Annotated in this window: 105 protein-coding genes and 1 tRNA gene (2 of these 106 only partly in view); 56 read left to right on the forward strand and 50 right to left on the reverse strand. The window is 74.6% G+C overall.

The window, feature by feature from the left end:
- A protein-coding gene (locus tag ANAE109_RS04555; protein ID WP_234945240.1) for a TolC family protein crosses the window boundary here: on the reverse strand, nucleotides 1-256 show its beginning. It extends 1127 nt beyond the left edge of the window; the window shows 256 of its 1383 coding nt (coding positions 1-256); the start codon lies at nucleotides 254-256; its stop codon lies beyond the left edge, outside the window.
- A gap of 414 nt (nucleotides 257-670) precedes the next feature.
- Between ANAE109_RS04555 and ANAE109_RS04560 the strand changes: the two genes are divergently transcribed.
- The 17 genes from ANAE109_RS04560 (at nucleotide 671) to sufT (ending at nucleotide 17702) form a co-directional block, all read left to right on the forward strand.
- Nucleotides 671-1714 carry an HlyD family secretion protein gene (locus ANAE109_RS04560; RefSeq protein ID WP_011985207.1) on the forward strand — a complete coding sequence of 348 codons (1044 nt, stop codon included), beginning with the start codon at nucleotides 671-673 and terminating at the stop codon, nucleotides 1712-1714.
- Nucleotides 1711-2664 carry an ABC transporter ATP-binding protein gene (locus tag ANAE109_RS04565; RefSeq protein ID WP_011985208.1) on the forward strand — a complete coding sequence of 318 codons (954 nt, stop codon included), beginning with the start codon at nucleotides 1711-1713 and terminating at the stop codon, nucleotides 2662-2664. Before ANAE109_RS04560 ends, ANAE109_RS04565 begins: the two co-directional genes overlap by 4 nt.
- Nucleotides 2661-3605 carry an ABC transporter ATP-binding protein gene (locus ANAE109_RS04570; protein WP_011985209.1) on the forward strand — a complete coding sequence of 315 codons (945 nt, stop codon included), beginning with the start codon at nucleotides 2661-2663 and terminating at the stop codon, nucleotides 3603-3605. Before ANAE109_RS04565 ends, ANAE109_RS04570 begins: the two co-directional genes overlap by 4 nt.
- 8 nt (nucleotides 3606-3613) lie before the next feature.
- Nucleotides 3614-4738 (forward strand): ABC transporter permease, encoded by a 1125-nt coding sequence (locus ANAE109_RS04575; protein ID WP_041448839.1) that lies wholly within the window; start codon nucleotides 3614-3616, stop codon nucleotides 4736-4738.
- Nucleotides 4735-5883: an ABC transporter permease gene (locus ANAE109_RS04580; protein WP_011985211.1), complete on the forward strand. Its 1149-nt coding sequence runs from the start codon at nucleotides 4735-4737 to the stop codon at nucleotides 5881-5883. The genes ANAE109_RS04575 and ANAE109_RS04580 overlap by 4 nt, the downstream gene beginning before the upstream one ends.
- Nucleotides 5884-5953: 70 nt before the next feature.
- Nucleotides 5954-6883: an ABC transporter ATP-binding protein gene (locus ANAE109_RS04585; protein ID WP_011985212.1), complete on the forward strand. Its 930-nt coding sequence runs from the start codon at nucleotides 5954-5956 to the stop codon at nucleotides 6881-6883.
- Entirely contained in the window at nucleotides 6880-7641 is a 762-nt protein-coding gene (locus ANAE109_RS04590; protein ID WP_011985213.1) for an ABC transporter permease, read from the forward strand. The genes ANAE109_RS04585 and ANAE109_RS04590 overlap by 4 nt, the downstream gene beginning before the upstream one ends.
- A 231-nt stretch (nucleotides 7642-7872) precedes the next feature.
- Entirely contained in the window at nucleotides 7873-8724 is an 852-nt protein-coding gene (locus ANAE109_RS04595; protein ID WP_011985214.1) for a hypothetical protein, read from the forward strand.
- Nucleotides 8725-8843: 119 nt separating this feature from the next.
- Nucleotides 8844-10661: an ATP-dependent DNA helicase RecQ gene (locus ANAE109_RS04600; protein ID WP_011985215.1), complete on the forward strand. Its 1818-nt coding sequence runs from the start codon at nucleotides 8844-8846 to the stop codon at nucleotides 10659-10661.
- A gap of 4 nt (nucleotides 10662-10665) precedes the next feature.
- On the forward strand, nucleotides 10666-11214 hold the full coding sequence (locus ANAE109_RS04605) for a YaeQ family protein (protein WP_011985216.1): 549 nt from the start codon (nucleotides 10666-10668) through the stop codon (nucleotides 11212-11214).
- A 134-nt stretch (nucleotides 11215-11348) separates the two neighbouring features.
- Nucleotides 11349-11807: an Rrf2 family transcriptional regulator gene (locus ANAE109_RS04610; RefSeq protein WP_234945241.1), complete on the forward strand. Its 459-nt coding sequence runs from the start codon at nucleotides 11349-11351 to the stop codon at nucleotides 11805-11807.
- Nucleotides 11804-13243, forward strand: a complete 1440-nt coding sequence (sufB, locus tag ANAE109_RS04615; RefSeq protein WP_011985218.1) for a Fe-S cluster assembly protein SufB — start codon at nucleotides 11804-11806, stop codon at nucleotides 13241-13243. The genes ANAE109_RS04610 and sufB overlap by 4 nt, the downstream gene beginning before the upstream one ends.
- 2 nt (nucleotides 13244-13245) lie before the next feature.
- Entirely contained in the window at nucleotides 13246-14064 is an 819-nt protein-coding gene (gene sufC, locus ANAE109_RS04620; protein ID WP_011985219.1) for a Fe-S cluster assembly ATPase SufC, read from the forward strand.
- An 8-nt stretch (nucleotides 14065-14072) separates the two neighbouring features.
- Nucleotides 14073-15386, forward strand: coding sequence for a Fe-S cluster assembly protein SufD (gene sufD / locus ANAE109_RS04625; RefSeq protein ID WP_011985220.1), 1314 nt, complete (start codon nucleotides 14073-14075; stop codon nucleotides 15384-15386).
- On the forward strand, nucleotides 15383-16660 hold the full coding sequence (locus tag ANAE109_RS04630; RefSeq protein WP_011985221.1) for a cysteine desulfurase: 1278 nt from the start codon (nucleotides 15383-15385) through the stop codon (nucleotides 16658-16660). The genes sufD and ANAE109_RS04630 overlap by 4 nt, the downstream gene beginning before the upstream one ends.
- 25 nt (nucleotides 16661-16685) lie before the next feature.
- Entirely contained in the window at nucleotides 16686-17135 is a 450-nt protein-coding gene (sufU, locus tag ANAE109_RS04635) for a Fe-S cluster assembly sulfur transfer protein SufU (protein WP_011985222.1), read from the forward strand.
- A gap of 3 nt (nucleotides 17136-17138) precedes the next feature.
- Nucleotides 17139-17702 carry a putative Fe-S cluster assembly protein SufT gene (gene sufT, locus ANAE109_RS04640; RefSeq protein ID WP_011985223.1) on the forward strand — a complete coding sequence of 188 codons (564 nt, stop codon included), beginning with the start codon at nucleotides 17139-17141 and terminating at the stop codon, nucleotides 17700-17702.
- Nucleotides 17703-17709: 7 nt separating this feature from the next.
- On the opposite strand, the gene ANAE109_RS04645 is transcribed toward sufT, so the two are convergent.
- Nucleotides 17710-18072, reverse strand: coding sequence for an FHA domain-containing protein (locus tag ANAE109_RS04645; protein ID WP_011985224.1), 363 nt, complete (start codon nucleotides 18070-18072; stop codon nucleotides 17710-17712).
- A gap of 182 nt (nucleotides 18073-18254) precedes the next feature.
- On the opposite strand from ANAE109_RS04645, the gene ANAE109_RS04650 reads away from it, so the two are divergent.
- Nucleotides 18255-19151, forward strand: a complete 897-nt coding sequence (locus ANAE109_RS04650) for a DUF4142 domain-containing protein (protein ID WP_011985225.1) — start codon at nucleotides 18255-18257, stop codon at nucleotides 19149-19151.
- Nucleotides 19152-19242: 91 nt separating this feature from the next.
- Here ANAE109_RS04650 and ANAE109_RS04655 read toward each other — a convergent pair whose 3' ends face one another.
- The 3 genes from ANAE109_RS04655 to ANAE109_RS04665 form a co-directional block, all read right to left on the reverse strand.
- Entirely contained in the window at nucleotides 19243-21141 is a 1899-nt protein-coding gene (locus tag ANAE109_RS04655; RefSeq protein ID WP_011985226.1) for a carboxypeptidase regulatory-like domain-containing protein, read from the reverse strand.
- Between the two features lie 137 nt (nucleotides 21142-21278).
- On the reverse strand, nucleotides 21279-22190 hold the full coding sequence (locus tag ANAE109_RS04660) for a S1C family serine protease (protein WP_011985227.1): 912 nt from the start codon (nucleotides 22188-22190) through the stop codon (nucleotides 21279-21281).
- The gene (locus ANAE109_RS04665; protein WP_011985228.1) at nucleotides 22187-23098 is read right to left on the reverse strand and encodes a S1C family serine protease; all 912 of its coding nucleotides are present in this window, start codon (nucleotides 23096-23098) and stop codon (nucleotides 22187-22189) included. The genes ANAE109_RS04660 and ANAE109_RS04665 overlap by 4 nt, the downstream gene beginning before the upstream one ends.
- Nucleotides 23099-23904: 806 nt before the next feature.
- Between ANAE109_RS04665 and ANAE109_RS04670 the strand changes: the two genes are divergently transcribed.
- Entirely contained in the window at nucleotides 23905-24513 is a 609-nt protein-coding gene (locus ANAE109_RS04670) for a response regulator transcription factor (protein ID WP_011985230.1), read from the forward strand.
- A gap of 105 nt (nucleotides 24514-24618) precedes the next feature.
- Nucleotides 24619-25137, forward strand: a complete 519-nt coding sequence (locus tag ANAE109_RS04675; RefSeq protein WP_011985231.1) for a pyridoxamine 5'-phosphate oxidase family protein — start codon at nucleotides 24619-24621, stop codon at nucleotides 25135-25137.
- 60 nt (nucleotides 25138-25197) lie between these two features.
- Here the strand turns inward: ANAE109_RS04675 and ANAE109_RS04680 are convergent, their stop codons facing one another.
- From ANAE109_RS04680 to ANAE109_RS04690, 3 genes are read right to left on the reverse strand one after another with little or no spacing between them, the layout of a single operon-like run.
- On the reverse strand, nucleotides 25198-25596 hold the full coding sequence (locus tag ANAE109_RS04680; RefSeq protein ID WP_011985232.1) for a translation initiation factor: 399 nt from the start codon (nucleotides 25594-25596) through the stop codon (nucleotides 25198-25200).
- A complete protein-coding gene (locus ANAE109_RS04685; protein WP_011985233.1) occupies nucleotides 25521-26756 on the reverse strand; it encodes a TfuA domain-containing protein in 1236 nt (411 codons plus the stop codon). The genes ANAE109_RS04680 and ANAE109_RS04685 overlap by 76 nt, the downstream gene beginning before the upstream one ends.
- The gene (locus ANAE109_RS04690) at nucleotides 26753-27892 is read right to left on the reverse strand and encodes a YcaO-like family protein (protein WP_011985234.1); all 1140 of its coding nucleotides are present in this window, start codon (nucleotides 27890-27892) and stop codon (nucleotides 26753-26755) included. The genes ANAE109_RS04685 and ANAE109_RS04690 overlap by 4 nt, the downstream gene beginning before the upstream one ends.
- Nucleotides 27893-27956: 64 nt before the next feature.
- On the opposite strand from ANAE109_RS04690, the gene ANAE109_RS04695 reads away from it, so the two are divergent.
- Nucleotides 27957-29360, forward strand: a complete 1404-nt coding sequence (locus ANAE109_RS04695; RefSeq protein WP_011985235.1) for a M20/M25/M40 family metallo-hydrolase — start codon at nucleotides 27957-27959, stop codon at nucleotides 29358-29360.
- 188 nt (nucleotides 29361-29548) lie between these two features.
- A complete protein-coding gene (locus ANAE109_RS04700; protein ID WP_011985236.1) occupies nucleotides 29549-32068 on the forward strand; it encodes a glycogen/starch/alpha-glucan phosphorylase in 2520 nt (839 codons plus the stop codon).
- Here the strand turns inward: ANAE109_RS04700 and ANAE109_RS23945 are convergent.
- Nucleotides 31974-32393: an MGMT family protein gene (locus ANAE109_RS23945; protein ID WP_011985237.1), complete on the reverse strand. Its 420-nt coding sequence runs from the start codon at nucleotides 32391-32393 to the stop codon at nucleotides 31974-31976. The two genes, ANAE109_RS04700 and ANAE109_RS23945, sit on opposite strands and share 95 nt — an antisense overlap.
- A 93-nt stretch (nucleotides 32394-32486) precedes the next feature.
- Between ANAE109_RS23945 and ANAE109_RS04705 the strand changes: the two genes are divergently transcribed.
- From ANAE109_RS04705 to ANAE109_RS04720, 4 genes are all read left to right on the forward strand, one after another.
- Nucleotides 32487-33038, forward strand: a complete 552-nt coding sequence (locus ANAE109_RS04705; protein ID WP_041448124.1) for a hypothetical protein — start codon at nucleotides 32487-32489, stop codon at nucleotides 33036-33038.
- A gap of 74 nt (nucleotides 33039-33112) precedes the next feature.
- Nucleotides 33113-33694: a LemA family protein gene (locus tag ANAE109_RS04710; RefSeq protein ID WP_011985239.1), complete on the forward strand. Its 582-nt coding sequence runs from the start codon at nucleotides 33113-33115 to the stop codon at nucleotides 33692-33694.
- Nucleotides 33695-33704: 10 nt separating this feature from the next.
- The gene (locus ANAE109_RS04715; RefSeq protein ID WP_011985240.1) at nucleotides 33705-34460 is read left to right on the forward strand and encodes a YgcG family protein; all 756 of its coding nucleotides are present in this window, start codon (nucleotides 33705-33707) and stop codon (nucleotides 34458-34460) included.
- Nucleotides 34461-34468: 8 nt separating this feature from the next.
- Nucleotides 34469-35107 carry a TPM domain-containing protein gene (locus tag ANAE109_RS04720; protein ID WP_011985241.1) on the forward strand — a complete coding sequence of 213 codons (639 nt, stop codon included), beginning with the start codon at nucleotides 34469-34471 and terminating at the stop codon, nucleotides 35105-35107.
- A 29-nt stretch (nucleotides 35108-35136) separates the two neighbouring features.
- Here the strand turns inward: ANAE109_RS04720 and ANAE109_RS04725 are convergent, their stop codons facing one another.
- Both ANAE109_RS04725 and ANAE109_RS04730 read right to left on the reverse strand, forming a co-directional pair.
- A complete protein-coding gene (locus ANAE109_RS04725) occupies nucleotides 35137-36615 on the reverse strand; it encodes a potassium/proton antiporter (protein ID WP_011985242.1) in 1479 nt (492 codons plus the stop codon).
- A gap of 74 nt (nucleotides 36616-36689) precedes the next feature.
- Entirely contained in the window at nucleotides 36690-37757 is a 1068-nt protein-coding gene (locus ANAE109_RS04730; RefSeq protein ID WP_011985243.1) for a radical SAM protein, read from the reverse strand.
- A 31-nt stretch (nucleotides 37758-37788) separates the two neighbouring features.
- Here ANAE109_RS04730 and ANAE109_RS04735 point away from each other — a divergent pair, with 31 nt between their 5' ends.
- From ANAE109_RS04735 to ANAE109_RS23240, 9 genes are all read left to right on the forward strand, one after another.
- Nucleotides 37789-38463, forward strand: a complete 675-nt coding sequence (locus ANAE109_RS04735) for a helix-turn-helix domain-containing protein (protein WP_011985244.1) — start codon at nucleotides 37789-37791, stop codon at nucleotides 38461-38463.
- Between the two features lie 102 nt (nucleotides 38464-38565).
- Entirely contained in the window at nucleotides 38566-39936 is a 1371-nt protein-coding gene (locus ANAE109_RS04740) for a response regulator (protein WP_011985245.1), read from the forward strand.
- Between the two features lie 66 nt (nucleotides 39937-40002).
- On the forward strand, nucleotides 40003-40125 hold the full coding sequence (locus ANAE109_RS25975; RefSeq protein WP_255342618.1) for a hypothetical protein: 123 nt from the start codon (nucleotides 40003-40005) through the stop codon (nucleotides 40123-40125).
- 193 nt (nucleotides 40126-40318) lie between these two features.
- Nucleotides 40319-40468 carry a hypothetical protein gene (locus tag ANAE109_RS04745; protein ID WP_234945242.1) on the forward strand — a complete coding sequence of 50 codons (150 nt, stop codon included), beginning with the start codon at nucleotides 40319-40321 and terminating at the stop codon, nucleotides 40466-40468.
- 91 nt (nucleotides 40469-40559) lie between these two features.
- Nucleotides 40560-41699: a glycosyltransferase gene (locus tag ANAE109_RS04750; RefSeq protein WP_011985247.1), complete on the forward strand. Its 1140-nt coding sequence runs from the start codon at nucleotides 40560-40562 to the stop codon at nucleotides 41697-41699.
- Between the two features lie 141 nt (nucleotides 41700-41840).
- Nucleotides 41841-42356: an OmpA family protein gene (locus tag ANAE109_RS04755; protein ID WP_011985248.1), complete on the forward strand. Its 516-nt coding sequence runs from the start codon at nucleotides 41841-41843 to the stop codon at nucleotides 42354-42356.
- Nucleotides 42357-42498: 142 nt separating this feature from the next.
- Nucleotides 42499-42918, forward strand: a complete 420-nt coding sequence (locus tag ANAE109_RS04760; RefSeq protein ID WP_011985249.1) for an NfeD family protein — start codon at nucleotides 42499-42501, stop codon at nucleotides 42916-42918.
- 30 nt (nucleotides 42919-42948) lie between these two features.
- Nucleotides 42949-43950, forward strand: coding sequence for an SPFH domain-containing protein (locus ANAE109_RS04765; RefSeq protein WP_011985250.1), 1002 nt, complete (start codon nucleotides 42949-42951; stop codon nucleotides 43948-43950).
- 124 nt (nucleotides 43951-44074) lie between these two features.
- On the forward strand, nucleotides 44075-44761 hold the full coding sequence (locus ANAE109_RS23240; protein ID WP_158305866.1) for a DUF4142 domain-containing protein: 687 nt from the start codon (nucleotides 44075-44077) through the stop codon (nucleotides 44759-44761).
- Between the two features lie 152 nt (nucleotides 44762-44913).
- Here ANAE109_RS23240 and ANAE109_RS04775 read toward each other — a convergent pair whose 3' ends face one another.
- Both ANAE109_RS04775 and ANAE109_RS04780 read right to left on the reverse strand, forming a co-directional pair.
- Nucleotides 44914-45741 carry a tetratricopeptide repeat protein gene (locus ANAE109_RS04775; protein ID WP_041448125.1) on the reverse strand — a complete coding sequence of 276 codons (828 nt, stop codon included), beginning with the start codon at nucleotides 45739-45741 and terminating at the stop codon, nucleotides 44914-44916.
- A gap of 24 nt (nucleotides 45742-45765) precedes the next feature.
- Nucleotides 45766-46659: a Ku protein gene (locus ANAE109_RS04780; RefSeq protein WP_011985253.1), complete on the reverse strand. Its 894-nt coding sequence runs from the start codon at nucleotides 46657-46659 to the stop codon at nucleotides 45766-45768.
- Between the two features lie 30 nt (nucleotides 46660-46689).
- Between ANAE109_RS04780 and ligD the strand changes: the two genes are divergently transcribed.
- Entirely contained in the window at nucleotides 46690-49233 is a 2544-nt protein-coding gene (ligD, locus tag ANAE109_RS04785; RefSeq protein WP_011985254.1) for a DNA ligase D, read from the forward strand.
- A gap of 150 nt (nucleotides 49234-49383) precedes the next feature.
- Nucleotides 49384-49716: a hypothetical protein gene (locus ANAE109_RS04790; RefSeq protein ID WP_011985255.1), complete on the forward strand. Its 333-nt coding sequence runs from the start codon at nucleotides 49384-49386 to the stop codon at nucleotides 49714-49716.
- A gap of 3 nt (nucleotides 49717-49719) precedes the next feature.
- On the opposite strand, the gene ANAE109_RS04795 is transcribed toward ANAE109_RS04790, so the two are convergent.
- On the reverse strand, nucleotides 49720-49995 hold the full coding sequence (locus ANAE109_RS04795; RefSeq protein ID WP_041448126.1) for a hypothetical protein: 276 nt from the start codon (nucleotides 49993-49995) through the stop codon (nucleotides 49720-49722).
- 70 nt (nucleotides 49996-50065) lie between these two features.
- Here ANAE109_RS04795 and ANAE109_RS04800 point away from each other — a divergent pair, with 70 nt between their 5' ends.
- Nucleotides 50066-51382 carry a mechanosensitive ion channel family protein gene (locus ANAE109_RS04800; protein ID WP_041448127.1) on the forward strand — a complete coding sequence of 439 codons (1317 nt, stop codon included), beginning with the start codon at nucleotides 50066-50068 and terminating at the stop codon, nucleotides 51380-51382.
- Between the two features lie 49 nt (nucleotides 51383-51431).
- On the opposite strand, the gene ANAE109_RS04805 is transcribed toward ANAE109_RS04800, so the two are convergent.
- Nucleotides 51432-51507: transfer RNA gene (locus ANAE109_RS04805), tRNA-Ala, on the reverse strand.
- A 108-nt stretch (nucleotides 51508-51615) separates the two neighbouring features.
- Here ANAE109_RS04805 and ANAE109_RS26045 point away from each other — a divergent pair.
- Nucleotides 51616-53892, forward strand: a complete 2277-nt coding sequence (locus ANAE109_RS26045) for a tetratricopeptide repeat protein (protein WP_041448128.1) — start codon at nucleotides 51616-51618, stop codon at nucleotides 53890-53892.
- 191 nt (nucleotides 53893-54083) lie between these two features.
- On the opposite strand, the gene ANAE109_RS04815 is transcribed toward ANAE109_RS26045, so the two are convergent.
- The 4 genes from ANAE109_RS04815 to cyoE are packed head-to-tail and all read right to left on the reverse strand — an operon-like array spanning nucleotide 54084 to nucleotide 58150.
- Complete coding sequence (locus tag ANAE109_RS04815) at nucleotides 54084-54767, reverse strand: Ig-like domain-containing protein (protein WP_011985258.1); 684 nt, start codon at nucleotides 54765-54767, stop codon at nucleotides 54084-54086.
- A 57-nt stretch (nucleotides 54768-54824) separates the two neighbouring features.
- A complete protein-coding gene (locus ANAE109_RS04820) occupies nucleotides 54825-55256 on the reverse strand; it encodes a DUF420 domain-containing protein (RefSeq protein ID WP_011985259.1) in 432 nt (143 codons plus the stop codon).
- Complete coding sequence (locus ANAE109_RS25685; protein ID WP_011985260.1) at nucleotides 55253-57250, reverse strand: ABC transporter ATP-binding protein/permease; 1998 nt, start codon at nucleotides 57248-57250, stop codon at nucleotides 55253-55255. The genes ANAE109_RS04820 and ANAE109_RS25685 overlap by 4 nt, the downstream gene beginning before the upstream one ends.
- Nucleotides 57251-57259: 9 nt before the next feature.
- Nucleotides 57260-58150 (reverse strand): heme o synthase, encoded by an 891-nt coding sequence (cyoE, locus tag ANAE109_RS04835; protein ID WP_011985261.1) that lies wholly within the window; start codon nucleotides 58148-58150, stop codon nucleotides 57260-57262.
- 185 nt (nucleotides 58151-58335) lie between these two features.
- Between cyoE and ANAE109_RS04840 the strand changes: the two genes are divergently transcribed.
- Nucleotides 58336-59010 (forward strand): putative lipoprotein, encoded by a 675-nt coding sequence (locus ANAE109_RS04840; protein WP_011985262.1) that lies wholly within the window; start codon nucleotides 58336-58338, stop codon nucleotides 59008-59010.
- A 61-nt stretch (nucleotides 59011-59071) separates the two neighbouring features.
- Here ANAE109_RS04840 and ANAE109_RS04845 read toward each other — a convergent pair whose 3' ends face one another.
- Nucleotides 59072-59344: a TIGR02300 family protein gene (locus tag ANAE109_RS04845; RefSeq protein WP_011985263.1), complete on the reverse strand. Its 273-nt coding sequence runs from the start codon at nucleotides 59342-59344 to the stop codon at nucleotides 59072-59074.
- A gap of 122 nt (nucleotides 59345-59466) precedes the next feature.
- Here ANAE109_RS04845 and ttcA point away from each other — a divergent pair, with 122 nt between their 5' ends.
- From ttcA to ANAE109_RS04860, 3 genes are read left to right on the forward strand one after another with little or no spacing between them, the layout of a single operon-like run.
- Complete coding sequence (gene ttcA, locus ANAE109_RS04850; protein WP_041448130.1) at nucleotides 59467-60339, forward strand: tRNA 2-thiocytidine(32) synthetase TtcA; 873 nt, start codon at nucleotides 59467-59469, stop codon at nucleotides 60337-60339.
- On the forward strand, nucleotides 60336-61016 hold the full coding sequence (gene deoC / locus ANAE109_RS04855) for a deoxyribose-phosphate aldolase (protein WP_011985265.1): 681 nt from the start codon (nucleotides 60336-60338) through the stop codon (nucleotides 61014-61016). Before ttcA ends, deoC begins: the two co-directional genes overlap by 4 nt.
- Nucleotides 61017-61052: 36 nt before the next feature.
- Nucleotides 61053-62222 (forward strand): phosphopentomutase, encoded by a 1170-nt coding sequence (locus ANAE109_RS04860; RefSeq protein ID WP_011985266.1) that lies wholly within the window; start codon nucleotides 61053-61055, stop codon nucleotides 62220-62222.
- 58 nt (nucleotides 62223-62280) lie between these two features.
- On the opposite strand, the gene ANAE109_RS04865 is transcribed toward ANAE109_RS04860, so the two are convergent.
- The 12 genes from ANAE109_RS04865 to ANAE109_RS04920 all read right to left on the reverse strand — a co-directional run bounded on the left by ANAE109_RS04865 (nucleotide 62281) and on the right by ANAE109_RS04920 (nucleotide 73799).
- Nucleotides 62281-64401: a S9 family peptidase gene (locus tag ANAE109_RS04865; RefSeq protein ID WP_011985267.1), complete on the reverse strand. Its 2121-nt coding sequence runs from the start codon at nucleotides 64399-64401 to the stop codon at nucleotides 62281-62283.
- Nucleotides 64402-64565: 164 nt separating this feature from the next.
- Entirely contained in the window at nucleotides 64566-65894 is a 1329-nt protein-coding gene (locus ANAE109_RS26050) for a multiheme c-type cytochrome (RefSeq protein WP_011985268.1), read from the reverse strand.
- Between the two features lie 193 nt (nucleotides 65895-66087).
- Complete coding sequence (locus tag ANAE109_RS04875) at nucleotides 66088-66360, reverse strand: hypothetical protein (RefSeq protein ID WP_011985269.1); 273 nt, start codon at nucleotides 66358-66360, stop codon at nucleotides 66088-66090.
- An 11-nt stretch (nucleotides 66361-66371) separates the two neighbouring features.
- Nucleotides 66372-66575, reverse strand: a complete 204-nt coding sequence (locus ANAE109_RS04880) for a hypothetical protein (RefSeq protein ID WP_143827899.1) — start codon at nucleotides 66573-66575, stop codon at nucleotides 66372-66374.
- A 148-nt stretch (nucleotides 66576-66723) separates the two neighbouring features.
- Nucleotides 66724-68193: an ammonia-forming cytochrome c nitrite reductase subunit c552 gene (locus ANAE109_RS04885; RefSeq protein ID WP_011985270.1), complete on the reverse strand. Its 1470-nt coding sequence runs from the start codon at nucleotides 68191-68193 to the stop codon at nucleotides 66724-66726.
- Between the two features lie 29 nt (nucleotides 68194-68222).
- Nucleotides 68223-68675 (reverse strand): cytochrome c nitrite reductase small subunit, encoded by a 453-nt coding sequence (gene nrfH / locus ANAE109_RS04890; protein ID WP_011985271.1) that lies wholly within the window; start codon nucleotides 68673-68675, stop codon nucleotides 68223-68225.
- A 276-nt stretch (nucleotides 68676-68951) separates the two neighbouring features.
- Complete coding sequence (locus tag ANAE109_RS04895) at nucleotides 68952-69344, reverse strand: STAS domain-containing protein (RefSeq protein WP_011985272.1); 393 nt, start codon at nucleotides 69342-69344, stop codon at nucleotides 68952-68954.
- The gene (locus ANAE109_RS04900) at nucleotides 69337-69861 is read right to left on the reverse strand and encodes an ATP-binding protein (RefSeq protein WP_011985273.1); all 525 of its coding nucleotides are present in this window, start codon (nucleotides 69859-69861) and stop codon (nucleotides 69337-69339) included. Before ANAE109_RS04900 ends, ANAE109_RS04895 begins: the two co-directional genes overlap by 8 nt.
- The gene (locus ANAE109_RS04905; protein ID WP_011985274.1) at nucleotides 69854-71755 is read right to left on the reverse strand and encodes a SpoIIE family protein phosphatase; all 1902 of its coding nucleotides are present in this window, start codon (nucleotides 71753-71755) and stop codon (nucleotides 69854-69856) included. The genes ANAE109_RS04900 and ANAE109_RS04905 overlap by 8 nt, the downstream gene beginning before the upstream one ends.
- A 13-nt stretch (nucleotides 71756-71768) precedes the next feature.
- Nucleotides 71769-72101, reverse strand: coding sequence for a hypothetical protein (locus ANAE109_RS04910; RefSeq protein WP_011985275.1), 333 nt, complete (start codon nucleotides 72099-72101; stop codon nucleotides 71769-71771).
- Entirely contained in the window at nucleotides 72101-73279 is a 1179-nt protein-coding gene (locus ANAE109_RS04915) for a hypothetical protein (protein WP_011985276.1), read from the reverse strand. Before ANAE109_RS04915 ends, ANAE109_RS04910 begins: the two co-directional genes overlap by 1 nt.
- Nucleotides 73272-73799, reverse strand: a complete 528-nt coding sequence (locus tag ANAE109_RS04920; RefSeq protein ID WP_011985277.1) for a hypothetical protein — start codon at nucleotides 73797-73799, stop codon at nucleotides 73272-73274. The genes ANAE109_RS04915 and ANAE109_RS04920 overlap by 8 nt, the downstream gene beginning before the upstream one ends.
- A 228-nt stretch (nucleotides 73800-74027) precedes the next feature.
- Here ANAE109_RS04920 and ANAE109_RS04925 point away from each other — a divergent pair, with 228 nt between their 5' ends.
- The gene (locus tag ANAE109_RS04925) at nucleotides 74028-76394 is read left to right on the forward strand and encodes an OmcA/MtrC family decaheme c-type cytochrome (protein WP_041448132.1); all 2367 of its coding nucleotides are present in this window, start codon (nucleotides 74028-74030) and stop codon (nucleotides 76392-76394) included.
- Nucleotides 76395-76470: 76 nt separating this feature from the next.
- Here the strand turns inward: ANAE109_RS04925 and ANAE109_RS04930 are convergent, their stop codons facing one another.
- From ANAE109_RS04930 to ANAE109_RS04945, 4 genes are all read right to left on the reverse strand, one after another.
- Complete coding sequence (locus tag ANAE109_RS04930; protein WP_011985279.1) at nucleotides 76471-78018, reverse strand: ammonia-forming cytochrome c nitrite reductase subunit c552; 1548 nt, start codon at nucleotides 78016-78018, stop codon at nucleotides 76471-76473.
- A gap of 208 nt (nucleotides 78019-78226) precedes the next feature.
- Nucleotides 78227-79627 carry a sigma-54 dependent transcriptional regulator gene (locus ANAE109_RS04935; protein WP_011985280.1) on the reverse strand — a complete coding sequence of 467 codons (1401 nt, stop codon included), beginning with the start codon at nucleotides 79625-79627 and terminating at the stop codon, nucleotides 78227-78229.
- Entirely contained in the window at nucleotides 79624-81363 is a 1740-nt protein-coding gene (locus ANAE109_RS04940; protein ID WP_049768518.1) for a nitrogen regulation protein NR(II), read from the reverse strand. The genes ANAE109_RS04935 and ANAE109_RS04940 overlap by 4 nt, the downstream gene beginning before the upstream one ends.
- Nucleotides 81364-81579: 216 nt before the next feature.
- Nucleotides 81580-82896 (reverse strand): O-acetylhomoserine aminocarboxypropyltransferase/cysteine synthase family protein, encoded by a 1317-nt coding sequence (locus ANAE109_RS04945; RefSeq protein WP_011985282.1) that lies wholly within the window; start codon nucleotides 82894-82896, stop codon nucleotides 81580-81582.
- A gap of 164 nt (nucleotides 82897-83060) precedes the next feature.
- Here ANAE109_RS04945 and ANAE109_RS04950 point away from each other — a divergent pair, with 164 nt between their 5' ends.
- Nucleotides 83061-84884 carry a long-chain fatty acid--CoA ligase gene (locus ANAE109_RS04950; RefSeq protein WP_011985283.1) on the forward strand — a complete coding sequence of 608 codons (1824 nt, stop codon included), beginning with the start codon at nucleotides 83061-83063 and terminating at the stop codon, nucleotides 84882-84884.
- Between the two features lie 86 nt (nucleotides 84885-84970).
- On the opposite strand, the gene ANAE109_RS04955 is transcribed toward ANAE109_RS04950, so the two are convergent.
- The 4 genes from ANAE109_RS04955 to ANAE109_RS04970 are packed head-to-tail and all read right to left on the reverse strand — an operon-like array spanning nucleotide 84971 to nucleotide 88518.
- Nucleotides 84971-86020 carry a hypothetical protein gene (locus tag ANAE109_RS04955; RefSeq protein WP_011985284.1) on the reverse strand — a complete coding sequence of 350 codons (1050 nt, stop codon included), beginning with the start codon at nucleotides 86018-86020 and terminating at the stop codon, nucleotides 84971-84973.
- A gap of 9 nt (nucleotides 86021-86029) precedes the next feature.
- Complete coding sequence (locus ANAE109_RS04960) at nucleotides 86030-86440, reverse strand: secondary thiamine-phosphate synthase enzyme YjbQ (protein ID WP_011985285.1); 411 nt, start codon at nucleotides 86438-86440, stop codon at nucleotides 86030-86032.
- A gap of 12 nt (nucleotides 86441-86452) precedes the next feature.
- The gene (locus ANAE109_RS04965; protein ID WP_011985286.1) at nucleotides 86453-87580 is read right to left on the reverse strand and encodes an ArsA-related P-loop ATPase; all 1128 of its coding nucleotides are present in this window, start codon (nucleotides 87578-87580) and stop codon (nucleotides 86453-86455) included.
- Entirely contained in the window at nucleotides 87577-88518 is a 942-nt protein-coding gene (locus ANAE109_RS04970; RefSeq protein WP_041448133.1) for an ArsA-related P-loop ATPase, read from the reverse strand. The genes ANAE109_RS04965 and ANAE109_RS04970 overlap by 4 nt, the downstream gene beginning before the upstream one ends.
- A gap of 41 nt (nucleotides 88519-88559) precedes the next feature.
- Here ANAE109_RS04970 and ANAE109_RS04975 point away from each other — a divergent pair, with 41 nt between their 5' ends.
- Together ANAE109_RS04975 and ANAE109_RS04980 are read left to right on the forward strand one after the other, a co-directional pair.
- Nucleotides 88560-88883: a hypothetical protein gene (locus ANAE109_RS04975; RefSeq protein ID WP_011985288.1), complete on the forward strand. Its 324-nt coding sequence runs from the start codon at nucleotides 88560-88562 to the stop codon at nucleotides 88881-88883.
- Nucleotide 88884: 1 nt separating this feature from the next.
- Nucleotides 88885-89646, forward strand: a complete 762-nt coding sequence (locus ANAE109_RS04980) for a ParA family protein (protein ID WP_011985289.1) — start codon at nucleotides 88885-88887, stop codon at nucleotides 89644-89646.
- 6 nt (nucleotides 89647-89652) lie between these two features.
- Here ANAE109_RS04980 and ANAE109_RS04985 read toward each other — a convergent pair whose 3' ends face one another.
- The gene (locus ANAE109_RS04985; protein ID WP_011985290.1) at nucleotides 89653-90252 is read right to left on the reverse strand and encodes a polyhydroxyalkanoate synthesis regulator DNA-binding domain-containing protein; all 600 of its coding nucleotides are present in this window, start codon (nucleotides 90250-90252) and stop codon (nucleotides 89653-89655) included.
- 111 nt (nucleotides 90253-90363) lie between these two features.
- On the opposite strand from ANAE109_RS04985, the gene ANAE109_RS04990 reads away from it, so the two are divergent.
- Together ANAE109_RS04990 and ANAE109_RS04995 are read left to right on the forward strand one after the other, a co-directional pair.
- On the forward strand, nucleotides 90364-92130 hold the full coding sequence (locus tag ANAE109_RS04990) for a zinc-ribbon domain-containing protein (RefSeq protein WP_011985291.1): 1767 nt from the start codon (nucleotides 90364-90366) through the stop codon (nucleotides 92128-92130).
- The gene (locus tag ANAE109_RS04995) at nucleotides 92127-92897 is read left to right on the forward strand and encodes a hypothetical protein (RefSeq protein ID WP_011985292.1); all 771 of its coding nucleotides are present in this window, start codon (nucleotides 92127-92129) and stop codon (nucleotides 92895-92897) included. Before ANAE109_RS04990 ends, ANAE109_RS04995 begins: the two co-directional genes overlap by 4 nt.
- Before the next feature lie 24 nt (nucleotides 92898-92921).
- On the opposite strand, the gene ANAE109_RS05000 is transcribed toward ANAE109_RS04995, so the two are convergent.
- Nucleotides 92922-93143: a twin-arginine translocase TatA/TatE family subunit gene (locus ANAE109_RS05000; protein ID WP_234945243.1), complete on the reverse strand. Its 222-nt coding sequence runs from the start codon at nucleotides 93141-93143 to the stop codon at nucleotides 92922-92924.
- A 56-nt stretch (nucleotides 93144-93199) separates the two neighbouring features.
- On the opposite strand from ANAE109_RS05000, the gene ANAE109_RS05005 reads away from it, so the two are divergent.
- Nucleotides 93200-93979: a glycerophosphodiester phosphodiesterase family protein gene (locus tag ANAE109_RS05005; RefSeq protein ID WP_011985293.1), complete on the forward strand. Its 780-nt coding sequence runs from the start codon at nucleotides 93200-93202 to the stop codon at nucleotides 93977-93979.
- Here the strand turns inward: ANAE109_RS05005 and ANAE109_RS23245 are convergent.
- Together ANAE109_RS23245 and ANAE109_RS05015 are read right to left on the reverse strand one after the other, a co-directional pair.
- Nucleotides 93976-94995: a hypothetical protein gene (locus ANAE109_RS23245; protein ID WP_011985294.1), complete on the reverse strand. Its 1020-nt coding sequence runs from the start codon at nucleotides 94993-94995 to the stop codon at nucleotides 93976-93978. The two genes, ANAE109_RS05005 and ANAE109_RS23245, sit on opposite strands and share 4 nt — an antisense overlap.
- A gap of 131 nt (nucleotides 94996-95126) precedes the next feature.
- A complete protein-coding gene (locus tag ANAE109_RS05015; RefSeq protein WP_011985295.1) occupies nucleotides 95127-95411 on the reverse strand; it encodes a hypothetical protein in 285 nt (94 codons plus the stop codon).
- Between the two features lie 158 nt (nucleotides 95412-95569).
- Between ANAE109_RS05015 and ANAE109_RS05020 the strand changes: the two genes are divergently transcribed.
- Together ANAE109_RS05020 and ANAE109_RS05025 are read left to right on the forward strand one after the other, a co-directional pair.
- The gene (locus ANAE109_RS05020; protein ID WP_011985296.1) at nucleotides 95570-96904 is read left to right on the forward strand and encodes a cytochrome ubiquinol oxidase subunit I; all 1335 of its coding nucleotides are present in this window, start codon (nucleotides 95570-95572) and stop codon (nucleotides 96902-96904) included.
- Nucleotides 96901-97956 (forward strand): cytochrome d ubiquinol oxidase subunit II, encoded by a 1056-nt coding sequence (locus ANAE109_RS05025; RefSeq protein ID WP_011985297.1) that lies wholly within the window; start codon nucleotides 96901-96903, stop codon nucleotides 97954-97956. Before ANAE109_RS05020 ends, ANAE109_RS05025 begins: the two co-directional genes overlap by 4 nt.
- 52 nt (nucleotides 97957-98008) lie before the next feature.
- On the opposite strand, the gene ANAE109_RS05030 is transcribed toward ANAE109_RS05025, so the two are convergent.
- The 6 genes from ANAE109_RS05030 to ANAE109_RS05055 form a co-directional block, all read right to left on the reverse strand.
- Nucleotides 98009-99055 (reverse strand): low specificity L-threonine aldolase, encoded by a 1047-nt coding sequence (locus tag ANAE109_RS05030; protein ID WP_011985298.1) that lies wholly within the window; start codon nucleotides 99053-99055, stop codon nucleotides 98009-98011.
- A 57-nt stretch (nucleotides 99056-99112) separates the two neighbouring features.
- Complete coding sequence (locus tag ANAE109_RS05035; protein ID WP_011985299.1) at nucleotides 99113-101290, reverse strand: thioredoxin domain-containing protein; 2178 nt, start codon at nucleotides 101288-101290, stop codon at nucleotides 99113-99115.
- 125 nt (nucleotides 101291-101415) lie between these two features.
- Entirely contained in the window at nucleotides 101416-101634 is a 219-nt protein-coding gene (locus ANAE109_RS05040; protein ID WP_011985300.1) for a hypothetical protein, read from the reverse strand.
- A 101-nt stretch (nucleotides 101635-101735) separates the two neighbouring features.
- Complete coding sequence (locus ANAE109_RS05045; protein WP_011985301.1) at nucleotides 101736-103175, reverse strand: RtcB family protein; 1440 nt, start codon at nucleotides 103173-103175, stop codon at nucleotides 101736-101738.
- 45 nt (nucleotides 103176-103220) lie between these two features.
- Complete coding sequence (locus tag ANAE109_RS05050; protein WP_011985302.1) at nucleotides 103221-103655, reverse strand: archease; 435 nt, start codon at nucleotides 103653-103655, stop codon at nucleotides 103221-103223.
- 53 nt (nucleotides 103656-103708) lie between these two features.
- Nucleotides 103709-105121: an MATE family efflux transporter gene (locus tag ANAE109_RS05055; RefSeq protein ID WP_011985303.1), complete on the reverse strand. Its 1413-nt coding sequence runs from the start codon at nucleotides 105119-105121 to the stop codon at nucleotides 103709-103711.
- 261 nt (nucleotides 105122-105382) lie between these two features.
- Between ANAE109_RS05055 and ANAE109_RS05060 the strand changes: the two genes are divergently transcribed.
- The 4 genes from ANAE109_RS05060 to ruvC form a co-directional block, all read left to right on the forward strand.
- Nucleotides 105383-107374 carry a potassium transporter Kup gene (locus ANAE109_RS05060; protein WP_011985304.1) on the forward strand — a complete coding sequence of 664 codons (1992 nt, stop codon included), beginning with the start codon at nucleotides 105383-105385 and terminating at the stop codon, nucleotides 107372-107374.
- 84 nt (nucleotides 107375-107458) lie between these two features.
- Nucleotides 107459-108703 carry an MFS transporter gene (locus ANAE109_RS05065; protein WP_011985305.1) on the forward strand — a complete coding sequence of 415 codons (1245 nt, stop codon included), beginning with the start codon at nucleotides 107459-107461 and terminating at the stop codon, nucleotides 108701-108703.
- A gap of 452 nt (nucleotides 108704-109155) precedes the next feature.
- Entirely contained in the window at nucleotides 109156-110406 is a 1251-nt protein-coding gene (locus ANAE109_RS05070) for an MFS transporter (protein ID WP_011985306.1), read from the forward strand.
- A 53-nt stretch (nucleotides 110407-110459) separates the two neighbouring features.
- Nucleotides 110460-111018 carry the 5' portion of a crossover junction endodeoxyribonuclease RuvC gene (gene ruvC / locus ANAE109_RS05075; protein WP_011985307.1) on the forward strand. 62 nt of this gene lie beyond the right edge of the window, so only the first 559 of its 621 coding nucleotides appear in the window; its start codon is at nucleotides 110460-110462; its stop codon lies off the right edge, out of view.

A 111018-nucleotide genomic window follows, 5' to 3' on the forward strand; every position in this document is an offset into this window, starting at 1 on the left:
ACGCGGCCTGCCGCACGATCCCGCTCGCCTCGTCCGCGCGCGCCCGCGCCTGGGCGACGGAGAGGTTCTGCGCGTCGAGCTCGGCCAGCGCGTCGGCGAGGGGGAGGGTGGGGACGTCGGTCGAGGTCGGGGTCCCTCGACTCCGCTCCGTCGCTGACGGTGCGTCGCGCAGCCCGTCCTGAGCGTAGCGGCCGGAGGCCGCGGAGTCGAAGGGCTCGGGATGACCGGCCTCGAGAGATCCGGTCGAGGTCGGCACCGCTCGCCCTTCCCCTGAGCCTGCCGAAGGGTCAGGGCGAGCGGATTCACTCGGCCGCTCGTAATGAGCCTTCGAGGTCGGGACCGGGATCGGGGTCGTCCCCGCCGCAGTCGCCATCCACAGAGCCAGCACCGTCTCGATCATCCATCCCTCCCGCGGCGCGCTCGCCGGGCTCGGGATCCGTGAGCAATCCCGATGCCCGCCCGTGGTCGCTGCGCCGGCGCGGACTTCCGCGCTGGCGAGCGGGGGCGCCCTGTCAGGCATTCCGAAAGGGCTGTCGGATCTCCTTACAGTGGAGCGAGCCATGGTCCCCGAAACACGCGCTTCCGCGGCCTCCCTTCGGCGGCGGGCGCGGCACGGGGTTTGCGCTTCCGGATCGGTCCCCGCCCGTCGGCGGGGCCAGGAGAGTCACCGATGCGCCGAGTCGTCGCCGTCCTCGTCGTGCTCACCGTGGTCCTCGGCGGTCTCATCGCGCTGCGCCTCTGGACGCAGGCGCGCGCGCTCGCTGCGCCCTCCGGCGGCTCCGGCGAGATCGAGGGGATCGACGTCGACCTGTCGTCGCGGGTGGGCGCGCGCATCCTCGAGATCCGCGTCCGCGAGGGGGACCCCGTGAAGGCGGGCGACCTGCTCGTCCGGCTGGACTGCGCCGATCCCGCCGCCCAGCTCGCCGAGGCGACGGCGCGCCTCGAGGCCGCGCGCGCGCAGGCGATCGCGGCGGGCGCGCAGATCCAGGCCTCGCGGCGCGCGCGCACCGCGGCGGGCGCCTCCGAGGAGGCCGCGCGGGCGCAGGCGGCCGCCCTCGGCGCGCAGGCCGAGGCGGCGGCGCGCCAGGCGAAGCGGCTCGAGGCGCTGCCGCAGGACGTCCCCGCCTCGAGCATCGATCAGACGCGCGCGTCCGCCTCCGGGCTGGAGCACCAGACCGCGGCGGCGAAGGCGCAGGCGCTCGCGAGCGCCGCGCAGGCGCGCGCCGCGGACGTCGGCATCCGGTCGGCGAGCGCGCAGGCCGAGGCGGCGACGGCGCAGATGCGCGCGGCCGAGGCGGCGGTGGAGCGCGCGAAGATCCTGGTGGGCGAGTGCGACGTGCGCGCGCCGCGGGACGCCGAGGTCGCGACGCTGCCGCACGAGGCGGGAGAGCTGGTCTCCCCGGGCGCCATCCTCGCGCGCCTCGTCGATCTGTCGGAGGTCACGGCCACGTTCTACCTGCCGAACGCGGAGGTCGGCGCGGTGAAGCCCGGCGCGAGGGCCGTGATCGTGGCGGACGCGTTCCCGGAGGAGCGGTTCGAGGGGACGATCCGCACGGTGGCGCTCGAGGCGGAGTTCACGCCGCGCAACATCCAGACCCGCACCGATCGCGACCGCCTCGTCTACCCGGTGGAGGTGACCGTGAAGAACCGGGGCGGGAAGCTGCGCGCCGGGATGCCGGTGCAGGTGACGCTCGACGAGGGGAAGCGGCAGTGACGGAGCCGCACCCCGACCGCGGCGGGGGCGCCCCGCCCTCCGGCGCGCCGCCCGCGCTCGCCGCGCGCGGGCTCGTGCGCCGCTTCGGCGCGGTCACGGCCCTCGACGGGCTCACCTTCGAGGTCGGCCGGGGAGAGCTCTACGGGCTCGTCGGCCCGGACGGCGCAGGCAAGACCACCGCCATCCGCGCGCTCGCCGGGCTCATCCGCCTCGACGGCGGCGACGCGCGGGTGCTGGGGCTCGCCGCCGACGACCGGGCGGTGCGCGAGCGCGTCGGGCTCATGCCCCAGCAGTTCAGCCTGTACCGCGACCTCTCGGTGGGCGAGAACCTCCGCTTCTTCGCGCGCGTGTTCGTGCTGCCGCGGGAGGTGTACCGCGCCCGCGCCGCGCGGCTCCTCGAGATCACCCGCCTCGGTCCGTTCCTGGACCGCCGCGCCGACGCCCTCTCCGGCGGCATGTACAAGAAGCTCGCCCTCGCCTGCGCCCTGCTGCACGAGCCCGAGGTGCTGCTCCTCGACGAGCCGACCAACGGCGTCGACCCCGTCTCGCGCCGGGAGCTCTGGGCGCTGCTGCACGAGTTCGTGCACGCAGGCATGACGGTGCTCGTCTCCACCCCGTACATGGACGAGGCCGAGCGCTGCGGGCGGGTGGCGCTCGTGCACCGCGGGCGCCTCCTGGTCGAGGGGACCCCGCCCGCGCTCATCGCCGGCTTCCGCGACGAGGCCTTCGAGGTCCGCGGCGGGGACCGCGATCGGGTGGAGGCCGAGCTCGGGCGTACACCCGCGGTGCGCGCCGCGTCCCCCGCCGGCGAGCGGCTCCGCGTCATCGTGGCGCGCGGCGCGGCGCCGGAGCTGGCCCGGGCGCTCGCGCCGCTCGGGGCCGCGCTCGAGCCGGTCGCGCCGGACTTCGAGGACCTGTTCCTGTCGCGCATCCGGGAGGAGGAGGCGTGAGCGCCCCCGTCATCGAGGCGCGACAGCTCACGCGCCGCTTCGGCTCCTTCACCGCGGTGGACGCGGTGAGCTTCGAGGTGGAGCGCGGCGAGATCTTCGGCTACCTCGGCGCGAACGGCGCCGGGAAGTCCACCACCATCCGCATGCTCAACGGGCTGCTCGCGCCGACGAGCGGCACCGCCCGCGTGGTCGGGCACGACGTCGCCGCCGACCCCGAGGCGGTGAAGTCGGCCATCGGGTACATGTCCCAGAGGTTCTCCCTCTACCTGGACCTCCCGGTCATGGAGAACCTGCTCTTCTTCGGCGGGGCCTACGGGCTCTCCGGCCAGCCGCTGCGGCGGCGGGCCGGGGAGCTGCTCGAGCTCACCGGGCTCGCGGGGCAGGACCGGACCATCACCGGCGCGCTCCCCGGCGGCATGCGCCAGCGGCTCGCCCTCGCCGGCGCCATCCTCCACCGGCCGGGCGTGGTGTTCCTCGACGAGCCCACCGCGGGCGTGGACCCGCTGGCCCGCCGCGCCTTCTGGCGCCTCATCCGCGAGCTGTCCAACGGAGGGACGACGGTGTTCGTCACGACGCACTACCTCGACGAGGCGGAGTACTGCCGACGCATCGGGCTCATGGTGGACGGGCGGCTCGTGGCGCTCGACTCGCCGGCGGGCCTGAAGCGCACCTGGGTCCCCGACCGCCTGCTGGTCGCGCGCGGCCACGGGCTCGCGGGCGCCGCGGCGGCGCTGGCGCGGCGCGAGGGCGTCCGCTCCGTGCAGCCCTTCGGCGCCGGGCTGCACCTGCGCGTCGATCCGGCGCGCCTCGACGAGCGGGAGGTGGCGCGGCTCCTCGCGGAGGGCGGCGGGCGCGAGGTGGTGGTGGAGCGCGCGGAGCCCTCGCTCGAGGACGTCTTCCTGGCGGTGGTGGGGCGCGAGTCGCGCGCGGAGGCGCCGTGAACGGACGGATGTCACGGGCGCTCGTGCGCGTCTACGCGATGGCCGCCAAGGAGGCGCGCCACATCCTCCGCGACCCGCGGACGCTCTACATGTCGCTCGGGATGCCCGTGCTGCTGCTGTTCCTGTTCGGCTACGGGGTCGCCTTCGACATCGATCGGATCCCGCTCGCCGTCGTGGACCAGGACCGCACCGCGTCCTCGCGCGAGCTCGTCCGCGCGCTGACCGCCTCGCGCGAGCTCGTCGCCGCCGGCGAGCTGGCCGACCCCGCCGCCGCGCTCGGCGCGTTCCGGCGGGGGCGAGCCTCGGCCGCGCTGGTGGTGGAGGAGGGCTACGAGCGCGCGGTGCTGGCGCGCGAGGTGGTGCCGGTGCAGCTGCTCGTGGACGGGGCGGACGCGCTCGTCGCGAACCAGCTCCTCGCCAAGGCGGAGGCGCTCGTCCGCGCCGAGTCGCAGCGGCTGGGCCGCGCCGAGGTGGGGGCGAGGAGGCCGCCGGTCCAGGTGAAGGTCTGGACCCGGTACAACCCCGAGGGCCGCTCCGCGTTCTACATGGTGCCGGGGCTGGCGGCGTACCTGCTCGCCATCACCGCGGTGCTGCTCACCGCCCTCACCATCGCGGGCGAGTGGGAGCGCGGCTCGATGGAGCAGCTCTTCGCGTCGCCGATCGGGCGCCTCGAGATCGTGCTGGGGAAGCTCCTGCCCTACCTCGCCCTCGGGCTGCTCGAGTTCCTGCTGGTGGTGGCGTTCGGGATGACCGCGTTCGACCTGCCGATGCGGGGGAGCGCGATCGCCCTCGCGCTGCTCGGGCTGGTGTTCCTCGTCGGCATGCTCGGGCAGGGGCTGCTCGTCTCGGTGCTCGCGAAGAACCAGACCGTCGCCACGCAGGCGGGCGTCATGTCCTCCCTGCTCCCCTCGCTGCTGCTCTCCGGCATGATCTTCCCCATCGAGAACATGCCCTTGCCGCTCCAGCAGGTCTCGCGCGTGATCCCCGCGCGCTACCTCGTCCACGGCCTTCGCGGCGTGCTGCTCAAGGGGAACGCGCTCGACGTGCTCTGGCCGGACCTGCTGGCGCTCTCGATCTTCGCGGTGGTGGTGATCGCGCTCGCCACGGCGCGCTTCCAGCGGAGGCTCGCGTGACCGCGCCCGTCCGTCCCTCCGCGCGCGTGCAGCTCGCGGCGGTGTTCCGCAAGGAGGTCCAGCAGACGGTGCGCGACCGGCGCGTCATGTTCATGCTCGTGGTCGCGCCGCTCATCCAGACGGTGGTCTTCGGGTTCGCGGTGGACTACGAGGTGGACCGGGTGACCACCGTGGTGGTGGACCCCGATCGCAGCGCGACCTCGCGCGAGGACGCGCGTCGCCTGCTCGCGGACGGCACGCTCCGGCCCGTGGGCGAGGCGGGCTCGGCGGACGCCGCGAGCGCGGCCATCGACGAGGGGAGGGCCTCGGCGGCGCTGGTGTTCGAGCGGCGCGCGGAGGCGGACCGGCTGTCGCGGCGGGGCCAGGAGGTGCAGGTGCTGCTCGACGGCACCGACCCGAACCGCACCACCGTCACGTCGGGCGCCGTGTCGCGCTTCTTCGCGGAGCTCGGCGAGCGGCTCGCCCGCGAGCAGCTCGCGACGGCGGGGGCCACCCCGCCCGCGCAGCTCCGGCCCGTCCCGCGCGTCGCGTTCAACCCGGGCCTCGAGACCGCGCCGTACATGGTGCCGGGCATCGCCGCCATGCTCCTCGTCATCGTGACGACCTTCACCTCGGCGATGGGGCTCGCGCGCGAGCGCGAGATGGGCACGCTCGAGCAGGTGCTCGTCACGCCGATCCGGCCGCTCCTGCTGCTGGTCGGGAAGATGGCGCCGTTCGTGGTCATCGGCCTCGTGGTCGTGACGCTGCTGGTCGGCGTCGGGACGTGGATCTTCGCCGTCCCCATCCGCGGCAGCCTCGGGCTGCTCTACCTCGGCACGATCCTGTACCTGCTCACCACCCTCGGGGCGGGCCTGCTCATCTCCACCATGTCCGCGAACCAGCAGCAGGCGTTCCTGGGCGGGTTCCTCTTCACCATCCCGGCGGTGCTCCTCTCCGGGCTCATGACGCCCATCCTCGCCATGCCCGGCTGGCTGCGCCCGCTCACCCTCGTGAACCCCATCCGGTGGTACGCCGAGATCATGCGCGGCATCCTGCTGCGGGGCGCGGGGCTCGCGGACCTGTGGCTCGAGCTCCTGGTGCTGCTCGTCATCGGGGTGGCCATCGTCGCGGCGGCGACGCTCCGCTTCCACCGGCGCCTGGGCTAGGGGCGCCGGCGCGGCGCCTCCCGCGCGGAACGGGCGCGCGGGCGTGCGGCGCGGTAGAGTCGCCGCGCCCATGCGTCCGGTGGTCGAGATCCGGGAGGTCGGAAAGCGGTTCGGGAGCCTCACCGCGCTCGAGCGCGTCTCGCTCGAGATCCGCGCCGGGGAGATCTTCGCGCTGCTCGGCCCGAACGGCGCCGGGAAGACCACGCTCATCTCCATCGTCGCGGGCCTCCTCCGGGCCAGCGAGGGGGAGGTCCGGGTGCTGGGCCACGACGTCCAGCGCGACTACCGCCGCACCCGCCGGGCCATCGGGCTCGTGCCGCAGGAGATCAACTTCGACCCGTTCTTCAACGTCGAGGAGACCCTCCGCATGCAGGCCGGCTACTTCGGCGTGGACCTCACCGAGGAGCGGCTCGTCGAGATCCTGACCGCCCTGGACCTGCTCTCGAAGCGCGAGACGAACAGCCGCGCGCTCTCCGGCGGCATGAAGCGGCGGCTCCTCATCGGCAAGGCGCTGGTGCACGAGCCGGCGGTGCTGTTCCTCGACGAGCCCACCGCCGGCGTGGACGTGGAGCTGCGCCGGGCGCTCTGGAGCTACGTGCGGCGCCTGCGCGAGCGGGGGACCACCATCGTGCTCACGACCCACTACCTCGAGGAGGCCGAGGAGCTCGCCGATCGCGTGGGCGTCATCGACCGCGGGCGCCTCCTCGTGGTGGAGGACAAGGACGCGCTCCTGTCGCGCCACGGCGCCAAGGTGCTGCGGCTCTCGCTCGCGCGCCCGCTCGCGGCGCTGCCCGCCGCCCTCGCCGCCGTCGGGGCGAGGCTCGCGCCGGGCGGGACGACGGTGACGTTCGAGGTCTCGGCGGGCGACGCGTTCGGGCCGCTCCTCGCGGCGGTGGCCGACGCGGGGCTCGCCGTGGCCGACGTGGAGACGCGGCGGACGACGCTCGAGGACGTGTTCGTGCGGCTCGTCTCGCGAGAGAGCGGAGGGGCGACGGCGTGATCTCCCTCGGGCTGTGGACCCTCCTCCAGAAGGAGGTGCGGCGGTTCCTGCGCGTCCCCGGGCAGACGCTCCTCTCGCCGGTGATCACGACCGCGCTCTACTTCGTGGTGTTCGGCTACTCGCTCGGCGACCGGCTCCGCGAGGTCGAGGGCGTGCCGTACGCGCGCTTCATCGTGCCAGGCCTCGTCACGCTCGGCGTCGTCACGAACGCCTACCTCAACACCGCCTCCTCGATGTTCGTGATGAAGCTCCAGGGGACGATCACGGACCTGCTCGTGTCGCCCCTCTCGTACGGAGAGATCCTGGCCGGCTTCGTCGTCGCCGCCGTGATCCGCGGGCTGCTCGTGGGCGGGGTGATGTGGGCCGTCGCCGGCGCGTTCAGCGGCTTCGAGGTCGCCCACCCGCTGCTCGCGCTCGTGCTCGTCGTCCTCGCGGCGGTGGCCTTCGCCGCCCTCGGCCTCATGACCGCGATCTGGGCGAGCTCGTTCGAGCAGGTGAACTTCTTCCCCACCTTCTTCATCACGCCGCTCACCTTCCTCGGCGGCGTCTTCTACTCGATCGGCATGCTGCCGGCGCCGCTGCGGGCCTTCACGCACGTGAACCCCGTCTTCTACATGGTCGACGGGGTCCGCTTCGGGATGCTCGGCGTCTCGGACGCGCCGCCCGTGGCCGGGGTGGCGCTGCTCGCGGTGCTGGCCCTCGCCGCGCTGTCGGCCGCCTACGCGATGCTGAGGTCGGGGTACAAGCTGCGCGGGTGAGGGGTGGCCGAGCCTGCGCTGCCTCTAACGGGGGAGGAGAGCCGCGCGGGGTGCGGTCGTCACGCAGTGGCAGGCGGGGCCGTCCTCCGCCGGCGCGCAAGGACTGCGCGCGGCGTTCACATGTCGTGCCGTCAGTGACATTCCGGGATCGAATTCGTCCTGGCATGGGTTTATGCTACGACCCCCTCGGAGATAGGGGTCTCGCGCAACTCGCGATACGGAGGTCTTTCGATGCGTCGTCTGTCCGTCGTGCTGCTCGTCGCGCTGGCCGTGGCGGGATGCAAGAAGCAAGAGCCCGCCCTCCCGCAGGGGAACACGGCGCAGCAGGGCTCGCCGGCTCCGATGGGGGCTGCTCCGGGTGCCGCTCCCGCGGCCGCCGCCATCCAGGGCAAGGTCCTCGAGCGGCTCGATGCCCCGCCGTACAGCTACCTGAAGATCCAGACCGCGCAGGGTGAGACCTGGGCGGCCGTGCCGAAGACCGAGATCGAGAAGGGCAAGGAGGTCACGGTCGCCGGCGCGATGCCGATGAAGGACTTCGAGTCCAAGACGCTGAACCGCAAGTTCGAGGTGGTCTACTTCGGCACGCTCGGCGGCGAGGCCGGCGCGGCCGCGCCGGCGCCCGCGGGCGGCGCGATGGGCGGCGGCATGGGCGGCGGCATGGGCGGCGGCGCGATGGGTGGCGCGATGGGCGCCGGCCAGGGCCCCGAGTCCATGGCGGCCGCGCACGCGGCGGCGGCGGCGGGCCCCAAGGAAGTCGGCGACGTGAAGGTCGCGAAGGCGAGCGGCTCCGACGCGCGGACGGTCTCCGAGGTGTGGGCCCAGCGCGCCGCCCTCAAGGAGAAGAGCGTCTCGGTTCGCGGCAAGGTCGTGAAGTGGAACGCCGGCATCATGGGCAAGAACTGGCTCCACCTGCGCGACGGCTCCGGCACGGCGGGCAAGGACAACGACATCACCATCACCACGAGCGACGAGGCCGCGGTCGGCGACGTCGTGCTCGTGAAGGGCACGGTCCGGGTCGACAAGGACTTCGGCGCCGGCTACGCGTACCCGGTGATCATCGAGGACGCGAAGCTCTCGAAGTAGCGACGCGCCGCTCGCCCTCCGACGTCCCTCGGGCGAGCGGGACCCAGAGCGACGGGCGCGGTCCTCGCGGGCCGCGCCCGTTTTCCTTCCGGGCTTCCCCCGTGTAGATTCGGCCGCCCGTGGCGCGCTCACCCGAGACCCTCTTCTCAGCTGCGGACCGCCGCGCGCTCGAGGCCGAGGTCGAGGAGCTCGCCGGCGCCTGGGACGCCTTCCGGGCCCGCCAGGAGCGCTCGCCGGAAGTCGACGCGGCGCCGCCGGAGGACGCCGTCGTCCACCGGAGCTGCGGCGCCCGGCTCGACGCGCTGCGCGCCCGCTGGCGCGAGGCGCCGGAGCTGTTCCTCCCGCCGACCGTGGAGCGGCTGCGCGCGCTCGCGGAGGCGATCGGGCGGGCGCCCGCTCCTCCGCCCGCGACCGCGTCGGGGGCGCGCCAGCTGCTCCGGGAGGTGTTCGGGCACGCGGCCTTCCGTCCGGGCCAGGAGGAGATCGTGACGGCGGTCCTCGCCGGGCGGGACTGCCTCGGCGTCATGCCGACCGGCGCGGGCAAGTCGCTCACCTACCAGATCCCGGCGCGGATCCTGGGCGGCACCACGCTCGTCGTGTCGCCGCTCGTCGCGCTGATGAAGGACCAGGTGGACGCGATGGGGCGCGTCGGGCTGCGCGCGGCCTTCCTCAACTCGACGCTCTCGCCGGAGGAGCGGCGGGAGCGGGTGCGCGCGCTGCGCCGCGGCGAGCTCGAGCTGCTCTACGCCGCGCCCGAGGGGCTCGAGGCCTCCGTGGGCAGCGCGCTCGAGGGCGTGCGGCTGTCGCTCATCGCCGTGGACGAGGCGCACTGCATCAGCCACTGGGGGCACGACTTCCGCCCCGCCTACCGCAACCTGGCGGGGCTGAAGGAGCGGTTCGGCGCGCGCGTGCTCGCGCTCACCGCCACCGCGACGCCCGAGGTGACGCACGACATCGCGGCGCAGCTCGGGATGGAGCGGCCGCTCGTCGTGCGCGGCTCCTTCCTCCGCCGGAACCTGTCCCTGCACGCCGTGAAGAAGGGCGAGGGCCTGCGCACGCGCGACGCGCTCGTGCGGCTCGTCCGCGCGCGCAAGGGCGAGAGCGGGATCGTCTACGCCCTCTCGCGGAAGTCGGTGGAGGAGACCGCCGCCCTCCTGCGCGAGCACGGCGTCCGCGCGGAGGCCTACCACGCCGGGCTCGAGCCCGACGTCCGCGCGCGCGTTCAGGACGCCTTCCAGTCCGGCGCGATCGACGTGGTCGCCGCGACCGTCGCCTTCGGGATGGGCATCGACAAGCCCGACATCCGCTTCGTCATCCACCGCGACCTGCCGCGCTCGATCGAGTCGTACTACCAGGAGATCGGCCGCGCCGGCCGCGACGGGAAGCCCAGCACCTGCGTGCTCTTCTACTCCTGGGCGGACGTCATGAGCTGGGAGCGGCTCCTCGGCGACGTCGAGCCGGAGCTCGCGGAGGCGCAGCTGCGCCAGACGCGGGCGATGTACCGGCTCGCCGACGGCGACGGCTGTCGCCACGAGCGCGTGGTGGGGCACTTCGGCGAGGTGGTGGCGCCGTGCGGAGACGCCTGCGATCGCTGCTCCGGCGACGACGTCGTCGCGAGCGCGCCCGCGGTGCGGGTGGCGCGCTCCTCGCGCGGCGGAGGGCGGGCCCGGCGCGGCGGGGACGGCCGCGGGCGCGGCGGCCCCGCGCTGGACGCCGAGGTGGACCTCGAGCTCTTCGAGGCGCTCCGCGCCTGGCGCGGCGAGATCGCCCGCGCCCGCGGCGTCCCCGCCTACGTGGTGTTCGCGGACGCGACGCTCGCGGAGCTCGCGCTCCACAGGCCCGTGTCGCGGGACGAGCTGCTCGAGGTGAAGGGCATCGGTCCGCGCAAGCTCGACGAGTACGGGGAGGCGCTCGTGAGGATCCTGAAGGGCGGATAGGCCCATGGCGCTCCCCTCCACGCTCCACCACTTCGATCTCCGGATCGTCCACGCCGACTCCGGCCTCGAGGCGTCCGTCGCGCTCAAGACGGCGCGCCACCCCTCGGAGACCGTCGAGCGGCTCTGGCTGCGCGTCCTCGCCTACGGGTGGCAGTGGCAGGAGGGCATCGCGTTCGGGCCCGGGCTGTGCGAGCCGGACGCGCCGGACGTGGTCGCCGCGCGGCCCGACGGGCGAGCCGCCCTGGTCCTGCGGGTGGGCAAGCCCGAGCCTCAGCGGGTGGAGCGCGACGTGAACGCGAACGCCGGCGCCCGTGTCGCGGTGCTGTTCGAGTCCCCGCGCCGCCTCGAGGCCTTCGTCGCGGAGGCGCGTGAGCGCCGCTTGGCGCGCCTCGGCCGGACGGAGCTGGCGGCGGTGGACCCATCCCTCCTGGCCTGGCTCTCGCGTCATGAGGACCGTCGCACCCGCCTCGAGCTGACCTTCGTCGCCGACCACCTTTATGTGGACCTGGCCGGGGAGGCCGGCGACGGCCCCCTGCTCCGCGCGACCGTATAACCAGGCGATTTCCTAGCTGGTTTCCGATGCTCGCCCGAAGGGCATGAAATCGGGCGCGCAGCCGTTTATCCATCGTAAGTGGACCGTTTCGGTCCATGATGGTGCGGGTGGTCCGGAGGCCATGGATGATCAGGATGTCGAAGCTCACCGACTACGCGATCGTGCTGCTCGCGCATCTCGCCCGCAGCGGCCGGACGCTCGCCGCGCAGGAGCTCGCCGCGCGCTCGGGCGTGCCGCTCCCCACCGTCTCGAAGCTCTGCAAGGAGCTCTCGAAGGCCGGGCTGGTCGTCTCGCACCGCGGACGTCACGGCGGCTACGGGCTCGCCCGGCCGGCGGAGCTGATCTCGGTCGCCGAGATCGTGGAGGCGCTCGAGGGGCCCATCGCGCTCACCGACTGCACCTCGCCGGCGAAGGTGGCCTGCGGCATCGAGGCGACCTGCCCGGCCAAGGCGAGCTTCGACCCGGTCACCCGCGCGATCCAGGGGGCGCTGCAGGGCTTGCCCCTCTCGGCGATCGCCCCGTACCGCGCGGCGGCCGAGGCAGAGGCCGAGCCCGAGCCCGCGCCCGTCACCCTGGGAGTTCACGCCTCATGACCACCGCGCAGCAGCTCCACGAGCTGACCCAGCAGAAGTACCGCTACGGCTTCGTCACGGACATCGAGGCGGACCAGCTCCCGCGCGGCCTGTCCGAGGACATCGTCCGCCTCATCTCGGCGAAGAAGAACGAGCCGCAGTTCATGCTGGAGTGGCGCCTCAAGGCGTACCGGCACTGGCTCACGCTGGAGGAGCCGAAGTGGGCGAACGTCACGTACCCGCCCATCGACTACCAGGACATCGTCTACTACTCCGCCCCGAAGCAGAAGAAGCCGCTCGCGTCGATGGACGAGGTGGACCCGGAGCTGAAGCGCGCCTTCGAGAAGCTCGGCATCCCGCTCGCGGAGCAGCAGCGGCTCGCCGGGGTGGCGGTGGACGCGGTCTTCGACTCGGTGTCGGTCGCGACCACCTACAAGAAGAAGCTCGCCGACCAGGGCGTCATCTTCTGCTCCTTCTCGGAGGCGGTGCGCGAGCACCCGGCGCTCGTCGAGAAGTGGCTCGGCTCCGTCGTGCCGTACAGCGACAACTACTTCGCGGCGCTGAACAGCGCGGTCTTCTCCGACGGCTCGTTCGTCTACGTCCCGAAGGGCGTCCGCTGCCCGATGGAGCTCTCGACCTATTTCCGCATCAACGCGAAGGACACCGGCCAGTTCGAGCGGACCCTGATCGTCGCCGACGAGGGCGCGTACGTCTCGTACCTCGAAGGCTGCACCGCCCCGCAGCGCGACGAGAACCAGCTGCACGCCGCGGTGGTCGAGCTCGTGGCGCTCGACGGCGCGCAGATCAAGTACTCCACGGTCCAGAACTGGTACCCCGGCGACGCCGAGGGCAAGGGCGGCATCTACAACTTCGTGACCAAGCGCGGGAAGGCGATGCGCAAGGCGAAGATCAGCTGGACGCAGGTGGAGACCGGGTCGGCCATCACCTGGAAGTACCCGTCGTGCATCCTCCAGGGCGACGACGCGGTCGGCGAGTTCTACTCGGTCGCCCTCACCAACCACCGCCAGCAGGCGGACACGGGCACCAAGATGATCCACGTGGGGCGGAACACGCGCTCGACGATCATCTCGAAGGGCATCAGCGCCGGCCGCGGCCAGAACACCTACCGCGGCCTCGTGAAGATGATGAAGGGCGCGGAGGGTGCCCGCAATTACTCGCAGTGCGACTCGCTCCTCATCGGGGATCGCTGCGGCGCCCACACGTTCCCGTACATCGAGGTGCGGAACCCCTCGGCCAAGGTCGAGCACGAGGCGACCACCTCGAAGATCAGCGAGGACCAGCTCTTCTACTGCAAGCAGCGGGGCATCCCGGACGAGGACGCGGTCTCCATGATCGTGAACGGGTTCGCGAAGCAGGTCCTGAAGGAGCTGCCGATGGAGTTCGCCGTGGAAGCTCAGAAGCTCCTGGGGATGTCGCTCGAGGGGAGCGTGGGGTAGCGATGGGAGGGAACGGGCACGTGAACGGCAAGGAAACGCCGCTGCTGCGGGTCGTCGGGCTGCGCGCCAAGGTGGCGGGCGCGGTGGGCGAGATCCTGAAGGGCGTGGAGCTCGAGGTCCGCCCGGGCGAGGTGCACGCGATCATGGGTCCGAACGGCTCCGGCAAGTCCACGCTCGCGGGCGTGCTCGCCGGGCGCGAGGCGTTCGAGGTCACCGGCGGGAGCGCGACCTATGCCGGCAAGGACCTCCTCGCGCTCGCCCCCGAGGCGCGCGCCGCGGCCGGCGTGTTCCTGGGCTTCCAGTACCCGGTGGAGATCCCCGGCGTGGCGAACCTCTACTTCCTGCGCACGGCGCTGAACGCCATCCGCCGCGCGCGAGGGGACGAGGAGCTCGACGCGATGGACTTCCTCGCGCTCGCCAAGGAGCGGATGAAGCTCGTCGAGCTCGACCCCGCGTTCGGGAGCCGCTCCGTGAACGAGGGCTTCTCCGGCGGCGAGAAGAAGCGCAACGAGATCTTCCAGATGACGGTGCTGGAGCCCCGCCTGGCCATCCTCGACGAGATCGACTCCGGCCTGGACATCGACGCCCTGAGGGTGATCGCACGCGGCGTGAACGCGGTGCGCTCCCCCGACCGCGCCCTCCTGCTCGTCACCCACTACAAGCGGCTCCTCGAGTACATCCGTCCCGACGTCGTGCACGTCATGGCCAACGGGCGGATCGTCCGCTCCGGCGGGCCCGAGCTCGCGGACGAGCTCGAGCGGACCGGGTACGCGTGGGTGGACGGCATGCGGCCAGAGGTGGCCGCGCCCGCGGGCGCGTGAGGAGAGCGATGACGCCCCTCGAGTCGAGCCTCGTCGACCTGTACGCGAAGGACCCGCGCGAGCCCGGGTGGCTCTCCGAGGCCCGCGCGGAGGCGCTCGCGCGCTTCCGCGCCCGCGGCCTGCCGACCTCCCGCGACGAGGACTGGCGCTTCACCAGCCTCGCGCCGCTCGCGCCGCTCGTCCTGGAGCGCGCGCACGTCGCCGACGCCGATGGCGGCGCGGCGGCGGCGCTCCTCGACCGCGCTCCGGGGGCGGAGGGCACTCGCCTCGTCTTCCTCGACGGCCGGCTCCGCCCAGAGCTCTCCCGGGTGGGAGCGCTGCCCGGAGGCGTGGTCGTGTGCCCGCTCTCGCGCGCGCTCCGGGAGGCGCCGGAGCTCGTGCGGCCGCACCTCGGACGGCTCGCGCCGCCCGGCGATCACGCGTTCGTCGCCGCGAACGCCGCGCTCATGGCGGACGGCGGCTTCGTGCACCTGGCCGCCGGCGCCGCGCTGGACGCGCCGGTGGTGCTCGTCTTCCTCGCCTCCTCCCACCGCCCCGCGCTCGCCAGCCCCCGCACGCTCGTCGTCGCGGGCGAGGGCGCCCGGGCCACGGTGGCGGAGGTCTTCCTCGGGACGGAGGGGGTGTACCTCACCAACGCCGTCACGGAGCTCGTCCTCGGCGAGGGCGCGGAGGTGGAGCACCTCAGGCTGCAGGACGAGTCGCGCCGGGCGTTCCACGTGGGCGTGGTCGCCGCGGAGCAGCAGGCCAGGGCGAGCCTCACGGCGCACGCGCTGTCGCTGGGTGGCCGGCTCTCGCGCAGCGAGCTGCGGACCCGGCTCGTCGGCGAGCAGGCGAGCGTGGCCGCGAACGGCCTCTACATGGCGGACGGCGAGCGGCTCGTGGACAACTTCTCCTGGGTGGAGCACGTGGCCCCGCGCTGCTCGACCGCCGAGACGTACAAGGGCGTCCTCGACGGCCACTCGCGCGGCGTCTTCTCGGGGCGCATCCGCGTGCTGCCCGGGGCGCAGAAGACCGTGGCCCGGCAGATGAACTCGAACCTGCTCCTCTCCGACGACGCCGTCGTCGACACGAAGCCGCAGCTGGAGATCTTCGCCGACGACGTGAAGTGCGGCCACGGCGGCACCGTCGGCCAGCTCGACGAGGCGGCGCTCTTCTACCTGCGCTCGCGCGGCGTGCCGGCCGCGGAGGCGCGCGGGCTGCTCATCTACGCGTTCGCGGGAGAGATGGTGGAGCTCGTGCGCGCGGCGGCGCTGCGGGAGGCCGCGCGCGAGCTCGTCGCGGCGCGCCTCCCCGCCGGCGCCCGGCTCCTGGAGGCGGCATGATGGGCGCGATCGGCGAGCGGCGGATCGAGGCGGGCGCGACGCGGCGGACCGGGTCCGCGTTCGACCCCGCGCGCGTCCGCGAGGACTTCCCCATCCTCCGGCAGCGCGTCCACGGCAGGCCGCTCGTGTACCTCGACAACGCCGCGACCACGCAGAAGCCGCGGGCGGTCATCGACGCGGTGAGCCGCTACTACGAGGAGGACAACGCGAACGTCCACCGCGGGGTGCACCTGCTGTCCGAGCGCGCGACGCGCCTGCACGAGGACGCGCGCGCGAGGGTGGCGCGCTTCCTCGGCGCGCCGGATCCGCGCGAGGTGATCTTCGTCCGCGGGACGACCGAGGCGGTGAACCTCGTCGCGCAGACGTTCGGCCGGACGCGGGTGGGGGCGGGCGACGAGGTGCTCGTCACCGAGCTCGAGCACCACTCGAACATCGTCCCCTGGCAGATGCTCTGCCAGGAGAAGGGCGCGCGGCTGCGCGTCGTCCCCGTCACGGACGCGGGCGACCTCGACCTCGACGCGCTCGAGGCGCTGCTCGGGCCGCGCACGCGGCTCCTCTCCGTCACCCAGCTGTCGAACGCGCTCGGGACGGTGACTCCGCTCGCCGAGATCGTCGCCCGGGCGCACGCGAAGGGGATCCCGGTGTTCGTGGACGGGGCGCAGGGCGCGCCGCACCTCGGCTTCGACGTCGTCTCCTCCGGGGCGGACTTCTACGCCTTCAGCGGGCACAAGCTGTACGGCCCCACCGGCATCGGCGTGCTGTGGGGGCGGCGCGAGCACCTCGAGGCGATGCCGCCGTGGCAGGGCGGCGGTGACATGATCCTCTCCGTCACGTTCGAGAAGACCGTCTACAACGCCCTGCCCTTCAAGTTCGAGGCGGGGACGCCCGACATCTCGGGGGCGGTCGGGCTCGCCGCCGCGATCGACTACGTGGACGCGCTCGGGCTCGAGGCGATCTCCGCCCACGAGGCGGCCCTCCTCGCGCGCGCGGTGGAGGCGCTCTCCCAGGAGCAGGACGTGCGCCTCGTCGGCGCGCCGAGCGTGCGCGCCGGGGCGATCTCGTTCCTCGTCGGCGACGTGCACCCGCACGACGTGGGCACGGTCCTCGACCGGCACGGAGTGGCGGTCCGCGCCGGGCACCACTGCGCCCAGCCGCTCATGCACCGCCTCGGCCTCCCCGCGACGGCGCGCGCGTCGTTCGGCCTCTACAACACCTCCGAGGACGTGGACGCGCTCGTGCGCGGGATCCGCGCGGTCCGGGAGATGTTCGCGTGACCCCCTTCGCACCCGGAGCGAGGACATGTCGGAGCTGACCGATCTGTACCAGGAGGTGGTGCTCGACCACGGGAAGCGGCCCCGCAACTACGGGCCGCTCGAGGGGGCGACGCACCGCGCCGAGGGGCTGAACCCGCTCTGCGGCGACCGGATCACGGTCGCGGCCCGCCTCGAGGGCGGCGTCGTGCGCGACGTGCGGTTCGAGGGGAGCGGCTGCGCCATCTCGAAGGCGTCCGCGTCGGTCATGACCGGGGTCGCGAAGGGCAGGACGCCCGCCGAGATCGACGCGGTGTTCGAGCGGTTCCACCGCCTCGTCACGGAGGGACCGGGCGCCGTGGACGCCGGCCAGCTCGGCAAGCTCGCGGTGTTCGGCGGCGTCCACGAGTACCCGACCCGCGTGAAGTGCGCGAGCCTCGCCTGGCACGCGCTGCGCCAGGCGTTGCGCGGCGGCGGCGAGGCGGTGTCGACGGAGTAGCCCATGTCCTTCCCCCGCACCCCCACCTCCACCCTGCGCGACGTCCCGGCCGTCCGGATCCCGGACGGCGATCGCGTCCTGCTGCCCACCGGCACGTGGCTGATGGTGCAGCAGGCGCTGGGCGGCCAGTTCACCGCCATGACCGAGATGGGCGGGCTCGTCCGCATCGACGGCAAGGACGCCGACGCCCTCGGCCCCGAGCTCGAGGCGGAGGCCCGGCGGTTCGCGGACGAGCGCGCCGCCGCCGTGGAGGGGCCGTTCCACGAGGAGAAGGTCTGGGACGCGCTCCGGACGGTCTACGACCCGGAGATCCCGGCCAGCATCGTCGAGCTCGGGCTCGTCTACGGGCTGGCCGCCGAGCCGGTCGAGGGCGGGCACGAGGTGCACGTGAAGATGACGCTCACCGCGCCCGGCTGCGGCATCGGGCCGGTGCTGGTGGACGACGTGCGCCGCGCGGTCCTCGGCGTCGCGGGGGTGAAGGACGTGGACGTGGAGCTCGTCTTCGACCCGCCGTGGGATCCGTCGCGGATGAGCGACGCCGCGCGGCTGCACCTCGGCATGTTGTAGCCGAGGGTCAGCTCTCGACCACGTACTTCAGCACCGTCGAGGCGATGCGGATGACGTCGCCGTGACGGAGCGTCTGCTCCTGCACGAGCTTCGAGTTGAGGAACGTCCCGTTCGTCGAGTCGAGGTCGACGAGCACGTGCGCGCCGCCCGAGACGAAGATGCGGGCGTGCCGGCGGGACGCCTGGTCCGACGCCACCACCACGGTGCTCCCCTCGTCCCGGCCGAGGGTCGCGTCCTCTTCGCCCAGGCGGAAGGTGCGCCCCTTCTCCGCCTCGTCGGCGGCGTGGATCACGAGCAGCGAGGCGTTCGCGGTGCGCGCGCGGCCGGTCGCCTGGGGCGAGGCGCCGACGCGGGTCTCGTCGAGGCTCATGCCACCGCGTTAGCACGGCCGAGCGGAGGCGAGAAAGGGGGCAGGGGACGCACACCAGCGGCCGGCGGGCGGCCGCACCGGCGAGCGCCCCGGCCGCGGGCGCCCGTTCCCGCGCCGCGTGCGGATCGGCCTCCTGCTGCGCAACTTCTGGAACTACACGACAACCAATGGGGAGGGGAACGATGAACAATCGGTGGAGAGGAGCGGCCATCGTCGCCGCGCTGCTGCTGGGCGCCCCCGCGTACGGGCAGAGCGCCGGCTCGCAGATGGGCACCGGCGGCCAGCGGTCGCCGGGGGACGACGCGGCCCGCAGCACGACGGGCAATCAGGGGTCGGGACAGGGGAGCGACCGCGCTCCGTCCGGCAGCGACGGCTCCACGAGCAGCCCGCACAGCAGCCCGCAGACCGGCAGCAGCGCCAGCGGCGCGCGCGAGACCGGCACGGGTTCGGCGACCGCGCCGTCCCCGAGCGGCTCGCAGAGCCAGCTGAAGGGCGATCTCGAGGAGCGGATCCAGGAGCTCCACGCGTCGAACCAGGGCGAGGTGCAGATCGCCGAGCTCGGCGCCCAGAACGCGCAGTCTCCCGAGGTCAAGCAGTACGCGGAGAGGCTCAAGGAAGATCACCAGAAGAACGACGAGCAGCTCCAGCAGCTCGCCCAGACCATGGGCGTGAACCTCCAGGGCGAGAAGTTCCAGAAGAAGCAGAAGCAAGCCCAGGAGCACCTGTCGGACCTCCAGCAGAAGCAGGGCAAGGAGTTCGACAAGGAGTTCATGAGCCACATGGTGAAGGACCACAAGAAGGACGTGAAGGAGGTCGAGAAGGCGGCGAAGGAGGCGCGCAAGCAGAACCAGACGGAGCTCGCGTCCTTCCTCGAGACGACCCACAGCGGTCTGCAGGGGCACCTGCAGGAGGCGCAGCGGATCGAGAAGTCGCTGAAGGGGAGCGGCTCGCGCGCGGGTGAGATGGGGACCGGCAGCGGCGGGCCGTCCGGCGCGACGTCACCTGGGGGCGGCACTGGCTCCAGCGGCGCCGGCACCGGTGGCTCCAGCCCGGGCTCGGGTAGCGGCACGGGTCGGTAGCGGCACGCGCTGATTCCGGGCGCACGAGGGGCGAGGGCCGGGCGCAGCGAGCGCGCTCGGCCCTCGCCTCGTCTGCTCAGCCGCGAGCCGCTCAGCCGCGGACGATCCTGCGCGGCACGCGGACGTCGAACGTCGCGTCTCCCCGGCGCACCGTGAGCAGCACGGCGGTGCCCTCCGGCCCGCGGATGGCGTTCACCGCGCCAGAGAAGCCGAGCTCCGTCACCGGCCGGCCCTCCACGCGCAGGACGACGTCACCGCGCGCGAGCCCCGCCTCGGCGGCGCCGCCGCCGGCCACGACCTGCCCGATCCGGAGGCCCTCGTCGTGCGCTGCGAGCACGAGCCCGATCCCGGCGAGGTCGACGCGCGGCTCCTCGCCCTCCGCGACCGGGCGAAGCCGCACCTCGAGCGGCGGCGCGCCATCGCCCGGCGGCGCGTCCACGCCGACGATCCGGGCGTGGTGCCCGGCCGCCGCGAAGAAGAGCGACGCGCGCCTCGGCAGGCCCGCGAGCGTGAAGCGGCCTTCGCGGTCGGTGATCGCCTCGGAGAGGACGGGGAAGGTCGAGGCGGCGCCCTCGAGCGCGCCCTCCACCGAGATCCGCGCACCCGCGAGCGGCGCGCCGGTCGCCTCGTCGCGCACGACCCCCGCGACGCGCCCGCCCGGCTCGAGCGCGGCGTCCGCGACGCCCTCCCCGTCCGGCACGGGCACCTCGACCGCGAGCTCGCGCGTGGGCGCGTACCCCGGGGCGGAGACGATCACGGCGGCCGGACCCGGGCGCAGCTCGTCGAGCGCGTAGCAGCCGGAGGGATCGATGACCGAGCGGCTCGCCTGAGGGACGAGCCGGAGCGGGCCGCGGCGCTCGAGGACGACGATGGTGAAAGGCGCGACGGGCCGTCCGCTGGAGGCGTCTCGAACGCAGCCGCGCAGCCGCCCGCCCTCGCCCAGCTCGAGCAGGAGGTCCCGCGTGCCGGGCCGGACGCGCCGCGCCGTGGCGGGAGCGCGTCCCTCCGCGCGGGCCGTCACGGTGTAGCGCCCGCGGCCGAGCTCCGCGAGCGTGAAGCGGCCCTCCACGTCGGTGACCGCCTGCGCCGCGGGCGCGCCGTCTCCGCCGAACGGTCCCCCGCCCGCGGCCGTGACGAGCGCGCCGGCGACCGGCTCGCCCCCCTTCGCGACGACCCGCCCCGCGATCGGCGCGGGCTCGCCGAGCGCGCGGTGCGCCGGGCCGAGGGCGATGGTCACCCGGCCGTTGAGCAGCGCGAGCCAGCCCAGCGCGGCGCGGCCGGGGAGGAACCCCTCCTTGCGCGCCTCGAGCACCGCACCCTCCGGCGCGGCGAAGCGGAACTCGCCGGACGCGTCGGTCGTGAAGCGATCGGCGATCGGGACGAGCGCGGCCTCCGCGGCGGCGCCGGAGAGCCGCACCTCCGCGCCCGCGATGGCCGTCCCGTCCGCATCGACCACCCGTCCCACGATGGGCGTCGCCGGCGCGAGGTGGATCTCGATGCCGCGCACCGGCCGGCCGCCGCGCGCGTCGAGCTGCACCGGGCTGTGGCCCCACTCCGGCGCGAAGGGCAGGAACCCGGGCGCCACCACCGCCGCGAGCAGCCAGCGCCCCTCCGCGGGCGGCTCGAAGCGGAACGCGCCGTCGGGGTCGGCCCGCACCGAGGCCGCCGCGCCGCCGCGCGAGAAGGTGAGGTCCGCGCCGGGGACGCCGTGGCCCCCGGCGGTCGAGACGACGCGGCCCTCGAACAGCGCGGGGCCGGGAGCCGAGGCGTCGTCGGGCGCGGCAGGGTTCGCTGGGACGCGGAGGGGCAGGCGCGACGGCGGGGGCGGCGGGGTGTGGCGCGGCTCGGGTGCGTTCTTTGTCCCTGGCGCCTCCGCGACCGCGAGGCTCGCGCGCTGCGGCGAACGCGTCGCCCACCAGGCGACGAGCGCGGCGAGCCCGGCGGCGAGGACGAGGAGCAGGGCGAGGGGCGCACGGCGGCGGACCGGCATGGCGCAGATATAACGCGCGCCGCTCGTCTCCGCGGCTCCGCTCACGCAGAGGCGCAGCGCGTGCCGAGCGTGGCGGCCTGGGGCCGCGGCTCGAAACGCTCGGGACGAGCGGGCCTCTCTCGACCGTGACGGATCGGCTACGCCGCCGCCACGTCCGCCGCGGGCGGCCGCGGGCGGATCGCGAACGTCCGCAGCGCTGCCTCGCGCAGCACGTCCACCTGGAGTGGCCGCTGGCCGCCGAGCACCGTCGCCCTCACGAGATCGTCCAGGGTCTCCACGGGCCCTTGCGCGGCGCCGACCACGAGGTCTCCCGCGCGGAGCCCTGCCGCCTCGGCGGGCGAGCCGGACATCACCTCCATGATGCGCACCGCGCGACCGTGCCCCGCCGCCAGCGCCTCGGCCGGCTCGAGGTCCTCGCCGCGCGCCGAGATGCCCAGGAAGGGCCGGCGGACCGTGCCCTCGCGGATGAGCACCGAGGCGATCCAGCTCGCGGTGTGCGCCGGGATGGCGAAGCCGATGCCGTGCGCCCAGGGGAGCATCGCCGTGGTGATCCCGACCACGGCGCCGTGCGCGTCGACGAGCGGCCCGCCGGAGTTGCCGGGGTTCACGGCGGCATCCGTCTGGACGAGCCCCTCCAGCACCTCCCCGCGCGCTGCGGGGAGGTTGCGGTGCAGCGCCGAGACGACGCCGCTCGTGACCGAGCGCTCGAAGCCGAGCGGGTTCCCGATGGCGAGCACGAGCTCGCCGACCCGCAGGCGGCGCTCGGCGAGCGTGAGCGCCGGAAGGTCGCGCGCGTCCGCGCGGACCACCGCGAGGTCGGTGCGCGCGTCCGAGCCGGCGAGCTCTCCCTTCACGGTGCGCGCTCCGGAGAGCCGGACCCGCAGCGGCCCGGGGCCACCGGCCACGTGCGCGTTCGTCAGGATCCAGCCGTCCGGGGCCAGCACCACGCCCGAGCCGAGGCCCCGCCGGTGCTCCACCCCCACCACGCCGGGCGAGGCGCGCGCCACGAGCTCGGCGAGCCCGCTCGACAGCTCCGCGATCGGGATCACGCCGCCCTCCCGTGCCCGCGCGCGCCGACCGTGACCGTCACGTCGCGCACCTCGCCGGCGCGCAGCACCTTCATCGGCACGGCGTCGCCGATGCGATCCTCGGCGAGGAGCGCCAGGAGCTCGGACGGATCCTGGAGGGTGTCGCCGCCGAACGAGAGCAGCGCGTCCCCGAGGAGGATCCCGGCGCGCGCCGCGGGGCTCTCCGGCTCGACCCGCGTGACGAGGAGCGCGACGTGCTCGCCCGTCGCCGCGCGGAGCGGAGCCGGGAGCGAGACGGGCAGGGTGGCGAGGCCCAGGTAGCCGCGGCGCACCTCGCCGTGGGCGAGGAGCGACTTCACCACACGTCGAAGCGTCTCCGGCGGGAGGATCATCGCGCTGCCGCGCACGAGCCCCGAGGAGAGGAGGCCGAGCGGCGCCCCCTTCGCGGACACGGCGAGTCCGCCCGAGACGCCGGGGTGGAGCGGGAGCGTGGTCTCCAGGAAGCGGTCCACCCGGCCCCCGCGTCCGCCGCGATACTCGCCCGCCGCACGGGCCAGGACGGCGAGCTCCGCCCTGGGGCTCTTGCCCGGCCGCGTGACGCCCACGACCAGCGCGCCCGGCGCGAGCGCCGCGTCCGACCATGCGGCGGGCGAGAGCCCGGCGCCCCGCACGCGCAGCGCCGCCACGTCGGTGGTCGGGTCGCGCCCGACCACCGCGGCGACGGCCCTCTCGCCGGACGGCAGGCCGACGTCGATCTCCTCGTCGCGGTCGAGGACGTGGTGGGCGGTGACGACGATCCCGTCGGCGGACCAGGCCACTCCGCTCGCGGCGCGGCCGCGGCGCCCCTCGACGCGGACGACGTGCGCCTCCGCGGCGCGGACGAGCGCGGAGAGCTCGTCGGAGAGGGCGGACAGGGTGACGGGTTCCATGGCTTCTCTCTTTCTTCGCGGGCGTGAACGGTATGCCCGGACGGAAGCCTAGGGAGGAGCACGGCCCGGCACATCGGCGGGAGGGACGGGAGCCGATCCTGCTCGTATGGCTAGGACGGGAGGGGGCGGGGGCGGGGTCGCGGTCGGGGTCGGGGTCGGGGTCGGGGTCGCGGTCGCGGTCGCGGTCGCGGTCGCGGTCGCGGCCGGCGTCGCGGCCGGCGTCGCGGTAGGGGTCGGGGTGTCGCGGTCGCGGTCGCGGTCGCGGTCGGGGTCGGGGTCGGGGGTCGGGGTCGAGGTCGCGGTCGCGGTCGGGGTCGGGGTCGGGGTCGGGGGTCGGGGTCGGGGTCGGGGTCGGGGTCGGGGGTCGGGGTCGGGGGTCGGGGTCGGGGGTCGGGGGTCGGGGTCGGGGGTCGGGGTCGCGGTCGCGGTCGGGGTGTCGCGGTCGCGGTCGGCGTCGCGGTCGAACCTCGTCAAGAGGGCAACCTTCACCCACCGCAACGGGAACTCGCAGGGCTCGCAAGAGCTATCGCTGGAGATAGCAACGACTATGAGTGAATGCCGAAGTGGGCCGAGACGTGCGCGCACCTTCCTCGCACCTGCTCTGCCCGCTGCCCGGTCAGCGCCTCGGCTGGCGCCGCGTCGCGCAGCCTGTCCTGAGCGTGGCGGCCGGAGGCCGCGGAGTCGTCCCTCGGCTCCGCGCCGTCCCTCGCTGCGCCGGACGGCGCTACGCTCGGGATGACCGGCCGCAAGAGATCCGGTCGAGGTCGGGTCGAGCCCTCTCCGACGCGGGCGGTTACATCCGTGCCATGGGGCCCCTCCGCGTCCTCCTCGTCGGCGACGATCCGCTGGCCCGTGCCGGGCTCGCGGCCCTCCTCGCGAACCGCGCGGAGCTGACGCTCGCGGGAGAGGCGGATCCGGAAGAGGCCTCCGCCTCCGTGGCGGCGACCGGGCCGGACGTGGTGCTGTGGGATCTGGGCGTCGCGGGCGGAACACCGGAGGCGCCGGCCGGCGCGGAGAGCGTCCCGATCCTCGCCCTGGCGTCCGACGAGCCGCACGCGGCCGAGGCGCTCCGCTCGGGCGCGCGCGGCGTGCTCCTCCGCGGCGCGGCGCCTGACGCGCTCGCGGCCGCGGTCGTCGCGGTCGCCCGCGGGCTCGCCGTCCTCGAGGCGCCGCTCGCGGGCGAGTGGCTTCGCCCGCCGGACGCGCCCCTCGCCGCCGAGGGGCTCACGCGGCGCGAGCGCGAGGTGCTCGCGCTCCTCGCCGAGGGGCTCGCGAACAAGGCGATCGCCGCGCGGCTCGGGATCTCCGAGCACACCGCCAAGTTCCACGTGAACGCGATCCTCGGGAAGCTGGGCGTCGAGAGTCGCGCCGAGGCGATCGTCCGCGCGGCGCGGCTCGGGCTCGTGGCGCTGTAGGGAAGGAGCCGCCGCAACCGGACGCGGCCCTCGGAGCGACCCCCAGGGGGACCGGGCGGCGCGGGCCGGGCCGGCGCACCATTGAGCGTGAGGGGGGAGAACGCGATGGCCGAGGATCCGAGGGAAGCGGCGGAGCGCAAGGCGCAGGCGCGGGTCGAGGAGATGGGCGGCGCGGAGGCGGCGCGGGCGCTCCTGCGGGCGGAGAAGGCGGCGGTGCTCACGACGCTCTCGCAGCGGAGGCCGGGCTGGCCGTCCGCCTCGCTCGTGCCTTACGCGCTCGGCGAGAGCGGCGAGCCCATCCTGCTCCTCTCCGCCATCGCGCAGCACACGCGCAACCTGGAGGCGGATCCGCGCGCGTGCGTGTTCGTGCACGACGCGGCGGCCGCGGCGAAGGACGCCCGCACCGCCCCGCGGCTCGCGGTCTACGGCACGGTGTCGGTGATCGAGGGCGCCGCCGAGGCGGACGCGAAGGCGGCGTACCTCGCGCGCCATCCGGACGCGCGCGGCCTGCTCGGCCTCGACTTCAAGCTCTATCGCCTCGCCGTGGAGGAGGCGCAGTGGGTGGGCGGCTTCGCCGCCGCCGGCTGGCTCACCCCGGCCGATCTCCTCGGGCCTGGCGCCTGACCGGCGTGGAGAAGGCCGCCCCGCGCGCCGCGGCTCCCGCGGCGGGTCGCCGCGCGGGCGCTACCCGGCGACGACCTTCCGTACCCCCTTCGCCTCGAGCCATCGCCGGGCGCGCTCGCGCTGGTCACCCTGCAGCGCGATGGCGTCCCCCTCGACGGCGCCGCCGCAGCCGAGGGCGCGCTTCAGCTCGTCCGCCCAGGCGCGCAGCGTCGCGGGGGCGAGCTCGAGCTTCTCGACGACGGTGGCCTCCTTGCCGCCGCGCCCCTTGCGCTCGAGGCGCACCACCGCGCGCGCCGGTCCCTTCGCCGGGACCGGCGCAGCGACCGCCGCGGGCCCCGGGGTCGCCTCGTCCTGCGGCGGCCCACCCTCCGGCAGCCGCTCCCTCAGCCGCGCGAACGCCGCGTTGAACGGCCCTTCCGGCGCCGCGGGCCGGTCTTCGTCCCGAGCTCTCTTGCCCATCGCGACCCTCCGCGCTCGCCCGCCGCGAGCGCCTCCTCGATCCACGCTCCCGAGAGCCGGGCCGCGAGCGCCAGCCCCTCCTCCCACGACGGCCCGTCGGGAACCATTCGGGCGGCCCCGTCGAGCAGCCGCGCCTCGAGCGCGAGCTCCTCGCCGAGCCGCCGCGCCGCCCCTGCGTCGAGCCCGCACGCCGCGAGGAACGCCTCGCGCCGGCTGGCCGGCACGCTCGCGCGCGCGAGCCAGGCGGCGAGGGCCGCCTCCGCCTCGCCAGCGGCCGGGGCGAGGCCGAGCGACCGCGCGAGCCCCGCGACGACGAGGCGCCGCAGGCCGTCGGCCGCGAGCGCCCCCGCGTCGCGCCGGCGCGCGAGCGCGCGCAGCACCTCGCCCGAGGCGAGCTCGCGCCCGCCGGGCAGGATCGCCGTGGCGCGCTCGAGCCGCGCGCGGCGCACGTGCGACGGCACGGGGAAGCCTGGGCCGGGGAGCGCCGGGGCGCCCGCGCGGCGCGCCCGGACGAACGCGCCGGCCGCCTCGACGCAGGCGCGCGCGTCCGCGGCCTTCGGATCCGCCGCTCGCGGCAGGAAGGCCTCGAGCCGCGCGCGCGCGCCGTCTCCGAGCGCGGCCGCCTCGAGCACCCGGGGCCAGGTCCGCTCCGTGTAGTGGATCGCCTCCGCCCCCGCGACGACGGCGCGCGCCTCGCCCGGGCGCAGCAGCCGCCCGGCGCGGGCCGCCTCCGCGGCGGCGCGCACCGCCACGAGCGGCACGGTGAGGGGCCGGAAGCCGTGCGCGGCGTCCCCGTGGAGGAGGGCCACCTCGGAGTCGTCCTCGAGCGCTCCGTCGCGATAGGCGCGGAAGATCGCGCCCACTCCCACCACCCCGTGGCGCTCCAGCTCCGCCGCGCGGAGCGCCCCCATGCTGGCGCCCCCGAAGACCGCCACGCCCGCGTCGAGCGCGGCGAGCAGCTCGTGGTGCCAGACGGACGGGGTCGTGTCGAAGAGGCCGTCGACGAGCGCGATGGCGAGCGGGCGGGCCGGGAGCACGGCGAGGACGTCGCCCGCCCGCGCGGGCGGGAGCACGCGGCACGGCGCGAGCCGCCGGGCCTCGGCCGGAGGGAGGGACGGGCCGAGGAAGACGACGAGGTCGTCCCTGCGGGCGCGGGTCACAGGAGCTCCGAGCAGGCGAAGCCGGGGACGAGCACCTTCACCACGTGCACGCCGGCGGGGGCGTCCAGCGCGACCGCCACCGCCCGCTCGACGGCGGCGCGCCGGAGCCGGGAGAGGACGGCGCGCGCGCCGGCTGCGGCGCCGCCCTCGCGGGAGGTGCGCCCCTCGGGCATGCGCCCCGCGTCGCGCCGGGGTCGCGTCGCCGCGAGCAGCGCGGCGAGGCCGGCCGCCGCGTGGCGGTCTCCGAGCGCGACGTCCTCGCGGGCGCCGTGGATCTCGGTCGCGCGAGACTGCGCCGCCTCGAGGAGCGCGGCGAGGAGCGCGTCGTCGCGGCCGAGCCGGCAGGCGTAGCCGGCCGAGAGGGGGACCGGGCCCAGCGCGTGGTCCACGAGCACGGCGGCGGCGCAGGGTAGCGCGGCGCCGCCGCTCGACTCGTCGCCCGAGGCGTCGAGGAGGTGCACCCCGAAGCCGCGCTCCTCCAGGCGCACGGCGAGCGCCCCGGCCCGCGGGGCCGCGCGCGCGAGGGACCGGCGGTCGAGCAGCCGCGCCGCGAGGGCCTCCTCCGTGAACCCCTCCGGCAGCGCGCGCGCGAGGAGGTCGCGCTCGGTCACCTCCAGCAGCGCGTGCAGGAGCGCCGCCGCGAGGTCCTCGTGCGCCCCCATCCCGTTCGATGTCCACGGCACCAGGGCCGGCCCGAGCAGCGGCCCCCCCGCGGGCGGGCAATGGACGGCGCACGCCGGGACGAAGGCGAGGTCGCCGCCGAGGAGATCCTGCCCGGCTCGCCAGCCGAGGCGCAGCGACGCCCAGCCCGGCTCGGCCTCCCCGGGCGCGAGGGCGTCCGGCGGCACCAGGACGCCGGCGCCGTGGCGCGTGGCCAGCCCGGCGGCGCTGTCCCACACGTCGACCACGGCGCGCTCGGCGGCCCACAGCTCGGTCGCCTCGAGCAGCGCGCCGGCGGTGGCGTCCGCGAAGGACGCCCCCTTGCCGTTCGTGACCTGGAGGACGTGCGCGCCCGGCCGGATCGCGCTCGCGACCTCCACGCCGGTGCGGTCGAGGCCCGTGAGGCGCGCGACGCGGGTCACGCCGAGCTGTTCGGCGAGGGAGCCGTCCCGAAGGGGACGGGGGGCTGTGGGCATGCGCGGGTTTATATCTCGGGCGGGCCCGCCGCCGGGCCGCCGCATCCAGCGAGGAGACCTCATCATGTCGGAGAGCCCGGTCGAGCTGGCGCTCGCCCATTACGAGAAGAACGCCGCCATCTACCTCGACGAGCTGAAGCGGCTCGTCCGCATCCCGAGCGTCTCCTTCTCCGGGTTCCCGGAGATCGAGGTGGGGCGGAGCGCCGACGCGGTCGCGGAGCTCCTGCGCCGGCGCGGCTTCGAGAAGGTGGAGGTGCTCAAGGTCGAGGGGGCCCACCCCTACGTGTTCGGCGAGCGGATCGAGGACCCGTCCGCGCCGACGCTCCTCCTGTACGCCCACCACGACGTGCAGCCGCCCGGCGAGACCGAGCTGTGGAAGTCCGCGCCGTTCGAGCCGGTCGAGCGCGACGGCCGGCTCTTCGGGCGGGGCGCCGCCGACGACAAGGCCGGCATCCTCGTCCACGCGGCGGCGGTGGACGCCTGGGTGCGCGGCGCGCGCAAGATGCCGCTCAACGTGAAGATCGTGGTGGAGGGCGAGGAGGAGATCGGCTCGGAGCACCTCGCCGCGTTCATCGGCCGCTACCGCTCCAGGCTGGACGCCGACGCGATGGTGCTCACCGACACCGGCAACGTGGACGTCGGGCTGCCCTCGGTGACCATCGCCCTGCGCGGCCTCGTGACCGCGGACGTCGAGGTGCGCGCGCTCGAGCAGAGCCTGCACTCCGGCATGTGGGGCGGGCCGGTGCCCGACGCCACCATGGCGCTCGCGAAGATGCTCGCCGGGCTCGTCGACCGCGACGGGCGCATCGCCATCCGGGGGATCTACGACAGGGTCCGGCCGATGACGCGCGAGCAGCGGCGCGCCATCGAGCAGCTCCCCGTCACCGTGGAGGAGTTCAGGAAGCAGGCGCGGCTGCGCCCCGGCGTGCAGCTCCTCGGCGGGAACCATCCGCTCGAGGTGAACTGGTGGGAGCCCTCGCTGGCGGTGAACGCCATCCAGGCGTCGTCGCGCAAGGACGCCCGCAACATCATCAACGACGTGGCCTGGGCGCGCGTCGGGATCCGCCTCGTCCCCGACATGGATCCCGCCGAGGTGCGCGACGCGCTGGTCGCGCACCTCCGGGCGGCGGCGCCCTGGGGCGTGGAGGTGAGCGTCAAGATCGAGTCGGCGGGCGCGCCGTGGATCACGGACGTGAACCACCCCGTGTTCGGCGCGGCGTTCCGCGCGCTCGAGAAGGGCTTCGGCCGGCAGGCGCTGGCGATCGGCTGCGGCGGCTCGATCGGCTTCGTGCAGCCCTTCGCCGACGCGCTCGGGGGCGTGCCCGCGCTCCTCATCGGCGTGGAGGACCCCGCCTCGAACGCCCACTCCGAGAACGAGAGCCTCCACCTCGGCGACTTCCAGCGGGCGATCCGCAGCGCCATCCACCTCTACGCGGAGCTGGCCTCGGCGCTGCCGGCGAAGGGGTAGCGGCGCGGCGCACGCCCGCTCGCCCGCACGAGCGCGGACGGCGCGCGCCGCGGTCGCGAGGGAGGCGGAGGCGAGGTCGGGCGGCGGCGGACGCCCCGCGCGAGTATCATGCGCAGGCGCCGCGACCGGGAGGATCCGGGCGCGGCGCGGCGCGGCTCACCGCGCCGGACACCGGTAGAGGAGCGTGGATGGGGCCATCGACGAGAGGCAGCAGCGCAGGGGCCGAGGCCCGGGCGCTCGAGCGCGCGCGCGACGTCCCGAACGCGCGCACCGCGACGGACGTCGAGGCGCTGAAGCGCGCCTTCGCGGACCACCTGCAGTACTCGCAGGGCGCGGACGAGCACAGCGCGACCGCGCTCGACCGGTACTTCGCGGTCGCGTACTCCGTGCGCGACCGGATGATGCGCCGGTGGATCCAGACGCAGCAGGCGTACTACCGGGAGGACGCGAAGCGCGTCTACTACCTGTCCCTCGAGTTCCTGATGGGCAAGGCGCTCGAGAACAACCTCCTGAACGTCGGGCTCTACGATCCGATGCGCGCCGCGCTCAAGGACCTGGGGCTCGACCTCGCCGATCTCCTCGCGCGGGAGCCCGACGCGGGGCTCGGCAACGGCGGCCTCGGCCGGCTCGCGGCCTGCTTCCTCGACTCGCTCGCGACCCTGCGCTACCCGGCGACCGGGTACGGGATCCGGTACGAGTTCGGCATCTTCGACCAGGAGATCCGCAACGGCTACCAGGTGGAGCGGCCGGAGGAGTGGCTGCGCTTCGGGAACGCGTGGGAGGTCCCGCGCCCGGAGAACGTGGTCCCGGTGGCCCTCTATGGCCGCACCGAGCACGGCGTCGACGAGCGCGGCAAGCTGCGGGTGCGCTGGGTGGACGCGCGCCACGTCCTCGGCATGCCCTACGACGTGCCGATCGCCGGGTTCCGCAACGACACGGTGAACACGCTGCGGCTGTGGCGCGCGCGCGCGTCGCAGGAGCTCGACCTCGCCGACTTCAACGCGGGGGACTACCTCGCGGCGGTGGAGGACAAGGGCTTCTCGGAGAACATCTCCAAGGTCCTCTACCCGAACGACGTCACGGTGATGGGCAAGGAGCTTCGGCTCCAGCAGCAGTACTTCTTCGTCTGCTGCTCGATCCACGACATCGTCCTGCGCTACCTCCGCATGCACGAGGACTTCTCGCGGTTCCCGGACAAGGTCGCGATCCAGCTCAACGACACGCACCCCGCCGTCGCCATCGCCGAGCTGATGCGCGTCCTGGTGGACGAGCACGGGCTGGAGTGGGGCGAGGCGTGGGAGATCTGCCGCGCCACCTTCGGCTACACGAACCACACGCTCATGCCGGAGGCGCTCGAGCGCTGGTCGACCGACCTGTTCGGGCGCGTGCTGCCGCGCCACCTCGAGATCGTCTACGAGATCAACCGCCGGTTCCTCGAGGGCGTCCGGGCGGCGCGGGGCGCCGACGAGGCGGCGCTCGCGCGGATGAGCCTCGTCGAGGAGGGCCCGGTGAAGCAGATCCGGATGGCCAACCTCGCGGTGGTGGGCTCCCGCTCGGTGAACGGTGTCGCGGCGCTCCACACCGAGCTCCTCAAGCGCGAGCTCTTCAAGGACTTCTACGCGCTCTGGCCGGAGCGGTTCAACAACAAGACGAACGGCGTCACCCCACGCCGCTGGCTCCTCCAGTCGAACCCCGAGCTCTCGGCCGCGATCACGGACGCGATCGGCCCGGGCTGGGTCACCGACGCCGAGAAGCTCCGGGCCCTCGAGCCCCTCGCCGCCGACGCGGGCTTCCGCCGGCTGTTCCGGCGCATCAAGCGCGACAACAAGGCGCGCCTCGCCGAGATCGTCCGCGCCGAGAACGGGCTCACGCTCGATCTGGACTCGATCTTCGACGTCCAGGTGAAGCGCATCCACGAGTACAAGCGGCAGCTCCTCAACGTGCTGCGCGTGGCCGCGGAGTACCTGCGCCTCAAGGAGGACCGCGCCTACGAGCCGTTCCCCCGCACGTACCTGCTCGGCGGGAAGGCCGCCCCCGGCTACGCGATGGCCAAGTGGGTGATCAAGCTCGTGAGCTCCGTCGCCGACGTGGTGAACCACGACGTCGACGTGAAGGGCCGGATCACCGTGGCGTTCCTCAAGAACTACCGGGTCTCGCTCGCGGAGCGGATCTTCCCCGCCGCCGAGCTGTCCGAGCAGATCTCCACCGCCGGCAAGGAGGCCTCCGGCACGGGCAACATGAAGTTCGCCCTGAACGGCGCGCTGACCATCGGCACGCTCGACGGCGCGAACGTGGAGATCCGGGAGGAGGTCGGGCCGGAGAACTTCTTCCTGTTCGGCCTCACCGTCGAGCAGGTGCAGGCGCTCCGGAAGCGCGGCTACGATCCGTGGGAGGTGTACCGGAGCGATCGCCGCCTGAAGGGCGTCCTGGACGCGCTCGCGTCCGGCGTCTTCTCGCCCGGCGAGCCGGCGCTGTTCCGGCCGGTGGTGGACTCGCTCCTCAACGGCGGGGATCCGTACCTCGTCCTCGCCGACTTCGCGGCCTACTGCGCGTGCCAGGACGAGGTCGAGCAGGCGTACCGGGATCCCGAGCGCTGGACGCGGATGGCCATCCTCAACGTCGCGAGGACGGGGAAGTTCTCTTCCGACCGGACGATCCGCGAGTACGCCGAGGAGATCTGGAGGATCGGCCCGGTGAAGGCGGGGTAGGGCGCCGCCACCCGAACCGCGCGAGGTCCACGCGGTCCCGCTCGTCGAACCGGATCCCCTCCCGCTCGAGCAGCTCCCGCTGCACCGCCGCGCCCACGGGGTCGAGGATCGAGATCGCCGCGTGCCCGCGCGGACGCGCGGCCAGGACACGCTGCCAGGGCACGTCGTGCCGCGTCCCGCGGAGCGCGGCGAGCGCGTACCCGACCTGGCGGGCGCCGTGGGCCTTGCCCGCCGCGAGCGCCACCTCGCCGTACGTCGCCACGCGTCCGCGCGGGATGCGCCGGACGATCCGGTAGAAGTGCGACCAGCCCGAGGGGAGCGGCACGCGGCGAGGCTACACGGCCGCGCGCCCCAGGTGAACTGGCCGGGCGGGCGACGTTGGCTTTCGGTGCGGGGCTCGCGTAGGCTGCGCCCGCCCATGGGTCGCCTCCTCCTGCTGACCGCCGCCGTCCTCTCCGGCGCCGTGGCGTGCTCCGAGGCGGGGCCCTGCCCGATGCCGCTCGAGGTGTGCGACGGAGCGTGCATCGACCTCGAGTCCGATCCGCGCCACTGCGGCGGCTGCGGCCGGGCGTGCGGCGCCGGCCGGATCTGCGCCGGAGGCGAGTGCGGCGACGGCACGGCGGCGGGGTGCGCGACGCGGAGCGGCGGCGCGTTCGTCACGCTGGAGGCGTGCGAGCAGACGGTGAAGCTCTGGGTCACGAACGAGGTGTTCGTGACGCACGCGGACACCCTCCTGCACGGGGCGACGCTCGAGGGTCGACCGGTCCTCGCGCTCCAGGCCGGGACGGAGTGCGACGCTCAGTGGACGTGGCACGTGGACGCGGCCACCGCGACCTTCGCGGCCTCGGCGCCGGTGGGGACCTGCGACGTGTGCCCGGGAGCCGTCGAGCTGGCGCTGTCCTACTACGTGAACGACGTGGGGCTGTGGTGCCCTGCCGCGGCGACGGTGGTCTCGGTCGACCGCAGGTGAACGCCCCGAACCGGGCTGACGGCGCGCGCGAAACTTGCTTTGTCGCGACCGCCCGGGCGCGCTAGCTTCCCGGCATGAAGACGATCCGCCTCGCCGCCCCCGTGGCCGCGCTCGCGCTCTCCGCCGGCTGCGGCTTCCAGTCCATCCCCCAGGCCGAGAACGCCGTCGGCGCCGCCTGGGCCGAGGTGGAGAACCAGTACCAGCGCCGCGCCGACCTCGTCCCGAACCTCGTCGAGACGGTGAAGGGGTACGCGGCCCACGAGCGCGAGACCCTCGAGGCGGTGATCAACGCGCGCGCCCAGGCGACGCAGGTGAAGCTCAGCGTCGACCAGCTCACCCCCGAGAACCTGAAGCGGTTCGAGCAGGCCCAGGGCGCGCTGCAGAGCGCGCTCGGCCGGCTCCTCGCGGTCGCCGAGAACTACCCGAACCTGAAGGCCAACGAGAACTTCCGCGACCTCCAGGCGCAGCTCGAAGGGACCGAGAACCGGATCGCGATCGCCCGCCGCCGGTACATCGAGCAGGTGCAGCAGTTCAACAACCTGGTGACCGTCCCGCCCACGAGCTGGACGAACGCGATCATGTACAAGAAGCAGCCGAAGGCGCAGTTCACCGCGACGACGGCGGGCGCCGACAAGGCGCCCTCGGTGAAGTTCTAAGCGGGCCCGCGTGCGCGCCGTCGCTCTCGCCGCGCTCCTCGCGGTCGTGGCCGCCCCCTCGGCGGCGCGGCCGGAGGTCGCCATCCCGCCGCTGACCGGGCCGGTGGTGGACGCCGCCGGCCTGCTGGGCCGGGAGGACGTCCGCCGCCTCGAGGCCCTCGCCCGCGCGGCCCGCGCCCGCGAGGGGGGGGCGGGCGTGCAGCTCCAGTACCTCGTCGTCCCCGCGCTCGAGGGCGAGCCGATCGAGGACTACTCGATCCGTGTCGCCGAGGCGTGGAAGATCGGCACGCGCGGGAAGGACAACGGCGTGCTCGTCACCGTCGCGGTGGAGGATCGCGCCGTGCGGATCGAGGTGGGCGGCGGGCTGGAGGGCGGGCTCACCGACCTGCAGTCCTCGCGCATCATCCGCGGCACCATCGTCCCCGCCTTCCGCGCCCAGCGCTACGGGCAGGGCCTGTACGACGCCGGCGTGCAGATCCTGGGGGCCCTCGGCGCGCTGCCGTCGGGCCTCCAGCCGGCGCGAACCCCTCGGCCCCAGGTGCGCCTGTCGTCGCTCGCGATCCTGGCGCTCTTCATCCTGATGTTCGTCGGGCGCGCCCTCACCGGCTTCGGTCCTCGCCGGCGGCGCCACCTGTGGTGGGGCGGCGGGCCGTGGATCGGCGGCGGCGGGTGGGGAGGAGGAGGCGGCGGCGGGTTCGGCGGTGGGGGAGGGTGGTCGGGCGGCGGCGGCGGGTTCTCGGGCGGCGGCGCCTCGGGGCGCTGGTAGGAGGGGCCGTGGGGATCGAGCGGCACTTCGGAGAGGACGTCCGGACCCGGATCGCGGAGGCCGTCCGCCGCGCCGAGTCGCTCTCGCGCGGCCAGATCGTCCCGGTGGTCGTCGAGAAGAGCGATCCGTACCCCGAGGCCCGCTACCGCGGCGCGCTGCTCCTCGCGGCGCTCGCGACCGCGATCGTCCTCGCGTTCCACCTGCCGCTCACGGTCGCCGAGCTCCCGCTCGTGCAGCTCGGCGCGGGGCTCGCGGGCGCGCTGCTCGCTGGGTGGGATCCGGTGGAGCGGCGGCTCACCGGGGCGCGCGCGATGGACGAGGCCGTCCGCGCGCGCGCGACGCGTGCCTTCCACGAGCACGGGCTCCACCGGACGGCGGAGGGCACCGGGATCCTCGTGTTCGCGTCGCTCTTCGAGCACGAGGCGGTGGTGCTCGGGGATCGCGGCATCCACGAGAAGATGGGCGCCGACTGGGACAAGGCGGTCGCGGCGCTCGTGGCGGGGATGCGAGCGGACGATCCCGGGAGCGGGTTCGTGGACGCCGTGGCGCTCTGCGGCGCGCGCCTCGCCGAGCACTTCCCGCGCGATCCCTCGCTGCACCCGTCCCGCAACGAGCTCGAGGACGCGATCCGCACGTCGCGGACGTGACGACCACGCCCGACGCCGCCCGGCGCGTCCTAGTCCTCCTCCTGGCGCCCGAAGAGGAGCTGCACGAACGGCTTGTCGGCGGGCGGGGTGAAGACGTAGACGTGATCGCCGGGCTCGAGCACCGTGCGGCCGCGCGCGGCGAGGAGCTCTCGGCCGCGGACGACCAGCATCACGGACGAGCCCTCCGGGATGGTGAGCTCCGAGATGCGCGAGCCGGCCACGGCGCTCGCGGGCTCCACGTAGAACGAGATCACCTCGCCCGCGAGGCGCTGCGTCGTGTTGATCTCCAGCACCGCGCGCGGCGGCGGCGCGGCCTGGACCTCGAGCCCGAGCCGGCGCGCGGCCCAGCCGATGGAGGAGCCCTGCACGACCGCGCTCACCACCACCACGAAGAACACGAGATCGAAGACGTAGTACGCGTACGGGAGCCCGGCGATGACCGGGAACGTCCCGAGCATGATCGGGACCGCGCCGCGCAGCCCGACCCAGGAGACGAAGGCGATCTCCCGCTTCGGCATGCGGAAGGGCAGGAGCAGCGCGAACACCACCAGCGGCCGCGCCACGAGCGCGAGGAAGAGGCCGAGGAACAGCCCGGCCCCGGCGACGCTCATCAGCCGCGAGGGGAACGCGAGCAGGCCGAGCAGGAGGAACATCGAGACCTGGCTGAACCACGCGAGCGCGTCGTGGACGCGCCGCAGCCCGGAGGCGAACGGCAGCGGCCCGTTGCCGAGGACCACCGCCGCCGCGTACACCGCGACGAAGCCGCTGCCCTGGAGCAGCGTCGGCGCGCCGAACGCCAGGAACGCGAGCGCGATCGTGAGCACGGGGTAGAGGCCGCTCGCGGAGAGCCGCACGCGCGCGAGGGCCCATCGGCCGGCGTACCCGACGCCCACCCCCCCGGCGAGCCCGACCGCGAGCTGCAGGAGGACGTGCAGCGCGAGGGTGGGCCCCGGCCGCTCCTGCGCGACGAGCGCGCCGGTCACCGCCAGGGTCAGGATCACCGCCATCGGATCGTTCGCGCCGGACTCGACCTCGAGCAGGCGCGCGAGCCGCTGCCGGATGCTGATCCCGGCGCTGCGCAGGATCGAGAAGACCGCCGCGGCGTCGGTGGAGGAGACGATGGCGCCGATGAGGAGCGACTCCGGCCAGCCGAGGCCGATCGCGCGCGCCCCGAGCGCCAGCGCCGCGGCCGTTCCCACCACGCCGACCGTGGCGAGCACCGTCGCGGGCGCGAGGACGCGTCGCAGACTCGCCAGATCGGTGTTGAGGCCACCGTCGAAGAGGATGAGGACGAGCGCGACCGTGCCGAAGCGAAAGGTGAGGGCGTAGTCCTCGAACGCGATGTTCCCGAGCCCCTCCGAGCCGGCCAGCATCCCGACGAGCAGGAACAGGAGCAGGAACGGCAGCCCGAGCCGCCCCGAGGCGCGCGCGGCCGCGAGCACGCTCGCGAGGAGCAGCACCCCGACGGCGGTGAGCAGGAGGGCGGTAGGGAGTGGCTCGGTCGGCACGGCGCGGGAGACTACCGTACGGCGGGGCGGCGGTCGTGTGCGCGGCTGGGGCGAGGCGCCTCACGGCGGGCGCGTCACGCGCCGCCAGGGCGGCGCAGCGGGCAGGCCCGGCAGACCGGGTGATCCTGCCACCCTGCGACGAGCGCGCGGAGCGGCTCGCTCGCCCAGATCTCGCGGAGCGGCGCGTCCGCGACCGAGCCGAAGTCGCCCAGCCCACCCCGCGCGGCGGTCGGGTGCGGGCACGGCGCGAAGCGGCCGTCGGGGTGGATCCAGGCCTCGCGCCCGACGAACGGACAGGGGCCTCGCGGCGCCGGCGCCGCGGGGTCGGGCGCGAGCTCCACGGCGTTCTGGAGGAGCACGGCCCTGCCGTCCGGCAGGCGCTCGGTCTCGGCGGCGGCCCTGGCCGCGCGGACCGCCGCGTTCCAGCGGGCGATCGCCTCGGGCGAGCGGCGCAGCGAGCCGGCCTCCAGGCCGGCGAGGCGTGGCTGGAGGTGGTTGAGCTTCACGCGATCCACGCCCAGCGCCGCTGCGAGGCGCACGATGCCGGGGAGCTCGCCGACGTTCGCCTCCTGGGCGGTGACCTGGAAGGAGACCCGGCAGCGCCGCCCGCCCGCCCGGGCGTGCGCGTCGCGCGCCCGGACGAGCGCGCGTACGTTCTCCGCCGCCTGGTCCAGCGAGAGGCCGGGCATCACGGCCTCGGCGGTCTCTCGGGTCGCTCCGTTCCAGGAGATCTTCACGTCCGAGGCGACCGGGACGAGCAGGGCGGCCCAGGCGGCGGCGCCGCGACCGGGGAACGTCCCGTTGGTCGTGAGGTTGAGCGCGAGGCCGCGCTCCGCGCACCGCTCCACGAGCGCCCCGAGCCCCGTCCACAGGAGCGGCTCGCCCATCGTCGAAGGGATCACCTCTCGCAGCGGCGAGCCGAGACGCTCGTCGAGGACGCGCAGGGCGAGCGCCGCCTCCATCCGCCGCGGCGGCCGGCCCGGGCCGGAGGCCGCCCGCGCCGCGCCGCACTCGCACATGGCGCAGGCGAGATTGCAGTCGTCCGGGTTCGTGACGAGGGTGAGCCGCCACGGCCCCGACCCCGCGGCGGCGCCGGGAGCGCCTGCTCCGGGCGCGGGGGGAAAGGTCGCGTGCGTTGACAACGCGTCCGTTGTAACGGAAAAGGGACGGCACATGAAGAGCGCGCGCGAGAGCACGAAGCGTGGCAAGCGTCCGGTCAGCCCACCGCCCGAGGCGCGGCCGGTGCCCCCGCCCGAGCCTCCGGCCGAGGAGGCGGTGTCGGCGCGCGACCTCACCCCGGTCGTCGGCGCGAACCTGCGCCGCCTGCGCAACCAGCGCGGCCTGTCCCTCGAGCGGCTCTCGCACCTCTCCGGCGTCTCGCGCGCGATGCTCGGCCAGATCGAGCTGGGCCAGAGCGCGCCGACGATCAACGTCCTGTGGAAGATCTCCTCCGCGCTCGGGGTGCCGTTCTCGGCCCTCATCACGGCGCGCGGGAGCCCCGGGCCGCACGTGCTCCGCGCCGAGCAGGCGAAGCTGCTGCGGAGCAACGACGGCTCCTTCAGCTCGCGGGCGCTCTTCCCGTTCGACGAGCCGCGCCGGGTCGAGTTCTACGAGCTTCGCCTGGCTCCGGGCGGGCTCGAGCGCGCCGACGCGCACAACCCCGGCACCACCGAGAACCTCGTGGTGGCGCGGGGCGAGGTCGAGATCGAGGTGGCGGGCCGCAAGGAGAGCCTGGCCGCCGGCGACGCGATCGTGTTCGAGGCCGACGTCCCGCACGTGTACCGCAACCGCTTCGACGGCGAGTCGGTGATGTACCTCGTCATGACGTACGCGGACACGGTCGGGTAGACGCCTCCCCCACCCTCTCCCGCCCCTCGCGGAGGTTACGCCGCATTCGTGGGACGGCGCCGCCACGGACTCGGCGTAAGATCGCCTCCATCGGAGGGGGACTTGGCGTCCAGGACGGGGGACATCCTCATCGCGCGGGGGCTGGCGACGCGCGATCGGCTTCACGAGGCCCAGCGCGAAGGGAACGCGAGGCGGGAGCCCATCTGCTCGCGCCTGCTCGCCGCCGGCGTCCCCGAGGGCGCGCTCGCCTCCGTGCTGTCCGAGAAGCACGGCGTCCCCGGCGTCGACCTCTCCCGCACGGCGATCGCCGTCTCCGTGCTCGACCTCGTGCCGCGCGGGGTGGCCCAGGGCGATCTGATCCTGCCGCTGTCGCTGGAGGGCGAGCGCCTGCACCTCGGCATGGCGCGGCCGCTCGACGAGCGGATCCTGTCGGAGGTGCGGTTCGCCACCGGGCGGGAGGTGTCGCCGTACGTCGCGGTCCGTGCGTCCCTCGCGCGCGCCGTGCAGGAGGCGTACGACTGCCGCGAGCGGGGGGAGCCCCTCTGGTGTGGCGCGGACGCCGGACCCGGTGGGCCGTTCCTCGCCGCGGTGGTGCCGGGCGGCGACCTCGTCGAGGCCGAGCTCGTCGATGATCTCCTCCCCGAGAGCGCCGATCCGCTCGAGGTCACCGAGGTCCCCATCGAGGTCGAGGTCCCGCCTCCACCGGCGCGCGCGGGCGGGCGACGGCTGGTGCTCGTCGTGGACGACGAGCCGGAGATCAGGAAGCTCGTGCGGCGAACGCTCGAGGCGAAGGGGTACGCGGTGGAGAGCGCCGCGGACGGCGCCGACGCGCTCGCGAAGGCCGAGGCCCTCGTCCCCGACCTCGTGCTGCTCGACGCGATGCTGCCGAAGGTCCACGGCTTCGAGGCCGCGCGGCGGCTCAAGGCCGGCCCCCGCACGCGGGGTGTGCCCGTCGTGATGATGACCGCGATCTACCGGGGCTGGCGCTTCGCGGCGGACGCGCGCGAGGCGTACGGCGCGGAGGACTACGTCGAGAAGCCCTTCCGCATCGACGATCTGCTCCGCAGGGTCGAGGCCGCGCTCGACGCCGGCGCGGCCCGCGCGCCCGCCGCGCCCGCGCGCGTCTCGCCGGAGCTCGCGCGCGGCCGCGAGCTCCTCAGCGCGGGGCAGGCCGCCGAGGCGATCGTCGCGCTGGAGCAGGCCGTCCGGGGCGATCCGTACTCGGCCGAGGCGCATCACCTGCTCGGGCGGGCCCTGCGCGCGCGCGGCGAGCACTTCCGCGCCATGACCGAGCTGGAGCGCGCCGTCGAGCTGCGGCCGGGCCACCTCGCCGCGCTGCGCTCGCTGGCCGCGCTGTACGAGGAGACCGGCTTCCGCCGCAAGGCCGCCGAGACGCTGGAGCGCGCGCTCCCCGCGGCGCCCGACGAGGCCGTCCGTGGCGCGATCCGGCGAGACCTGCTTCGCCTGCTGTGACCGCGTGCGGTCGCGTGCCACTCCCGCGGCGCGCACGCGCGGAGCAGATTGCGGCGGGGGGAGTGCATGCGCGCGACGGCGGACGAGGGGCGTGAGGTGGCGCGGGCGGCCCTCTGGTTCGGCGTGCGCTGGGCCGGGATGGTCGCGCTGGCGCTCGCGGCGGCGGCGGTGATCGCGATCGCCACGTGACGTGCGCGGTGCGGCCGGCCCCCGCCGGGATCCAGGCGCAGGATCGAGGGCCTCGGGGGCTCGCTGACGGCGACCGGGGGCACCCCGCGCGAGCCCGGCGGCACGCTGCGGGGACCGATAGCGATCCCCGCGGAGGTGCCCCATGGCGGACGCGGGAAGAGGGGCCGGCGAGCTCCTGCCTCACGGTGAGTCCTTGCGACGAGCGCTCCGCTGGCTCGACGAGCGGATCCGGGAGGACCCCACGCTCGACCGCACGCGGCTCGTCGGCGAGGCGTCGCTGCGCCACGACCTCGGCCCCGAGGAGGAGGAGTTCCTGCTCCGGCAGTGGGCTCGCGGAGCGTGAAGTCGCGGGGTCGCCCCAGGCGCGGCGCCGGGGCAGGCGGGCGGCGCCGCGCCGCGACGCGCCATAGCTTTGCTCCCGGGGGGCGCCGCGCATGCGGATCGTCGTCTTCGGCCTGACGGTCAGCTCGACCTGGGGCAACGGCCATGCGGGCCTGTGGCGAGGGCTCGCGGCGGCGCTCGGCCGCGAGGGTCACCACCTCGAGTTCTTCGAGAAGGACCAGCCGTGGTACGCGGCGCACCGCGACCTGGACGCGCTCCCGGGGGGCGCGCTCCGCCTCTACGCCAGGCTGGCGGACGAGCGGGCGCGGGTGGAGACGGCGCTCGCCGGCGCCGACGTCGCGATGGTCACCTCGCACTGCCCCGACGCGCTCCTCGCGACGCAGCTCGTCCTCGGCTCGCCCGCGCAGCTGAAGGTCTTCTACGACCTCGACACGGGCGTGACCCTGGCGCGCCTCGCGGCCGGCGAGCCGGTGGAGTGGGCGGGCGCGGGCCTCTCCGGCTTCGATCTCGTGCTGGCCTTCACCGGCGGTCGAACGCTGCACCTGCTGCGCGAGCGCCTCGGCGCCCGGCGCGTCGCGCCGCTCTACGGGAGCGTCGACCCCACGGTGCATGCGCCGGCCCCGCCCGCGGCGGCGTTCCGGGGGGACGTCTCGTACCTCGGCACCTTCGCGCCGAGCCGGCAGCGCGCGCTCGAGCGGCTGTTCCTCGAGCCCGCCGCGCGGATGCCGAACCGCACGTTCGTGCTCGCGGGCTCCATGTACGACGCGGCCTTCCCCTGGCGCGAGAACATCCGCTACGTGCGCCACCTCGAGCCGTCGCTCCACCCCGCGTTCTTCTGCTCGTCTCCGCTCACCGTCAACGTGACCCGCGCCGAGCTGGCGGCCATGGGGCACTGCCCGTCGCCGCGCCTCTTCGAGGCGGCCGCGTGCGGCGTGCCCGTGCTGTCGGACTGGTTCGACGGCCTGGACGAGCTCTTCACGCCCGGCGAGGAGCTCCTCGTCGCCCGCAACGCCGACGAGGCGACGCACGCGATCTCGCTGCCGCGCATGGCGCTCGAGCGGATGGGTCGCCGGGCGCGCGAGCGGGCGCTGGCGGAGCACACCGCGGAGGCTCGCGCGGAGGAGCTCGTGCGGCTGTGCGAGTCCGCCGCCCGCGCCGGGGACGCGGTGGACGAGGGGATCGCCGCGCGCGAGCCGGGCGCGGCGGCGTCCCCGCTCGGCGGGTACGCCTGACGCGTGCGTCGCCGTCGCGCCCGGCCCCACCGGTGGGTGAAGGTCGGCAGCGCCGGGTCCCGTGCGGGAGGCGATCTGCGCTTGCGGTCGGGCCGGGCTCGGCCGAAAATCCGCCCCTTTCCCGAACCAGGAGGTCACTCGATGCGTCACCTCAGCGTCGCCCTCGCCGTCCTCGTCCTCGCAAGCGCGTCGCGTGTCTCGGCGCAGACGCCGTGGGACGCGGCGAAGAAGGCCGCCGGCAGCGCCACCGTCGGCAAGCTCGAGAAGCAGATCAACAAGCGGCTCCTCGAGGAGGGACGCAAGAACCAGTGCTCGTTCAAGACGGACACCGACGAGCTCGAGCCCGGCTGCGACGCCAAGATGAAGCGCCTCGCGAACGCGCTCGTCGACGCGAAGAAGCAGCTCAACGGCGCCGGGGTGCAGAACTTCAAGTTCGTCGTCTCGGGCCACACCGACTCGAGCGGCAGCGCCAAGCACAACGACGCCCTCTCCGCGAAGCGCGCCGCGGTGGTCGAGCGGGAGCTCGTCGCGAACGGCATCCCGAAGGACGAGATCCAGTCCGTCGGGATGGGCTCCAAGCGCCCGCTCGTGAAGCCGGACGACACGCCCGCGAAGAAGGCGAAGAACCGGCGGTACGAGCTCCAGGTGAAGCTCTAGCCTGGACCGGCGGCAGCGCCGCCCGAACGAACGAAGGGCACCCCACACGCGCGCGAGCGGCTCGCGGGACCGGAGGCTCGCGGCCGGCGACCGGGCGAGCGAGCGGTCGTGCTAGCATCGCGCCGCAGGGGAGGCGAACGCGATGGCGTGGTGGCTCTGGGTGCTCGTCGGGCTGGCGCTGCTCCTCGTGGAGCTCGTCACCCCGGGCGGACTGTTCGCCCTCTTCTTCGGTGTGGGCGCGCTCTGCGTCGCCGTCCTCGCCGCCCTGGGCGTCGGCTCCGTCGCCCAGTGGCTGGCCTTCAGCGCGCTCTCGCTCGCGCTGCTCGCGACGCTGCGGCGCGCGCTGCAGGACCGGCTCCAGGGCCGGCACGCCCCGGTCGACTCCCTCGTGGGGGAGGAGGCGGTGCTGCTCGCCGATCTCCCGCCGGGCGGCGAGGCGAAGGCGGAGCTGCGCGGGGTGCCCTGGAACGCGCGCGCGGCGCCCGGCGTCTCGCTGCGAGCGGGCCAGCGCTGCCGGGTGGAGCGCGTGGAAGGGCTCGTGCTCTGGATCCGCGCCGACTGAGCGGCGCGCCTCTCGAAAGGACGGATCTCCATGGAAGGGTTCTCGGCCGCGCTGGCGATCGCGATCGTGCTCGCCGCCTTCGCGCTGTTCGTGGTCGTGAAGACCGCGGTGGTGGTGCCGCAGCAGAACGCGTACGTCGTCGAGCGGCTCGGAAAGTTCTACTCCGTGCTCGACGCGGGCTTCCACCTGCTCGTCCCGTTCATGGACGCGATCCGCTACCGCCACACGCTGAAGGAGCAGGCGCTCGACATCCCGGAGCAGATCTGCATCACGCGCGACAACGTGCAGGTCGGGGTGGACGGGGTGCTCTACCTCAAGGTGCTCGATCCGCAGCGCGCGTCCTACGGCATCAACGACTACTACTACGCCATCAGCCAGCTCGCGCAGACCACGCTGCGCAGCGAGATCGGCAAGATCGAGCTCGACCGCACCTTCGAGGAGCGCAGCAACATCAACGGCGCGGTGGTCTCGGAGCTCGACAAGGCGACCGGGCCGTGGGGCATCAAGGTGCTGCGGTACGAGATCAAGAACATCACCCCGCCGAGGGACGTGCTCGCCGCGATGGAGAAGCAGATGCGGGCCGAGCGGGAGAAGCGGGCCGTCATCCTCACCTCCGAGGGCGAGCGCGACGCGGCCATCAACACCGCGGAGGGCAAGAAGCAGCAGGTCATCAAGGAGTCCGAGGCGGAGCGCCAGCGGCAGATCAACGAGGCCGAGGGTCAAGCCCAGGCGATCCTCGCCATCGCCCGCGCCACCGGCGAGGGGCTGCGCGAGGTCGCGTCCGCGATCCGCAGCGAGGGGGGCGTCGAGGCGGTGCAGCTCCGCGTCGCCGAGCAGTACGTCGAGCAGTTCGGGAACCTCGCGCGCACCACGAACACCGTGATCCTCCCGGCGACCCTCTCCGACGTCGGCTCGATGATCGCCGCGGCGACGAACGTGCTGCGGTCGGCGACGCCTCCCGTGCGCAGCACGACGGTAGCCGCCCGGCCGCCTCCTCCGCCGTCCCCGGGCCGGCCGCCGGCGGGCCCCTAGGGCGCAGCGCGCGGGAGCCGCCCGGCGCTCCACTCCGGTGCGGCCGCCGCGCCGGCCGTGGGGTCGCGCACCCACCCGGCCGGGCCCAGATTTCTCCCCAGGGGGAAGTCCAATGGGCTCGAAGATGATCAAGGCTGGCGTGATGGCCGCGGCGCTCGCCGCGAGCGGCGTGTCGTTCGCGCAGGTGCCGCGCCTGCCGGGGCGCGAGGGGACGCCGCGCCCGGCGCCCGCGCCGCCCCGTCAACCGGACGTGCCGGGGGCCGAGCAGGGGGCGCGCCGCATGGACGAGCGCCAGGAGCGCATGCTCGGGGCGCTCCGGCAGCGCAGCCAGCAGGGGCAGGAGCTCGGGCGGCTCGCCCAGGAGCGTGGCGCCTCGGGCCAGGTGAAGGACCTCGGCCGCAAGCTCGTCGAGGACCACGCGCGCGTGGAGCGCGAGCTGGGCCAGCTCGTCGCCGAGCGCGGCCGGAGGGCGGAGGATCTGCGCGGGCCGAAGGAGGAGCGCAAGGGCCACGACGCCACGTTGAAGCGGCTGCGCGACCTCTCCGGAGCCGAGTTCGATCGGACGTTCCTGCAGCAGCTCGAGCTCGCGCAGCGCGGCCAGCGCGAGGACCTGCAGCGCTGGCGCGACGAGACTCCCGGCGAGGACGCCCGGCTGAAGAAGTGGCTCTCCGACACGGAGCAAGTCGCGGAGTCGGACCTGCTCGCGAGCCGGAACGCCATGGCCGCGATCGGGCAGCCGTGGGAGCAGGATCCGCGCTCAGGCGCCGCCGGCCGGCGGCCCCCGGCGCACGGGCCGCGGGGTGACAGGTAGCAGAGGGGTCGGGGAGGTGGGGTCGCCCGGATCGCGGCGCCTGCGGGCGCCGCGGCCCGGGGTTCGATGAGGCGACCCCGACTCGAGCCCGCTGCTCGCCCTTCGGCAGCCTCAGGGCGAGCGGCTCAGGGACTGCGCGGCGACGCCCGCCATCACGTCCCCGCGTCCACGAGCCGGCGGTAGGCGGCGAGGTGCCGGAGCGCGTCGGCGCCACGCCCGAGCCTCTCCAGCAGCCGGGAGGCGTTGTAGTGCGCGTCGGCGAGCGCCGCGTCCGCCTCGATGGCGCGGGCGTAGGCGAGCAGGGCCTCGTCGTCGAGGCCCTGGTCCTCGAGCGCGACGCCGAGGTTGAACGACGCGAGCGCGCGCTGCTCGGCGGCGGGGATGGCGCGGCGGTAGTGGAACTCGGCCGCGCGGGGATCGCCGCCCTCGTGCAGCAGCCGTCCCAGGTTGAGGTGGGCGCCCGCGTGGTCGGCGTCGAGCGCGAGCGCGCGCCGGTAGGCCTCGAGCGCCTCCGCCGGCGCGCCGTCCTCGAGATCGCAGCCCCAGCGGTACCACGCCTCGGCGTCGAGCTTCGGGCCCCCCGGAGCGCGGCCGGCCCGCACGAGCGGCGCGACCTTGCGGGCCACGTCCCTGATCTCGAAGTCGAGCAGGACCTGGCCGGTGTCCGGGCGCCAGCGCGCGCCGCCCTCCTGCACGACGACGTTGCGCCCGTCGGCGAGGACGCGGACGCCGGCGAGCGAGCGGTCGTGCGGGAGCTGCGCGCGGAGCGCCGCGAGCGCGCGCCGCACGCGCGCGGCGGGGACCTCGGCGTGGACGAGCTCGGCCGCCGCGCGGAAGAGGACCAGGTCCTGGAAGGCGAAGCGCAGCTCGCGTCGCGGACCGCGTCGCGGCGTCACGAAGCCCGCGCGCGCGAGGCGCCGGACCTCCGCCACGGGGAGACCGAGGAGCCGGGCGACGTCGGTGGCGCGGTACCCCCACACCCGCCGAACCATCGCACGGCCGGGTCACTTGCGGGAAGAGGCTTTCCCGCGCGCGTCCGCGTCGCGCCGCGCGCGCTTCGCCCCCTTGCGCTCCTCCGGCTCGGCCGCCGGCGCCGCGGGCGCCGGGGCTCGCCGCTCGCCTCCACGCGCCGCGTCGATGCTCGCCTTCAGGGCGTCCATGAGGTCGATCACCTGCGCCGCGGGCTCGGCCACCTCCGCCACCTTTATCTCCTGGCCCTCGACCTTCCTCTCGATGGCCGCCTGCACGCGCGCCTTCACCGCGTCCTCGTACTGCTCCGGACGGAAGGCGTCGGAGGCGGTCTGCTCGATGAGCTGGAGCGCGAGCTGCACCTCCGTGTCCTTCGGCTGGGCGTCGTCGATCGGGACCTCGTCGGCCGGGCGGACCTCGTCCGCGTAGTAGAGCTGCTGCATCACGAGCCGGCCGTCGCGCGGGCGGATGAGCACGAGGTACTGCTTGCCGCGCGCGGCGTAGCGCGCCAGGGCCGCCTTCCCGGCCCGCTCCAGCGCGAGGGCGAGGAGCCGGTACGCCTTCCCGCCGCCCTTGTCGGGCCCGAGGTAGTACGCCCGGTCGAAGTAGACCGGGTCCACCTGGGCGGCCGGCACGAACTCGGCGATGTCGATGGTCTGCGTGGCGAGCTCGTCGAGCGCCCGCAGCTCCTCCTGCGTGAACGTGACGTAGCGGTCCTTGGCGAACTCGTACCCCTTCACCATCTCCTCGCGCTCGACCTTCACCCCCTCCCTCGCGCAGACGTACTGCTGCTTCAGGCGCGAGCCGCACGCGCCGTGAAGCAGGTTGAACGAGATCGACGCGGAGGGCTGCGTCGCGGGATAGAGGCGGACGGGGATCGACACGAGTCCGAAGGAGATCGTGCCGGTCGCGATCGAGCGGGGCGCCATGCCTCCTTAAATTAAGGGAGCGAGCTGCCCGTGCCCGACCGCCTCGAGCGATATCGCGCCAAGCGCGACCCGGAACGGACGCCGGAGCCGTTCGGCCCGGCCGAGGCGGGGGCACGCGCGCTCGACGCCCCGCGCCTGTTCGTGGTCCAGAAGCACGCCGCCCGCCGCCTCCACTGGGACTTCCGGCTCGAGCTGGGCGGGACGCTGCGCTCCTGGGCCGTCCCCAAGGGGCCCTCCGCCGACCCCTCCGACAAGCGGATGGCGGTGGAGGTGGAGGACCACCCCATCGAGTACGCGAACTTCGAGGGGATCATCCCCGCGGGGAACTACGGCGCCGGCGCGGTGATCGTCTGGGATCGCGGGACCTGGCGGCCGGTCGGCGATCCGTACGACGGGCTGGCGCGCGGCAAGCTCGTCTTCCAGCTCTCCGGCCACAAGCTGCACGGCGAGTGGACGCTCGTCCGCACGCGCGCGGCGCAGGGCGGCAAGCAGCAGTGGCTGCTCCTGAAGCACCGCGGCGACGCGTGGGCCGGCCCGGGCCGGCCCTTCCCGGAGGAGTCGGTGCTCTCCGGCCGGCTGCTCGAGGAGCTCGCCGCCGGCGAGGGACGCGCCGAGGCCGCGGTGCGCGCGGCGGAGGGGCTCGGGGCCCCGCGGCGAGCGCTGGCGGACGCGGACGCCCGCCCCATGCTCGCGGAGACGCGCGAGGGGCCGTTCGACGCGCCGGGGTGGCTGTTCGAGCTCAAGTACGACGGGTACCGGCTCGTCGCGCGTCGCGAGGGCTCGCGCGTCTCGCTGCGCTACCGGAGCGGCGAGGACGCGACGGCGCTCTACCCGGAGCTCGCGAAGGCGCTCGAGTCCTGGCCCCTCGACGCCGTCCTCGACGGCGAGGTGGTCGTGCTCGGGCCCGACGGCCGCCCGTCCTTCCAGGCCCTCCAGGGCCGCGCGCAGCTCGCGCGCCCGGCGGACGTGGCGCGCGCCGCGCTCGAGCGTCCCGCCACCTACTTCGTCTTCGATCTCCTCTCGCTCGCCGGCCTCGACCTCCGCGCGCTCCCGCTGGTGGAGCGCAAGCGCCTCCTCGCGGAGGTCGCGCCGCGGCTCGGACCCGTCCGCCTCGCCGAGCACGTCGAGGCGCGCGGCGAGGACCTCTACCGCGAGGTGCGCGCCCGCGGGCTCGAGGGGATCGTGGCGAAGCGGGCGGACGCGCCCTACCGCGCCGGCCGCTCCGCCGCGTGGCTCAAGATCCGGGTCGAGCGCACGGGCGACTTCGCGATCGTCGGCTTCACCGCGCCGGCCGGCGCCCGCGCTCGCTTCGGCGCGCTGCACCTCGCCGTGCACGACGGCGAGGGGCTCCTGTACGCGGGCAGCGTCGGGACGGGGTTCGGCGAGCGGCTGCTCGAGGAGCTCCACGCGCGCCTCGCGCCGCGCGCACGAAAGACGCCTCCCTGCCGCGGGGCGGTCCCGCGCGGGCGCGGGCACACCTGGGTCGAGCCGGAGCTCGTGTGCGAGGTGCGCTTCAGGGAGTGGACGGCGGAGGGCCTCCTCCGGCAGCCGGTGTTCCTGAGGCTGCGCGAGGACAAGCGGCCGGAGGAGGCCGTGCGCGAGGTCGCGCCGCACGAGGGCCCGCCGCCGGTGCCGCGCCCGGCGCGCGCCGAGCGGCGCGTGGAGGTGACGAACGGCGCCAAGGTGTGGTTCCCGGCGGAGGGCATCACCAAGGCCGAGGTGGTGGACTACTACCGCGCGATCGCGCCCTTCATGCTGCCGTACCTGAGGGACCGGCCCGTCGTGCTGACGCGCTACCCCGACGGCATCGACGGGAAGAGCTTCTTCCAGAAGGACGCGCCGGAGTGGCGGCCCGAGTGGATCCGCACGGTGCGCATCCGCAGCGAGGAGGCGGAGCGCGACCTCGACCACTTCCTCGTCGACGACGCCGACGGCCTCGCGTGGATCGCGAACCTGGGGACCATCCCCCTGCACGTGTGGGCGAGCCGCGCCGGCGCGCTCGAGCGGCCGGACTGGTGCGTCGTGGATCTCGATCCGAAGGAGGCGCCGTTCGAGCACGTGGTGCGCATCGCGCGGGCGCTGCACGCGCTGTGCGACGACCTCGGGCTGCCCTCGTACCCGAAGACCACGGGGCAGAAGGGCCTGCACGTGCTCGTCCCCCTCGGCGGCCAGCTCACCCACGCGCAGTCCCGGACGCTCGGCGAGCTCCTCGCCCGCGCGGTGGAGGGGGAGCTGCCGCGGCTCGCCACCACCGCGCGCGCTCTCTCCGCCCGCGGCGGCCGCGTCTACCTCGACTTCCTGCAGAACGGGTACGGCAAGACGATCGCCGCGCCGTACGCGGTCCGCCCCAGGCCGGGCGCGCCCGTCTCCACGCCGCTGCGCTGGAGCGAGGTGACGCCCAGGCTCGATCCCGCGCGCTTCACCATCCGGAACGTCCCGGCGCGCGCGAGGCGGCTGCGCGCCGACCCGCTGCTGCCCGTCCTGTCGGAGCGGCCCGACCTCGCCGCCGCGCTCGAGCGCCTGAGGGTGCGCATGGGCGAGGGGGAGCGCGCCGCGGCGCGGCGGCGCTCGTAGGCCGCAGATCGCCTCCTCCCGTCGGCGCCGCTCCCACACGCCGCCCGCCGCGCGCCGGCCTCGTTTTGCCAATCGGGTGCAATCGCGCAGAAGACGGTGGACAATCCCCGCGGGCGGGCTATCTTCCGGGCTCTCGATCGGAGCAATTCAATGGCACGCCAGTCCAGCATCGACGACATCATCCGCGAGACCGCCGACGAGGTGGTCGCCCGCGTCTCCGCCGCGATCTCGCGGCACGTGGGCGACCTCGTGCAGGAGGGGATCCGGCGCGAGCTCGGCAAGAGCCCTGCCGCGCGCCGGCCCGCCGCGGCGGCTCGACGCGGCGAGATCACGCGCTGGGTCGCCGACGCGCGCGCCCGCCGCGTCCCCAACTTCGTCATCGAGGCGACCGGGCTCGAGACCAAGAAGAAGATCGTCGCGAAGTTCGGCGAGAACGCGGCGTTCGAGAAGGGCAAGCCGCTGCCGAAGGCCAAGGCTGCCTGAGGCTCAGCGCTGCACGAGGCCGCGCTGGTGCCCGGCCCGCTCGAGCGCGTCGGCGCAGGCGGCGAGCTCCGCCGCCGGCACCCAGAACCCGGCGCCCCGCCGCGGCTGGTTCGAGCCGAGGGCGGTCGGCGACGCGAACGTCTCGACCTCGATCGCGAAGGGGAAGCCCGCGGCCTCGAGCGCGTCCTCGACGGCGCGGGCCTCCGCGAGCGTCGCCGCGAGGTAGACGCGCACGATCTCGGTCCCCTCCTCGAAGTCTTCCATGCCGATGCGCGCCATCCGAGCCGTCCCCCCGTGGCACCAATGTAACGGCGAAGGCGGGCCGCGCGTGCGGTATCCTCGCCGCGCCATGACGCCGCCCCTCCGAACCGCCCCGCGCGTCGCGCTCGCCGTCCTCCTCGTGGCCCTCGCCGCGCCCGCGGCGCGCGCGCAGGCCCCGGCTCCCGCCGTCGAGCGGCGCGCCGCGGAGCGCGCCGCCCGCGCGGAGCGGGCCGCCCAGGCGGCGCGCGCGGCCGTCGAGCGCGAGGAGGCGCGCCCGTTCTTCGAGGAGCACCTCCCGGCGCCGCTCCTCGGGGAGGGGCCGCGCGGACTGCTCTGGTGGCAGTGGCTGGCGCTGCCGTCGCTGCTCGTCCTCGCGTTCGCGCTCGGGTCGGTGCTCGGCTGGATCACCCGGCGGATCCTCGGCCACCTCGCGGCGCGAACGAAGACCACGTGGGACGACGTGCTCCTCGAGCGCATCACCGCGCCGCTCACGGCGCTCTGGGCCATCGCCCTCTTCACCGTCCTCCAGCCGTGGCTGGTCCTCCCCGAGGGGCCAGCGGCCGTCCTGCACCGCGTCCTGCGCTCGGTGACCTACCTGGTGGTCTTCTGGATGGGATTCCGCTCGGTGAACGTGGCGTTCGCCGTCATGGCGGAGGCGCCCTGGACCCGCGCGAACGCGAACCTCGCCGGGCTGCTGCCGGTCGGGCGGAAGATCGCGAAGGTGGTGCTGGCCGCGCTCGGCGGCGTCGCCGTGATGAACGAGCTGGGGTTCCAGGTGGCGAGCCTCCTCGCCGGCCTCGGCATCGGCGGCATCGCCCTCGCCCTCGCCGCCCAGAAGACCGTCGAGAACCTCTTCGGCTCGCTCTCCATCGGCGTCGACCAGCCGTTCCGGACCGGCGACTTCGTGAAGATCGAGGACTTCGTCGGGACGGTCGAGACGATCGGCATGCGGTCCACCCGCATCCGGACGCTCGACCGCACGATCGTCACGATCCCGAACGGGAAGCTCGCGGACATGCGCACGGAGACGTTCGCGCCGCGGGACCGCATCCGGCTGCTCGCCAACCTCGGGCTGGTCTACTCGACCACCCCAGCGCAGATGCGCGCGGTGCTCGCGGGGATCGAGCGGACGCTGCGCGCGCACCCGAAGCTCTGGCCGGAGTCGACGTCCGTGCGATTCTCGGCGCTGACCGACTCCACGCTGAACGTGGAGGTGGTCGCCTGGCTCCAGACCTCCGACTTCGCCGAGTTCACCGCCATCCGGCAGGAGCTCTTCCTCGCGTTCATGGAGGTCGTGGAGCGGGCGGGGACGTCGTTCGCGTTCCCCACGCGCACGCTCCACCTCGTGCCGGCGGGCGCGCCGGACGGCGCGCCACCTGCGCGCGCGTCGGGCGGCCGCGGGTGATGTGCGGAAAAGGAAGAGGGCCCGGCGTTTCCGCCGGGCCCTCTCGGATTGGTGGAGCTGATCGGGATCGAACCGACGACCTCTAGAGTGCGATTCTAGCGCTCTCCCAGCTGAGCTACAGCCCCACAAACTTGCGTCGCTGTCGAGGACGCGCTTCATAGCGGCTGCGCCCGGGACGTGTCAAGCGTGTCGTTTGACTCGTCCAGGACCCCTTGCTAGACCCGACCGGCCCCATGCCCGATCCCAAGCAACTCACGCCCGCCGAGCTGTCCGCCCTCGAGCACGCGTTCGCGGCGGATCCCGCCTCCGACGCCTACCGGCCGCTGACCGAGGCCTACCTCGCCATGGGCCGGTACATGGAAGCGATGGTCGTCTGCAAGAAGGGTGTGAAGGCCCACCCGGACGACCCCGCGGCGCGCGTGCTGCTCGCCCGCGTCTACGCGGACCAGGGCAAGGACCGCAAGGCGCTCGAGGAGCTCCAGGGGGTGCTCGCCGCCTTCCCGACCTTCGCGGCGGCGCTGCGGATGGCGGGCGGGCTGCACCTCAGGCTCGGCGAGCGCGAGGCCGGCGAGGCGGCGCTGCGGCGCGCCGCCGAGGCCTCCCCCGACGATCCCGAGCTCCGGCAGGCCCTCGAGCGCCACGGCATCGCGGCGGCGCCGGCGAGGCCCGCTCCCCCCGCGGTGGGGGTCTCGCCGAAGCCGGCCGTGCCCCGCACCGGGCCGGACGCGCCCCCGGTCGCTCCGCGCGTCGCGCCCGCTTCGACCCGCCCGGCGGCGACCGCGGCAGGGGCCGTCCGCGCCGCGCGTCCGGCGAACGCGATCGAGGAGGACGTGCCCGTCCCGACGCCGACCCCGGTCCCGGCGACGAGGACGCGCGGCAGGGCGTACGCGCAGGAGCTCGCCGACAAGTACGCGACGCAGGAGTTCCAGCTCTCGCCGGGCACGCCGCCGAGGAGGCGCGCGAAGCGCGGCACGTTCGCGACCACCGTGGCGCTGTTCGTCGTGCTCGCCGTCGCGCTCGGCGGCTGGGCGGTCTTCAGCCGCGCGCGGAAGGAGCGGATCGAGGCGATCGACCGGCTCCTCAAGGACACCCTCCCGCTCCTCGAGAAGGACGCGCACGCGAGCTACGTCGAGGCGGCGAGCAAGCTCCAGCAGATCCTCGACCGCGACGACCAGTCCATCGCGGGCCACGCGTTCCTCGCCTACGTCGACGCGCTCCGCGCGGGCGAGCACGGCGAGGGGGAGGCGGTCCGCGGGGAGGCGGTGCGGCACGTGGAGGCGGCGCGCGCGCTCGTCCAGCGCCACTCGCACCTCGTGGCGGCGGAGGCGTACCTGAAGCTCTACGGCGGCGACGCCGCCGGCGCGAAGGAGGTCGTGAACGCGGTCCTCGAGGGCGCGGAGGGGACCCAGAGCCCGTTCCTCCAGGGCGTGCTCGGCGCGATCCTGCTCCGGGAGGGCGATCTCGACGGCGCCCGTGACGTGCTGGGGAAGGCGCAGAAGGCGAGCCCGGGCGACGTGCGGATCGCGTACCTGCTCGGCGAGCAGTACCGGCGCCGGGGCGAGGGGTACGAGCTGCAGGCGACGGGCTTCTACGACTACGCGCTCCGCATCCAGAAGGACCACGTGTGGTCGATCCTGGGCAAGGCGGAGGTGCTCGTCGCCCGTGGCCAGGTGGGGGAGGCGGGGAAGGCGGCGGAGCTCGTGCTGACGCCGCAGGCGGCCGCGTCGCGTCCGCAGCAGGCCCTCGCGTACGCGCTCCGCGGCGCGGTGCTGGCCGCGCAGGGCAAGGCGTCGGAGGCCTCGGCGGCCGAGGCCGAGGCGGCGAAGCTCGACCCCGCCAGCCCCGAGATCCCCCACCTCGTGGGGCAGCGCAAGCTCCGCCAGGGCGACGCCGCGGGCGCGGTCGAGGCGCTCCAGCACGCCGTCTCGATCGACCCGAGGCGCGTGTCGCTGTACGCCGACCTCGTGCGCGCGCAGCTGGCGCTCGAGGGCGGGGCGCAGCAGGCGCTCGAGACCCTGAAGCGCGCGGTCGGTCGCGTCGGCGAGAGCCCGCGCCTGGCGCTGCTCCTCGGCGACGCCTACCAGGCCGCGGGGGACGCGGACCTCGCGCGCGGTCAGTACGAGAAGGCGATCCAGCTCGGCCGCCCGTTCCCCGACGCGCGCGTCGCGCTCGCGAGGCTCCACCGCGCGAAGGACAACGTCCCCGGGGCCCTCGTGGAGCTCACCCAGGCCATCGACGAGTACGGCCAGGGCGGCGCCGGGGGCGCGGCCCGCGCCTACGTCGAGATGGCGGAGGCCGAGCGCGCCCGCGGCGCGAAGCGCGAGCTGCTCGCGGACCTCTACGAGAAGGCCCTCGAGCGCGATCCGGCGAGCTGCGAGGCGCTGTGGGGCGCGGGCAAGCTCGAGGCGGACGTGCAGCGGACGGATCGGGCGAAGCAGCGGCTCGGCGCGTACGCGAAGCTCTGCCCTCGCGGCCCGCACGCGAGCGAGGCGGCGCAGCTGGCGAGGTAGGGGCGCTGGGAGCCGCTCGACCGCGCTCCGCCGCGATCGCAGCGGAGCTACGCTCGCGGTGAGCGGGCTCGAGGCTCAGGCGAGAGGGGATCCAGGGGAGCGGGAGGAACGTGTCCCCGCGCCGAGGCCCTCGCCTGCGCGTGTACGGCCAGCTCGCGCGGGGCGGCCTGAGGCCGCCGCGAGGGCGCCCCTCACTTCCCCTTCTGCCGCGCCTCCTCCGCCTCGCGCTCCTTGACCTCCTTCTCGATCGCCTCCATCGGGTTGCCGGAGACGCGCTTCGGCTTCCCCTCCGCGGTGCGCCGGTCCACCACCTTCACCGCGACCTCCGCGCGCGCCCCCTCCACCTCCACGATCGCGGTGGACGCCCCCTCGCCGACCCCCCAGAGCTGACCGCGGCCGTCGCCGCGGCAGACGCGCTCGTCGGCGCAGCGCGTGTAGGCGACGCGCCCGAGCACCGGCGCTCCGGTGTCGTCGAACGCGGCGATCCGTAGAGCGACCGGGCGCGGCTCGTCCTCCATGCGGAGCTCGACGGACGCGGGCGTCACCGCCAGCCGCGTGACCACGCGCACGATCACCGGCACCTCCCCCGCCGCGTCCCCGATCGTGCAGCGCACGGTGGCGGTGCCGGGCCCGACGGCGGTGACCGTCGCGTCGTTGTGGGGGCCGGTCGCGGTCGCGACGCGCTCGTCGGAGGACGACCAGCGGCAGGCCTCGCGCGGCACCGCCTTGCCGTCCCGCAGGCGCGGCGTGGCGTGCACCGAGGCGGTCTGGCCGCGAACGCCGAAGCGCAGGGAGCTGGGCTCCACCTCGATCCGGACGGGTTCGTCGCAGGCGGCGAGGAGGAGGGGGAGGGCGAGCAGCGAGCGGGCGCGCATGGCGCCGATGGTACCGCGCCGGGCGCCCGGCACCACTCCGCGTCCGCGCGGCCCGCCTCACGGAGGCGAGGGCGCGAGGTGGTACAGCATCACGTAGACGACCACCCCGGTCACCGAGACGTACATCCAGATCGGCAGCGTCACGCGGGCGATGCGGCGGTGGGAGGGGAAGCGCTCCCGCAGGGCCAGGAACAGGGTGCGCAGGACGAGCGGGGCGGCGAGGGCGGCGAGGACCGTGTGGCTCGTCAGGACCGCGAGGTAGACCGCGCGCAGCGCGCCGCCCCCGGGGAAGCGGTGAGTCCCGGTGAGGGCGATCCGGGTGAGATAGCTGACGAGGAACAGCGCCGAGGCGGCGCACGCGGACAGCATGAGCGCGCGATGGCGGCGCTGGTCTCCCCGGCGGATCGCGAGGAAGCCGAGCAGGAGGAGCACGAAGGCGAGCCCGTTGAGCGCGGCGTTCACCGTGGGGAGCGCCTCGGCGAGGGTCATGACCGTGGGGACCTCCGGGTGGCGAGGGCGGCGAGGGCGAGCGCGCCGGCGGCGAAGAGCGCGCAGACGGCGAGATCGCGCGCGGCGGAGCCGGGCAGCGCGCCGGGCGCCGCGGCGCCGCCGAAGGCGCGGCGCGCGGCCGACACGGCGTAGGCGACGGGGTTCGCGTGCATCACCGTGGCGAGCGGGCCGCCGCCCGAGGGCGCGGGGAACATCGCGCCGGACACGACCCAGAGCGGCACGAGCAGCGTCATCTGGATCGCATGGTACCCCTGGACGTTGTCGACACCCCACGCGACCGCGAACCCGAGCGCCGCGAGGGCGATCGCGCAGAGCGCGAGCGCCGCGAGCAGGAGCGGCCACCGGATGGTCAGGTATGGGAAGCCGGCGAGCGGCGCGAGCGCCACGAACAGCGCCGCCTGCGTGAGCGCCACCGCGGCGGAGCCGAGCGTCTTCCCGACGACGAGCGCCCCGCGGGAGCCGGGCGCGGCGAGGACGGACTGGAGGAAGCCGCGGTGCCGGTCCTCGATGACCGAGGCGGTGGTGAAGATGGACGCGAACAGCACCACCATGAGCACCACGCCCGGGAAGAAGTAGGCGAGGTACGGCACCGTCGAGCCGGGCATCCGGAACGTCTCCCCGAAGCCGGAGCCGATCACGAGCCAGAAGATGACCGGCTGGCCCAGGGCGCCGGCGAGGCGGGAGGGCTGCCGGAAGAAGCGGACGAGGTCGCGCCGGGCGAGCACCGCGATCGTCGCGAGGTCGTAGGCGAGGGGGAGCGTCCGTGGGGTCGGGGTCGGGGTCCCTCGACTCCGCGTCTCCGCTCCCGCGGAGACGCTACGCTCGGGACGACCGGCCTCAGGAGATCGGGTCGAGGTCGCGGTCGAGGTCGCGGTCGAGGTCGAGGTCGAGGTCGAGGTCGAGGTCGAGGTCGCGGTCGAGGTCGAGGTCGCGGTCGCGGTCGGGGTCCCTCGACTCCGCGGCTCCGCTCCCGCGGAGACGCTACGCTCGGGATGACCGGCCTCAGGAGATCCGGTCGCGGTCTCCTCCAGCGCCTCCCCCGTGATGGCGAGGTAGGCGTCGGCGAGCGTCGGCCGGCGGAGGGAGATGCTCCGCAGCCGGCCGGCCGGGAACGCCTCGACGAGGCGGGGCACGAGCGCGTGCGCCCCCTCGTGCTCCACGTGGACGCCGTCCGCCCGGACGTGCGCCGCGAGGCCGAGGCGCCGCGTCACCTCCGCCGCGACCGCCTCCGGCTCGTCCGCCTCGATGACCACGAGGTCGCCCGCCACGCGGGCGCGCAGCGCCTCGGGCGTGTCGCAGGCCACGATCTCGCCGCGCGCGAGCACTGCCAGGCGATCGCAGCGCTCCGCCTCGTCCGGCCGGTGCGTGGTGAGCACCACCGTGGTCCCCGCGTCCCGGCGCACCGCGGCGACGCGCGCCCAGAAGGCGCGGAAGGCGGCCGCGTCGAGCCCGGACGTGGGCTCGTCCATGACGAGGAGCGCGGGGCGGTGGATGCGCCCGCGGGCGAGCTCGAGCCTCCGCCGCATCCCGCCCGAGAGCCGCTCCACCGGCTCGCGCGCCCGCTCGGACAGGCCGGCCTCGTCGAGGAGCTCCGCGACGCGCCCGCGCAGCTCGCGCCTGGGCACGCGGTGGAGCGCGCCGGCGAGGCGGAGGTTCTCCTCCGCGGTGAGCTTGCCGTCGAGCCCGGGCTCCTGGAAGACGATCCCCGCCGCGCTGCGGAGGCGTCGCGCCCCGGGGGCGATCTCCACGCCGTCGAGCAGGAACCGGCCTTCGTCCGGCCGGAGCAGGCCGGCGAGGATCGCGAAGAGCGTCGACTTGCCGGCGCCGTTCGGCCCGAGCAGCCCGAAGATCTCCCCCCGCGCGATCTCGAGGGACACGCCGCGGAGCACCTCGCGGTCGCCGCGGCGGACGGCGACCCCGTGGAACGCGAGGCGGGGGATGGCCGGCGTGGCGTCCGCGGCGAGCGCGCGCATCGCGGCGCCTCAGCGTGCGCCGAGGAACAGCGCGACGAAGAGGAGCGTCAGGTAGAGGATGGTCGCGAGGAAGAAGTTCCGCGCCCAGCGCCCCCCCTCGCGGCCGACGCCGGCGAAGGCGTAGCCCGCGAGGGCGACGCCGAGCACCGCCGCGACCGCGCCGTACGAGGGACCCGCGACGCGGAGCGGGACGAGCAGGAGCGACACCGGGACGAGGGCCGCCGCGGTGGCCGCGATCCAGGCGCGGGTGGTGCGCTCCCCGTGCACGATCGAGAAGACGCGCAGCCCGCCGCGGGCGTAGTCGTCCCGCAGGTAGATCGACACGGCCAGGAAGTGCGGGAGCTGCCACGCGAAGAGCAGCGCGAACAGCGCGAGCCCGCCCGCGTCGAGCCGGCCGGTCGCCGCCGTCCAGCCCATGAGCGGCGGGATGGCGCCCGGGACGGCGCCGACCAGCAGCGCGAGCGTCGAGCGCTGCTTCATGGGGGTGTACACCGCGACGTACGTGACGAGCGCCACGAAGGCGAGCGCCGCCGTGAGGGGGTTCGCGACGAGCGCGAGCACCGGCAGGGCGAACACCGGGACCATGATCCCGAGCCCCAGGGCGGTGAACGGGTCCACGCGCCCCGCCGGGAGCGGGCGGTCGCGGGTGCGCCGCATGCGGGCGTCGATCTCCCGCTCCATCCAGCAGTTGAGCGCGTTCGCCGCGCCCACGACCGCCGCGGTCGCGAGGACCGTCAAGGCGGCGCGGGCAGGCGCGACGTGGCCCGGGGCGAGGGCGAGGCCGCCCGCGCTGGTCACGATGACGAGCCCGGACAGGCGCGGCTTGGCGAGGAGGAGGAGGTCCTTCGCGTACTGGAGGGAGGAGGGGCGTGCGCGGGCGGAGGCGGTGGCGATCGTCACGGAGGTCCCGGTCGCATGAGGGCTGTGCAGGCGAGAGGGACCTAGTGAAGGCTCGCGCGGGGGTCAACGTCGCGTTCGGGGGTCGGTTCATCCGTCCGGAGGTGCGCCGCCGCGCCGGTTGCGAGGCGGAGCCGGCGGAGCTATTCGGTGCCCGCCCTTCGCCGAGCCCTCACCCGAGGTCGACCATGCGTCTCCTCCGTCCGCTTCACCTCGCCGCGCTGACCGTCGCCCTGGGCGCGCCCGCGCTCGCCGGAGCGGGCGAGGTGAAGGGCAGGGTGCGCTACGCCGGCACGCCGCCTCCGCCGGCCTCGCAGCCGGTCACCAAGGATCGGGGCGCGTGCGGCGAGTCGGCCCCCGACGAGTCGCTGGTCGTCTCCGGCGGCGGGCTCGCGAACGTGGTCGTCCGCATCGTCGCGCCGGGCGCCCCGGTGGAGCCGCGCGCCCTGACCCTGGACCAGCGCGGCTGCCGGTTCGTGCCGCACGTGCAGGCCGCGCCGGCCGGCTCGACGGTGGCGCTGCTGAACGGGGACCCCATCCTGCACAACGTGCACGGCTGGTCCGGAGTCGCGACCGCGTTCAACGTCCCCATGCCGAACCCCGGCCAGCGCGTGGAGCGGCCGCTGGCGCGCCCCGGGCCGGTTCGGGTGGGCTGCGACGTCCACGCCTGGATGAGCGCGTGGATCCTCGTGGTGGACACGCCCTTCCACGCGGTGAGCGACGCCGAGGGGCGCTTCGCGATCCAGGGGGTGCCCCCCGGTCGCCACACCGCCATCGCGTGGCACGAGCGGATGGGCGAGAGGATCGCCACGGTCGTCGTGCCGGCGACCGGCCCGGCGACCCTGGAGCTCTCGTATCCGTAGGCCGCGCCGGACCGGAGCCCGGTCGCGCGGCCCGGCGGCGGGAGGCTGCTGAAGGAGAGCCCTAGGGCTCGTCTTCCTCGGCGGCGTCCTCGTCGGCCTCCGCCTCCTCGAGGTCCTCCTCGAGCTCGGTCTCGGTCTCGACCTCCTCTGGCTCGGCCACCGGGCGGGCGGCCGCCCGCTGGCGCCGCTCCGAAGGCGGGGGAGCCTTCAGGGCCGGGCTGTCACGCTGGTCCGCGCCGCACTTCGGGCAAAGCGGCTCCAGCTTCTTGAGGTCGTAGAACTTCGTGCCGCACTTGAAGCAGGTGTGCTTGGTGCCCAGGTCCTTCGCAGGCATGCTCCCCTCGTGTTTCCCGACGGAACCCGCGCCTTTATCGCAAGGCCGCCGCCGGCGTCAAAGGAAAATCGGGCCGGGGCCCGGTGCGCGCTCCCCGGCGGCGCTGCTATAGAGTGCGCCCGATGCACGACGTGTCGAAGCTCGAGAAGAGGCTCCTGCGCGCAGCCGCCAACGCGATCCGCGACTTCGAGCTGATCGGCGACGGCGACAGGATCATGGTCGCCGTCTCCGGAGGCAAGGACTCGTACACCCTCCTCCACGTGCTCATGCGGCTGCGCGAGCGCGCCCCCATCGACTTCGACCTCGTGGCGGTGAACCTCGACCAGGGGCAGCCGGGCTACCCCGCCGAGATCGTCGAGCGGCACTTCCAGGCGGTCGGCGTGCCGCACCGCATGCTCTACGCCGACACGTACTCGATCGTGCGTCGCCTCGTCCCGGAGGGGAAGACCACCTGCCCGGTGTGCTCGCGGCTGCGCCGCGGCGTGCTCTACAACGCCGCCGCGGAGATGGGCTGCACCAAGATCGCGCTCGGCCACCACCGCGACGACCTCGTCGAGACCCTGCTGCTCAGCGCGCTCTACTCCGGCGCGCTGAAGAGCATGCCGCCGAAGCTCCGCTCCGACGACGGGCGCAACGTCGTCGTCCGCCCGCTCTGCTACGCGGCGGAGGAGGACATCGCGGCGTTCGCGACCGCGATGCGGTTCCCCATCGTCCCCTGCGACCTGTGCGGCTCGCAGCCGAACCTGCGCCGCAAGCGCGTGAAGGCGCTGCTCGCGGAGCTCTCGGACGAACACCCCGCGGTGAAGGGCAACCTCCTCAACGCGCTCGGTCACGTGGTGCCCTCGCACCTCCTCGATCGCGACCTGCACCGGCTGGTGGCGTCGACGGGCCGGGACCCGTGGCTCGACGGGGACGAGGACGAGGACGGCGGCTGCCTCCAGGGCGAGGTCGCGGACGCCCTCGTCAAGCTCGCCGGCGCGCGGGAGGACGCATGAGGACCGTCGACCCCGCCCGGATCCGCACCCCGCGAGATCTCGCCCCGTTCCTCGACCACACCCTGCTCTCCGCGGGCGCGACCGGCGCGGACGTCGCGCGCGTGTGCGCCGAGGCGCGGGCGTACGGCTTCGCGGGGGTCTGCGTGCACGCGGCGCACGTCCCGGAGGTGCGGCACCTCCTCGCCGACGCGGCCTCGCTGACCATTGCCGTCGTGGACTTCCCGCGCGGCGAGGGGACGCCCGAGGCGCGCGCGGCGGAGGCGGCCGCGGCGGTCGCCGCGGGCGCGCAGGAGATCGACGTCGTGCTCCCGCTGCCGGCGCTGCTCGCCGGCCGGCACGAGGCGGTGCTCGACGACCTGCTCGGCGTCGTGAGCGCGGCGAAGGTCCCGGTGAAGGTGATCCTCGAGACGGCGCGCCTCACGCGCGACCAGCAGGTGGTCGGCGCCGCGCTCTCGCGCAGCGCCGGGGCGGCCTACGTGAAGACCTCGACCGGGTTCGGCGGGGGAGGGGCCACCGTCGAGGACGTGGCGCTCCTGCGCAAGGCCGTCGGGGATGCGCTCGGGGTGAAGGCGTCGGGCGGCGTCCGGACCGCCGCCCAGGCGCTCGCGATGATCCGGGCCGGGGCGAGCCGCGTCGGCGCCTCGGCCTGCGTCGACATCGTCCTCGGCACGTTCTGATCGCTCGCGCGGCGCGCGGCCGGTTAGGATCGGGCCATGGACCGACGCCGCTTCGTCATCCTCGTCGCGGACAGCGTGGGCTGCGGGGCCCTCCCGGACGCGCGCGCCTACGGCGACGAGGGCTCCGACACCCTCGGCAACACGAGCCGCGCCGTGGGGGGCCTCTCCCTCCCGGTGCTCGGACGGATGGGGATCGGTCACCTCACCCCGATCCTGGGCGTGCCCCCGGAGCCCTCGCCGCTGGCCTTCCACGGCCGCATGGCGGAGCGCTCCCAGGGCAAGGACACCATCACCGGTCACTGGGAGATGATGGGCATCGTCCTCTCCGAGCCGCTCGCGCTCTTCCCGCGCGGCTTCCCGCCGGAGATCCTAGATCCCTTCCTCCGCGAGACGGGCCTCCCGGGCGTGCTCGGCAACGTGGCGGCGAGCGGCACCGAGATCATCCGGGAGCTCGGGGAGGAGCACCAGCGGACCGGGATGCCGATCGTCTACACCTCGGCCGACTCGGTGTTCCAGATCGCGGCGCACGAGGAGACGGTGCCGCTCGAGACGCTGTACGCGTGGTGCCGCGTCGCGCGGCGCATCCTCGACCCGTACCGGGTGGCGCGCGTCATCGCCCGCCCGTTCGTCGGCAAGCCCGGCGAGTACGTGCGCACGTACCACCGCAAGGACTTCTCCATCGCGACGCCGGGCCGGACCGTGCTCGAGAAGCTCGTCGACGCCCGGGTGCCGGTGGTCGGGGTCGGCAAGATCCCCGACATCTTCGACCGCAAGGGCATCACGGACGAGCTGCACACGGCGGGGAACGCCGACGGCCTGGCGAAGACGGAGGCGCTCCTCGATCGCGTGGACCACGGGCTCGTCTTCGTGAACCTCGTGGACTTCGACATGCTGTACGGGCACCGGAACGACCCTCAGGGCTACGCCCGGGCGCTGGAGGAGATGGACCGCGCCCTCCCGCGGATCCTCGGCAAGCTCCGCCCGGGAGAGGTCGCCGCCCTGACCGCGGACCACGGCTGCGATCCGACCACCCCGTCCACCGACCACTCCCGCGAGTACGTCCCGCTCGTCGTCCACGCGCCGGGCCGCGGCGGCGGCGCGCTCGGCACGCGCGGCTCGTTCGCGGATCTCGGCGCGACGGTCGCCGACTTCTTCGGGGTACGCCACGAGACCGGCCGGAGCTTCCTCGGCGATCTGGGGCCCTGAGGGCGTCCCGGCGGGCGCCTCTGCGCGAGGCACCGCCGCGGCGAGCCCGGCCCCCGCGTCACCTCCGCCCGGCCGCGGGCGCGGCGCGCCGCGGCGCCTCGACGGTCGCCGGGTCGACCGTGAGCTCCTGGAGGCGCCGCGCCACGGCCGGTGGCATGTCGGCCTGGAAGCGTCCGCCCAGGTGCTTCGCGAGGAACCTCTCGGCGGACGCGAACGCCGCCATGTTGTTGACCGGCCGCTGGAACCCGTGCCCCTCGTCCGGCGCCACGAGGTACTCGACCGGGAAGCCGCGCTCGCGCAGGGCGACGACGATCTGATCGGACTCCGACTTCTTCACCCGCGGATCGTTCGCCCCCTGGACGATCTGCAGCGGGGTGCGGATCGCCGCGACGTGGTTCAACGGCGACTGACGCTCCAGCTGCGCCCTGCCCTCCGGGGTGTTCGGGTCGCCCATGCGCGTGTGGAACACGACGCGTCCGGCCTCCCAGTAAGGCGGGATCGTCTCGAGCAGCGTGATGAGGCTCGACGGCGCGACGATCGCGACGGCCGCGGCGTAGAGGTCGGGCGTGAACGTCACGCCGGCGAGCGTCGCGTAGCCTCCGTAGGAGCCGCCCATGATCCCGACGCGCTTCGGATCCACCGTGCCCTGGGCCACGAGGTGCCGCACGCCCCACGTCAGATCGTCCTGCATCCTGTCGCCCCACTGCCGGTTCCCGGCATCGACGAACCGCTTCCCGTAACCGGTCGAGCCGCGGAAGTTGGGCTGCAGGACTGCGTACCCGCGGTTGGCGAGGAACTGCGCGAGGGGGTGATAGCGCCAGCTGTCGCGCCACCACGGCCCCCCGTGCGGAAGCACGACGAGCGGCAGGGCCTTCGCAGGCACGCCCACGGGGAGGGTGAGGAAGGCGCGGATCTCGAGCCCGTCGGAGGACGGGTACCTGATCGCCTGCATGCGGGCCAGGTCCGCGCGCGGGAGCCGCTCGCGCAGGCGGTACTGCTCCGTCACCTTCTTCGTGGTCCGGTCGAAGAGCTGGACCTCGCCCGGCTCGACGTCCGCCTTCACCGACACGAGCCAGAGCCGGTCGTCCCGGGTCGAAGACTCGATGACGACGTCGCGATCCGGGAAGCGGGCCTGCAGCGCGGCGTGATCCGCCGCGTAGCCGGGGTCCGTCCAGTGGAAGCGCAGCCGCTCGTCGTCGTACACCGTCCCGACGAGCCGGTCGGTCGCCTCCGAGAACACCGGCGCCACGAGGTCCACGCGCCGCTCGGGATCCGACGCGACGACCTCCTCCACCCCGGTCTGGACGTCGAGCAGCGAGAGCCGGACGAGATCGCCGGCCCCGCGATTCGAGACGAGGTACGCCCGCCGGCCGTCCGGGTCGAACCGGACCGCCGAGCAGTCCTCGAGCACCGTGCAGCCGTAGACCTTCTTCATCCCGGCGGGATCGACGCGGAGGATCTCCGTGTCGCCCTGCTCGGTGACCCGCGTGCCGAGCCGCAGCCGGCCGTCCAGGTCGAAGGTCCAGCTCACGAAGCGCTGGTCGTTCCTGCGGAGCAGGGTCCGCTTGCCGGTCGCGATCTCGATCTCGTACAGATCGTGCCACCTGGCGTCCCGATCGTTGAGGCCCACGTACACGATCCCCGGCCGCGCCTTCGGGACCTCGTAGATCTCCGCGCGCACGCCCTTCAGCTCGGTGAGCCCGCGGGCGGGAGGGACCTTCGCTCCCGGGCCGGGCGGCGCCCGCGGATCGACGGCGAAGACGTCGAAGTTCTCGTCGCCGCCGCGGTCCTGCACGAACAGGATGAACCGTGAGTCCCAGCTCCAGAAGTACGCCGGGACCGGCCGCGCGGTGTCGGCGGTGACGGGCTTCGCCTGCTCGAAGGGCGCGTCGACCGGCTTCACCCACACGTTGCGCGTCCCGTCGAGCGGCCTCAGGAACGCGAGCCACGCGCCGTCCGGCGAGAGCCGGGCGCCGGAGATCTCGGGGTCGCCGAAGATGAGCTCGCGGTCGATGATGGGCGGCAGGCCATCGCGCGGTGCGGCGGCAGCCGCGGGCGCTCCGGCCTCCCCGGACGCGGCGTTGGGCGCCGCGCCGGCACCGTCGCGGCGCGCGCCGGCGCAGCCGAGGGCCGCGAGCGCGGCGGCGAGGACGAGCTTCGGGGCGAGGCTTCGGGTCATTGCGGCCTCCGCGGGATCCCGCGGGATCCCGCGGGTTCTAGCGGCTCGGCGGGCCGGCGTCGAGGCGCCCGGACGGGCGGCGATGGGGACCCAGCACCCGGACGCGACGAGGGGAGGCGCCGCGCGGGACGCCTCCCCTCGAGGTCACCTCACGACGGGTGACGCTACCTCTTGGGCTTCGCCGGGGCCGCCGCGGCGTGCTCGCGCCGCAGCGTCGCCGCCTCCGCCTTGATCTCCACGAGGTCGCGCGCCATCTCGCTCCAGCCGTACCAGTTCGCGTAGTCCGGGTTGGCGTGGAAGGCGCCCTGGAACGCGCGCATGCGGTGCTCGAGGAACATGACGAAGAGCTTCTGCTCGATGGGCGTCGGCGCGTCGTGGAACGTGAGGAGGTCCGGGAAGGCGAAGGCGTAGTTCTTCGGCTTGGGGAGGATCCCCTCCTGGTAGAGCCCGGCGATGGCCCGGATCGCCTCCGCCATCGCGTGATCCGCGTCGCGGATCAGCCCGTCGGCCTGCTGGAGCTGGACCTTCGCGAACTCGCCGGAGTGGCACTCGTTGCAGGTCTTCAGCATCTTCGTGCGCTCCGTCTGCCAGGCCTCCTCGGTGAGCCGCGCGACGTCGGCGGCCTTCACGACGTCGAGGCGGCCGGTGGGGTTGCCCGACGGGTCGAGCACGCCGAGGCCCTGCAGGATGGTGATGCGGTCCGCCTTCCACTGCGGGTCGTCCTCGGGGAAGGGCAGGCGGACGGCGAGGAAGCCCCACGCCGTGCGCACCTCGTGGTTCCCCTCCTGCATGTGGCAGGTCTGACAGCTCGGTGCGGCCGAGTGCTCCGGGATCGCGCCGGTCTGCTTGAGGGCGTTCCGCACGCCGTGCTTCGAGCTGCTGTACATCTCCCACTGAGGGTGATCGAAGCCCATGTGGCACGTCTGGCACGCCTCCGGCCGGCGCGCCTCCGCCTTCGAGAACAGGTGGCGCGTGTGGCACGCATCGCAGGACGCGTTGCCGTACGGCCCCGCCACCTTCCGGAGCTCGGCCTGCTCCTCGGGCGTCTTCAGGCCGAGCTTGTGGCATCCGCCGCAGCCCTTCAGGCCCTCCCGGATCGCCATCGGCTGGTAGTGGAAGGTCGGCATGGCCTTCACCGCCGCCCACGCGAAGGCGTGCTTGCCCTTCTTGAACTGCGCGACCTGGGCGTCGTGGCACTGCGCGCAGGTGTCGGGCGTGGGCATCGTCGCCTTGGCGAAGTCGTCCTCGGTCTTGTGCGCGTCGCCGTGACAGGCCGTGCAGTCGACCTCCACCTGCGAGTGCCGCGACAGCTCCCAGTCCTTCACGATGTTCGGGTTGACCTTCGCGTGGCAGGTGACGCACGCGCCCCCGGCGCCCTTCGCCGCGGGCCGGGTCGCCGCGGGCTTCTTCGCGGGGGCGGCGGGCTTCTTCTGCGCCGCGGCGGGGACGGCGAGCACCGCGAGCGCCGCGGCGAGCAGGATGCGAGTCTTCATCGACATGGAACCTCCGTTCAAGGTGGTCGCCGCATGCGGCGACGACGTGGGTGCTGCCGGGCGGCGAGCGGATGCTGACACCGCCCGATCCAGGAGCGCGACGCCTCGCGCGGGGAAACCCAACTGCCCGGGCGCGGCCGGGCGCGGCCGCAGCGGGCGAGCGCTCCGCAGGCTCCGCCGCGACGTCGCGATGTCACCGAGGGTCACGGCCGGCCCTCGCCGCGGGAGCCGCGTCCGGCTCGTCCGCGACGTAGGTCGGGAAGACGCCGACGACCTCGGCGAGGCCGTGCACGAGCCGCTCGGCGAGCGCGTCGAGCGCCGCGCCGTCCGCGCAGGTGACGACCGCGGCGAGCCGGCGGTCCCCGTCGCCGCCTTGCAGCTCGACCCCGGGCTCGTGGAGGAGCCGGGCCGCGACGCGCGGCGCGGCTCCCGGGACGGTCTCGATGACGACGCCGGCGACGATCACGCGCGCGCTCCTCAGGGGGGCTCGAGCCCCGCGGCGGGCGAAGGGCCGTCGCTCCCTGCCGCTTCGACCGGCGACCGGCGCTCGGGGCGAGCGAGGAGCTTGGCCCGCTGCTCCCGGGCGTTCGCGGCGAGCGCCTCGGCGGGCAGGTGGAGCGCGGCGAGCGCCGAGGCGGCGGCGGCGGCCCGAAGGGAGTCACGGTGTCTGGTCGGCATCATCGATCTCGTTCACGTCCGGCGATACGGGCCGCGACAGGGCGAGCGCCGCGCGGGGGCGGCCGACGTGGCCGGGGCGCGGCTCGGGCCAGGGGAGGGACGGGAGCCCCTCCGGGCGCGGCAGGCGACGCGCCCGGAGGGGCCGGCGGCGCTACCTCTTCACCGCGGCGGGCTGCACGGCGGGCGCGGCGCCCGGTGCGGGCGGCGGCGGCGGGATGGTCACCACCGCCACCGTCGGCTCGAAGGACGGATCCCTCAGCGCGAGCTGACCCTGTCGCGAGGCGTCGACCGACTCGAACAGCACGCGGGCTGCCTCCTGAGGCGCGTGGAAGCCGGTCGAGTTCTCCGCCTCCACGAAGTCGAAGAGGAACTGCGCACGGCGCTGGAGGAAGCGCGCCTTCTCGAGGTCGGCGTCTCCCTTGCCCGCCTCCTTCGCGGCCTTGATGTCGCCGATGAGCGCGACGAGCGCGTCGAACGCCTGCTCGCGGAGCTCCATGTGCTTGTCCTGGATCGCCTCGACCCGGGCCTTGAGCTCCTCCTCGGGCCACTTGTGGCAGCCCTGGCAGGCGCGGTTCAGGTTGAGCACCGGGCTGCGCACCCAGTGGTCGGAGACCTTCGTCCCGCCCACGCGCATGTAGGGCATGTGGCAGTCGGCGCAGGCGACGCCCGAGCGGGCGTGGATCCCCTGGTTCCACATCTCGAACTCGGGGTGCTGCGCCTTGAGCGCCGGCGCGCCCGACTCCTTGTGCGTCCAGTCACGGAACCCGACCTCGTCGTAGTACTCGGCGATCTGGTCGGCCTTCATGCCCTTCGACCAGGGGAACGTGAGCCGCTTCTCCGCCCCCTTGAAGTAGTACTCGACGTGGCACTGGCCGCAGACGTAAGCGCGCATCTCCTGGCGCGTCGCCATGGTGTTCGGGTCGTAGTTCTCGATGCCCTGCGAGGCCTTGAACGCGCGGATGCCCTCCATGAACCCGGGGCGGGTCACGCGCAGCGCCATGGTCTTCGAGTCGTGGCAGTCGATGCAGGCGACGGGGTGCTTGAAGTGCTGCTTCGCCTCGGAGTACGGCATCTTGTTGAGGGCCTCGAAGCCCTTGAAGATGTCGCCGTCGCCGAGCTTCTTCATCGGGACGTAGACGGACGCGTGGCACTGCCCGCAGGTGCCGGGCTGCTTAGCGACGACCTGGCGCTGGGTGAAGATCTGGTCGTCGAGCGTGTACGCGTGGCCGCGCTCCTCGCGGAAGTCGGCGGCGAACGCGTAGCCGGCCCACATCGTCTTGAGCCGCGGGTCCGCGTCGGTCTTCGACTGCGAGGTCACCTTCCGCGGGTCCTGCTCGGTGGGCGAGCGCGGGATGGCCTCCGACCCGCCGTACTTCGTGCGGACCATGTCGGTCGTCTTCTTGTAGAGGTCGTACTCGACCGGGAAGTTCTTGCCCCACACCGCGGGGTCCTCCGTGTCGTCGTTCAGCTCCACCACGCGGACGATCGGGTTCTTCGCCTCGCTCTTCTTCTCCGCGATGTTCACGAGGAGCGCGGCGGCGAGGACGGCGGCGAGGGCGAAGGCGCCGGCCACGAGGCCGATGAGGAGCCCGCGCTTCTTCGGGGCGGTTTCGGGGGTCATCTGCGTATCTCCTTGGTGTGGTGAGACGTTCAGCGGAGGTGTCCGACGGAGGGGTGGCAGCGGATGCAGGAGACCTCACCGCCCGCCGTCATCGCGTCGACGACGTCGGCGTGGCAGTGGCGGCACTGGCCCTCGACGACCTCGCGGCTCTCGGGCCGCGCGCGGATCACGTCGGGGAACCCGCCGAGCGTGAAGGCCATCGAGTGGTGGTAGCCGTTGGTCGCCTTGGTCAGGTACTTCCCGACCGGCGTGGCGGGGGTGTGGCAGTCGTTGCAGGTGGCGACCGCGTGGTGGGAGGACTGCTGCCAGCCCTCGAGGTGTCCGGACATCACGTGGCAGTTGGCGCACGTGGCCGGGTCGTTGCCGAGGTACGACGTCCCCTTCGCGTACGCGAAGGCGTAGCCGCCGATGCCCGCCGCGACGCCGAGGGTACCGGCGACGAGGAGCAGCGGCCACGAGAGGAGCGAGCTTCCGATGGGCATGAGGGGCCTCGCGAGCGAGTTGCCCCTCTCCACTTCGCAAGCGGCGCGCCAGCGCCTCCGCGCGGCGCGCGCACGCGTCGACGCGGGTTTGCGCGCGCGGCGGACAGGAACGCGCAGGGCGGTCGGATGCCCCGCCGCAGCGGATCGGATGCCGGCATCCGAGGCGCGCGCAGCCGCGCGAGCGTGATCACCCGGGGGAAAGGCGAACGGCCCGCTCGCCGGGAGGGCGAGCGGGCCGCGTGAGGAGCCGCGCGCGGGGCGCGGCCGGATGCCGCGCTACTCCATGGAGACGCTGTTCACGCCGTAGCAGGACAGCGCGAGGAGGCTCGTGCGCTGCCACTTGCGCGCGGGGTTCGACAGGAAGTGCAGCGAGTAGCGCTTCCCGTCGGGCAGCGCACCGATCCGCTCGATCCAGTGGATGAAGGACTTGAAGCCGGACGAGTTGCAGAACTCGAGCTCGCGCAGGTCGACGCGGACGCGGTGCTGCCCCAGCTTCGCCAGCTCGCCGTGCACGGCGTCCACGAAGGGGTTGAGGATCACCGCGGGGTTGACGGTGCTGATGGTGCCGCGGAACACGACTCGGGGTCCGTCCGCGTCGCTGGCGAGCAGCGCGGAGTACTTGTCGTCCGCGACCTGCAGCGGGTTGGTCGGGACCGGCAACTCAGGCATGGGCTCCTCCGGGAACCTTCAGTGCCGGCGCGCGCAGCGCGCCGGAGGCGTGGACGGTGACGCGGCCACCCGAGCGGCTCAGGGAGAGCTCGAGCTGCGATTCGAAGCGGACCCGCGCGAGGCCGAGGCCTCCGCGCACGGTGGCCGGGGACGTGCTCATCTCGGTGAGGTAGTGCCGGAGCGCGTCCGGCTCGCGGTTCATGCGCGCGATGCGCTCCTCCAGCGCGCGGAACTCGGCCTCGGTGCACCGGTTCGTCACCGCGACCTCGACGCGATCGGCGTCCGGGTCGACCTCCAGGACGAGATCGACCTCCTCGTCGTGCGAGTGCGGCACCGCGTTCTGCATGAGCTCGTGCACGGCGAGCGCGAGCTGCGACTCGCGGTTCGCGGCCACGTCGCACGCGCACGCGCAGAACGACTCGACGAAGCGGCGGATCTCGTCGATGAAGACCCAGGGCGGCTTCATCCGGAGCATGAGGTAGATGGGCTGGCGCGGCTCGGGCTTCCGGTCAGGCATGGGGCTGGCGCCTCAGGACGACTGCGGTCATGTCGTCCGCCTGCGTGGCGGCGAAGGCCTCGACCCTGGAGAAGATCGCGGCGAGCGCCTGCGAGGCGGACGCGGTGTGGACGGCGGGCTCGGAGAGCATCTGGGCGAGGCGGTCCTCGCCGAAGAGGTCGCCCCTCGCGTCCGGCGCCTCGACGACGCCGTCGGTGATGAGGCAGAGCATCTCGCCCGGGCGGACCTCGAACTCGTACTCGCGCGGCTGCACGTGGGGGCCGAGGCCGCACCAGGGCCCGGCGGGCTCGATGACCTCGACCTTCCCGCTGCCGCGGGAGAGGAAGATGGGCTGGTGGGCGCCGGCCGCGACGAAGCGCCCGTCGCCGAGGTGCCGCGCGGCCATGAGGGTGAGGTAGTCGTCGCGCCGCATGCGCTTGCGCACGTTCTCGTGGACGACCCGGTTCACCGCCGCGATGACGCTCTTCGGCGAGAGGCGCGGGTTCTCGGCGATGGCGGCGTACGCGGCGGCCTGCGCCATCATCATGACGAGGCCGGAGTTGATCCCGTGGCCCGAGACGTCGCCGACGAGGACCCAGAAGGTGTCCTCGAACGGCAGCAGGTCGTACAGGTCGCCGCCCACGTCGTCCGCCGGCTTCATGCGCGCGGCGACGTCGTAGCCAGCGAGCGACGGCGCGACGGGGAGGATGGCGGTCTGGATCCGGTGCGCGATCTCCACCTCGCGGCGGAGCGCCTCGGTTCGCTGCAGCTCGTCGCGCGAGCGCTCGACCTCGCTCACCATCACGTTGAACGAGTGGACGAGGTCTCCGAGCTCGTCCCGGTACGCCTCGGGGACGCGGGTGGAGAGATCGCCGCCCGCGACCGCCGACATCGAGCGCGTGATGTCGGTCAGGGGCCGTGAGGCCTGGCGGATCGCGCCCACGCTCGCGAGGCCCGCCGCGGCGAGCACGATCGCGAACATGACGCCGAGGAGGGCGCGGAGCCAGTACAGCCGGCCGTAGGCGTCGGACTCGTGGACAGCCATGAGCGTGCGCCAGCCGGGGACCCCGACGCCGGCGGCGGTCCGCACGGAGAGCACCGGCTCCGAGCCGGCGAGCGCGACGTGCTCGAGCTCGCCGGGAGCGCCCGCCGCCGCCTCCGCCAGGGCGCGCGCCTGCTGGGTGCTCGCGCCCGGCAGCGAGAGCACGAGCGTGAGCCCCTCGTCGGCGACGACGGGCTGGTAGTGGCCGTCGGCCGCGATGCCGCCCAGGAGGCGCGAGAGCGCCTGCGGGGGCATGATCGCGACGACCACCCCCACGAGGTCGGCGGCGAAGTCCTTCACCGGCGCAGCGACCATCACGCCGAGCGCGCGCGCCTCGGTGGGGTCGAGCCGCGAGAGCGGCGCGACCCCGGCGGCGACGCCGTCGCCGAGCTCGGTCGTGGCGTCCAGCGCCGCCTTCACCGGGGCGTCGCCGAGCACCACGCCGCGCAGGCTGGCGACGGGCAAGCCGCGGCGCTCGCCCTCCGCGCCCTCGCGCACCGCGGCGATGATCGCGCCGTCCATGTCGAGGAGCGCCGCCGCCGAGATCGAGCCCCCCTGGTCCTGGATGGTGCGACGCAGGTAGTCCTCGGCGAACTTCGGGTCGCCCGAGTCGATCGTCATCTGCATCGCCTCGGCCTCGGCCCAGCTCCGGACCGCCAGCGCGCGCTCACGCTGGAACCGCACCACCGCGGCCTGGACCTCCTCGGCGCGGGCGGAGAGGTGCGAGTGGATGGCGTCGACGATCACCGAGCGCGCGACGCGCTCGAAGGCGACCGCGGCGACACCGAGGGCGAGCGCGACGAGGACGAGGGTCGCGACGAGGAGCCGGAAACGCAGCGAGCTCTTCGCGCGCTCGGGGACGGAGGAGAACATGGGGACGCCGGGCCTAGCCCAGCCCTTCCTTCTCGGCGCGGAACTTCAGGAACTCGTAGATGCGCTGCGCCTGCTCCTCGTTGATCCCGGAGTTCGGGCGGCGGAGCATCTTCTTCATGTAGCGCTTCCACTGCTGGGAGCTGAAGTGCGAGTTCACGGCGCGCGCCGCCGGGTGGCACTTGTTGCACTTCGAGATGAGCAGGTCGTACTTGCGCTGGTGCTCCTCGGGGTACCCCGAGACGTCCATGGTCCCCGGGCCGAAGTCGCGCGGATCGGGGGGCGCCTTCTCGGGCTCGGCGCCGAGCAGGAGCCCGAGGACGGCGGTGGCGGCGAACGTGACGGGCATCAGAAGGCTCCTCCGAAGCCGAGGTGCATGGAGTTGAAGTCCTGGAACGGCGTCGTGCCCGCGGGCGTCCCGATCATCGTCTCGTCGCTCCAGTACTCCCACGCCAGCTTGACGTAGACCGCCGAGGCCGGCGTCAGCACGAGGCCGGCGGTGTAGCGGACCAGCAGGCTGTCCGGGGTCAGGGGCGTCGGCCCCGGGAGCGGGACGCCGCGACGGCGGAGCTCGTCGTAGCGGTAGACCACGTCGAGGTGGCTGCCGAGGGGGTGCTCGATCTCGGCGTACCAGCCCTCCTTGACGACGAACGGGTCGACGATCGCCCACTTGTACCCGGGCGCGTTCGTGTCGATGTCGGTGCGACGGGCGGCGTACTCGCCGCGCAGCGTGGCCGGGCCGAGCTTCATGGAGGCGTCGGCCCCCACGGCGACGTAGTCCAGCCTGGCGGCGCGATCGTAGCGGCCGCCGGTGGCGGAGGCGCCGACGCTGACGTCGCCGAAGAACCCCTTGCCGTCGGTGGAGAGGGTGAACGAGACCCGCGCGCCCGCCGCGGGCTGGTCGTTGTTGTCGGTGTAGTAGACGGTGCGCAGGGAGGTGAAGTCGAGATCGTTCGCGCCGCGCATGCCGGCCACGCCGTAGAGCCCGTACCAGACCTGCACGCTCTCGCCCAGCCAGGTGACGCCGTACAGGAGCGCGCCCGTGTCGGAGTACGGCTGGGGGATGACGCCGAGGTTCATCTGGCTCTTCTCGCCGTAGGCCATCCGCCCCATGTCGTAGATGAGCGGCGCGGACGCGGTCTTGTGTCCGGACTGATCGACCCGGTTCGCGTATTCACCGAACGGCACGGCGATGCGGCCGACCTGGAGGTTGAACCAGGTCTTCGGCGTGTAGTCGAGGTGGGCGTGCTCGAGGTCGATGCCGTGGCAGCTGAAGCAGGCCTTGGCCGAGAAGGCGAGGTCGTCGTGGATGTCGACCTGCACCTTCAGCGAGGCGTCCGGCGACACGGAGCGCGGCGCGCGGGCGGCCACGTCCTTCCGCTCGATGCCCCAGTAGTCGACGTACACGGACCCGGAGACGATCACGTTGTCTTCGCCGGCGGCGGCCGCGCGCGGGAGCGCGAGCAGGGCGGCGGCCAGGGTGAGCACGGCGGCGGTGGTCCGCCGCTGCGCGCTACGGCTAGTCATTCGGCGCTCCGTTCGCGATCCACGCCTCGATCGCCTGGATTTCGGACTCGTCGAGGACGGCGTCGCCGATCGGCATCGGGCTCGCGACGCCGCCCACCTCGCCGGCGGTGCCGCGGAGCTTCAGGACGAGGTAGCTGTTCTCGGGCTCGAAGGGCTCGACGAGGTTCATCGTCATCTGCAGCGAGGGCGCGCTGACGAGGAAGCCGTACGCGAGGTGCGCGTCGAGCGGCGGGTACTCGCCCCACTCGCCGGCGTGGCAGGACGCGGTGGCGCAGCGCGGCGCGAGGATCTCCTGCGCGAGCGTGGCGAAGCTCTGGGAGGGGCCGGGCGGACCTTCCTGGGCGGGCTTCCGCTCGCCCACGCCGGGCGCGGGCGCGCACGCGACGAGCGCCGCGAGGGCGACGGCGCCGCAGATGCTGTCCAGAGAGCGCGGCCGGCGCCAGTCGCCGCGGCCGAGTCGCATGTCGTCCTCCCCGACGCGGCGGATCTCTTCCGCCGCGAAGTCGGTCCCGGGGCGCATCGTACGTGCCGAGATCCTGTGGGTGTCAACTTCGCGACCGGCGCTCGATGCGCGGCGCTCCGCACCTCGGCGCCGGATCGCGCCGGCCCGGCGCCGCGCGCGCACCTCCGCGCGTCCCACGCGCGCGGCGCGGCGGTCCGCGGAATGTGCCTCCCGGTTGCTTCGTGCTATGGGCGACGAGGTGCGCGCTGCGCGACGGGTCAGCGCGCCGCGCCCGGGAGGCAACGGATGAGCGGCCGGATCACGAAGGGCGCATTCGCCGCGGTGACGCTCGCGCTCGCCGCCTGTCAGCAGGCGCCGAAGCTCGGTGCGCCCGTCGGCGCGCCCCCGCCGACGGGGCCGCACATCGAGCTCAGCGGCGCGCAGGTCGTCGACGGGCGCGTGGTCGCCACCGTCCGGATCTCGCGCGACGGGACGCCGCTCGGGCTCGAGGCGGCGCGCGCGCTCGATCCGGCCTTCACGCTCGCCGCGCTCGGGAAGGGGCCGCTGAACCAGCTCCCGGTGTGGCGGAGCCTCGTGCTCACGGGGGAGCTGCAGCCCGGAGCCGAGAGCCACGGCGCCTGGACGGCGCTGGGCGGCGGGGCGTTCACCTACGCGTTCGCCGAGCCGCTGCCGGCGGGGCACGATCCCGCGGAGACGCTGCGCGTCGGCGTGTGGCTGCGCGCGGTCACGGGGACGGCGCTCACCACCTCCACGACGGACTTCGTCCCGAGCAGCGGGAAGCTCGGCGGACGCGAGCTCGTGCTGGACGCGCGCTGCGGCGACTGCCACGGCACGCTCAGGGCGCACGAGGGCTCGCGCACCGGGACGCGCATCTGCGTGACCTGCCACACCCATCAGCTCGTCGACGCGCAGACGGTCGATCCGGCGGCGCCCGCGGACGCGACGCCGGCGACGAGCCCGAACCCGCTCGAGCTGGGCCGGCTCGTCCACCGCATCCACCGCGGCAAGAACCTCCCCACGCTGTACGCGTCGAGCACCACCGCCGCGGCGCCGCCGATCGGCGCGCAGAGCCCGAAGCCCTTCCTCCCGGGACGGAACGCGCCGGTGCTCGGACGGAAGTTCTCGGTGGTCGGCGAGCAGAGCCGCGAGCGGGTCTTCGGGCAGGTGGTGGCGCGCACCGACAACGGGCAGGCCCCGCGCCTGCTCGCGCGAGGGGTCACGTTCCCGCTCGACTACCGCAGCTGCACCGCGTGCCACGAGGGCGCGGTGGACGCGCCCCGGCTCGACACCGAGATCTCGCGGCGGAGCTGCCAGGGCTGCCACCCCGACGTCTGGTTCGGAGAGGGCGCGCCGCCCGACGCCGTCCACTTCGCTCACTCCGGCGGGCCCAAGGCGGACGACGACGGCTGCGTCACGTGCCACGTGTCGCGGCAGGGCGATCCGGCGGACTGGGTCGACATCAAGGAGGCGCACGTCGCGCCGCCGAAGAGCCCGCGCTTCGACAAGCCGGTGCTGGAGATCGTCGAGGTCAGGAACGCCGCCCCCGGACAGTCCCCGACGATCGTGTTCACCGTGTCCGATCGCAACGGCCCGCTGGAATCGCTCACGACGCCCGCTCCGGCGTACGACGCGACGAGCCCGATCCCCCGCGGCGGGTTCGCCTACCCAGGCTGGTTCGAGGCGACGATCGCCGGCCCTCCGGACCCGGACTTCCGATCCTTCGGCAGCCCCGCGGTCCCGATCAGCGAGCTGGTCCCGGTGGACACCCACGTGAACGCGGAGGGGCGGTTCGAGTACACCTTCACGGCGAAGCTGCCCGCGGACGCGGCCGGCACGTGGGTCGTGGCGCTGGACGCGCGGCGGGCGGGGTACACGCAGCTGTTCGACGCCGCGAGGAACGCCTTCGCCTGGCCCTACACCGGCGAGTCCCTCTACGAGCCGGCGGACACGGCGCTCGTGTGGATCGACCTCGCCGCCGGCGGGACCGGCGGCGGCTCCCCCCAGCCGCGCCGGAGGATCGTCGACGTCGACAAGTGCAACCAGTGCCACGGGCGCGTCGCCTACCACGGGTCGATGCGCACGAACGTGGACTACTGCGCCGCGTGCCACGCGCCGGACCGGAGCGACTGGCACGCGCGCCCGAAGACGGGCGGGGGCGACACCGACCTCGCCGGCACCTACGACGGGGTGGAGGAGCGCTCGATCCACTTCAAGGTGATGATCCACCGGATCCACACGGGCGGACGCTCGGGCACGGCGGAGCTCTCCTCGCTCCGGCCGTACGCGTCGTACGGAAGGTACGGCTTCCGCTTCCGCGACGTCGGCGAGTTCCCGGGCGATCTCTCGCAGTGCACGCTCTGCCATCTCGACGGCACGTACCGCGTCGAGTCGGTCCCGGCGGACGCGCTCCCGACCCTCGCGAACGAGACGGCGACCATCCGCCACGCGGGCTCGAGCGCGCACGGCGAGGACGAGCCGGCCACCCCGCCGATCACCGCGGCGTGCACCTCCTGCCACGCCACCGCGTACGCCATCTCTCACGCCGCGCGCCAGACCGGGAACGGCAAGGAGCAGTGCGCCTCCTGCCACGGCGTCAAGGGCGCCCACTCCGTCGACAAGGTCCACCGCCTCCCGCTGCCGGTCCCGCTGTAGCGACTCCGGAGGAGGAGGAGACCCCGACCGCCAGCGGCGGCCGGGGCCTCCCTGCGTCCACGGGCCGCGCGCCCCGCTACCTCGACGGGCTCTGCGGCTTCGGCGCCGGCGCCGGCGCGGGCCGCGCGTCCGGCGCCGTGCCGGTCGCCTGGCTCGGGCCGGGCTGCGCCGTCGGGATCGACACCACCTTCACGTCGGGCTGGAAGGAGGCGTCGCGGAGCACCAGCTGCCCCTGGCGCGAGAAGTCGATCGACTCGCCGAGGATCCGCAGCGCCTCCTGCGGAGCGTGGAAGCCGGTCGAGTTCTCGGCCTCCACGAAGTCGAGGAAGAACTGCGCGCGCCGCTGGAGGTAGCGCGCGGCGTCGAGCTGCGCCGGCGAGGCCTTGCCGCCTGCCTGCGCCTTCTCGAGGTCGGCGACGAGGCCCATGAGCGCGTCCATGGCGTTGTCGCGCTGCTTGAAGAAGCGGTCCTGCTCCGTGAGGACGCGCTGCTTCAGGGCGTCGGGCTTCACGTCCGCGTGGCACTTCGTGCAGGACGCCTCGACCTTGAGGAGCGGGCTGTTCACCTGGTGATCGGTGATCCGCTCGCCCTTGTACGCGATCTCCGGCATGTGGCAGTCGACGCAGCTCACGCCCGAGCGGCCGTGGATCCCCTGGTTCCACATCTCGAACTCGGGGTGCTGGGCCTTCAGCGCCGGCGCGCCGGTGGTCTTGTGGACCCAGTCCTTGAACTTCACCTCGTCGTAGTACGCGATGATGTCGTCGACCTGGAGGCCCTTCGACCAGGGATAGGTGAGCTGCTTGTCCTCGCCCTTGAAGTAGTACTCCACGTGACACTGTCCGCAGACGAACGCGCGCATCTCCTTCTGGGACGCCTGCGCGTTCACGTCGTAGTTCTTCACGCCCTGCGTCGCCTTGAGCTCGCGGATCCCGTTGATGAACCCGGGGCGCGTCACGCGAAGCGCCATGGTCTCGGGATCGTGGCAGTCGATGCAGGCCACCGGGTGCTCGACGTGCTTGCGCGCCTCCACGTACGGCATGGCGTTCATCTTCCGGAAGCCGGCCTGCAGGTCGCCGTTCCCGAGCTTCCTGTACGGGACGTACACCGAGGCGTGGCACTGCATGCACGAGCCGGGCTGCTTCACGACCGCCTGGCGCTTCGTGAAGGTCTGGTCCTCGAGCATGTACGCGTGGCCGCGCTCCTCGCGGAAGTCGACGCTGAACGCGTAGCCCGCCCACATCGTCTTGAGGCGCGGGTCCTCCTCGATCTTCTCCTGCGACACCACCGAGCGCGGGTCCGCCTCGTCCGGTGTGCGCGGCAGCGCCTCCGACCCGCCGTACTTGGTGCGGATCTGGTCCACGGTCTTCTTGTAGGTCTCGTACTGGAGCGGATACTCCTTGCCCCAGACGGCGGGATCGTCGGTGTCGTCGGTGATCTTCTGTCCGGCGGGCGCGGCCTTCGCGCCGGGAGGCTTCGCGCTCGCGCCGGACTTCTTCCCCTTCGGGGCGGCGCCCGGCTTCGCGGCGTCGGAGCGGGTCTGCGCGTGCGCGAGGGTGGCGCCGGCGCCGAGCAGCGCCGCGAGGGCGATCGCGAAGAAGTGGCTTCGGTGGTTGCGGTGGGTCATCCCGCCCTTTTGCCGGGGGGCGCGGCAATCCGGCGCGCCTTTGCGGGGCTGGCCCGCGTGGGATGGCGTGCAAGCGGGCACTTGCCGGAGGGCCGGGCAGCTGCCGGCGGGCTCGGTCGGGCCTCGGGCCCGACCGAGAGTTCCGGCTTTCGGCCGCAGCGGCCGGATCGCGGCCGGTGGCCCCGGACCCCTCGGCCGCCTCGCCGGCTCACCGGTAGTCGTCGCGGGACAGCCCGTACGCCTTCATCTTCTCGTACAGGTTGCGCTCGGCGATCCCGGCGGCCCGCGCCACCTCGCCGATTCGGCCGCGGTGCTCCTTCAGCAGCCGGGTGAGGTACTCGCGCTCGAACCGCTCGACGAGCCGCTGCTTCGCGTCGAGGAGCGGCAGGGAAGGATCGACGAGCGCGGCCGCGCCGAGCGTGTCGGCGCGGCTGCCGGCGCCGAGGATCGGCGCCACGGCCGCCCAGCCCATGAGCACGGCGCGCTCGCACAGGTTGCGGAGCTCGCGGACGTTGCCGGGCCAGGGATAGGCGCGCGCAGCGCCGATGACGTCGGGCGGCGGGATGGGAGCGGTCCGGCCGTAGCGCTTGGCGAACGAGCCCAGGAAGTGCTCGGTCAGCGCCGGGAGGTCGCTCGTCCGCTCCCGCAGCGGGGGCAGCCGGATCGGGATGACGTTCAGGCGGTAGTACAGGTCGTCGCGGAAGCGCCCCTCGCGCACCAGCGCCTCGAGGTCGCGGTTCGTGGCCGCCACGATGCGCACGTCGACGCGGACGGGGTCCTGGGCGCCGACGCGCGTGAGCTCCTGCTCCTGCAGCACGCGGAGGAGCTTCGCCTGGATGGAGAGGTCGAGGTCGCCGATCTCGTCCAGGAAGAGGGTCGACCCGTGCGCCTGCTCGAAGCGGCCGATGCGGCGCGCCACGGCCCCGGTGAACGCGCCCTTCTCGTGCCCGAAGAACTCGCTCTCCATCAGGTCGCGCGGGATGGCGGTGCAGTTCACGGCCACGAACGGCCGGTCGCGGCGCGCCGAGCGGCGGTGGATGGCGCGCGCGACCAGCTCCTTGCCGGTGCCGGTCTCTCCGCGCAGCAGCACCGTCGCGTCCGCGTCCGCGACCTGCTCGACCATCGAGAAGACCTCGCGCATCGCCGGTGACGTCCCCACGATCTCCTCGAAGCCGGCCGCCTGCTCGAGCTCTCCCCTGAGGCGCGCCACGTCCCGGCGCTGCCGCTCGTGGGCGACGGCGTGGCGCAGGACGAGGGCGAGCTCGTCGTAGCGGATGGGCTTCGTGAGGTAGTGGAGCGCGCCCTTGCGCATCGCCTCCACCGCGGTCTCGACGGTGGCGTGGGCGGTGACGAGCACGACCGGCAGCGACGGGCGGAGCGCGTGCACGCGGTCCATGAGCGCGATGCCGTCCATGTCCGGCATCTTGAGATCCGAGACGACCGCCAGCGGATCGGACTCGCCGAGCCGCGCGAGCGCCTCCGCGCCGCAGGAGGCGACGAGCACCTCGAACCCCTCGAGCGACAGGTTCGCCTTGGCGACCTTGCGCGTGCCGGGGTCGTCGTCCACGAGCAGGACGAGCCCCTCGGCGGCGGCGGGCGGGGAGGTCACGGAGCCTCCGCGGGCGCGCGATCGTGGCCAGCCTCGTCCGCCTCGGCGATGGCCGCCGGTGCGGCGGCGCGGCGGACGGGGAAGCGGATCGCGGCGACGGTCCCGCCGCCCTCGCGGGGCGACAGCGCGAAGCGGGCGCGGTGCTGCTCCGCCGCGCGGCCCACCACCACGAGGCCGAGCCCGGTGCCGGTCGGCTTGGTCGTGACGAACGGGCGCAGCACCTCCTCGAGCATCTCGGGGGGCACCCCGCAGCCGCGGTCGCGCACCTCCACGACGATGGTGCCCTCGCCGCCCGCGGTCTCGTAGCGGCTCGCGAGCTCCACCGGAGCCTCCCCGCCGGCCTCGAACGCGTTCTGCAGCAGGTTCACGAGGGCCTCCGTGATCATGGGGGCGTCCACGTCGAGGACCGGGAGGTCGGGGGAGAGGTCGAGCCGCACCGCCTCCGGCGCGAGCCCGCGGGCGACGGCGACCTTCTGCGCGGCCTCGCGGAGCAGCCGGTTCACCGAGACCGCGCGGAAGTCGGGCTCCGCGGGGCGCGCGACCTGGAGCAGCTCGGAGACGAAGCGGTTAACCCGCTGCACCTCCTCGCCGATGAGCCCGGCGTACTCGGCGACCTCCGCGTCGCCGTCGAAGCGGCGGCGCAGGTACTGGGCCGCGCCGCCGATGGCGTTCAGCGGGTTGCGCAGCTCGTGCGCGATCTGGGCGGACATCTGCCCCAGCCCGGAGAGCCGCTCCGCGTCGAGCAGCCGCCGCTCGAGCGTGCGCCGCTCCGCGATGTCCCGGATCACCATGACGGTCCCGAGGTAGGCCCCGCCGGCGCCCTTCACCGGCGCGTAGGTCGTCTCGAACCGGCCCTCGCGCTCCTTGATGATCGAGTGGGCCGGCCCGGCGTCGTCCCCGTCGCGGAGGTAGCGCATCACGCGCTCCAGCATCGAGTGCGAGGCCTTGGGGTGGCAGTCGCGGAGCGGCCGCCCCGGGCCGCCGGTGAGGTTGCGCAGCACGCGGCCGGCCTGGTTCACGAGGGCCACGTTGTCGTCGGCGTCGATGAAGAGCACGCCGTCCGCCATGGAGTCGAGGATCGCCTGGAGCCGCGCCAGGTCGGCGGCCCGCGCCTCGCGCGCGGCGTTCGCGGCGGCGAGCGCCTCGGCGAGCCGCTGGGTGCGGTCGGCGACCCGCCGCGCGGCGCGGACCACGAGGACGACGGCCGTGCCGATGGCGAGGAAGGTGAGCCCGACGAGCGCCCAGATCCGGCGCGCCGAGGCCGCGAGCCGCGGGCCGAGGTCGGTGGTGTCGAGCGCGACGAGCAGCGCCCCGTTCACGGCCGTGGTGCCGTGGCACGACCGGCAGGCGCCGGCGTTCGCGATGGGGCTGGAGTGGACGAAGCGGGTCTCCGTCCAGCGGCGCTCCGCGGCGAAGCCGAGCCGGCTCGGGGCCTCGCCCGCGGCGAACCGCACCCGCCCGTCGGGACCGGCGAGCGCGGCGCCGGCGACGCCCTGCGTGCGCGACACGGCGGCGAGGATGGCGCCCATGCTCTCGGGCCGGTGCTCCTCCATGGCCTCGGTGACGGAGCGCTCCAGCGCCTCGGCGAGCGCGCTCGCGCGCCCCTCCACGAGCCGGCGCTCCGCGTTCGCCTCCTCGGCCTGGAGGTACGCGCCCGCGACGCCGGAGACCACGGCGGCGACGATGAGGAGGAGGACGGCCGTGCGGCCCGCGGCCGCGAACGTCGCTACGGGCATGCGCCCGGAACGTACCGCGGACGGGCCGAGCAGGAAAGGCGCCGGGCGCGCTCGACGGGGGGCGCGGTGACGCTGCGCCCCCCGGACCCCCGCTCGCTCCGGAGGCACCTGCGCCTGCCCCGGGCGCTCGCCGCAGCGGCACGGGCGGGAGCCCCGCTCGCCGGCCTCGTGGCTCCGGCGGCGGGGCGGTCCCGAGCCGAGCGAGCCGAGCCGCCGTCAGCGCGCCGCCGCGAAGGCCGCCTCGAAGTCCTCCTTGATGTCGTCGAGGTGCTCGATGCCGGCCGAGACCCGGATCTGGTCGGGGGTCACCCCCGCGCTCTTCTGCTCGGCCTCGGAGAGCTGCTGGTGGGTGGTCGACGCCGGGTGGATGACGAGCGTCTTCGCGTCGCCCACGTTGGCGAGGTGCGACGCGAGCTTCACCTCGTCGATGAAGGTCTTCCCGGCCTCGTAGCCGCCCTTGATGCCGAAGGTGAAGACGCCTCCGAACCCGTTCCGGAGGTACTTCCGCGCGCGCTGGTGATAGGGGTGCTCCTCGAGCCCGGTGTAGTTCACCCACGCCACCGAGCGGTGCGCCTTCAGCCACTGCGCGAGCGCGAGCGCGTTGTCCACCTGGCGCTGGACGCGCAGCGAGAGCGTCTCGAGCCCCTGGAGCAGGAGGAAGGAGTTGAAGGGGGACAGCGCCGGGCCGAGGTCGCGGAGCCCCTCGACGCGCGCGCGGATGATGAACTGGATGTTGCCGAACGGCCCCTTGGGCCCGAACACGTCGTTGAACACGAGGCCGTGGTAGCCCGGCGACGGCTCGGTGAAGACCGGGAACTTGCCGCTCGCCGCCCAGTCGAACTTGCCGGAGTCGACGATCACGCCGCCGATGGAGGTGCCGTGCCCGCCGATCCACTTCGTGGCGGACTCCACGACGACGTCGGCCCCGTGCTCGATCGGGCGCACGAGGTAGCCTCCCGCGCCGAAGGTGTTGTCCACGATGAGCGGGATGCCGTTCTCGTGCGCGACCCGGGCGAGCGCCTCGAAGTCGGGGACGTTCCCGGCCGGGTTGCCGATGGACTCGACGTAGAGCGCCTTCGTCTTGCCGTCGATCGCCTTGCGGAGCGCGGCGACGTCGTCGCCGTCCACGAGCTTCACGCCGATTCCCAGGCGGGGCAGCGTCACCTTGAACTGGTTGTAGGTCCCGCCGTACAGCAGGCTGGTCGAGACGACGTTGTCGCCCGCCTGCGCGATGTTCGCGATGGCGAGGAACTGCGCGGCCTGTCCGGACGCGGTGGCGAGCGCCGCGACGCCACCCTCGAGCGCGGCGATGCGCTTCTCGAAGACGTCCGTCGTGGGGTTCATGATCCGCGTGTAGATGTTCCCGAACTCCTTCAGCGCGAAGAGGTTCGCCCCGTGCTCCGCGCTGTCGAAGGTGTAGGAGGTGGTCTGGTAGATGGGCACCGCGCGGGCGTTGGTGCCCGGCGCCGGCTCCTGGCCGGCGTGGACCTGGAGCGTCTCGAAGCGCAGCTTCCGGTCGGGAGGGATGGTCATCGCGTTCCTCGCATGGCTGTCCGTTAGATGAGAGGCGCATCCTGTTTGGCGGACAAGCGCGGCGTCAAGCCGCGACCTCTCCCGGTCCCGCCGCCCAGGTGGTCGCGCGGACGGCGCCTCGGCGGTACAGTCCGGCCGCCAATTTCTTCACGGAGAGCCGACCCTTGGCCGATCTCGCCCACCCTCGCAACGTCCCCGAGCTGTTCCTGGAGCGCGTCGGCAAGACCCCGGCCGCCGAGGCCTTCCGGTATCCGATCGACGGAGGGTGGCGGAGCCTGACCTGGTCGGACACCGAGGCGCGCGTGCGCGCGATCGCGAGCGGGCTGCGCGCCCTCGGGGTCGAGGACGAGCAAGTCTGCGCGATCCTCTCGTCCACGCGCGTCGAGTGGACCCTCTCCGACTTCGGCGTCCTCTGCGCGGGGGCGGCGACGAGCACGATCTACCCCTCGTCGGTGGCCGAGGAGTGCGCCTTCATCCTCTCCGACTCGGGGACGGTGGTCGCGTTCGCGGAGAACGACGAGCAGGTCGCGAAGCTCGCCTCGCGCCGCGCCGAGCTGCCGGCGTTGCGCCACGTGGTCACCTTCGACGGCCGGCCGAGCGCCGACGGGTGGGTGATGACGCTCGGGGAGCTCGAGGAGCGTGGCCGCGCGTGGGACGCCGCGCACCCCGGCGAGTTCGAGGAGCGCGCCGCTGCCATCCGCGGCGACGCGCTGGCCACCCTCATCTACACCTCCGGGACGACCGGGCGCCCCAAGGGCGTCGAGCTCACGCACGCCTGCTGGGTCGCGCAGTCGAAGTCGGTGGAGGACACCGGCATCCTGAGCCACCCCGACCCGCTGCAGCTCTTCTGGCTCCCGCTCGCGCACGTCTTCGGGAAGATGATCGGGACCGCGCAGCTGCGCATCGGTTTCCCCACCGCCATCGACGGGCGCATCGAGAAGCTCGTGGAGAACCTGGGCGCCGTCCGGCCGACCTTCGTCTGCGCCGTGCCTCGCATCTTCGAGAAGGTGCACGCGAAGGTGCTCCAGAACGCGCGCGAGGGCGGCGCGGCGAAGGCCGCGATCTTCCGCTGGGCGCTCGACGTCGGGCTCGCGCGCTCCCGCGCGCTCCGGTCGGGGAAGCGGCCCTCGCCCCTGCTCGCCGCCCAGTACGCCGCGGCGGACCGGCTGGTGTTCCAGAAGGTCCGCGCGCTCTTCGGCGGGCGGTTGCGCTTCTTCGTCTCCGGGTCGGCGCCGCTCTCCAAGGACGTCGCCGAGTTCTTCGACGCCATGGGCATCGTGATCCTGGAGGGCTACGGCCTCACCGAGTCCTCCGCGGCGACGCACGTGAACCTGCCGTGGAGGCGCAAGATCGGGACGGTCGGCCCGGCGCTGCCCGGCGTGGACGTCAAGATCGCGGAGGACGGCGAGATCCTGATGCGCGGCCCGTGGATCATGCGCGGCTACCGCGGGCTCCCCGAGCAGTCGGAGGAGGCCCTCGACGGCGACGGCTTCCTCCACACGGGCGACGTCGGCCACGTCGACGCCGACGGCTTCCTCACCATCACCGACCGCAAGAAGGACCTCATCAAGACCTCCGGCGGGAAGTACGTCGCGCCGACCGAGCTGGAGGGGCGCCTGAAGGCGCTCTCGCCCGTGGTCTCGCAGGTGCTCGTGCACGGGGACCGCCGCAACTACGTGACCGCGCTCGTGACGCTGGAGCCCCAGGCGGTGGCGCACTGGGCGGAGGCGCACGGGCTCGCGGGGACCCCGCCCGACGTCCTGTCGGGCGACGCGAAGGTGCGCCGGCTCGTCCAGGACGCGGTGGACCAGCTCAACGCCGGGCTGCCGCGCTTCGCCGCCGTCAAGCGGTTCACCGTCCTGCCGCGCGAGTTCAGCGAGGCGGAGGGCGAGGTGACGCCCTCGCAGAAGCTCAAGCGGAAGGTCATCGAGGAGCGCTACCGCGCCGAGCTGGACGCGATGTACCGCGAGCCGTCGAAGATGCCGTAGCGGGGCCCGACGCGGGCCGGGCCCGGACCGAGCGCTCCGGATCCCCGCCGCGGCGGCGGAGCGCGGGGCCCGCACCGAAGACCGCCTCACTCCTCCGCGGCGATCGTCGCCCGCAGCCGCTCGAGCGACGCCTCGGCGTCGGAGAGGAAGCGCACGTCGTCCACGCCCGCGCGGCGGGCGAGGTCGAGCGTCTCCTCGTACGCGGTCATCGCCTTCGCGGCGAGGACGCGCACCTCGCGGCGGAGCTCGGCGCGGTATTGCTCCGCCTCCGCGGGATCCAGGCCGGGCGGGAGCGGAGCGTCGAGCAGCTGCGCGCGCAAGGCGTCGTAGAGCTCGCCCACCCGGTACCCCGCGGCCACCGCCCAGCGCTCGTCCCCGAGCCGGATGGCGGCGAAGTACTCCTCCTGCGCGGCGAGGAGCAGGTCCGCCTTGCGCTCCAGCTCGGCGGCGAGCGCCTCGGCGCCGGCACGGGAGGGATCGAGCGGCGCCGCGAGCAGCGCCCCGCGGCGCAGCTCGCCGAGGTAGAAGCGGGCCTGCGCCGCCGCGGCGGGATCGAGCCGCTCGGTGGCGCTCGCCGCCTCGTGCGCCGCGAGCGCCGCGCGCAAGGTCGCCTCCGCGGCGTCCGCGCGGCCCTGCTCGAGCTCCACCACGCCGCGCTGCGCGAGCGCCCGCACGCGCTCCGCGGCCGGCAGCGCCGGTCGCGCGAGGATGCCCTCCAGCGCCGCGTGCGCCGCGGGCAGGTCGTCGAGCCGGTAGTGCGCCTCGGCGGCGCGGAACGTCCCCTCGAGCGCCTCGGGGCCGCCGCGCGCCTCCAGCGCGCGGAAGCGCTCGAGCGCGAGCCGCCACTCGTCGAGGCGCGCGTAGGCGGCGCCCGCCCCGAGCAGCGCGGCCGCCACGTGCGGCGAGCTCGGGTGACGGTCGGCGAGCGCGGCGAAGGCCGCGGCGGCGCGGCGGTCGTCCCCCGCGCTCGCGGCGGCGGTGCCGATCGCGTTCAGCTCCTCGTCGTTCTTGCCGGCCAGCTCCGCGTCGAGCGCGGTGCGTCCGGTCGCGTCGGGAGGGAAGGTGACGGACGCGGGGCGGCGCGAGGTGGCGCACGCGAGGAGGAGCGCGGGGGCGACGAGGAGGAGGCGGCGCATCGGCGGAGCCTACCCCGCGAGGACCTTGAGGAGCACCTTCCGCGTGCGCGGGCCGTCGAACTCGCACAGGTAGACGCCCTGCCAGGTCCCGAGCACGAGCTCGCCGCGGTCCACCACGATCGTCGCGGAGCTGCCGACCAGCGACGCCTTCACGTGCGCGTCGCTGTTCCCCTCCGCGTGGCGGTACGCGCCGCCGGGCGGCCGCGCGGGCACCGCGCTGGCGAGCGCGAGCAGGAGGTCCGCGCGCACGTCCGGGTCGGCGTTCTCCTGGACGGTGATCCCCGCGGTGGTGTGGGGGACGTAGGCCACGAGGACGCCGCTCTCGACGCCGCTCTTCCGCAGCGCCGCGCGGACGAGCGCCGTGATCTCGACGAGCTCGGTCGCGGCGCGGGTGGCGATCTCGAGGGCGGGGAGCAGCATGGCGCGAGGAAGCTACAGCCGCTCGATGAGCCTGGCGAGGCCCCGGAGGTCGTGGACGTCGCTCTCGAGGCGGGGGACCACCGCGTGCGGGGCGGCGACGTCCTCGAACAGCCGCCCGAGCGCCCGGCGCTCGGCGCCCGCGAGCGTCTGGTTCTCGGCGAGCGTCGCGGCGAGCCGCCGCGCGAAGCCGCCGTCGCGCGCGCCCGCCTCGCCGAGCCCGGGGGCGAGGTCCTCCGGCGAGGGCAGCGGCCCGTCGCCCGGCCACAGGTCCGGCGTGACGCGGTTCGCGACGAGGCCCGCGATCGGCATCGACTCGGCGTGCAGCCGCTCGTGGAAGGCGAGCGCCTCGTCGATCGAGATGGGGCTCGGCGAGGTGACGAGGACGAACCCCACCTCCGGCTGCGAGAGCAGCGCGTGCACCGCCCCCGCCCGGTCCTTGAACCCCTCGTACATCCCCTGGAACCCCTGCAGGAAGTCGCCGAGGTCGGAGAGCGCCGCCTGGCCGGTGAAGCGCGCGAGCGTCTTCGCCACGTAGCCGCCGCCGAGCTGCGCGAGCCGGAGCCCGAGCTTCCCCGCGCCGATGGCGGGGGCGAGGAGGACGCGCGCCGCGTCGTTGCCGAGGAAGTCCAGGATCCGATCCGGCGCGTCGAGGAAGTCGAGCGCGTGCGCGGTGGGCGGCGTGTCGAGGACGATGAGGTCGTAGTCGCGGTCGGTGGCGAGCTCGTAGAGCTTCTCCATCGCCATGTACTCCTGGGAGCCGGCCAGCGCGGAGGACATCTGCTGGTACATCCGGTTCTTCAGGATGCGCTCGCGGCGCGCGGGATCGGGCGAGTGGCGCGCGACGAGATCGTCCCACGTGCGCTTCACGTCGAGCATCATCGCGTGCAGCTCGCCCTTCGGGCGGAGCCCCGCGTCCGCGAACTTGTGGTCCGGGACACGCGACTCGACGTTGCCGAGCGACGACAGGCCGAGGGCGTTGGCGAGCCGCCGGGCCGGGTCGATGGTGCACACCAAGGCGCGCCCCCCCGCGAGCGCCCGATCGAGGGCGAGGGCGGCTGCGACCGTCGTCTTGCCGACGCCGCCCGAGCCGACGCACACGACGATGCGTCGAGCGGCCGCGCTGTCGCGCACCCCCGTCACGGCGCCTCCAGCGGCGGGGTGGACGCGATCGCGTCGGCGATGCGCTCCACGGCCTCCGGGCCCCAGTCCGCGATCGGCAGCAGCGGGAGCACCGTGGTGGGGAGGTCGAGGGCGGCGCGGGCGCGCGCGAGGTAGCGCTGCGCCTGCTCGGCGCGGAGCGCCTGCAGGCGGGCCGCGGCGGCGGCGGGACCGACGGGCGGTGGCGCGGCGACGAGCTCCTCGAGCCGCGCCTCCTCCTCGTGCGTGAAGCGCGCCTCGGGCATCGCGTTCACGAAGAGCGCGGCGCGCGCGATCCCGAGCAGCCCGCGCACCTGCGCGTCCAGCTCGATGGCCTCGTTCACCGGCATCTCCTCCGGCAGGGTGACGATCGCGAGGGCGGTGCGCGCGGGGTCGAGGAGCAGCGCCTGCATCCACTCGGCGTCGCCGCGCAGCGGGCCGGCGGGGATCGTCTCGAGGAGGGCGCCCGGGACGCGCAGGAGCTGGACGGCGTGGCCCGTGGCGGGGGCGTCCAGGATGACGACGTCCCAGCGCGGCCTCCCGCGCTCCTCCGCCTTCGCCTCGAAGAGGATCTTCCCGAGCATCACCAGCTCGGAGAGGGACGGGATCACCCGGAGGAAGTGGCGCACGAGCCGGTTCTCGAAGACGGCGTCGTAGATGGTCCGGAACTTGAGGACCATGATCCCGTACTCGCGCATCGCCTCCGGCGGGGTCACGTTCAGCGTGAAGATCCCGGGGCGGGCCTCGCGGACCTCGTACCCGGACGGCGGGGCGCCGAGCATGGGCGCGATGCGCTCGCGCGCGTTCACCTCGCAGACGAGCACGCGCTTGCCGGCGCGCGCCGCGAGGAGCGCCAGGGCGGCCGAGACGGTCGACTTCCCGACGCCGCCCTTGCCCGTCACCACGACGAGCCTCCGATCGAGAAGGGTCGGGGTGGGCACGAGGCTTGACAAGCTAGCGAGGGGAGGGTGACAAGTCCAACATGCCGTTCGGCGACATGCTCCGGAACCCCATGCTGAAGCGCGCCCTGGAGGCGAGCGAGGAAAGGATGGGGCGTACCGTCGGGAAGCTCCTCGCGAGCGAGCGCGTGACCGCCGGGCTACAGACCCTGTTCTCCTCGGTGATGCAGGCGAAGGACACCTTCGACAAGGGGGTCCGCCAGGCGCTGCACGCGGCCAACCTTCCCTCCAAGGACGAGGTCGCCTCGCTCAAGCAGAAGCTGGCCGACCTCGAGTCCGTGATCGACGGCCTCGCCGCGAAGGTGGACCGCGGCGGGAAGGCCGGCGACGACGATCGCCGCGGGTAGCATGCGGCGGATCGCCTTCGTCAACGAGAAGGGCGGCACCTGCAAGACCACGCTGTGCGTGAACGTGGCGGCGCACCTCGCCGGGCGCGGCCTGCGCGTCCTCGTCGCCGATCTCGACACCCAGGGCCACGCCGGCAAGTCGCTCGGGGTGGACGTGCGCGGGATCTCGCCCACCATCCACGACCTGCTCGCAGGCGATCTCCCGCTCGAGGCGGTCGTCGTGCGCACGCCCGTCCCCGGCCTCGACCTGCTGCCCGCCAACAAGGAGCTGGCGGGCTTCCCGGTGGCGGTCGCGGCGGCGGCCGATCGGGCCGAGCGGCTCGCCCGCCGCCTCGACGGGATCCCCGCCGGCGCGTACGACGCCGTGCTCATCGACGCGCCGCCGTCGGTCTCGCTCGTCACCGAGAACGTGCTCGTCGCGGCGTACGAGCTCGTGGTCCCGGTCGCGCTCACCTACCTCGCCCTCGACGGCTGCGCCGAGATCGTCCAGAGCCTCGAGGCGATGCGCGCCGCGCGCGGCCGCGCGCCGGCGCTCCGCCTGGTGGTGCCGACGCTCTACCGGAAGACGCAGCTCGCGGACGAGATCCTCGCGCGGCTGCGCGCGCGCTTCCCGGCGGAGCTGTCGCGCACGGTGCTCGGGTGGTCGGTCAAGATCGACGAGGCGCAGAGCCACGGGCGCACGATCTTCGAGTACGCCCCGCGCTCGTCGGGCGCGCGGGCGATCGCGGCGATCGCGGACGAGCTGCTGGCGCGCGCGCCCTGACCCGCGCTACGGCTTCGGGGCGAGCTCGTCCAGGCGCTTCTCGAGCGCCTCGATGCGCCGCGTGATGTCCTCGAGCTGCTTCCGCGCGTCGGACGCCGTGGACATCCCCTCCACCGCGGCGCGCACGCGGTCGTCGACGCGCTTCTGGAAGGTCGCCATCGTCTCCTGCGAGGTCTGGACCATCTCGCGGGCGCGCTCGCTGGTCTGCTGCCCCATCACGCGCAGGTTCTGGACGCGCTGCTCGGCGGCGGCGCGCACCGCCTCGACGCGACCGCGCAGCTCGGCCTGAGTCCCCTCGACGAGCCGCTGCGCGACCTCGCCGCCGTGGCGGATGAGATCGCGCAGCGTGTCGAGGCTCATCTTCGAGGTCTTCTTCTCCTCCTCGAAGATGATCTGCGCGAGCGTGACGGACGTGAGATCGTCCTTCGTCCGGTTGTCGATGATCTTCACCTCGGCGCCGGCCTTGATCATCTGGCCGATCTCGTCGAGCGTGACGTACCGCGACTCCACCGTGTCGTAGAGCTTGCGGTTGGTGTAGCGCTTGATGACCTTGGGCTCGCGCCCACCCGCGGAGGGCTCGCTTCCTGCGGTGCGTTCTTCATTCATCGGTTGCCGTCCGAGGTGAGTAAGTGCGCGATTCCAAAGGATTGTTCTGGTCTGGACGCTTTGTGTCAAGCGCCGTCGCGGTGTAATCTGCGGATCCCCCACGGGGTCCGCATGATCGTCGCCTGCACGAGCTGTCGAGCGAAGTTCCGGATCGCGGACGAGAAGATCGGCCCGCGTGGCGCCAAGGCCCGTTGCTCCAGGTGCCAGACCGTCTTCGTGGTCCATCCGGAGCTGGGCGCCGTGCCACCGCCGAGCCCCGGGCCTGCGGCTCCGCCCGCGCGCGACTCCCGGCCCGGGTCGCCGCAGCCGCGGCGCCCCGAGCCCCGGCTGGACCTCGATCTCGAGGCGCCCTCGCGCGCGAGCGCCCCACCGGCGCCTTCGGACGACCCGTTCGCCTTCGCACGGGGGCAGCGCGCGTCCGGAGGCGACCCGTTCGATGCGCGCTCCGCTCCCGTGCACGACCCGTTCGCGGCCGCCGGCGCCCCTGGCGCCGGCCCCGATCCCTTCGGCTGGACGATCCCGCGGGCTCCGGCGCGGGCCGACGTGGACCCGGGGGCCGCGAGCGATCCGTTCCAGCCAGGCGCCGATCCGTTCTCGCCCGACCGGCCGAGCGCGGAGGCGGCTTCGGCCGCGGACGGCGACGCCGAGCTCGACCCGCTCGGCGCGCGGGATCCGTTCGCCGCGCAGGATCCCTTTGCGGCGCAGGATCCCTTCGCGGCGCCGGCGACCGGCCCACAGCCGGACGGCGCGGGCGAGCCCTGGGACACGCGGCCCGCCGAGCTCCTGGCGCAGTCGGCCGCCGCCTTCGAGGAGTCGCCGCCTCCGGCTGGGCACCGGCTCGCCCTCACGGACCTCGGCGATCTCCTCGGCGCCGGCCCGGGACCGTCGGTGCCCGAGAGCGCGCCGCTCGCCGGTTCGGCAGCGCCGCGCGCGGTAGCCGATCTGACGCTCGAGGATCGAGCCACGCCCCCCGCGTTCCGCTCGCCCGGCGCCGCCCTCGACCTCTCGCTCGGCGCCTCCGGAGCGCAGGAGCCGCCGTTCGCGGGCCCGGCGTTCGATCTCGGCCGGTCGGCGCCCTGGCCGGAGCTCTCGCACGCCCAGGGGCCAGAGCCGTCGGCGGCCCTCGCGCTGGCCACCGAGCCGACCCCGGCGCTTCCCGCGCGAGCTTCGCCACGTCCGCCGCCGCTGCCGCCGGCCGCGCCCTCCCGTCGGCCCGCGCCGGCGCTCGACGCGCTGGCGCTCGACCCGGTCGCGTCGCCTCAGCCGGCGCCCGCGCCGGCGCAGCCCGCCGTCCCGGACCCGGCGCGAGCGAGCCCCGTGCGCGCTCGCCCGGGCGCGCGATTGCCCGCCCTCGCCGTGAACGCGGTCGCGCTCGCGGCGCTCCTCGCCATCGCGCTCGCGATCCTCGTCGTCTGGCGAGGCGGCCGGTTGGACGCGGCGGCCTTCCACCCGGCCGCGATCGTCGCGGCCCTGCGCCACGGACCGGCGACGGGGCCGTTCGTCGCCGAGCGCGTCCGGAGCGGCCTGTACGAGCGCGAGCGCGGCGCGCCGCTGCTGTTCGTCCGCGGCGAGATCGTCTCTCGCGCGTCCGCGCCGGTGCGCGCCGTCCGCGTCGCCGTGGAGGTCGTCCGCGAGGGGACGGTGGTCGCGCGGGGCGAGACGCTCGCCGGCGCGGTCCCTGCGCCCGAGGAGCTCTGGCGCGCGGGCTCCGCGGACGCGCTCGCCCGGGCGGCGCGGCGGGCCGCCGCGCGGGTGCCGGAGCGGTTCGGGCCCGGCGAGACGCTGCCCTTCCTCGTCGCCCTCGACGAGTACCCCGCGGAGCTCGCGGGCGCCGCGCTGCGCGTCTCCGCCGCCGAGGAGCAGGGGCGCTCCCGATGACGGACGGGCAGGACGTCGACGCGGGACGCCGGCTCGCGCAGCGGCTCCTCGTCCTCGAGGAGGGGCCGATCCGCGCCCGCGCGGCGGCGCGCGCCCTCGCGGCCGAGGACCCCGCGGCCGCCGCCGGGCTCCTCTCCGCCCTCGCCCGCGCCGCAGATCCCGGCGCGCGCGTGGCGATGGCGGCCGTGGGGCAGGCCCTCGCGGATCCGGATGCGGAGCTCCCCTACGCGTGGCGCGCCGACCTCTACGTGGCGGCCGCGGAGCGCGGCCTCGACGAGGTCACGAGCCTGCTCGCCTCGCCGCCGCCGTCGCGCGCTTTTCCTCAGGCGCGCGATCGGGCGGACGCGCGACTCGCGAGCCTCTCCCTCGGCCACAAGAAGGCCTTCGCGCGCGGCCGCGGCGACCCCGATCTGCTGGCACGCCTCGCGGCCGAGGGCGAACCCACCGTGGTCGCGGAGCTGCTGCGCAACCCGCGGCTCACCGAGCCCTTCGTGGTCCGGATCGCGGCGCGCCGCCCCTGCCGGCCGGAGACCCTCCGCTGCCTGTTCGCGTCGCGCTGGCGTACCCGGCCCGCCGTGGCGCGCGCCATCGCCCGCAACCCCTACGCCTCCCCGGACGTCGCGCTGAAGCTCGTGCCCTTCCTCCCGGCGCCGGACCTCCACGCGGTGGCGGGGGACTTCTCCATCCACCCGCTCGTCCGCGCGCTCGCGGAGAAGCTGTCGCGCGCGCGGACCGGAGGGGAGGCGCCGGGGTCGGGGCCGGGGTAGCGAGCGTCGCGCTCGCGACTCTCCTCAGCGATCGCGCCGCGCCTCGCCCTCGCCGGCGTCTCCTCCGGAGCGCTCCCCGGACGCGCCCGCGCGGGCGTTCCGCACGGCCCTCCCCAGCGCGTCGCCGAGGGCCGGGACGCGCGTCGCGCCGAACACGAGGAGAGTCACGAAGAGTACGACGAGGAGCTCGGTCATCATCGGCCGTCCGGAGGGGCGCCGCCGCGAGACGGGCGGGGGCGTCGCCACGCGCGGGGTAGGATAGCCGCGCGCCCGCCGGTGCGCCAGGCGCGAGGGGAGACCGCATGCCGCAGACCGGGAGCGCGTCGCCGAGGGCCGAGGGGAGGGCGCTCGTGCTCGGCCACCGCGGCGCCAGCGCGGACGCGCCGGAGAACACGCTCGCCGCGTTCCGCCTGGCGCTCGCGCAGGGCGCCGACGGCGTCGAGCTGGACGTGTGGCGCTGTGCGACGGGCGAGGTGGTGGTGTTCCACGACGAGGACACCGCGCGCCTCACCGGCGTTCCGCTCGCCGTCCCGGACGCCCCGCTCCCGGCGCTGCGCGCGCTCGACGTGGGCGCATGGCGCGGGGCGCGGTTCGCGGGCGAGCGGATCCCGCGCCTGGAGGAGGTCCTCGAGGCGCTCCCGGGCGCGATCGTGAACGTGGAGCTCAAGGCGCGCCGGCGCCGGCCGGATCTGGCGCTCGCGGCGGCGGTGGCGCGGGTGCTGCGCGGGGGGAGCACGGCCGGGCGGGTCGTCGTCTCGTCCTTCGACCACCGGCTGGTGGTCGCCTTCCGCCTGGCGGCCCCGGAGATCCCGGTCGGCCTGCTGGTGGAGGCCGAGCACCCGCGCCCGCTCCTGACGGCGCTCGCCACCCGCCTGCTCCGCCCCGCCGCCATCCACCCGGACCGCCGCCTCGTGACGCCCGCGCGGGCGCGCCGCTGGATCGCCCGCGGCCTCGCGGTGAACGTCTGGACGGTGGACGATCCCGAGGAGGCGCGCCGGCTCGCGGCGCTCGGCGCGAGCGCGATCATCACGAACGTGCCCGGGAGGATCCGGGCGGCGCTCGGGCCGACTCCGGCCTCCTAGAACTCCCAGCCCGCCTTGAGGGCCCCGCCCCAGGAGGACGCGAGGCGGAAGTCCGGATACTCGCCGGGCGCGGGGTTCGCCCCGCCGTCCCGCGTCGCGCCGCCGAAGTACGTCACCTCGCCCGCGAGGGAGACCACGTGCGCGGTGAACCGGAGGCCGCCGGTCGTCCGGTAGTAGCCGGCCCGCAGCCTGGGGAACGAGGCCTGCGTCGCCCGCAGATCGGTGGGGCTGGTGGACGTCGTGTCGCCCGGGCGCCGCGGGCCGAAGTCGATGACCTCGGACGACGCGCTCACGTAGGTGAACCGCGCCGCGAGGTAGGGCGTGAAGCTCGTCACGCCGTTCACGCCGAAGCGCTTCGACACGATGAGGTCCAGGTCCGTGGCGCCCAGGTTCCAGTCCCGCTGCCCGAAGAGCTGCGTGTGGGCGGCGCGCACGGCGAGATCGGGCAGCACGCGGAAGCCCTCGTTGAGGGCCCACTTCCCCTCGATCTGGCCCGCGAAGTACGAGGACTGCGACAGGTACATCATGCGGCCGCCGACCTCGAAGCTGAAGGGCAGCGCCTTGCGCACGTGCACGGAGGGGAGGAAGAGCTCGTGCGGCGTCATGGTCCGGGTCTGCCAGGGCCCCCGCGGCTCGAACGTCGGCGGCGAGCCCTCCGCGCCGAACGCGGTCGCGCCGACGGTCTGGGGGTGCACCGCGACGTAGGCGGCCTCCAGGTCCACGTCGAAGCCGGAGTGACCCGTGGTGGAGGCCGGGGCGAGGATCGCGGAGGAGAGCGCCAGCGCGGTCTCCGAGGACAGGATCGCGAAGCGGGTCTTCGCCTCGCTCGCGAGCAGCGCGGCCGTCGCGTCCGGCAGCGTGAACGGCGTCTGCTGCGCCTCGGCGAGCCGCTTCCAGACGTCCGCGCTCGGGGCGCCGAGGCGGCCGAGATCGAGATCGAGCGGCTCCGCGGCGGCGGGGCCCGGGCCCAGCGACAGGACGGCGGCGACGGCGACGGGCGCCAGCAGGCGACGCATGGAACCTCCGGAGCGCCCCGTCCCGATGGTCCGGCGAGGCGTGGCGGGAGGTTACAGCCGCGATCCGGATGGGTCAATTCGGGGAGGATCGACCGTCGGTCGCTGGTCAGGACACGTCCGCGCCGGTCCTGCTACACGCCGGCGCCGGCGCTGTAGCCCTCGGGCGAGGTCGTCCGCCTCGCGCCGCCGAGGCCGCGCTGGGGCAGGGCGACCTCCTTCGCGAGCTTGTTGTAGAGGCCCGTGATCAGGATGGACGGGGCCCACTGGCCGACGAAGTTGCCGAGCTGCTTCTTGCCCATGAGCACGAGCGCCGCCGACGCCGCCATCGCCCCCACCGCCAACCCCATGAACGCGAGGGACGGCACCTTCGCGGTCTGGCGCTCCACCGTCTCGGTGGCACGATCTTCGTAGTTCATCGCGTTCCTCCGGTGCTCACGTTGCGGACGGCACCCCCCGTGTGCGCGCCCGTGCGGCCGCGATCCGGGCGAGGGGGCGTGCGGGGGCGGACCGCCACCTCCCGTGCTCCCCAAGGGGATGCGCCCCGGTCGCGGAGCGCGGAGCAGAATGAGGCCCCGTGAACGACCTCCTCGCCGCCCGCTGGCTCTTCGGGACCTCGCTCGCCTTCCACATCGTGTGCGCCGCGATCGGCGTCGCCATGCCGCTCTTCATGGTGCTCGCGGAGTGGCGCTGGCGGCGGACCGGCTCGCCGGCGTACCACGAGCTCGCGAAGCGCTGGGCCAAGGGGACGGCGATCCTCTTCGCCGTGGGGGCGGTCTCCGGCACCGTGATCTCCTTCGAGCTGGGGCTCCTGTGGCCGCGCTTCATGGAGTTCGCCGGGCCGATGATCGGGATGCCCTTCTCGCTCGAGGGCTTCGCCTTCTTCGCGGAGGCGATCTTCCTCGGCATCTACCTCTACGGCTGGGGGCGGGTGGGGCCACGGCTGCACCTCGCGAGCGGCGTCGTGGTGGCGGTGAGCGGCGCGGCGTCCGCCTTCTTCGTCACCCTGGCGAACGCCTGGATGAACGTCCCGGCCGGCTTCGAGGTCGCCACCGGCGGCGCTGCCGCGGAGGTGCGGCCGCTCGTGGCCATGTTCCCGCCGGGCTGGGTGCACGAGGTCGTGCACGTGCTCGTCTCCTGCTACGTCGCGACCGGGTTCGCCGTCGCCGGGATCCACGCCTTCTACCTGCTGCGGGAGCGCGACAACCCCTTCCACCAGGGCGCCCTCCGCATCGCCCTCGGGGTCGGCGCGGTCGCCGCGCTCGTGCAGCCGCTCTCCGGCGACCTCTCCGCGCGCCAGGTGGCCGCCACGCAGCCCGTGAAGCTCGCCGCGCTCGAGGGGCAGTTCCGGACCGAGCGAGGCGCGCCGCTCCGCATCGGCGGCCTGCCGGACGAGGGGGCGCGCGAGACCCGCTGGGCGCTGGAGATCCCGTACGGTCTCTCGATCCTCGCCTTCCACGATCCGGGGGCGGAGGTCCTCGGGCTCGAGGCGTTCCCGCGGGAGAACTGGCCGAACGTCCGCAACGTCCACCTCGCCTTCCAGCTGATGGTCGGCCTGGGCAGCGCCCTCGCGCTCGTGTCGCTCGCGTACCTGCTCTACCGGCTGCGCCGCCGCCCGATCCCGCGGCGCCTGCTCCAGGCGGTGCTCGTCACCTCGCCCTTCGGCTTCCTGGCGCTCGAGGCCGGCTGGCTCGTCACCGAGTGGGGCCGCCAGCCCTTCACCATCCGCGACGTGATGCGGACCGCCGACGCCGTGACGCCGGTCGGCAACATCGCCGTGCCGTTCGTGCTGTTCACGATCCTGTACCTGTTCCTCGCGGCGGTGGTGATCGTCCTCCTGCGGCGGCAGATCGCGAGCGCCCCGCCTGCCTCGGAGCTGCGAGCGCGCGCCCGGGCGGAGGGCCTCGCGTGAGCCCCGCCGACCTGCTGGGCGGCGCCATCCTCGCCGCCCTCGTGCTGTACGCGCTGCTCGGCGGCGCCGACTTCGGCGGCGGGATCTGGGACCTGCTCGCGACCGGGCCGCGCCGGAAGGCCCAGCGCGACCTCGTCGAGCAGGCGATCGGGCCGATCTGGGAAGCCAACCACGTGTGGCTGATCCTCGTGATCGTCCTCCTCTTCACCTGCTTCCCGTCCGCGTTCGCGGCCATCTCGATCGCGCTCTTCGTGCCGCTCGTGCTGCTGCTGTTCGGGATCGTGCTGCGCGGCGCGGCGTTCACCTTCCGCACCTACGACCGGCCGGAGGACAAGGTCCAGGTGCGCTGGGGCCTGGTGTTCTCGTCCTCGTCGGTGCTGGCCCCGGTGGTGCTCGGGGTGGTCGTGGGCGCGATCGCCTCGGGGCGCCTCGCCGGGCCGCCCGAGGGGGTCGACCCGCTCGCCTGGCTCTCGCCGTTCCCGCTGTCCGTCGGGCTGTTCGCGGCGGCGCTCTTCGCCTTCCTCGCCGCGAGCTACCTCGCCGTCGAGGCGAAGGGCGAGCTCCAGGAGGACTTCCGGCGGCGCGCCATCGGCGCGGGGGGGGTGGTGTTCGGCGCGGCCGTGCTCGCCGGGGTCCTCTCCTGGTTCGACGCACCGCTCGTGTTCGCGGGGCTGACCCGGCGCGGCTTCTCCCTCCCGCTCCACGCGGCCACCGCCCTCGCGGCGGTGACGGCCTTCGCCGCGCTCTTCCGGCGGCGCTACCGCCTCGCGCGCGCGGCGGCGGCCGCCCAGGTCACCCTCATCGTGCTCGGCTGGGGCGCCTCGCAGTACCCGTACCTCGTCGTGCCGGGGCTCACGCTCGCCGACGCCAGCGCGCCGCGCGCCACGCAGGTGGCCGTGCTCTGGGCGCTCGCGGCCGGCGCCGTGTTCCTCTTCCCCGCCCTCTACCTGCTCTTCCGCGTGTTCAAGGGGGAGCGCCCGCTCTCGGTCGTCGATCGCGCGACCCCCGGCGCAGGCGTCGGGGACCGCCCGCGCGCCCGCGGGGACGTGTAGGCGAGCGCACCGACCGTGAGCGGTCGTCGCGGGCGGCGGGCGCCGCTCCCGATCAGCGGCTCGCGACCTGAGCGAGGTCCGCGGCGAGCGCGCGGACGTCCGCCTCGGTCACGTCCCAGGCGCACATGAAGCGCGAGCCGCCGCCGATGAAGTCGTAGAAACGCCAGCCGCGCGCGCGGAGCGCCTCGCCGGCGCCCTCCGGCAGCGCCGCGAACACGGCGTTCGCCTGCCGGGGGTGGAGGAGGCGGACGCCCGGCACGGCGCGCAGCGCCGCCTCGAGCAGGGCGGCCATCTCGTTCGCGCGGCGCGCGTGGCGCAGCCAGGCCCCGTCGCGGAGCATGCCCACCCACGGCGCGGCGAGGAAGCGCATCTTGGAGGCGAGCTGCCCGGCCTGCTTGCAGCGGTAGTCGAACTCCGCGGCGAGGGCGCGGTCGAAGAACACCACCGCCTCGCCGACGGCCATGCCGTTCTTCGTCCCGCCGAAGCAGAGGACGTCCACGCCCGCCCTCCAGGTGAGCTCCTTCGGCGCCACGCCGAGGGCGGCGACCGCGTTCGCGAAGCGCGCGCCGTCCATGTGGACGCGGAGCCCGTGAGCCCGCGCCCGCTCGCCGATCGCCGCGATCTCCTCGGGCCGGTACACGGTCCCGAGCTCGGTGGCCTGGGTCAGCGAGACGACGCGCGGCTTCGGGTAGTGGATGTCGCTCCGCCGCTCGACCATGTGGTCCACGCCGGCCGGGTCGAGCTTCCCGTCCGCGCCGGGGAGGGTGAGGACCTTCGTCCCGTTGGAGAAGAACTCGGGCGCGCCGCACTCGTCGGTCTCGACGTGGGCGGCCTCGTGGCAGAGGATCGAGTGGTAGGACTGACAGAGCGACGCGAGCGCGAGCGAGTTCGCGGAGGTGCCGTTGAAGACGAAGAACACCTCGCAGTCGGCCTCGAAGGTCTCCCGGAGCAGGTCCGCCGCCGCCGTGGTCCAGCGGTCGTCGCCGTACCCGGGGGCGTGGCCGGCGTTCGCCTCGGCCATGGCCGCCCAGGCCTCCGGGCAGATGCCGGCGTAGTTGTCGCTCGCGAAGTGCCGCTGCGGCCCGTGCGTCGTCGTCATGGGCCGGGCATCGTACGGCCGAGGCGCCCGGCGCGCCAGCGCGGCGGGGAGCCGCGCTCAGCGGTACGGGCGAACGGGCCGGATCTGCGAGGCGAGCTTCTCGGGGGCGATGGCCGGCAGGCTGCACTGGCCGCGCTCGCACACGTAGGCGGTGACGCGGCCGCCGAGGGCGACCTTCTCGGCCGCCACGAGCGCCACCCGGCCGAGCCGCTCGATCGCCGCGCCCTCCGCCGCGCCCGCGAGCGCGCGGTTCGGCAGGAAGCTCCGCCGCAGCACCGCCAGGAACGGCTCGGGGGACGGGCCCTCCTCCGGCCACACCAGCACCACCTCGCGGGCCACGTCCGTCGCGAAGTCCACGGCGAGGAGCATCTCCGTGAACGCGGAGGGGTGCTCCGCCAGGGCGCGGCCGTAGTGGCGCAGCGCGCCCTCCGCGCGCACGCGCCAGCGGTCGTCGGTGGTGAACGCCGAGAGCCGCAGCGCGTTCACGAGCGCCACCGAGGCGCCGGACGGCTCGGCCCCGTCGTGCGTCGGCTTCTCGCGCGCCAGGAGCCGCTCGTGATCCGCCGCCGTGCCGAACCAGGCGCCGCCGCGCGGATCGCCGAAGAGCACCTCCAGCCGCTCGGAGAGCTCGACGGCGGCCTCGAGCCAGCGAGCGTCGAACGTCGCCTCGTACAGGTCGAGGAGCCCCTGCGCCACGAAGGCGTGATCGTCGAGGAACCCCGGCACGCCGGCCGCCCCGTCGAGCCAGGCGCGGCGGAGCCGGCCGTCCACGATCATCCGCCCGAGCACGAACTCCGCGGCGCTCGCCGCGGCCTTCACGTACCGCTCCTCGCCGAGGACCCGCCCCCCGAACGCCAGGGCCGAGATGGCGAGGCCGTTCCAGCCGGCGAGGATCTTCTCGTCGCGCAGGGGGCGCGGCCGCTCCTCGCGCGCGGCGTAGAGCAGCGCGCGCTGCGGCGCGAGCGCCTCCCACTCGTCCTCGTCGGGCCGGGGCACGTGGAGCACGTTCCTGCCCTCGAAGTTCCCCGCGTCGGTCGCGCCGTGGAAGCGCATGAACCGCTCGGCGTCGGCGCCCAGGCGCTGGCGCAGCTCCGCCGCGTCCCACACGAAGAAGCGCCCCTCCTCGCCCTCCGAGTCGGCGTCGGTGGCGGAGTACAGCCCGCCCTCGGGCGAGGTCATCTCGCGTCCGAGGTAGTCGAGCGTCTGGCGCACCACGCGCGCGAGCTCGCGCCGCCCCGTCACCTGCCACGCCTCGGCGTAGGCGACCGCGAGGAGCGCGTTGTCGTAGAGCATCTTCTCGAAGTGCGGGACGAGCCAGGTGGCGTCCGTCGAGTAGCGGTGGAACCCGCCGCCGATCTGATCGTGCAGCCCGCCCGCGGCCATCCGCTCCAGCGTGACGGTCGCCATCCGCAGCGCCTCCGCCTCGCGCGCGCGGCGGTGGTACCGCAGCAGGAAACGCACGGGCAGGCTGGAGGGGAACTTGGGCGCGCCGCGCAGGCCGCCGTGCGCGGCGTCGAACGCGTCACGGAAGCCGCGGAAGGCCGCCTCGAGCACGTCCGCCCCCGGGACGGACGCCGCCGGCTCGCCGCGCGGCGCGAGCGCGGCGCGGACCGCGCCGACGAGGGAGCTCGTGGCCGCCTGCACCCGCCCCGCGTCCCGCGCGTACAGGTCCGCGAGCTCGCGCAGGATGGAGAGGAAGCCGCGGGGCGCGCCGCGATCGCCGTCGCGGGCCGGGAAGTACGTCCCGCCGAAGAACGGCTCCTTCTCCGGCGTGAGCCACACGCTCATCGGCCAGCCGCCGCCGCCCGTGAGCAGCTGCACCGCCGTCATGTAGAGCCCGTCCACGTCCGGCCGCTCCTCGCGGTCCACCTTGATGGGCACGTACCGCTCGTTCAGGACGCGGGCGATCTCCTCGTCCTCGAACGACTCGCCCTCCATCACGTGGCACCAGTGGCAGGTCGAGTAGCCGACGGAGAGGAACACCGGGCGGCCGGTCCGGCGCGCCTCGGCGAAGGCCTCCTCGCCCCACGGCCGCCAGCTCACCGGGTTGTGCGCGTGCTGGAGGAGGTACGGGCTGCGCTCCAGGATGAGACGGTTGGTGAATAGCGGCCGCCCCGAGCCGTCGAGGTGGTGGGTGCGAGGCGCGTACCCCGACCCCTTCGCGCGGACCGCGTCCGCGAGGCGGAGCGCGAGCGCCTCCGGGAACGGCTCCGCTCCGGGCAGCGCCTGGATCATGGACGGGGCTTAACGGGAGGCGCCCGCCCGCTCAAAGGGTTGTTCGGAGTTCCCCGGACCGAGCCAGGCGAGCGAGACGCAAGCAGCGCAAGGCGCGACGACCGAGCATGCCTGTAGGCCCGGCCTCAGAAGAGGTCCTCGAGGGCCTTGGCGATGCGCGCCTCGATCTCCGCGCGCATCTTCCTGGCCTCCTGCACGGTCTCCTCGATGGCGGCCTGGAGGTCGCCTGCCGGCCCGCCCGGGATGACGCGCAGCGCCTCGCGGGGCAGCCCGCCGCCTCCCGCCGTCTCGTCGTCGCGCCGGCCGCCCCGCACGAGGACGAGCGGCACCTTCGGCACGTCCATGAGACAAGCTACGGTCCGGGTTCGCCCGCGGGCAGGGGGCCCGGGAAGGGCAGAGGGGATGGAGGGAGGTCGGGCCGGCCGCAGCGCGGGCTCGGGATCGCTCAGCCCTTGATGACCCCCATCGGCTCCAGGCGGGCGACGAGGCGGGAGATCCCTGCCGCGTCCATCACCGCGACCACCTGCGCGACGTCCTTGTAGGCGTCGCTCATCTCCTCGGCGAGCGTCTTCTTCCCGCGCGAGATGACCTCGATCCCGCGCGCAGCCAGCTCGGCCGCGATGGAGCGGCCGCGGCCGCGCCGCAGCGCCTCCCCGCGGGAGAGCAGCCGGCCGGCTCCGTGGCAGGAGCTGCCGAACGTGTCCCTCATCGCGCGCTCGGTGCCGGCGAGCACGTACGAGTAGCGCCCCATGTCGCCTGGGATGAGCACGGGCTGGCCCACGCCGCGGTAGGGCTCGGGGACGCGGGCGTCGCCGGGCCCGAAGCAGCGCGTGGCCCCCTTGCGATGGACGAGCACGCGCCGGCGCGCGCCCTCGATGTCGTGCTCCTCGAGCTTCGCCACGTTGTGGCAGACGTCGTAGAGGACCCGCGCGCCGAGGTCGCGCTCGGAGATCCGCAGGACGTGGAGGAGGGCCCGGACGGCGAGGCCGGTCATGACCTGCCGGTTGGCCCACGCGAAGTTGGCCGCCGCCTGCATCGCGCCGAGGTAGCGCTGGCCGAGCGCGCTCCCGATGGGCGCCGCGGCGAGCTGCGGGTCGGGCAGGTCCGCGTAGTCGGGGCCGAACTCGGGGCGGCGCCGCGCGATCTCCGCGACGAACTCGTCACACACCTGGTAGCCGAGCCCGCGCGAGCCGGAGTGGATCTGGAGCGCGACGCGGCCCGGCACGAGCCCGAACGCCTCCGCGGCCTGCGGATCGTAGACCTCGGCCACCCGGTCCACCTCCAGGAAGTGGTTGCCGCTCCCGAGGGTGCCGAGCTGGTCCGCCCCGCGCGCCCTCGCCCGCGCGCTCACCGCGGACGCGTCGGCGCCGGCGAGCCGCCCGCCCTCCTCGCAGCGCTCCGCGTCGTCGCTCGCGGCGGCGAAGCCGCGCCGCACCGCCCAGCGCGCGCCTCCCTCCAGCACCTCGTCCAGCTCGCGGTCCGACAGGGTGGGGATCGCCCGGCTCGCCCCCACGCCGGTGGGGACGTCGCGGAAGAGCTGGGCGGTGACGGCGTGCAGCCTCGCCCGGACGTCCTCCTCCTCGAGCGCGGTGGTGAGGACGCGCACGCCGCAGTTGATGTCGTAGCCGACGCCGCCGGGCGAGACCGCGCCGCGCTCGACGTCCATCGCCGCGACGCCGCCGATGGGGAACCCGTACCCCCAGTGGATGTCCGGCATCGCCAGGGAGAAGCGGAGGATGCCGGGGAGGTGCGCCACGTTCGCGACCTGCTGGAGCGCGGGGTCGTCGGGCGCGGGCGGCCCCGCGCTGTACACCCGGCCCGGCACGCGCATCCGCCCCTCGCGCGGGATCTCCCACAGATCGCCCTCGATCCGCCGTAGCTGCATGTGCTGGTTGTTAAGCCGAGCGGGGCGGGGGCGCAGCCCCCGTGATCAGATGTCGAACACCGCCTGGGCCACCCAGCCGGCGCCCTCTCGTTCGAGGCGGGCGGCGTGCCACGTCACCGCCTTGAGGTCGGCGCCCTCGGCGTGAAGCTCGGGATCGCGCCGCCCGAACGCGACCCGCGCCTCGACGCCGTCCGCGTCCGCGCGCACGATCTCGCAGGCCGCCGGCACCAGCGCCTCGGTCGCGAGCCGGTAGAGGAGCTCGCGCAGGAGCGCCACCGCGGTGCCGGCGAGCTCGGGACCGCCGGCGACGGCGACGCGCTCCTCGCGCTCGACCGCGACCTCCCTGCCGCCGGTCGCGAGCGCGGCGAAGGCGAGGACGAGCCGCGCGAGCGCCTCCTCGGCGGTCGCCCCGCGCACGCGCACGCCCACGTCGGCGGTGTGGCCGAGGTCCTCGTACGGCTGCGGCGAGGCGAGGCGCATCTCCGGGAGCTTAACCCCCGCCGGCGGCCGGGGCCGGAGCCTGCCGCGGGCGGTCAGCCGGCCTCGAGGGGCACCCGCTCCGCCAGCGGGACGATCTCGCGCGCGGAGACGCGGAGGAAGCGGAGGAACAGGCTCGCCGCCACGGCCGTGAGGCCGAGCACGAACCCCCACCACAGCCCGGTGACGCCGAGCCCCATCGTGAACCCGAGGACCACGGTCGCCGGGAAGCCGAGCGCCCAGTGGCCGACCATGTTCGCGGCGAAGGTGAAGCGCGTCTCGCCCGCGCCGCGCAGCACGCCAGCGCCGACCCCCTGGACGCCGTCGGAGAGCTGGAACAGCGCGGCGATGCGCAGGAGCGGCACCGCCGCCTCCACGAGCACGGGATCGTCGGTCATCGCGCGCGCGAGGGCGCGCGGGAAGAGGAAGAAGACGAGCCCGGAGACGGTCATGAGCGCCGCCCCTGCGCCGAACGCGGCGAGCCCCGCCCGGCGGACCGCGGCCCGGTCGCGCCGGCCGACCGCCCAGCCCACGCGCACCGAGCCCGCGTTCCCGAAGCCGATGGCGACGGTGAAGGTGAGGCTCGCGATGGAGATGGCGAGCTGGTGCGCCGCGATGGGCAGGGCGCCGAAGCGGCCGGCGAGGAACCCGACGAGCGCGAAGATCCCCACCTCGGCCCCCATGTGCAGGCCGATGGGGACCCCGACCGCGAGCGCGGCGCGGAGCGCGACCCCGTCCGGCGCGCGCGACAGCCGCCCCGCGGGGCGGGGCACGGCGCGGGCGGCGAGGGCGATGAGCGCCGCCTGCGCGGCGGCGCAGAGGCTCGTCGCGATCGCGGCGCCAGCCGCGCCGAGCGGCGGGATGGTCCGGAGCGGCCCCGCGACGGCGGGGAGCGCCGCGCCGCCGAGCACGAGCAGCAGGTCGGCGGGCACGTTGAGCAGGTTCGCGACCACCGTCGCGACGACCATGGGGCGCGCGAGCCCGTGCGACTGCAGATAGGCGCGGCCGGAGAAGAAGAGGAAGAAGAAGGGGAGGCCGGGGAGTCGCCACAGGAGATAGCGGCCCGCCTCGCGCGCCACGTCCGGGCCGATGCCGAGCGGCTCGAGGGCGGCGGGCGTGAGGGCGAAGGGGAGCGCGAGGGCCGCGGCGAGCGCGAGCGCGAGCCAGGTGCCCTGCCACAGGAGGCGGCGCGCGCGGAGCCCGTCCCCGGCGCCGAGCGCCTGCGAGATGAGCGGGTCGAGGCCGTGCATCACCCCCATGCCGAAGGCGGCGAGCGCCATGAAGAGCGCGTTGCCGAGGCCGACGCCGGCGAGAGGGAGCGCCCCGGCCCGGCCGACGACGGCGGTGTCCACGACGCCCATGAGCGCCTGGCCGCCCTGGGCGATCGCCAGCGGCAGGGCGAGGCGCACGAGCGCGGACAGCTCGGCGCGCAGGGGCAGTGCAGGGGCGGCCACGGGGGGCGGGAACATACCCGACCGACCCAGGGCCCGCAGCCCGAGAGGCACGCGTCGCGACGGACCACTTTCACGCTGCCGATGCCACTAAAGGGTCAGGCAAAAAGCCTTCGCGCGAGGCGCCGGGTTATACTCGAAGTGCGTGCGACGCCTGCGGCCGAGCGGCTCCCGGCGCCGGAATCCTCAGGAACCCCGGAGGCATGGACCCGATCGCGCCGTAGCCTCTCGACGCGAGGGGCGCGACATGTTTACCTCCCGACCCTCGCTGGACCCCGGATGTCCGACAACCCTTCGTCACGCGCCGGTCCCGAAGTCGTACCGACCCCGCCGCCCTCTCCGGCGGCGGAGGCCGCGGTGACGGCGTTGCCGGCCCATGGCCACCGCCCTCCCGCGACGGGCTCCGCCCTCGCGAAGCTCGCCCTGGGGGCCCTCGGCGTCGTCTACGGCGACATCGGCACGAGCCCGCTGTACGCGCTGAAGGAGTGCTTCACCGGGCACCACGGCGTCCAGGCCACCCCAGCGAACGTGCTCGGTGTCCTGTCGCTCGTGTTCTGGGCGATGACCTTCGTCGTCACGTTCAAGTACCTGTCCTTCGTCATGCGCGCCGACAACCGGGGCGAGGGCGGGATCCTGGCCCTCCTCGCGCTGGTGGGGAAGCACGAGGTGCGCCGGAGCGGCAAGCAGCTCCTCATCATCCTGGGGCTGTTCGGGGCGGCGCTGCTCTACGGCGACGGCGTCATCACGCCCGCCATCTCGGTCCTGGGCGCGGTGGAGGGGCTCTCGGTCGCCGCGCCGGCCCTCGAGCACTGGGTGGTGCCGGTCACCGTCGGCATCCTCGCGCTCCTGTTCTTCATCCAGCGCCGCGGCACCGCCGCCGTCGGGGCGGTGTTCGGGCCGGTGATGCTGGTGTGGTTCCTCTGCATCGCGATCCTCGGCGTGCGCGGGATCCTCTTCGACGCCACGATCCTGCAGGCGGTCCTGCCCACCCACGCGGTGGCCTTCTTCGCGCGGAACTCCTGGCACGGCTTCCTCGTCCTCGGCGGCGTGGTGCTGGTCATCACCGGCGGCGAGGCGCTCTACGCGGACATGGGCCACTTCGGGAAGCGCCCGATCCGCTTCGCCTGGCTCCTCGTGGCCATGCCGGCGCTGATGCTCAACTACATGGGGCAGGGCGCGATCCTGCTCCACGATCCGCAGGCGGCGCGCAACCCGTTCTATCTGCTCGTGCCCGGGTGGGCGCTATACCCGATGATCGCCGTCGCCACCGCCGCGGCGATCGTGGCGTCCCAGGCCCTGATCTCCGGCGCCTTCTCCCTCACGCGCCAGGCGGTGCAGCTCGGCTACTCCCCGCGCGTCACCATCCGGCACACCTCCTCGACCGAGATCGGCCAGATCTACGTCCCGGAGGTGAACGCGCTGCTCGGCGCGGCGACCATCGCCCTGGTGCTCGGGTTCAAGAGCTCCTCGAACCTCGCCGCCGCCTACGGCATCGCGGTGACCGGCACGATGGCCATCACCACGCTCCTGTTCCACAGGGTGGCGCGCGACCTGTGGCGGTGGCCTCGCTGGCGCGCCTGGCCGCTCACGCTCCTGTTCCTGCTCGTGGACCTCGCGTTCTTCGGCGCGAACATCGTCAAGGTGGAGGAGGGCGGCTGGTTCCCGCTCGCCGCCGCCGCGTTCGTGTTCACGCTGCTCTCCACCTGGAAGCGGGGCCGCGAGGGGCTCGCGGACCTGATGCGCGGCGCGGGCCTGCCGCTCGACGTGTTCCTCGAGGACATCGCGCGCCGCAAGCCCCAGCGGGTCCCCGGCACCGCCGTGTTCATGACCGGAAACACCGGCACCGTACCGCCCGTGCTCCTGCACCACCTGAAGCACAACAAGGTGCTCCACGAGCGGGTGGTGCTCACGTCGATCATGTCGGAGGAGATCCCGAGCGTCCGCGACGCGGAGCGGGTGACGGTGAAGGAGCTCGGCTCGGGCTTCATCCAGGTGATCGCCCGCTACGGCTTCATGGAGACCCCGGACGTCCCGGCGATGTTCGCCTCGCTGCCGCACCGCAAGCTCGACGGGCCGCGCATCGAGCTGAAGCCGATGGAGACCACCTATTACCTCGGCCGCGAGACGCTGCTGCCGACGGGGCCCTCCAAGATGGCGCGCTGGCGCAAGCGGCTCTTCATCATCATGTCGCGCAACGCCCAGACGGCGAGCGCGTTCTTCGGGCTGCCGCCGAACCGCGTGGTCGAGATGGGCGCGCAGCTCCAGCTCTAGCCACCGCCCGGCGTCGGGCTCGACCGGGCCGCGCCGCCGAGGGCACGCGCCCGCCGCACGCCGCAACCCCCACGCCGGAGGAAGATGCGCTGGCCCGACGCCCTCCGCTCCCTGCGCAAGCGCGACCTGCGGCTCTTCTTCGCGGGGCAGGCGGTCTCGCTCGCCGGCACCTGGATGCAGAGCGTCGCCCAGTCGTGGCTGATCTGGCGCCTCACCCGCTCCTCCGAGCTGCTCGGGATCGTGAGCTTCCTCGGCCAGGTGCCGGTGTTCCTGTTCGGCATCTGGGCGGGGTCCATCGCCGACCGCCACCCGCGCCGGCGCATCGTCCTCGCGACGCAGACGAACGCCATCGTCCAGGCGGTGCTCCTCGCCGCCCTCACGCTCGGCGGCGCGGTGCAGCCCTGGCACGTGGTGGTGCTCGCCGGGATGCTCGGCTTCACCTACGCGTTCGAGATCCCCGCGCGCCAGGCCCTCCTCGCAGACCTCGCCGGCCCCGACGCGCCGAACGCGATCGCGCTCAACTCCTCGATCGTCAACGCGGCGCGCATCGTCGGCCCGGCGCTGGCGGGCGGCCTCGTGGCCGCCGTGGGGGAGGGCTGGTGCTTCGCGCTGAACGCCCTCTCCTTCGCGGGCACCTACCGTGCGCTCTGGGTGATGCGCCCGCCGCCGCAGCCGAAGCCGGAGGGCAGCCGCCGCGCGCACCTGCTCGAGGGGCTCGCGTACGCGGGGAGGACCGCCCACGTGCGCGCGCTGCTCGCGCTCCTCGCCGTCTCGAGCTTCTTCGCCATGCCGTACCAGGCGCTCCTCCCGGTCCTCTCGTCCGAGGTCCTCCAAGGGGGCGCTGGCCTGTACGGGGTCCTGCTCGGCTGCGCCGGGGTGGGCGCGCTCGCCGGCGCCGTGGGGCTCCTCCTGCGCAAGGGCCTCGCGGGCCTCGGCCGCCGCGTGGCGCTCGGGGCGACGCTGCTCGGGGCGGGGCTCCTCGCCCTCGCGTTCTCCCGCCAACCGCTCGTCGCCGCCGCCGCGCTCGCGGTGGCCGGGTTCGGCTTCATCACGCAGATGGCGGGGACGATGACGCTGTTGCAGGGGCTCGCGCCGGCGGACATGAGGGGGCGCGTCATGGGGCTCTTCTCGACGCTGTTCGTGGGCGTGACGCCCTTCGGCGCCCTCGCCGCCGGCTTCGCCGCGAGCCGCTTCGGCGCGCCCCGCACCCTCGCGACCGGCGCCGCCGTGGTGCTCGTGGCGAGCGGCGTGTTCCACCTCGCTCTCCCGCGGCTCCGGCGTACCGTGCTCGCGCATCACCCCACGCTGTTCCCGCCGTCCTCCCAGTAGACGCCCGGACCCCGACCTCGACCTCGACCTCGACCCCGCCCTCGACCCCGACCCCGCCCCCGATCTCGACCTCGACCTCGACCTCGACCTCGACCCGACCTCGACCCCGACCCCGACCCCGACCCCGACCCCGACCCCGACCCCGACCCCCGACCTCGACCCCGCCCCCGCCCCCGCCCTCGACCCCGCCCTCGACCCCGCCCTCGACCCCGACCCCGACCTCGACCTCGACCCCGCCCTCGACCTCGACCCCGCCCTCGACCCCGCCCTCGACTCCCGACCCCGACCCCGACCCCGCCCCCGACCTCGACCCCGACCCCGACCCCGACCCGACCCCGAGCCCGAGCCCGAGCCCGAGCCCGAGCCCGAGCCCGACCCCGACCTCGACCGGATCTCTCGAGGCCGATCATCCCGGAGCGGAGTCGAGGGACCGCCGACCCGACCTCGCTGCCATGTCCCCACGCCCTCCCGACCCCACCCCTCGCCCCCAGGGCTGGCTCGCCTTCTCCGTCGTCGCCGTCGGCACCGTCATGGCGACGCTCGACGGCAACATCGTGAACGTCGCGCTCCCCACGCTCGCGCGCGAGCTGGGGGCGGAGGTGGGGCCGCTGCAGTGGGTGGTGAACGGCTACCTCATCGCCATCACCGCCACCCTCGTCCCGCTCGGCCGGCTCGGCGATCGCCTCGGGCACCGCGCGCTCTACGCCGGCGGGCTGCTCGTGTTCACGGCCGGGTCGGCGCTGTGCGGGCTCGCGGGCGGGCTCGGCGCGCTCGTGGCGGCGCGGGTGGTCCAGGCGCTCGGCGCGAGCGCCATGATGGCGATCGGGCCCGCGATCGTCACCGCGGCCTTCCCGCCCACCGTGCGCGGGCGCGCCCTCGGGGCGGTGGGCACCGTCGTGGCGCTCGGGCTCACCGCGGGGCCGCCGCTCGGCGGGCTCATCCTCTCGCACCTCTCGTGGCGCTGGATCTTCTACGTGAACCTGCCGATCGGGCTGGCGGGGGCCGCCTGGGCGCTGCGCGTGCTCGCGCGCGGCGGCGGGACCGCGGGCGGGCCGCTGCTCGATCTCGCCCTCTTCCGGATCCCTACCTTCTCGTGGGGCCTCGCGGCGGGGCTGCTCTCCTATGCGGCCATGTTCTCGCAGACGTTCCTGACGCCGTTCTTCCTCGCGCGCGTGCTCGGGCTCGCGCCGGGCGCGCTCGGGCTCGTCCTCGCCGCCGTTCCGCTGGCGCTCTCGGTGGCGTCCCCGCTCGCGGGATGGATCTCCGATCGCTTCGGGGAGCGCCGCCTCCCGGCCGCCGGGATGCTGCTCGTCGCGGCCGGCCTGGTCGCGCTGTCCTCCGCCCGGGCGGACGGAGGGGTGGCCTCGGTCGCCGCGCGGCTGGCGCTCTGCGGCGCGGGCATGGGGCTCTTCCAGGCCCCGAACAGCGCGCTCGTGATGGGCGCGCTCCCGCGCGGCCGGCTCGGCTCGGGCGGAGGACTGCTCGCGACGGCCCGCAACGCCGGGATGGCCCTCGGCGTGGGGCTCGCCGGTGTCCTCTTCGCGCTGCGCGCCGGGCCGGGCGCGCGCGGCGAGGCGTTCCTCGCGGGCTACGCGCTCGCCCTCCGCGCCGGCGCGGGGCTGGCGCTGCTCGCCGCGGCGGCGTCGCTGGCGCGCGGCCGCGCCGCTCCGCCGGCCCGGCCCGCCCCGCCGCGCGCCGCATGAGGCGGGGACCGGCGCGCGCTGGACCCCCGCCCGCCCTCTGCTAGATTGCCCTCGTGATCGCCCTCGGGATCGACCCTGGCTCGCGCCGCTGCGGCTACGGCGTCGTCGCGCGCGAGGGGACCCGGCTCGTGGTCGTCGCCTCGGGCGTGCTCGCCCCGAGGGCGGAGCGCCCTGTGGCCGAGCGGCTCGCGCGCATCCTCGACGGCCTCGCCGAGGTGATCCGCCGCGCCGGGCCAGCCGAGTGCTCCATCGAGCAGGTCTTCTCGGGCGCCTCGGTGCGCTCCGCGCTCGTGCTCGGGCAGGCCCGCGGGGTCGCCCTCGCCGCGGCCGCGCAGGCCGGGCTCCCCGTCTTCGAGTACGCGCCCTCGGAGGTGAAGCTCGCCTTCACCGGCTCCGGCCGCGCGACGAAGGACCAGATGATCCGCACCGCCCACATGCTCCTCGGCGCGACCCCCGGCCTCTCCGACGAGGCCGACGCGCTCGCGCTCGCCGTCTGCCACCTCGCGCGGCGCGCCGGCAGGCTCGCCGTGCCCGCGGTCCGGAACGTCGCCGTCTCCGTGCCCGGCGTCGCCGGCCGCGCCCGCCCCCTCGCGCTCCCGCCCGCCCGTGAGC

Origin of the sequence: Anaeromyxobacter sp. Fw109-5 (assembly GCF_000017505.1) — a bacterium.
GTDB lineage: Bacteria > Myxococcota > Myxococcia > Myxococcales > Anaeromyxobacteraceae > Anaeromyxobacter.

Bases quoted from the DNA above. Each gene is read 5' to 3' on its own strand.
- ANAE109_RS04930 (WP_011985279.1), bottom strand. From the start codon at position 78,018: ATGACCCACCGCAACCACCGAAGCCACTTCTTCGCGATCGCCCTCGCG.
- ANAE109_RS05070 (WP_011985306.1), top strand. From the start codon at position 109,156: ATGTCCCCACGCCCTCCCGACCCCACCCCTCGCCCCCAGGGCTGGCTC.
- ANAE109_RS04920 (WP_011985277.1), bottom strand. From the start codon at position 73,799: ATGCGCCCCGGGACCGACTTCGCGGCGGAAGAGATCCGCCGCGTCGGG.
- ANAE109_RS04700 (WP_011985236.1), top strand. From the start codon at position 29,549: ATGGGGCCATCGACGAGAGGCAGCAGCGCAGGGGCCGAGGCCCGGGCG.
- ANAE109_RS04910 (WP_011985275.1), bottom strand. From the start codon at position 72,101: ATGCCCGTCACGTTCGCCGCCACCGCCGTCCTCGGGCTCCTGCTCGGC.
- ANAE109_RS04885 (WP_011985270.1), bottom strand. From the start codon at position 68,193: ATGACCCCCGAAACCGCCCCGAAGAAGCGCGGGCTCCTCATCGGCCTC.
- ANAE109_RS26045 (WP_041448128.1), top strand. From the start codon at position 51,616: ATGCCCGATCCCAAGCAACTCACGCCCGCCGAGCTGTCCGCCCTCGAG.
- ANAE109_RS04765 (WP_011985250.1), top strand. From the start codon at position 42,949: ATGGAAGGGTTCTCGGCCGCGCTGGCGATCGCGATCGTGCTCGCCGCC.
- sufD (WP_011985220.1), top strand. From the start codon at position 14,073: ATGACGCCCCTCGAGTCGAGCCTCGTCGACCTGTACGCGAAGGACCCG.
- ANAE109_RS04865 (WP_011985267.1), bottom strand. From the start codon at position 64,401: ATGACCCGAAGCCTCGCCCCGAAGCTCGTCCTCGCCGCCGCGCTCGCG.
- ANAE109_RS04790 (WP_011985255.1), top strand. From the start codon at position 49,384: ATGGCACGCCAGTCCAGCATCGACGACATCATCCGCGAGACCGCCGAC.
- ANAE109_RS04915 (WP_011985276.1), bottom strand. From the start codon at position 73,279: ATGACTAGCCGTAGCGCGCAGCGGCGGACCACCGCCGCCGTGCTCACC.
- ANAE109_RS04655 (WP_011985226.1), bottom strand. From the start codon at position 21,141: ATGCCGGTCCGCCGCCGTGCGCCCCTCGCCCTGCTCCTCGTCCTCGCC.
- ANAE109_RS04645 (WP_011985224.1), bottom strand. From the start codon at position 18,072: ATGAGCCTCGACGAGACCCGCGTCGGCGCCTCGCCCCAGGCGACCGGC.
- ANAE109_RS25685 (WP_011985260.1), bottom strand. From the start codon at position 57,250: ATGCGCGCGCTCGCCGCGGACGCCACGCCGGCCATCCCCCGCCTCGCG.
- ANAE109_RS04955 (WP_011985284.1), bottom strand. From the start codon at position 86,020: ATGCGCCGCCTCCTCCTCGTCGCCCCCGCGCTCCTCCTCGCGTGCGCC.
- ANAE109_RS05030 (WP_011985298.1), bottom strand. From the start codon at position 99,055: ATGACGACGACGCACGGGCCGCAGCGGCACTTCGCGAGCGACAACTAC.
- ANAE109_RS04695 (WP_011985235.1), top strand. From the start codon at position 27,957: ATGTCGGAGAGCCCGGTCGAGCTGGCGCTCGCCCATTACGAGAAGAAC.
- ANAE109_RS04945 (WP_011985282.1), bottom strand. From the start codon at position 82,896: ATGACCATCCCTCCCGACCGGAAGCTGCGCTTCGAGACGCTCCAGGTC.
- ANAE109_RS04605 (WP_011985216.1), top strand. From the start codon at position 10,666: ATGGCGCTCCCCTCCACGCTCCACCACTTCGATCTCCGGATCGTCCAC.
- ANAE109_RS04940 (WP_049768518.1), bottom strand. From the start codon at position 81,363: ATGCCCGTAGCGACGTTCGCGGCCGCGGGCCGCACGGCCGTCCTCCTC.
- ANAE109_RS04705 (WP_041448124.1), top strand. From the start codon at position 32,487: ATGGGTCGCCTCCTCCTGCTGACCGCCGCCGTCCTCTCCGGCGCCGTG.
- ANAE109_RS04990 (WP_011985291.1), top strand. From the start codon at position 90,364: ATGATCGTCGCCTGCACGAGCTGTCGAGCGAAGTTCCGGATCGCGGAC.
- ANAE109_RS04905 (WP_011985274.1), bottom strand. From the start codon at position 71,755: ATGTTCTCCTCCGTCCCCGAGCGCGCGAAGAGCTCGCTGCGTTTCCGG.
- ANAE109_RS04560 (WP_011985207.1), top strand. From the start codon at position 671: ATGCGCCGAGTCGTCGCCGTCCTCGTCGTGCTCACCGTGGTCCTCGGC.
- ANAE109_RS25975 (WP_255342618.1), top strand. From the start codon at position 40,003: ATGCGCGCGACGGCGGACGAGGGGCGTGAGGTGGCGCGGGCGGCCCTC.
- ANAE109_RS04735 (WP_011985244.1), top strand. From the start codon at position 37,789: ATGAAGAGCGCGCGCGAGAGCACGAAGCGTGGCAAGCGTCCGGTCAGC.
- ANAE109_RS04760 (WP_011985249.1), top strand. From the start codon at position 42,499: ATGGCGTGGTGGCTCTGGGTGCTCGTCGGGCTGGCGCTGCTCCTCGTG.
- ANAE109_RS04995 (WP_011985292.1), top strand. From the start codon at position 92,127: ATGACGGACGGGCAGGACGTCGACGCGGGACGCCGGCTCGCGCAGCGG.
- ANAE109_RS04975 (WP_011985288.1), top strand. From the start codon at position 88,560: ATGCCGTTCGGCGACATGCTCCGGAACCCCATGCTGAAGCGCGCCCTG.
- ANAE109_RS04895 (WP_011985272.1), bottom strand. From the start codon at position 69,344: ATGCCTGAGTTGCCGGTCCCGACCAACCCGCTGCAGGTCGCGGACGAC.
- ANAE109_RS04675 (WP_011985231.1), top strand. From the start codon at position 24,619: ATGGCCGAGGATCCGAGGGAAGCGGCGGAGCGCAAGGCGCAGGCGCGG.
- ANAE109_RS23240 (WP_158305866.1), top strand. From the start codon at position 44,075: ATGATCAAGGCTGGCGTGATGGCCGCGGCGCTCGCCGCGAGCGGCGTG.
- ANAE109_RS04575 (WP_041448839.1), top strand. From the start codon at position 3,614: ATGTCACGGGCGCTCGTGCGCGTCTACGCGATGGCCGCCAAGGAGGCG.
- ANAE109_RS04880 (WP_143827899.1), bottom strand. From the start codon at position 66,575: ATGATGCCGACCAGACACCGTGACTCCCTTCGGGCCGCCGCCGCCGCC.
- ANAE109_RS05015 (WP_011985295.1), bottom strand. From the start codon at position 95,411: ATGAACTACGAAGATCGTGCCACCGAGACGGTGGAGCGCCAGACCGCG.
- ANAE109_RS04780 (WP_011985253.1), bottom strand. From the start codon at position 46,659: ATGGCGCCCCGCTCGATCGCGACCGGCACGATCTCCTTCGGACTCGTG.
- ANAE109_RS04860 (WP_011985266.1), top strand. From the start codon at position 61,053: ATGGACCGACGCCGCTTCGTCATCCTCGTCGCGGACAGCGTGGGCTGC.
- ANAE109_RS23245 (WP_011985294.1), bottom strand. From the start codon at position 94,995: ATGCGTCGCCTGCTGGCGCCCGTCGCCGTCGCCGCCGTCCTGTCGCTG.
- ANAE109_RS04800 (WP_041448127.1), top strand. From the start codon at position 50,066: ATGACGCCGCCCCTCCGAACCGCCCCGCGCGTCGCGCTCGCCGTCCTC.
- ANAE109_RS04595 (WP_011985214.1), top strand. From the start codon at position 7,873: ATGCGTCGTCTGTCCGTCGTGCTGCTCGTCGCGCTGGCCGTGGCGGGA.
- sufB (WP_011985218.1), top strand. From the start codon at position 11,804: ATGACCACCGCGCAGCAGCTCCACGAGCTGACCCAGCAGAAGTACCGC.
- ANAE109_RS05050 (WP_011985302.1), bottom strand. From the start codon at position 103,655: ATGCGCCTCGCCTCGCCGCAGCCGTACGAGGACCTCGGCCACACCGCC.
- ANAE109_RS05055 (WP_011985303.1), bottom strand. From the start codon at position 105,121: ATGTTCCCGCCCCCCGTGGCCGCCCCTGCACTGCCCCTGCGCGCCGAG.
- ANAE109_RS04650 (WP_011985225.1), top strand. From the start codon at position 18,255: ATGAACAATCGGTGGAGAGGAGCGGCCATCGTCGCCGCGCTGCTGCTG.
- sufC (WP_011985219.1), top strand. From the start codon at position 13,246: ATGGGAGGGAACGGGCACGTGAACGGCAAGGAAACGCCGCTGCTGCGG.
- ANAE109_RS04680 (WP_011985232.1), bottom strand. From the start codon at position 25,596: ATGGGCAAGAGAGCTCGGGACGAAGACCGGCCCGCGGCGCCGGAAGGG.
- ANAE109_RS04585 (WP_011985212.1), top strand. From the start codon at position 5,954: ATGCGTCCGGTGGTCGAGATCCGGGAGGTCGGAAAGCGGTTCGGGAGC.
- ANAE109_RS05005 (WP_011985293.1), top strand. From the start codon at position 93,200: ATGCCGCAGACCGGGAGCGCGTCGCCGAGGGCCGAGGGGAGGGCGCTC.
- ANAE109_RS04845 (WP_011985263.1), bottom strand. From the start codon at position 59,344: ATGCCTGCGAAGGACCTGGGCACCAAGCACACCTGCTTCAAGTGCGGC.
- ANAE109_RS05035 (WP_011985299.1), bottom strand. From the start codon at position 101,290: ATGATCCAGGCGCTGCCCGGAGCGGAGCCGTTCCCGGAGGCGCTCGCG.
- ANAE109_RS04840 (WP_011985262.1), top strand. From the start codon at position 58,336: ATGCGTCTCCTCCGTCCGCTTCACCTCGCCGCGCTGACCGTCGCCCTG.
- ANAE109_RS04755 (WP_011985248.1), top strand. From the start codon at position 41,841: ATGCGTCACCTCAGCGTCGCCCTCGCCGTCCTCGTCCTCGCAAGCGCG.
- sufT (WP_011985223.1), top strand. From the start codon at position 17,139: ATGTCCTTCCCCCGCACCCCCACCTCCACCCTGCGCGACGTCCCGGCC.
- sufU (WP_011985222.1), top strand. From the start codon at position 16,686: ATGTCGGAGCTGACCGATCTGTACCAGGAGGTGGTGCTCGACCACGGG.
- nrfH (WP_011985271.1), bottom strand. From the start codon at position 68,675: ATGCCCATCGGAAGCTCGCTCCTCTCGTGGCCGCTGCTCCTCGTCGCC.
- ANAE109_RS04795 (WP_041448126.1), bottom strand. From the start codon at position 49,995: ATGGCGCGCATCGGCATGGAAGACTTCGAGGAGGGGACCGAGATCGTG.
- ANAE109_RS04900 (WP_011985273.1), bottom strand. From the start codon at position 69,861: ATGCCTGACCGGAAGCCCGAGCCGCGCCAGCCCATCTACCTCATGCTC.
- ANAE109_RS05065 (WP_011985305.1), top strand. From the start codon at position 107,459: ATGCGCTGGCCCGACGCCCTCCGCTCCCTGCGCAAGCGCGACCTGCGG.
- ANAE109_RS04960 (WP_011985285.1), bottom strand. From the start codon at position 86,440: ATGCTGCTCCCCGCCCTCGAGATCGCCACCCGCGCCGCGACCGAGCTC.
- ANAE109_RS04610 (WP_234945241.1), top strand. From the start codon at position 11,349: ATGTCGAAGCTCACCGACTACGCGATCGTGCTGCTCGCGCATCTCGCC.
- ANAE109_RS04985 (WP_011985290.1), bottom strand. From the start codon at position 90,252: ATGAATGAAGAACGCACCGCAGGAAGCGAGCCCTCCGCGGGTGGGCGC.
- ANAE109_RS26050 (WP_011985268.1), bottom strand. From the start codon at position 65,894: ATGAAGACTCGCATCCTGCTCGCCGCGGCGCTCGCGGTGCTCGCCGTC.
- deoC (WP_011985265.1), top strand. From the start codon at position 60,336: ATGAGGACCGTCGACCCCGCCCGGATCCGCACCCCGCGAGATCTCGCC.
- ANAE109_RS04665 (WP_011985228.1), bottom strand. From the start codon at position 23,098: ATGGAACCCGTCACCCTGTCCGCCCTCTCCGACGAGCTCTCCGCGCTC.
- ANAE109_RS04710 (WP_011985239.1), top strand. From the start codon at position 33,113: ATGAAGACGATCCGCCTCGCCGCCCCCGTGGCCGCGCTCGCGCTCTCC.
- ANAE109_RS04820 (WP_011985259.1), bottom strand. From the start codon at position 55,256: ATGACCCTCGCCGAGGCGCTCCCCACGGTGAACGCCGCGCTCAACGGG.
- ANAE109_RS05060 (WP_011985304.1), top strand. From the start codon at position 105,383: ATGTCCGACAACCCTTCGTCACGCGCCGGTCCCGAAGTCGTACCGACC.
- ttcA (WP_041448130.1), top strand. From the start codon at position 59,467: ATGCACGACGTGTCGAAGCTCGAGAAGAGGCTCCTGCGCGCAGCCGCC.
- ANAE109_RS05040 (WP_011985300.1), bottom strand. From the start codon at position 101,634: ATGGACGTGCCGAAGGTGCCGCTCGTCCTCGTGCGGGGCGGCCGGCGC.
- ANAE109_RS04750 (WP_011985247.1), top strand. From the start codon at position 40,560: ATGCGGATCGTCGTCTTCGGCCTGACGGTCAGCTCGACCTGGGGCAAC.
- ANAE109_RS04980 (WP_011985289.1), top strand. From the start codon at position 88,885: ATGCGGCGGATCGCCTTCGTCAACGAGAAGGGCGGCACCTGCAAGACC.
- ANAE109_RS04630 (WP_011985221.1), top strand. From the start codon at position 15,383: ATGATGGGCGCGATCGGCGAGCGGCGGATCGAGGCGGGCGCGACGCGG.
- ANAE109_RS04670 (WP_011985230.1), top strand. From the start codon at position 23,905: ATGGGGCCCCTCCGCGTCCTCCTCGTCGGCGACGATCCGCTGGCCCGT.
- ANAE109_RS04690 (WP_011985234.1), bottom strand. From the start codon at position 27,892: ATGCCCACAGCCCCCCGTCCCCTTCGGGACGGCTCCCTCGCCGAACAG.
- ANAE109_RS04815 (WP_011985258.1), bottom strand. From the start codon at position 54,767: ATGCGCGCCCGCTCGCTGCTCGCCCTCCCCCTCCTCCTCGCCGCCTGC.
- ANAE109_RS05045 (WP_011985301.1), bottom strand. From the start codon at position 103,175: ATGCAGCTACGGCGGATCGAGGGCGATCTGTGGGAGATCCCGCGCGAG.
- ANAE109_RS04925 (WP_041448132.1), top strand. From the start codon at position 74,028: ATGAGCGGCCGGATCACGAAGGGCGCATTCGCCGCGGTGACGCTCGCG.